At 33.0% G+C, this 115343-nt stretch carries 107 protein-coding genes and 2 tRNA genes (2 of these 109 only partly in view); 67 read left to right on the top strand and 42 right to left on the bottom strand.

The features are described 5' to 3' along the window. The 6 genes from AAFN75_RS03580 to AAFN75_RS03555 form a co-directional block, all read left to right on the top strand. Positions 1-1010, top strand: the 3' portion of a protein-coding gene (locus AAFN75_RS03580; protein ID WP_411808257.1) for a hypothetical protein. The gene continues 295 nt to the left of window position 1, outside the view; 1010 of the gene's 1305 nt are visible here — the last part of the coding sequence; the start codon falls outside the window, past its left edge; its stop codon occupies positions 1008-1010. 18 nt (positions 1011-1028) lie between these two features. Further along, positions 1029-2411 carry a hypothetical protein gene (locus AAFN75_RS03575; protein WP_411808256.1) on the top strand — a complete coding sequence of 461 codons (1383 nt, stop codon included), beginning with the start codon at positions 1029-1031 and terminating at the stop codon, positions 2409-2411. Beyond that, positions 2411-2965: an LPS export ABC transporter periplasmic protein LptC gene (gene lptC, locus AAFN75_RS03570; protein WP_411808255.1), complete on the top strand. Its 555-nt coding sequence runs from the start codon at positions 2411-2413 to the stop codon at positions 2963-2965. The genes AAFN75_RS03575 and lptC overlap by 1 nt, the downstream gene beginning before the upstream one ends. A 69-nt stretch (positions 2966-3034) precedes the next feature. Then, complete coding sequence (locus AAFN75_RS03565; RefSeq protein WP_411808254.1) at positions 3035-3229, top strand: hypothetical protein; 195 nt, start codon at positions 3035-3037, stop codon at positions 3227-3229. Continuing rightward, complete coding sequence (locus tag AAFN75_RS03560; protein ID WP_411808253.1) at positions 3230-4519, top strand: hemolysin family protein; 1290 nt, start codon at positions 3230-3232, stop codon at positions 4517-4519. Positions 4520-4795: 276 nt separating this feature from the next. Next, on the top strand, positions 4796-6925 hold the full coding sequence (locus AAFN75_RS03555; protein ID WP_411808252.1) for a SurA N-terminal domain-containing protein: 2130 nt from the start codon (positions 4796-4798) through the stop codon (positions 6923-6925). A gap of 88 nt (positions 6926-7013) precedes the next feature. On the opposite strand, the gene AAFN75_RS03550 is transcribed toward AAFN75_RS03555, so the two are convergent. Both AAFN75_RS03550 and AAFN75_RS03545 read right to left on the bottom strand, forming a co-directional pair. Continuing rightward, a complete protein-coding gene (locus AAFN75_RS03550) occupies positions 7014-8042 on the bottom strand; it encodes a helix-turn-helix domain-containing protein (RefSeq protein ID WP_144118242.1) in 1029 nt (342 codons plus the stop codon). A 19-nt stretch (positions 8043-8061) separates the two neighbouring features. After that, the gene (locus AAFN75_RS03545; protein WP_411808251.1) at positions 8062-8646 is read right to left on the bottom strand and encodes a DUF2652 domain-containing protein; all 585 of its coding nucleotides are present in this window, start codon (positions 8644-8646) and stop codon (positions 8062-8064) included. A gap of 187 nt (positions 8647-8833) precedes the next feature. On the opposite strand from AAFN75_RS03545, the gene AAFN75_RS03540 reads away from it, so the two are divergent. The 4 genes from AAFN75_RS03540 to AAFN75_RS03525 all read left to right on the top strand — a co-directional run bounded on the left by AAFN75_RS03540 (position 8834) and on the right by AAFN75_RS03525 (position 10580). Next, complete coding sequence (locus tag AAFN75_RS03540) at positions 8834-9268, top strand: hemerythrin domain-containing protein (protein ID WP_411808250.1); 435 nt, start codon at positions 8834-8836, stop codon at positions 9266-9268. A gap of 165 nt (positions 9269-9433) precedes the next feature. Then, positions 9434-9883: a ferritin-like domain-containing protein gene (locus AAFN75_RS03535; RefSeq protein ID WP_411808249.1), complete on the top strand. Its 450-nt coding sequence runs from the start codon at positions 9434-9436 to the stop codon at positions 9881-9883. Positions 9884-10199: 316 nt separating this feature from the next. Next, positions 10200-10361, top strand: a complete 162-nt coding sequence (locus AAFN75_RS03530; RefSeq protein WP_092851330.1) for a DUF1328 domain-containing protein — start codon at positions 10200-10202, stop codon at positions 10359-10361. 48 nt (positions 10362-10409) lie between these two features. Further along, positions 10410-10580, top strand: coding sequence for a hypothetical protein (locus tag AAFN75_RS03525; RefSeq protein WP_172625935.1), 171 nt, complete (start codon positions 10410-10412; stop codon positions 10578-10580). Positions 10581-10655: 75 nt separating this feature from the next. Here AAFN75_RS03525 and AAFN75_RS03520 read toward each other — a convergent pair whose 3' ends face one another. Continuing rightward, positions 10656-11570 carry a GYDIA family GHMP kinase gene (locus AAFN75_RS03520; RefSeq protein ID WP_411808248.1) on the bottom strand — a complete coding sequence of 305 codons (915 nt, stop codon included), beginning with the start codon at positions 11568-11570 and terminating at the stop codon, positions 10656-10658. Next, the gene (locus AAFN75_RS03515; RefSeq protein WP_411808247.1) at positions 11560-12888 is read right to left on the bottom strand and encodes a hydroxymethylglutaryl-CoA reductase, degradative; all 1329 of its coding nucleotides are present in this window, start codon (positions 12886-12888) and stop codon (positions 11560-11562) included. The genes AAFN75_RS03520 and AAFN75_RS03515 overlap by 11 nt, the downstream gene beginning before the upstream one ends. Before the next feature lie 240 nt (positions 12889-13128). Between AAFN75_RS03515 and AAFN75_RS03510 the strand changes: the two genes are divergently transcribed. The 5 genes from AAFN75_RS03510 to AAFN75_RS03490 all read left to right on the top strand — a co-directional run bounded on the left by AAFN75_RS03510 (position 13129) and on the right by AAFN75_RS03490 (position 19833). Next, positions 13129-15366 (top strand): S9 family peptidase, encoded by a 2238-nt coding sequence (locus AAFN75_RS03510; RefSeq protein ID WP_411808246.1) that lies wholly within the window; start codon positions 13129-13131, stop codon positions 15364-15366. A 4-nt stretch (positions 15367-15370) separates the two neighbouring features. Next, positions 15371-16906, top strand: coding sequence for a peptide MFS transporter (locus AAFN75_RS03505; protein ID WP_411808245.1), 1536 nt, complete (start codon positions 15371-15373; stop codon positions 16904-16906). A 23-nt stretch (positions 16907-16929) separates the two neighbouring features. Continuing rightward, positions 16930-18711 (top strand): peptide MFS transporter, encoded by a 1782-nt coding sequence (locus tag AAFN75_RS03500; protein WP_411808244.1) that lies wholly within the window; start codon positions 16930-16932, stop codon positions 18709-18711. Positions 18712-18798: 87 nt separating this feature from the next. Next, positions 18799-19347: a thioredoxin family protein gene (locus AAFN75_RS03495; RefSeq protein WP_411808242.1), complete on the top strand. Its 549-nt coding sequence runs from the start codon at positions 18799-18801 to the stop codon at positions 19345-19347. Positions 19348-19362: 15 nt separating this feature from the next. Continuing rightward, positions 19363-19833, top strand: coding sequence for a thioredoxin family protein (locus tag AAFN75_RS03490; protein ID WP_411808241.1), 471 nt, complete (start codon positions 19363-19365; stop codon positions 19831-19833). Between the two features lie 4 nt (positions 19834-19837). Here AAFN75_RS03490 and AAFN75_RS03485 read toward each other — a convergent pair whose 3' ends face one another. The 5 genes from AAFN75_RS03485 to surE are packed head-to-tail and all read right to left on the bottom strand — an operon-like array spanning position 19838 to position 24655. After that, entirely contained in the window at positions 19838-21883 is a 2046-nt protein-coding gene (locus AAFN75_RS03485) for a ComEC/Rec2 family competence protein (protein ID WP_411808240.1), read from the bottom strand. Between the two features lie 18 nt (positions 21884-21901). Continuing rightward, the gene (locus AAFN75_RS03480; protein WP_411808239.1) at positions 21902-22459 is read right to left on the bottom strand and encodes a C40 family peptidase; all 558 of its coding nucleotides are present in this window, start codon (positions 22457-22459) and stop codon (positions 21902-21904) included. Further along, complete coding sequence (gene lpxB, locus AAFN75_RS03475) at positions 22460-23578, bottom strand: lipid-A-disaccharide synthase (RefSeq protein WP_411808238.1); 1119 nt, start codon at positions 23576-23578, stop codon at positions 22460-22462. It abuts the gene before it with no gap. A 1-nt stretch (position 23579) separates the two neighbouring features. Beyond that, the gene (locus tag AAFN75_RS03470) at positions 23580-23861 is read right to left on the bottom strand and encodes a hypothetical protein (protein WP_411808237.1); all 282 of its coding nucleotides are present in this window, start codon (positions 23859-23861) and stop codon (positions 23580-23582) included. A 23-nt stretch (positions 23862-23884) separates the two neighbouring features. Next, positions 23885-24655 (bottom strand): 5'/3'-nucleotidase SurE, encoded by a 771-nt coding sequence (gene surE, locus AAFN75_RS03465; protein WP_411808236.1) that lies wholly within the window; start codon positions 24653-24655, stop codon positions 23885-23887. 178 nt (positions 24656-24833) lie between these two features. On the opposite strand from surE, the gene AAFN75_RS03460 reads away from it, so the two are divergent. Both AAFN75_RS03460 and AAFN75_RS03455 read left to right on the top strand, forming a co-directional pair. After that, complete coding sequence (locus AAFN75_RS03460; RefSeq protein ID WP_411809268.1) at positions 24834-26972, top strand: carboxy terminal-processing peptidase; 2139 nt, start codon at positions 24834-24836, stop codon at positions 26970-26972. 49 nt (positions 26973-27021) lie between these two features. Then, entirely contained in the window at positions 27022-28116 is a 1095-nt protein-coding gene (locus tag AAFN75_RS03455; protein ID WP_411808235.1) for an ABC transporter permease, read from the top strand. Between the two features lie 31 nt (positions 28117-28147). On the opposite strand, the gene yihA is transcribed toward AAFN75_RS03455, so the two are convergent. Then, positions 28148-28759: a ribosome biogenesis GTP-binding protein YihA/YsxC gene (gene yihA / locus AAFN75_RS03450; RefSeq protein ID WP_411808234.1), complete on the bottom strand. Its 612-nt coding sequence runs from the start codon at positions 28757-28759 to the stop codon at positions 28148-28150. Positions 28760-28839: 80 nt separating this feature from the next. Beyond that, positions 28840-29604 (bottom strand): alpha/beta fold hydrolase, encoded by a 765-nt coding sequence (locus AAFN75_RS03445; RefSeq protein WP_411808233.1) that lies wholly within the window; start codon positions 29602-29604, stop codon positions 28840-28842. 326 nt (positions 29605-29930) lie between these two features. Here AAFN75_RS03445 and mraZ point away from each other — a divergent pair, with 326 nt between their 5' ends. From mraZ to AAFN75_RS03365, 16 genes are all read left to right on the top strand, one after another. Continuing rightward, positions 29931-30401, top strand: a complete 471-nt coding sequence (gene mraZ, locus AAFN75_RS03440) for a division/cell wall cluster transcriptional repressor MraZ (RefSeq protein WP_411808232.1) — start codon at positions 29931-29933, stop codon at positions 30399-30401. Next, entirely contained in the window at positions 30388-31284 is an 897-nt protein-coding gene (rsmH, locus tag AAFN75_RS03435; protein WP_411808231.1) for a 16S rRNA (cytosine(1402)-N(4))-methyltransferase RsmH, read from the top strand. The genes mraZ and rsmH overlap by 14 nt, the downstream gene beginning before the upstream one ends. A 38-nt stretch (positions 31285-31322) precedes the next feature. Beyond that, positions 31323-31640: an FtsL-like putative cell division protein gene (locus AAFN75_RS03430; RefSeq protein WP_411808230.1), complete on the top strand. Its 318-nt coding sequence runs from the start codon at positions 31323-31325 to the stop codon at positions 31638-31640. A 64-nt stretch (positions 31641-31704) separates the two neighbouring features. After that, positions 31705-33666: a penicillin-binding protein gene (locus AAFN75_RS03425; protein ID WP_411809267.1), complete on the top strand. Its 1962-nt coding sequence runs from the start codon at positions 31705-31707 to the stop codon at positions 33664-33666. Continuing rightward, complete coding sequence (locus AAFN75_RS03420; protein ID WP_411808229.1) at positions 33663-35126, top strand: UDP-N-acetylmuramoyl-L-alanyl-D-glutamate--2,6-diaminopimelate ligase; 1464 nt, start codon at positions 33663-33665, stop codon at positions 35124-35126. The genes AAFN75_RS03425 and AAFN75_RS03420 overlap by 4 nt, the downstream gene beginning before the upstream one ends. Positions 35127-35216: 90 nt before the next feature. Next, positions 35217-36458, top strand: coding sequence for a phospho-N-acetylmuramoyl-pentapeptide-transferase (gene mraY / locus AAFN75_RS03415; protein ID WP_092851363.1), 1242 nt, complete (start codon positions 35217-35219; stop codon positions 36456-36458). A 29-nt stretch (positions 36459-36487) separates the two neighbouring features. Continuing rightward, positions 36488-37879 carry a UDP-N-acetylmuramoyl-L-alanine--D-glutamate ligase gene (gene murD, locus AAFN75_RS03410; RefSeq protein WP_411808228.1) on the top strand — a complete coding sequence of 464 codons (1392 nt, stop codon included), beginning with the start codon at positions 36488-36490 and terminating at the stop codon, positions 37877-37879. A gap of 12 nt (positions 37880-37891) precedes the next feature. Then, complete coding sequence (locus AAFN75_RS03405; protein WP_411808227.1) at positions 37892-39085, top strand: FtsW/RodA/SpoVE family cell cycle protein; 1194 nt, start codon at positions 37892-37894, stop codon at positions 39083-39085. After that, on the top strand, positions 39086-40177 hold the full coding sequence (gene murG / locus AAFN75_RS03400) for an undecaprenyldiphospho-muramoylpentapeptide beta-N-acetylglucosaminyltransferase (protein ID WP_411808226.1): 1092 nt from the start codon (positions 39086-39088) through the stop codon (positions 40175-40177). A 5-nt stretch (positions 40178-40182) separates the two neighbouring features. Beyond that, the gene (murC, locus tag AAFN75_RS03395; protein WP_411808225.1) at positions 40183-41535 is read left to right on the top strand and encodes a UDP-N-acetylmuramate--L-alanine ligase; all 1353 of its coding nucleotides are present in this window, start codon (positions 40183-40185) and stop codon (positions 41533-41535) included. Between the two features lie 187 nt (positions 41536-41722). After that, positions 41723-42244, top strand: coding sequence for a cell division protein FtsQ/DivIB (locus AAFN75_RS03390; protein ID WP_411808224.1), 522 nt, complete (start codon positions 41723-41725; stop codon positions 42242-42244). A gap of 3 nt (positions 42245-42247) precedes the next feature. After that, entirely contained in the window at positions 42248-43570 is a 1323-nt protein-coding gene (gene ftsA, locus AAFN75_RS03385) for a cell division protein FtsA (RefSeq protein WP_411808223.1), read from the top strand. A gap of 118 nt (positions 43571-43688) precedes the next feature. Further along, a complete protein-coding gene (ftsZ, locus tag AAFN75_RS03380) occupies positions 43689-45710 on the top strand; it encodes a cell division protein FtsZ (RefSeq protein WP_411808222.1) in 2022 nt (673 codons plus the stop codon). Between the two features lie 182 nt (positions 45711-45892). Next, the gene (locus AAFN75_RS03375; RefSeq protein WP_144118213.1) at positions 45893-46342 is read left to right on the top strand and encodes a GatB/YqeY domain-containing protein; all 450 of its coding nucleotides are present in this window, start codon (positions 45893-45895) and stop codon (positions 46340-46342) included. Positions 46343-46364: 22 nt separating this feature from the next. Continuing rightward, positions 46365-46607 (top strand): GIY-YIG nuclease family protein, encoded by a 243-nt coding sequence (locus AAFN75_RS03370; protein ID WP_411808221.1) that lies wholly within the window; start codon positions 46365-46367, stop codon positions 46605-46607. A gap of 9 nt (positions 46608-46616) precedes the next feature. Further along, positions 46617-46690, top strand: a tRNA-Arg gene (locus tag AAFN75_RS03365). Positions 46691-46745: 55 nt separating this feature from the next. On the opposite strand, the gene AAFN75_RS03360 is transcribed toward AAFN75_RS03365, so the two are convergent. Further along, positions 46746-47174, bottom strand: a complete 429-nt coding sequence (locus tag AAFN75_RS03360; RefSeq protein WP_144118212.1) for an organic hydroperoxide resistance protein — start codon at positions 47172-47174, stop codon at positions 46746-46748. A gap of 329 nt (positions 47175-47503) precedes the next feature. On the opposite strand from AAFN75_RS03360, the gene AAFN75_RS03355 reads away from it, so the two are divergent. The 3 genes from AAFN75_RS03355 to AAFN75_RS03345 all read left to right on the top strand — a co-directional run bounded on the left by AAFN75_RS03355 (position 47504) and on the right by AAFN75_RS03345 (position 49272). After that, on the top strand, positions 47504-48241 hold the full coding sequence (locus tag AAFN75_RS03355) for a zinc-dependent peptidase (protein ID WP_411808220.1): 738 nt from the start codon (positions 47504-47506) through the stop codon (positions 48239-48241). A 79-nt stretch (positions 48242-48320) separates the two neighbouring features. Continuing rightward, the gene (locus AAFN75_RS03350) at positions 48321-48740 is read left to right on the top strand and encodes a CBS domain-containing protein (RefSeq protein WP_144118210.1); all 420 of its coding nucleotides are present in this window, start codon (positions 48321-48323) and stop codon (positions 48738-48740) included. Between the two features lie 112 nt (positions 48741-48852). Then, positions 48853-49272 carry an HPP family protein gene (locus AAFN75_RS03345; protein ID WP_411808219.1) on the top strand — a complete coding sequence of 140 codons (420 nt, stop codon included), beginning with the start codon at positions 48853-48855 and terminating at the stop codon, positions 49270-49272. Here AAFN75_RS03345 and rpe read toward each other — a convergent pair. From rpe to AAFN75_RS03330, 3 genes are all read right to left on the bottom strand, one after another. Next, positions 49269-49931 (bottom strand): ribulose-phosphate 3-epimerase, encoded by a 663-nt coding sequence (rpe, locus tag AAFN75_RS03340; RefSeq protein ID WP_411808218.1) that lies wholly within the window; start codon positions 49929-49931, stop codon positions 49269-49271. The genes AAFN75_RS03345 and rpe overlap by 4 nt on opposite strands. A gap of 43 nt (positions 49932-49974) precedes the next feature. After that, positions 49975-50382 carry a BLUF domain-containing protein gene (locus tag AAFN75_RS03335; protein ID WP_144118207.1) on the bottom strand — a complete coding sequence of 136 codons (408 nt, stop codon included), beginning with the start codon at positions 50380-50382 and terminating at the stop codon, positions 49975-49977. Between the two features lie 158 nt (positions 50383-50540). Beyond that, positions 50541-51404, bottom strand: coding sequence for an RNA polymerase sigma factor RpoD/SigA (locus AAFN75_RS03330; RefSeq protein ID WP_042497104.1), 864 nt, complete (start codon positions 51402-51404; stop codon positions 50541-50543). 144 nt (positions 51405-51548) lie between these two features. On the opposite strand from AAFN75_RS03330, the gene AAFN75_RS03325 reads away from it, so the two are divergent. The 5 genes from AAFN75_RS03325 (at position 51549) to AAFN75_RS03305 (ending at position 58330) form a co-directional block, all read left to right on the top strand. Beyond that, on the top strand, positions 51549-52871 hold the full coding sequence (locus tag AAFN75_RS03325) for a TolC family protein (RefSeq protein WP_144118206.1): 1323 nt from the start codon (positions 51549-51551) through the stop codon (positions 52869-52871). Positions 52872-53012: 141 nt separating this feature from the next. Continuing rightward, positions 53013-53228, top strand: a complete 216-nt coding sequence (locus AAFN75_RS03320; protein ID WP_144118205.1) for a hypothetical protein — start codon at positions 53013-53015, stop codon at positions 53226-53228. A 211-nt stretch (positions 53229-53439) separates the two neighbouring features. Next, complete coding sequence (locus AAFN75_RS03315) at positions 53440-54624, top strand: protein kinase domain-containing protein (RefSeq protein ID WP_411808217.1); 1185 nt, start codon at positions 53440-53442, stop codon at positions 54622-54624. A 57-nt stretch (positions 54625-54681) separates the two neighbouring features. Beyond that, the gene (locus AAFN75_RS03310; RefSeq protein WP_411808216.1) at positions 54682-57066 is read left to right on the top strand and encodes an ABC transporter transmembrane domain-containing protein; all 2385 of its coding nucleotides are present in this window, start codon (positions 54682-54684) and stop codon (positions 57064-57066) included. A gap of 4 nt (positions 57067-57070) precedes the next feature. Continuing rightward, the gene (locus AAFN75_RS03305) at positions 57071-58330 is read left to right on the top strand and encodes an HlyD family secretion protein (RefSeq protein ID WP_411808215.1); all 1260 of its coding nucleotides are present in this window, start codon (positions 57071-57073) and stop codon (positions 58328-58330) included. 889 nt (positions 58331-59219) lie between these two features. Here the strand turns inward: AAFN75_RS03305 and AAFN75_RS03300 are convergent. Together AAFN75_RS03300 and rpsO are read right to left on the bottom strand one after the other, a co-directional pair. Then, the gene (locus AAFN75_RS03300) at positions 59220-61478 is read right to left on the bottom strand and encodes a polyribonucleotide nucleotidyltransferase (protein WP_411808214.1); all 2259 of its coding nucleotides are present in this window, start codon (positions 61476-61478) and stop codon (positions 59220-59222) included. Positions 61479-61814: 336 nt separating this feature from the next. Next, entirely contained in the window at positions 61815-62084 is a 270-nt protein-coding gene (rpsO, locus tag AAFN75_RS03295; RefSeq protein ID WP_144116789.1) for a 30S ribosomal protein S15, read from the bottom strand. 187 nt (positions 62085-62271) lie between these two features. On the opposite strand from rpsO, the gene AAFN75_RS03290 reads away from it, so the two are divergent. After that, positions 62272-63408 (top strand): PAS domain S-box protein, encoded by a 1137-nt coding sequence (locus AAFN75_RS03290; protein WP_411808213.1) that lies wholly within the window; start codon positions 62272-62274, stop codon positions 63406-63408. 72 nt (positions 63409-63480) lie between these two features. Here the strand turns inward: AAFN75_RS03290 and accD are convergent, their stop codons facing one another. From accD to AAFN75_RS03275, 3 genes are all read right to left on the bottom strand, one after another. Next, on the bottom strand, positions 63481-64338 hold the full coding sequence (gene accD / locus AAFN75_RS03285) for an acetyl-CoA carboxylase, carboxyltransferase subunit beta (RefSeq protein ID WP_144116787.1): 858 nt from the start codon (positions 64336-64338) through the stop codon (positions 63481-63483). 319 nt (positions 64339-64657) lie between these two features. Then, the gene (gene fbaA / locus AAFN75_RS03280) at positions 64658-65725 is read right to left on the bottom strand and encodes a class II fructose-bisphosphate aldolase (protein WP_411808212.1); all 1068 of its coding nucleotides are present in this window, start codon (positions 65723-65725) and stop codon (positions 64658-64660) included. A gap of 135 nt (positions 65726-65860) precedes the next feature. Beyond that, the gene (locus AAFN75_RS03275) at positions 65861-68410 is read right to left on the bottom strand and encodes a BamA/TamA family outer membrane protein (RefSeq protein WP_411808211.1); all 2550 of its coding nucleotides are present in this window, start codon (positions 68408-68410) and stop codon (positions 65861-65863) included. 173 nt (positions 68411-68583) lie between these two features. Here AAFN75_RS03275 and AAFN75_RS03270 point away from each other — a divergent pair, with 173 nt between their 5' ends. After that, positions 68584-69303 carry a TrmH family RNA methyltransferase gene (locus tag AAFN75_RS03270; RefSeq protein ID WP_411808210.1) on the top strand — a complete coding sequence of 240 codons (720 nt, stop codon included), beginning with the start codon at positions 68584-68586 and terminating at the stop codon, positions 69301-69303. Between the two features lie 71 nt (positions 69304-69374). On the opposite strand, the gene AAFN75_RS03265 is transcribed toward AAFN75_RS03270, so the two are convergent. Together AAFN75_RS03265 and ubiE are read right to left on the bottom strand one after the other, a co-directional pair. Next, a complete protein-coding gene (locus tag AAFN75_RS03265) occupies positions 69375-70106 on the bottom strand; it encodes a porin family protein (protein ID WP_144116783.1) in 732 nt (243 codons plus the stop codon). Positions 70107-70110: 4 nt separating this feature from the next. Then, a complete protein-coding gene (ubiE, locus tag AAFN75_RS03260; RefSeq protein ID WP_411808209.1) occupies positions 70111-70836 on the bottom strand; it encodes a bifunctional demethylmenaquinone methyltransferase/2-methoxy-6-polyprenyl-1,4-benzoquinol methylase UbiE in 726 nt (241 codons plus the stop codon). Between the two features lie 318 nt (positions 70837-71154). On the opposite strand from ubiE, the gene trkA reads away from it, so the two are divergent. The 3 genes from trkA to AAFN75_RS03245 all read left to right on the top strand — a co-directional run bounded on the left by trkA (position 71155) and on the right by AAFN75_RS03245 (position 74539). Further along, positions 71155-72504, top strand: coding sequence for a Trk system potassium transporter TrkA (gene trkA / locus AAFN75_RS03255; protein ID WP_144116781.1), 1350 nt, complete (start codon positions 71155-71157; stop codon positions 72502-72504). A 16-nt stretch (positions 72505-72520) separates the two neighbouring features. Next, entirely contained in the window at positions 72521-74014 is a 1494-nt protein-coding gene (locus tag AAFN75_RS03250) for a TrkH family potassium uptake protein (RefSeq protein WP_144116780.1), read from the top strand. Between the two features lie 258 nt (positions 74015-74272). Beyond that, positions 74273-74539 (top strand): hypothetical protein, encoded by a 267-nt coding sequence (locus AAFN75_RS03245; protein WP_411808208.1) that lies wholly within the window; start codon positions 74273-74275, stop codon positions 74537-74539. Positions 74540-74811: 272 nt separating this feature from the next. Here the strand turns inward: AAFN75_RS03245 and AAFN75_RS03240 are convergent, their stop codons facing one another. Continuing rightward, the gene (locus AAFN75_RS03240; protein WP_411808207.1) at positions 74812-75996 is read right to left on the bottom strand and encodes a pyridoxal phosphate-dependent aminotransferase; all 1185 of its coding nucleotides are present in this window, start codon (positions 75994-75996) and stop codon (positions 74812-74814) included. Between the two features lie 34 nt (positions 75997-76030). Then, on the bottom strand, positions 76031-77128 hold the full coding sequence (locus AAFN75_RS03235) for a fatty acid desaturase family protein (RefSeq protein ID WP_411808206.1): 1098 nt from the start codon (positions 77126-77128) through the stop codon (positions 76031-76033). A gap of 232 nt (positions 77129-77360) precedes the next feature. Here AAFN75_RS03235 and rsmG point away from each other — a divergent pair, with 232 nt between their 5' ends. Then, on the top strand, positions 77361-77990 hold the full coding sequence (gene rsmG, locus AAFN75_RS03230) for a 16S rRNA (guanine(527)-N(7))-methyltransferase RsmG (protein ID WP_411808205.1): 630 nt from the start codon (positions 77361-77363) through the stop codon (positions 77988-77990). 18 nt (positions 77991-78008) lie between these two features. Here rsmG and AAFN75_RS03225 read toward each other — a convergent pair whose 3' ends face one another. Further along, positions 78009-78968: a tetratricopeptide repeat protein gene (locus tag AAFN75_RS03225; protein ID WP_411808204.1), complete on the bottom strand. Its 960-nt coding sequence runs from the start codon at positions 78966-78968 to the stop codon at positions 78009-78011. Positions 78969-79489: 521 nt separating this feature from the next. On the opposite strand from AAFN75_RS03225, the gene AAFN75_RS03220 reads away from it, so the two are divergent. Further along, positions 79490-84388 carry a LamG-like jellyroll fold domain-containing protein gene (locus tag AAFN75_RS03220; RefSeq protein ID WP_411808203.1) on the top strand — a complete coding sequence of 1633 codons (4899 nt, stop codon included), beginning with the start codon at positions 79490-79492 and terminating at the stop codon, positions 84386-84388. 168 nt (positions 84389-84556) lie between these two features. Here AAFN75_RS03220 and AAFN75_RS03215 read toward each other — a convergent pair whose 3' ends face one another. From AAFN75_RS03215 to pruA, 4 genes are all read right to left on the bottom strand, one after another. After that, positions 84557-84961 carry an OsmC family protein gene (locus AAFN75_RS03215; RefSeq protein ID WP_411808202.1) on the bottom strand — a complete coding sequence of 135 codons (405 nt, stop codon included), beginning with the start codon at positions 84959-84961 and terminating at the stop codon, positions 84557-84559. A 55-nt stretch (positions 84962-85016) separates the two neighbouring features. Further along, the gene (locus AAFN75_RS03210; RefSeq protein WP_411808201.1) at positions 85017-85448 is read right to left on the bottom strand and encodes a PH domain-containing protein; all 432 of its coding nucleotides are present in this window, start codon (positions 85446-85448) and stop codon (positions 85017-85019) included. 152 nt (positions 85449-85600) lie between these two features. Then, entirely contained in the window at positions 85601-86368 is a 768-nt protein-coding gene (locus AAFN75_RS03205) for a DUF6090 family protein (protein WP_411808200.1), read from the bottom strand. 199 nt (positions 86369-86567) lie between these two features. Then, complete coding sequence (gene pruA, locus AAFN75_RS03200) at positions 86568-88196, bottom strand: L-glutamate gamma-semialdehyde dehydrogenase (protein ID WP_411808199.1); 1629 nt, start codon at positions 88194-88196, stop codon at positions 86568-86570. Positions 88197-88348: 152 nt separating this feature from the next. On the opposite strand from pruA, the gene AAFN75_RS03195 reads away from it, so the two are divergent. Then, positions 88349-89062, top strand: a complete 714-nt coding sequence (locus AAFN75_RS03195; protein WP_411808198.1) for an NRDE family protein — start codon at positions 88349-88351, stop codon at positions 89060-89062. Further along, entirely contained in the window at positions 89055-90062 is a 1008-nt protein-coding gene (locus AAFN75_RS03190) for a DUF6695 family protein (protein ID WP_411808197.1), read from the top strand. Before AAFN75_RS03195 ends, AAFN75_RS03190 begins: the two co-directional genes overlap by 8 nt. A 264-nt stretch (positions 90063-90326) precedes the next feature. Here AAFN75_RS03190 and apaG read toward each other — a convergent pair whose 3' ends face one another. Further along, positions 90327-90713: a Co2+/Mg2+ efflux protein ApaG gene (gene apaG / locus AAFN75_RS03185; RefSeq protein WP_411808196.1), complete on the bottom strand. Its 387-nt coding sequence runs from the start codon at positions 90711-90713 to the stop codon at positions 90327-90329. A 170-nt stretch (positions 90714-90883) separates the two neighbouring features. Beyond that, complete coding sequence (locus AAFN75_RS03180; protein WP_411808195.1) at positions 90884-92134, bottom strand: DUF5103 domain-containing protein; 1251 nt, start codon at positions 92132-92134, stop codon at positions 90884-90886. 161 nt (positions 92135-92295) lie between these two features. On the opposite strand from AAFN75_RS03180, the gene AAFN75_RS03175 reads away from it, so the two are divergent. The 6 genes from AAFN75_RS03175 to nqrF all read left to right on the top strand — a co-directional run bounded on the left by AAFN75_RS03175 (position 92296) and on the right by nqrF (position 98375). Further along, a complete protein-coding gene (locus tag AAFN75_RS03175; RefSeq protein WP_411808194.1) occupies positions 92296-93651 on the top strand; it encodes a Na(+)-translocating NADH-quinone reductase subunit A in 1356 nt (451 codons plus the stop codon). Beyond that, positions 93651-94877 (top strand): NADH:ubiquinone reductase (Na(+)-transporting) subunit B, encoded by a 1227-nt coding sequence (locus AAFN75_RS03170; protein ID WP_411808193.1) that lies wholly within the window; start codon positions 93651-93653, stop codon positions 94875-94877. The genes AAFN75_RS03175 and AAFN75_RS03170 overlap by 1 nt, the downstream gene beginning before the upstream one ends. 2 nt (positions 94878-94879) lie before the next feature. Beyond that, complete coding sequence (locus AAFN75_RS03165; protein WP_411808192.1) at positions 94880-95626, top strand: Na(+)-translocating NADH-quinone reductase subunit C; 747 nt, start codon at positions 94880-94882, stop codon at positions 95624-95626. A 1-nt stretch (position 95627) separates the two neighbouring features. Further along, a complete protein-coding gene (locus AAFN75_RS03160) occupies positions 95628-96272 on the top strand; it encodes an NADH:ubiquinone reductase (Na(+)-transporting) subunit D (protein WP_144116761.1) in 645 nt (214 codons plus the stop codon). Positions 96273-96346: 74 nt separating this feature from the next. Beyond that, positions 96347-97066 carry an NADH:ubiquinone reductase (Na(+)-transporting) subunit E gene (nqrE, locus tag AAFN75_RS03155; RefSeq protein ID WP_144116760.1) on the top strand — a complete coding sequence of 240 codons (720 nt, stop codon included), beginning with the start codon at positions 96347-96349 and terminating at the stop codon, positions 97064-97066. A gap of 1 nt (position 97067) precedes the next feature. Then, positions 97068-98375: an NADH:ubiquinone reductase (Na(+)-transporting) subunit F gene (nqrF, locus tag AAFN75_RS03150; protein ID WP_411808191.1), complete on the top strand. Its 1308-nt coding sequence runs from the start codon at positions 97068-97070 to the stop codon at positions 98373-98375. Positions 98376-98456: 81 nt separating this feature from the next. Here nqrF and AAFN75_RS03145 read toward each other — a convergent pair whose 3' ends face one another. Next, positions 98457-98906 carry a Na(+)-translocating NADH-quinone reductase subunit F gene (locus AAFN75_RS03145; protein ID WP_411808190.1) on the bottom strand — a complete coding sequence of 150 codons (450 nt, stop codon included), beginning with the start codon at positions 98904-98906 and terminating at the stop codon, positions 98457-98459. Positions 98907-99014: 108 nt separating this feature from the next. Here AAFN75_RS03145 and AAFN75_RS03140 point away from each other — a divergent pair, with 108 nt between their 5' ends. Further along, positions 99015-99887 carry a DUF4846 domain-containing protein gene (locus AAFN75_RS03140; RefSeq protein ID WP_411808189.1) on the top strand — a complete coding sequence of 291 codons (873 nt, stop codon included), beginning with the start codon at positions 99015-99017 and terminating at the stop codon, positions 99885-99887. A 64-nt stretch (positions 99888-99951) separates the two neighbouring features. Here AAFN75_RS03140 and AAFN75_RS03135 read toward each other — a convergent pair whose 3' ends face one another. Beyond that, the gene (locus AAFN75_RS03135; protein ID WP_411808188.1) at positions 99952-100692 is read right to left on the bottom strand and encodes a tetratricopeptide repeat protein; all 741 of its coding nucleotides are present in this window, start codon (positions 100690-100692) and stop codon (positions 99952-99954) included. Between the two features lie 589 nt (positions 100693-101281). Here AAFN75_RS03135 and AAFN75_RS03130 point away from each other — a divergent pair. Both AAFN75_RS03130 and AAFN75_RS03125 read left to right on the top strand, forming a co-directional pair. Further along, complete coding sequence (locus AAFN75_RS03130; RefSeq protein WP_144116756.1) at positions 101282-101659, top strand: Na(+)-translocating NADH-quinone reductase subunit F; 378 nt, start codon at positions 101282-101284, stop codon at positions 101657-101659. 19 nt (positions 101660-101678) lie between these two features. After that, positions 101679-102653 (top strand): FAD:protein FMN transferase, encoded by a 975-nt coding sequence (locus AAFN75_RS03125; RefSeq protein ID WP_411808187.1) that lies wholly within the window; start codon positions 101679-101681, stop codon positions 102651-102653. 7 nt (positions 102654-102660) lie between these two features. Here AAFN75_RS03125 and AAFN75_RS03120 read toward each other — a convergent pair whose 3' ends face one another. Genes AAFN75_RS03120 through gpmI form a run of 6 tightly spaced genes read right to left on the bottom strand, consistent with a single transcriptional unit; the run spans position 102661 to position 107415 of the window. After that, positions 102661-103029 carry a DUF423 domain-containing protein gene (locus tag AAFN75_RS03120; protein WP_411808186.1) on the bottom strand — a complete coding sequence of 123 codons (369 nt, stop codon included), beginning with the start codon at positions 103027-103029 and terminating at the stop codon, positions 102661-102663. Positions 103030-103052: 23 nt separating this feature from the next. Next, a complete protein-coding gene (locus tag AAFN75_RS03115) occupies positions 103053-103817 on the bottom strand; it encodes a class I SAM-dependent methyltransferase (RefSeq protein WP_411808185.1) in 765 nt (254 codons plus the stop codon). 5 nt (positions 103818-103822) lie between these two features. Next, positions 103823-104602, bottom strand: coding sequence for a DUF3050 domain-containing protein (locus tag AAFN75_RS03110; RefSeq protein WP_411808184.1), 780 nt, complete (start codon positions 104600-104602; stop codon positions 103823-103825). Positions 104603-104607: 5 nt separating this feature from the next. Beyond that, positions 104608-105426, bottom strand: a complete 819-nt coding sequence (gene map / locus AAFN75_RS03105; RefSeq protein WP_411808183.1) for a type I methionyl aminopeptidase — start codon at positions 105424-105426, stop codon at positions 104608-104610. 41 nt (positions 105427-105467) lie between these two features. Continuing rightward, positions 105468-105872 carry a BT0820 family HAD-type phosphatase gene (locus AAFN75_RS03100; protein ID WP_144116750.1) on the bottom strand — a complete coding sequence of 135 codons (405 nt, stop codon included), beginning with the start codon at positions 105870-105872 and terminating at the stop codon, positions 105468-105470. A 28-nt stretch (positions 105873-105900) separates the two neighbouring features. Then, positions 105901-107415, bottom strand: coding sequence for a 2,3-bisphosphoglycerate-independent phosphoglycerate mutase (gpmI, locus tag AAFN75_RS03095; RefSeq protein ID WP_411808182.1), 1515 nt, complete (start codon positions 107413-107415; stop codon positions 105901-105903). Between the two features lie 252 nt (positions 107416-107667). Between gpmI and AAFN75_RS03090 the strand changes: the two genes are divergently transcribed. Further along, on the top strand, positions 107668-108075 hold the full coding sequence (locus AAFN75_RS03090) for an ankyrin repeat domain-containing protein (protein ID WP_411808181.1): 408 nt from the start codon (positions 107668-107670) through the stop codon (positions 108073-108075). 130 nt (positions 108076-108205) lie between these two features. On the opposite strand, the gene AAFN75_RS03085 is transcribed toward AAFN75_RS03090, so the two are convergent. Both AAFN75_RS03085 and AAFN75_RS03080 read right to left on the bottom strand, forming a co-directional pair. After that, positions 108206-108970: a M48 family metalloprotease gene (locus AAFN75_RS03085; RefSeq protein WP_411808180.1), complete on the bottom strand. Its 765-nt coding sequence runs from the start codon at positions 108968-108970 to the stop codon at positions 108206-108208. 81 nt (positions 108971-109051) lie between these two features. Then, the gene (locus AAFN75_RS03080) at positions 109052-109402 is read right to left on the bottom strand and encodes a GNAT family N-acetyltransferase (protein ID WP_411809266.1); all 351 of its coding nucleotides are present in this window, start codon (positions 109400-109402) and stop codon (positions 109052-109054) included. 174 nt (positions 109403-109576) lie between these two features. Between AAFN75_RS03080 and AAFN75_RS03075 the strand changes: the two genes are divergently transcribed. Further along, positions 109577-110002 (top strand): GNAT family N-acetyltransferase, encoded by a 426-nt coding sequence (locus tag AAFN75_RS03075; protein ID WP_411808179.1) that lies wholly within the window; start codon positions 109577-109579, stop codon positions 110000-110002. 54 nt (positions 110003-110056) lie between these two features. Then, positions 110057-110129 (top strand) — tRNA-Gly (locus AAFN75_RS03070). A 174-nt stretch (positions 110130-110303) separates the two neighbouring features. Here the strand turns inward: AAFN75_RS03070 and pepE are convergent. Then, a complete protein-coding gene (gene pepE, locus AAFN75_RS03065) occupies positions 110304-111011 on the bottom strand; it encodes a dipeptidase PepE (protein ID WP_411808178.1) in 708 nt (235 codons plus the stop codon). Positions 111012-111121: 110 nt separating this feature from the next. Here pepE and AAFN75_RS03060 point away from each other — a divergent pair, with 110 nt between their 5' ends. The 5 genes from AAFN75_RS03060 to AAFN75_RS03040 all read left to right on the top strand — a co-directional run. Further along, the gene (locus AAFN75_RS03060) at positions 111122-111922 is read left to right on the top strand and encodes a carboxypeptidase-like regulatory domain-containing protein (protein ID WP_411808177.1); all 801 of its coding nucleotides are present in this window, start codon (positions 111122-111124) and stop codon (positions 111920-111922) included. Between the two features lie 91 nt (positions 111923-112013). After that, complete coding sequence (locus tag AAFN75_RS03055; protein WP_411808176.1) at positions 112014-112826, top strand: carboxypeptidase-like regulatory domain-containing protein; 813 nt, start codon at positions 112014-112016, stop codon at positions 112824-112826. Next, entirely contained in the window at positions 112813-113619 is an 807-nt protein-coding gene (locus AAFN75_RS03050) for a carboxypeptidase-like regulatory domain-containing protein (RefSeq protein WP_411808175.1), read from the top strand. Before AAFN75_RS03055 ends, AAFN75_RS03050 begins: the two co-directional genes overlap by 14 nt. A 61-nt stretch (positions 113620-113680) precedes the next feature. Beyond that, complete coding sequence (locus tag AAFN75_RS03045) at positions 113681-114184, top strand: DUF6702 family protein (protein ID WP_411808174.1); 504 nt, start codon at positions 113681-113683, stop codon at positions 114182-114184. Between the two features lie 109 nt (positions 114185-114293). Beyond that, a protein-coding gene (locus AAFN75_RS03040; RefSeq protein WP_411808173.1) for a M1 family metallopeptidase crosses the window boundary here: on the top strand, positions 114294-115343 show its beginning. Its footprint extends 1215 nt past the window's final position; only the first 1050 of its 2265 coding nucleotides appear in the window; it begins with the start codon at positions 114294-114296; its stop codon lies beyond the right edge, outside the window.

Here is a 115343-nt window from a genome sequence, read left to right as displayed (position 1 = left end):
GTAGTGATGATGCATCATCTACGACTTTTGATTACCTAGCTGTTAATATTCCTTTAGGTAAATTTGGGGTAGGTTTTGGTTTATTGCCTTATACATCGGTTGGTTATAAATTAGAAGGAACAAACGCAGATGGTGATATTGATAATAGATTTGAGGGCGAAGGTGGTTTAAATAAAGCCTTTTTAGGTTTTGGTTACCAAGTTGCTAAGGGTGTAAGTGTTGGTGTGGATTTTCAATATAACTTCGGGCATACAAAAAACAGTATTGTTAATTACCAATACTCTGATGGTTTACCTACCCAATACCAGTCTAAAGAGAATAATAGATCCGATTTAAGCGGATTAAATATTAATTTAGGCTTATCTTATAAAACCATGATAAGCAAGAACCTAGAATTTGTATCTAGTGTTACGTATACACCAAAAAGTACTTTGGTTTCTTTAAACGAGCGTACCATATCGACAATTACGGTTGGTAGTCAAGGGCAAGAAAGCGAAAGAAACGTTGTTAATTTAGATTTAAGTGCTGATGGTTTAGATGAGACAGAATTAGTTATGCCATCTAAATTTACTTTTGGAGGTGGTATAGGGAAACCTAGAAAATGGTTTGTTGGTGCAGAAACTACCTTTTTAAAGACAGGTTCTTTTTCTAACGAATTATTTAGTAACGGAACTACCTATGAAGATGCATATTCGTTTTCATTGGGAGGTTTTTATATTCCGCAGTACAATTCATTTAGAAGTTATTGGAAACGTGTTGTTTACAGGGCTGGATTTAGAACAGAAGAAACAGGTTTAAATATAAATGATGAATCTATTAAAGAGTTTGGCATATCTTTTGGAGTAGGTATACCAGTTGGCGATGCAAGATTATTCTCAAACGCGAATTTAGGATTTGAATTTGGCCAACGCGGAACAAAAAACAGTAATTTAATTCAAGAGAATTTTATTAATTTACAATTAAGTTTATCTTTGAACGATAGATGGTTCCAGAAACGAAAGTATGATTAACATTACAAAATTATTATCATGAAAACAAAAATTACATTACTACTAGCATTTTTCTTTATTGGGTTAAACTTTGGTTTTGCTCAGCAAGATGAAGAATGTATGACGAAGCTTTCTATATTCCATGAATATGTAAAAGCAAAAAATTATGATGCTGCTTACGAGCCTTGGATGGCAGTAAGAAATAAGTGCCCTAAATTTAATAACGCTATTTACGTTGATGGTGAAAAAATATTAGAAGATAAAATTGATAAGGCATCTGGAGCTGATAAAGTGGCCTTAATAAATGATCTTTTAAAACTTTGGGAGCAAAAGGCAGAACATTTTGCTAGTAAAACTCCAAAAGGCGAGTATGCTGCTCAAGCTGCGCAATTAATGTATGATAATAAAGAGGAATTAGGTAAAAGTACAGAAGAGTTATATAACGCTTTTGATGCTGCTTACCAGTTGGATAAAGCTACATTTACAAATCCTAAAAGTTTATATACATATTTCTCTTTAATGGTAGATTTGTATGATGCTGGTAAAAAACCTGCCGCAGATTTATTTAATAAGTACGACGACGTTGTAGAGAAAGTTGAAGATGAAGTAAAAAGTTTTTCTGAAAAATTAAATAAATTAATTCAAAAGGAAGATGCTGAAGTTGCTTTAACTAAAAAAGAAGGTCAGTATAAAAAATATTACGAAAGCTATTTAAAAGCTTACGATCAAATTTCTGGTAGTATTGATGGGAAATTAGGTGATAGAGCAAATTGCCAAAACCTTATTCCTTTATACAGAAAAGATTTTGAAGAAAACAGAAACAATGCCGTTTGGTTACAAAGAGCAGCAGGAAAGATGTCTCAAAAAGAATGTACAGACGATCCATTATTTTTTGAGTTAGTAAATGCATATCATAATATTAGTCCATCGGCTAATTCTGCTTACTACTTAGGATTATTAAAAGATAAAGAAGGTAAAACTAACGAGGCAATCGAATTTTTTGAGCAAGCCATTGGTTTAGAAACAGATAGTTTTAAAAAGTCTAAATTATATTACAGAATTGCTACTAAGTTAAAAGCTAGAGGTAGTTATGGTAAAGCAAGAGGATATTACAGACAAGCATTATCGCTTAACCCATCAAACGGTCGTCCTCATATTGCAATAGCAGCAATGTATGCAGCAAGTGCTAATAACTGTGGAGATTCTAACTTCGATAAGAGAGCAGTATACTGGTTAGCAGCAAAAGAGGCTCAAAGAGCAGCTAGTGTAGATCCAACTTTAAGTAAAGCGGCATCTCAATCGGTTGCTAATTACAAAGCAAAAGCACCTCAAAAATCTGAAATATTTACTTCAGGTAGAGCAGGTCAAACCATTAAAATTGGTTGTTGGATTGGGTCTTCTGTAACAGTACCAAGTATCTAATGAGAAAACACATTTCATATAATATTTTTAACATAGTCACAATTTTTATTGTGACTATGTTTTTTTCATGTAATGATAGTTTTAAGCAAGTTCAAAAAATAGGAATTTCAGAAAATGAACCAATAGGAGTAGATCATAATGTTAACTTAAAGTATACAGATTCTGGTAGGGTATCGGCTAATTTAATTAGCACTAAAGTATTGGACTATACGAATAGAGATTTTCCGTTTCGTCAGTTCACAGATGGTGTTACACTTTACATCTATGATAAGGATAATCAAAAAAGTACCGTGCAAGCGGATAATGCATTTGTATACGATAACACTAACTTAATTGATATGCAGGATAATGTTGTTATTACAACACATGATAATCAAGTTTTAAAAACAGAACAATTATTTTATAATACTGGAAAGGAATGGCTTTCTACTAACAAGCCCGTTAGTTTTAAAACCAAAACAGATTTAATAAACGGGAATGGTTTCGATTCTAATTCAGAATTCTCAAATGCCGAAGTACTAGAGGTTACCGGAATTATTACCTTAGAAGATTAATTTCTACTAATTAAAAATTTCACTTCTCAATTTTAAGTATCTTTATACCCTAATTACAGATTGTAACACATGAAGTTTTCAAAAATTTTTCAATACGCTTATTTAGTTTTTGCCGTATTATTTATATATGATGGTATATCAAAATGGAATATTAATAGAAATGGTTCTTACATTTCATTAGGTTTAGCAGCATTAGCTATTTTGATGTACTTCTTTAGAAGAAAATTTGCAAAAAAAATTGAAGATAATAATAACTCGAAGTAAATGAGCATTTATGTAATTATCATAATTGTTTCACTAATACTATCGGCTTTTTTTTCGGGAATGGAGATTGCCTATGTATCTTCAAACAAAATCCACATTGAAATTGAGAAGAAGCAAGATGGTGTATTAGCAAAGGCTTTAAGTAAACTAACAGTAAAGCCATCAAAGTTTATTACCACCATGTTAATTGGTAATAATATAGCCCTTGTTATTTATGGGTTTTTTATGGGCGATTTATTGGTAAACTGGTTCCAAACGTTATTACCAACTCCATACACTTTTTTAGATTATCTGTTTACAGACCTAAGTTTACTTACCCAAACTATAATTTCGACATTTGTTATACTAATAACAGCAGAGTTTCTTCCAAAAGTATTTTTTCAAATTTATGCTAATACTTTAATTAAGGCTTTAGCGGTACCTGCATATATTTTTTATGTGTTGTTTTCTTTAATTTCAGATTTTGTTATCTGGATTTCAGATTTTGTGTTGAAAGCGTTTTTTAAAACTGAAGGCGATCAAATTCAACTCGCTTTTACTAAGGTGGAACTTGGTAATTATATTAGCGAACAAATGGAATCTGTGGAAGAGCAAGATGAAGTGGACTCTGAAATACAAATTTTTCAAAATGCTTTAGAATTTTCAGAAGTTAAAGCACGAGAAGTTATGGTTCCAAGAACTGAAATTATAGCCGTAGAAATATCCAACTCTGTAAAATCATTAAATGCTTTGTTTACCGAAACAGGAAGAACAAAGATTTTGGTTTATAAAGATACCGTAGATGATATTTTAGGTTATGTGCACTCTTTCGAGTTATTTAAAAAAGGAAAGACCATCAAGTCTATGTTAACGCCAGTTGAGTTTGTACCAGAAACAGTGTTAATTAAAGATGTGCTAAACGTGTTAACTAAAAAACGACGCAGTATTGCTGTTGTTTTAGATGAATACGGGGGGACTTCTGGTATTATGACAGTCGAGGATATTGTTGAAGAATTATTTGGTGAAATTGAAGACGAACATGATTCTGTTGTACTTATTGAAGAAGTGCTGGAAAATGATACCTATAAGTTCTCTGCCCGATTGGAGGTAGATTATATTAATGAAACTTACAAAATTAATCTTCCCGAAAGCGAAAACTACGAAACACTTGGAGGTTTAATTGTTAATCATACCGAAGAAATTCCAACTCAAAACGATATTGTAAACATTGATACATTTCAATTTTCTATTCTAGAAGTTTCCAATACTAAGATTGATATGGTAGAGGTTAAAATTTTACAAGAAGATTAATTCAATTCATGCTTTTCAAGGTCTATAATAGCCTCGTTTTAATTAATATTTGTCCCATAAATAGGGCTAAGATTATTTAATTATTGGCATTAATCAAACGGGTAATATTCATAACAATATTCTGTAGACTTCAAACAACTTAACAAATAATAAATATCCCTTTTATTATTGAAAGGAAAATGGTATTTTCGCGCACGATATTTTTGCCAGTTTACGGCAAATCATATCAACTAAACAAGCAATTCCAACAACGGATTTTAAAAATTAGATTTACAAATGGCAGTTTTAAATAAGATAAGACAACGTTCACTATTCTTAATATTAATCATCGCATTAGCGCTATTTTCTTTTGTATTAGCAGATTTGTTTAAAAACAGTGATGCTTTAACTTCAAAGTCGCAAAATATTGTTGCAACTATTAACGGTAAGGATATTACTCGTGAAGGTTTTATGCAGAAAGTAGAGCAGTTACAAAGACAAATGGGCCCTAATGCAACAAGCACTCAGGTTATGAACCAAGTTTGGAACCAAGAGGTTAGAGAAGCTGTGATGCAAACACAATTTGACGAGCTTGAAATTTCTGTTGAAAAAGATCAAATGAGAGACTTACTTAAAACGTCTTTAGCTACAAACCAAAACTTTTTAAATGAAGCTGGTCTTTTTGATGAAAACAAAATGAACGAGTATATCGCGAATTTAAAAGAAACGTCGCCAGAAGGTTTTGCTAGTTGGGTTAATTACGAACAACAAGTAGCCTCGAATGCTTTAAGCCAAAACTATTTTAATATGGTTAAAGCTGGTTTATCGGGTACACTTGCTGAAGGTAAATTAAATCACGAATTAGAAGGGAACAAAGTAGATATTAGATATGTTCAAGTTAATTTTTCCACTATTCCAGATAGTACTATTGCTGTATCAAAATCTGATATAACAAATTACATTAATGAAAATAAGAATCAATATAAAGTTGAGGCTTCTAGAGATATTCGTTTTGTAGAGTTTAAGGAAATAGCATCTGTTGAAGATGAAAATGCTATTAAAGCAGAATTAAACACGTTTGTAAATGGTAGATTTGTTGATAGCCGAGGAAGAAAAGATACTATTGTAGCTTTTTCTAAAGTTAAAGATAATGCTGCTTATATAAACTCAATTGCTGCATCAGATGTTAAATTTGATGATCGTTTTGTATTTAAATCTAGTTTGCCAACTGAAACTGCCGATGCTATTTATAATTTAAATGAAGGTGAAGTTTATGGGCCATATAAGCATGATGGATCATTTAAAATAACTAAGGTTATAGCTGTTAAACAAATTCCAGATTCTGCTAAAGTAAGACACATTTTAATTCCTTTTAGAGGAGCACAAAGCGCAGGGCCAGATGTTACAACTACAGAGGTCGATGCAAAAAAGACAGCAGATAGCTTATTAAGTATACTTAAAAGAAACCGTTCAAAATTCCCTGATTTTGTAAAAGAATTTTCATCAGATCAAGGAAGTGTTGCTAAAGAAGGACGTTACGATTGGCACCCATATAACACTATGGTTCCTGAATTTAATGATTTTGAATTTGAAGGAAAAACAGGTGATTTAGGAGTTGTTAAAACGGTATTTGGATTTCACATTATTGAAGTTGAAGGGCAGAAAAATAAAACGAAAGCTGTAAAAGTTGGAACTATTGCAAGAAAAATAGAGCCATCTGAAACAACTACCGATAAAGTATTTAGAGATGCTTCTAACTTTGAGATTAAAGCAGGAGAAGGCGATTTTGAAGCTTTAGCAAAAGAAAACAAATACACGTTAAGACCAGTAAATGGGATTAAAGCATTAGATGAAAATATTCCGGGTGTTGGAAACCAAAGACCAATTGTACGTTGGACGTTTGAAGAAGACGCTAAAGTTGGAGATATTAAGCGTTTTAATGTAACTAATGGTTATGTAATTGCACAATTGGTAGCAAAACATGAAGCAGGTTTAATGAGCGCTGATGATGCTACTGCTAAAGTGTTACCAATTATTAGAAAACAAAAGAAAGCGAAACTTATAAGAGAAAGAGTTTCTGTAAATACTTTAGAAGATTTAGCTGCTGCTGAAAGCACGAATGTAAGAACAGCAACTGGAGTAAATATGAAAAACCCAACCGTATCTGGAGCAGGAAGAGAACCAATGCTAGTTGGAGCTGCTTTTGGACTAAAAGAAGGAGAAACTTCTGGTTTAATTGATGGAACTAATGGTGTGTACATGGTACAGGTTACTAAAATAACTCCAGCTGTTGCTTTAGAGAACTACCAAGCGGCTGCAAATAGAGTAGAACAACAAAAAGCAAGTACAGTTACTACTAAATTGTACAATGCTTTAAAAGATGCTGCAGATATTGAAGACAATAGAGTTTCTAGTCAAATTCAATAGAACACAAAATACTTATAAATAAAAAAGCCTCGTTAAACGAGGCTTTTTTATTTATATTAAATAGATTATAAATTGTTTCTACTTGATGTTAAATTGCTATGGGCACTATTAACTGCTTTTTAAATTCGTTGGGTGTTACACCATATTTTTCTTTAAATATTTTTGAAAAATAACTTCTACTTGTAAAACCAATAGAGTAAACAATTTGAGTAATATTTAAGTCTGTAGTAGTCATTAATTCTCTCGCGGCCTCTAATCTTACATGTCTAATATACTCGGTTACTGTTCGTGTATATAAAAATTTAAATCCATCTTGCAATTTAGCTTGTGATAAACCCGAATTTGCAGATAATTGATCTAAAGAGTAATCTTTTGCTGGACGTTTTAATATGGCTTGCCCTAGTTTTCTAACTGTAATTAACTCACTTTTTATTAGTGATGTTGGCAACGGTACACCTTGTTGCAATTTATTATGTTGCTGTATGTGTATCGATAAGATTTCATAAATTTTAGCTTCAATCTTAAGGATTCGTAACATGCCCTTACCCTTAACATTTCTGGTTTTTTTAACCAAATCTGCCATTTTTAAATTCAGTGTGCCATAATGCGCAAATCTGTTATCATGATCGGTATCAACAAAAACTTCGTATAGTTTTTTATTTAATGTAGAAACATTAGTAGTGCGTTTCTTTAAAAAGTGCTTTCTTATAATTTGTATTGAGTTAATGTCTAGCTTTGTATGCTTAGGGAAATGGATGTAATTAATACCAACCGTTTTATTTGTGAAAATTAAGGTTTGATATTGCTCAATTTCCTCTTCCTTTTTATCAACACCAAATCTATGTTTAAAACTTCCGTTTAGGGCGTAAATAAATCTAATAGGGTTATAGTCGCTAGCATGCATTTTTAATACAACATCCTCTTTAAAAGTTATATTATAATCTAAAAGGTTAACGCCCCAATCAAAAGGGATGTAGCGTATGGTCCCTTCAGCAATATCGTTATTTACATGTAGTGTGTTTTCACTCCACTTTTCTTCAATCTTACCTCCAATCTGCCTTTGGATCTCTTCAAGAATCTCTTTAGAGTTTTCTGCATTTATTTCTATTTCTATCATAAAAAATTGCGTGTTATATTTATAAAAGAGTTTCTAAATCTATATACGTGTAGTTAATTTCTCCTAGATGTTCATATACGTTTTTTCCTTTTTTTAATTCTCCCCAATATAGTTTATTGTCTAATTCATTCATGTCGTATTGAGAGAATAAGTTTTCAGAAATTAATAAATATTCATCTTTAGGGACTTTGTTTTTAAGCAGTCTATGGGCAACAATAACATCTTCTCCCATAAGTTTTATGTGTTTTCCTATTTGCACGGTGTCAATCTCATTGCCATAATGTAATATAATTTTAAGTCCAAGGGTTTTTGGTATTTTATGACTATCCTTATTATGAATATGAGTCTCCTTTAAAATATTTAGCTGTTTGTAAAACGCTGTGTAAAAGTAAATACATTGATCGATAAGCGCTTTTAAAGTGGGTAATTCACCTGTTTTATAAAATAAAACAGCATCGCCTTCAATTTCTGAAACCTTTAAACCAATTTCGTTCGAATAAATAATTTTATTTAATAAAGACGGAATGACTTTAGAACTTAAGTCGGAATCTGTCTCACTCATAAATTGAGTAAAACCACTAATATCAGGGATACAAATTAGCATAGTATTGGTTACTTGTTTTGTTTTAGGAATAAAAAGAACTAAAGATAATGTTATTATACCATATATAATCAAGAAATTTTTAACAGATTAAATAGCATTTCAGTTACTTTTTAATTGGATTGAACAAACCTTAAGCGATTAACTGTTATAATTTTGGAGTATTAAGATAAACTAAATACTTATAGTTATGAACATATTTGAAGCCATAAGAAAAGATCACGACACACAAAGAGCACTACTTAAAAGGCTAATCGGAACATCAGGAGAATCTAAGGAAAGGAAGCAAACGTTTAAAGCTCTTAAAAATGAGTTGGAAATACATGCTAACGCAGAAGAACGTCATTTTTATAAACCTTTAATTGGTAATGATATGATGCAAGAGAAAGCTAGACATGGAATAGCAGAGCATCATGAAATTGACGAATTAATTGAGAAGTTAGAGGAAACAGACTATGATTCTTCAGCTTGGTTAAAGTATGCTAAAGATTTAAAAGAGAAAGTGGAGCATCATTTAGAGGATGAAGAGCACACGTTTTTTCAGTTAGCTGGAAAAGTGTTTTCTGAAACTAAAAAGAAAAGCTTAGCGAAAGATTATACGAATTATATGAACGAAAATTTATAGTGTTCTAAATGAGTTAAGAACTTAAGGTATTGAATTAACCTCACTTTTACCTAAGCTATAAATTTGTAAAAAAGCAAAAGTAAGCATGTTGTGTTAAACATGTTTTAGATGTAAACCAGTAGGCATCTTAAAATAAATTACTGTTAATATAAAACCCAATAAAAAATGAGTACTTACACAGAAACAGTAGGCGAAAAACTAAACGATTTATTAGAAAAAACGTACGATGCGGAAAAAGGATTTAAAAAAGCTGCAGAGAATGTTGATAATACAGCGCTAAAATCTTATTTCAAGCAAAAAGCACAAGAGCGCTATGATTTTGGACATGAGTTGAAATCTGAAATAAAAACATTTAATCAAGATATAGATAAAGGAGGAAGCATCACGGGATCTGCACATAGAGCGTGGATGGATGTTAAATCATTATTTTCTTTGGATGATGAAGAATCTATGTTGGAAGAAGCTATAAGAGGTGAAAAGTCTGCGGTAAACGAATATAATAACGTAATTAAAGAAACAAGTTTGCCACTTAGTACTAAATCGATTTTAGAATCTCAAAAAAATAAAATAGAACGTGGCTTATTCAGAATAAAAACTTTGGAAGATATAAGCTAATACGTTGTTAATAAATTACAGAAAACACATTAATCGCAATTAAGTTAATATTTATTGTAAACGAGTTACATAGTATTAAGGTATAAACTTAATTTTGAATTGATTGGTTAGTAGATTAGACCTTTGCATAAATTTAATTTATGTGGAGGTCTTTTTTTATAATTATAACGTAAATGGAATAATACAGGTATAACCTTTATTTGAGTTAAAATTCAAATTGTATGAGTTAACAACGCCTATGTAACTGTTATATCTTTGTATTGTAGGGTTGAGAGTCAATCATTTACTAGAGTTTAATTTTTAAAACCTAATTATTATGTTACGTTGGACAATCACATTTATTATAATAGCATTAATTGCTGGATTCCTAGGATTTGGCGGAATAGCTGGAGCATCAGCTGGAATTGCAAAAATTTTATTTTTTATTTTTATAGTACTATTTGTACTATCATTATTAAAGGGTTTAATAAAGAAATAAAATAAAATCAATATAGATTTAAACACTAATTTTTAAAACACTTTTATTATGAAGAACATAGCAAAAATATTTTTAGTATTATTTACCATATCTACAGTATTTACAGGATGTAGAGAAACAAAAGGCGAGAAAGTTGAAGACGCTATAGAAGATGTAGCTGACGATGTTGGAGACGGACTAGAAGATGCAGCCGATGAAGTTGAAGACGCTGTAGAATAATATTAGTTTACAATTTACAAGAAAAGAGCTTTATTTAAAGCTCTTTTTTTATGTCTATATATTTAAAATTTAATTTTATAAGGCCATTTTACCGTATGGAATAACAGTATTGAAACCTTTAGCCTTAAAATAGGTTGTAGGGTTTTGTTTAGATGCGACTAATACAAAATCGCCGCCCCAAGCGCCTAAGCTTTTTACTGCGCCATCAAAATCCTTAAAGTAAATATCTTTAACAGGAGTTTGCTTGGTAAGTTTAGCTATAAGGTTTTCATGGTTAACCATTAAATCTTGAAAATAATCTAGTGTTTGGCAGCTAATCATGTTTAAGGTTAGTTTGTTTATTGCATTAATAGCAGAAGCTGCGTTTTTTTTGTTTTCATGATAGTGCTTAATACCATCTCGACTATTTTGTTTTTTATTTAAGTGTATAAAATAAAGCTGTTCTTTAAATATTGGGTTGAAATTAGTGTGTTCAACTATTTTTTTATCTGGAGCTATTCTATACGTTATTGGATTGTGGTGTTGTGCGCAGGCAATATCATAGCCGCTGCCTCCAAATGTTTTTTCTAAAAGTTGAAAGGGATCAATGTTAGCCCATTTTGCAATATTTGTAATAAGGGTTGAGGAAGTGCCTAAGCCCCAGTTTTTAGGAAACTCTAAATGCGTTTCAATCTTATAGCCTTGATCACTATTTAGAAATTCAGGATTTAATGCTTTTGATGCCTGTAAGATTTCAATTAAACGGTTGGAAATATCATTATTTAAATCGTGGCCTTCAATAGTGTTTCCTTTTAAATCAAATGTGGTTTCAAACCAAATGTTTTTAGTTTCATCGAAACTTTTCCAGTTTAATACAGGTTTATCAATAGGATCTACTATTAGAGATTGCCCGTATTTTGTGGGAATTGCCAAAGCTAGTGCACCATCAAGAACAACATATTCTGCAGATAGTAGTAGTTTACCGTGGCTATAAAATGTATTATTTTTCACTTGAAACCCTTAGTTTGTTTAATGCTTCGGTAACCGCAGTATGCGATATCGTGTTATTTTTAAAATAATTAGTTAAGATGTGTTTTTCTTCTGTGCTTGCTTCAAACTGGTTTAATATATTCATTAAGTGCATTTTCATGTGTCCTTCTTGAATACCCGTTGTGGTTAGCGAACGTAAAGCAGCAAAGTTTTGGGCTAATCCTGCAACGGCAACAATTTGCATTAAATCTTTAGCCGATGGTTTATGTAATAATTCTAAAGCTAATTTTACCAAAGGATGTAAGCCTGTAAGGCCGCCAACAGTTCCTAATGCTAGAGGAATTTCCATCCAAAAGGAAAAAATACCATTTTCAACCTTAGCATGGGTTAAGCTACTATATTGTCCGTTTTTGGAGGCATAAGCATGTACACCTGCTTCAACCGCTCTAAAATCATTTCCGGTAGCTAGAACAACGGCATCAATACCATTCATAATGCCTTTATTGTGTGTAACTGCTCGGTAAGGTTCAACTTCCGCTATAGTTACAGCTTGTATAAATTTCTTAGCAAAAGCTTCACCCGAAACCGTTTTGCTTTCACTTAAATCTTCAACAGGACAACTCACTTCCGCACGTACCAAACAATCTGGAACGTAATTAGAGAGAATACTCATTATAATGTCTATATGTTTTTCTTCTTCTGTAAACAGATTAAAAGATAAGGCTTCAGCTTTAAATGTTTTTGCAAATTGCTCTAAACATGAGTTTATAAAATTGGCGCCCATGGCATCTAAAGTTTCAAAAGATGCATGTAATTGATAATAATTATCAATGTCTGTGGTCTTATCGCGCAACTCAATATCCAAAATACCACCACCACGTTTTTTCATGTTTTTGGTAATGGCTTCGCTGCCTGTAATAAGCTTTGGTTTTACCTCCTGGAAAAACTGCTTTAGCTTTTCGAAATCGCCTTTGTAATTAAAATGAACCTGTCCTATTTTTGTGGTAGAAATTACTCTTGTTTTAAAACCTCCACGCTCTAACCAAAATTTTGCAGCTTTACTTGCCGCAGCAACCACCGAGCTTTCCTCGATAGCCATCGGGATGGTATATAATTTGTCGTTAATTAAAAAATTAGGGGCTACACCAAGCGGTAAATAGTAGTTGGATATAGTGTTTTCTATAAACTCATCATGTAATTGTTGAAGCTTATCATTGCTATTCCAATATTGTTTTAAAACGGCTTTGGCTTCTACAGGATTAGAAAAATAAGTATCTACCATCCAATCAATTTTTTTTGATTTAGATAATTTAGAAAATCCGGTAATAGGTTTACTCATAATTTACAAATTTGCAGAGCAAATATACTACTCTTCGTATGAATATCGAATATCTATCGTAATCGGCGTTATTTAAGTGTTAATAATTGCTATTTATTATATAATTTTTAGTAAACTTGACATCATTTTATGAAATAAATAGTGTTTTTAGCTAAACACACATAATTGATTAATTTTCTTATCTTGAAACAGAACTGTTTAGGTAAGAATAAGGTTTTTTAAATCACACAAATTAACTACATGAAACTTGTTAAATTTTCCCTTGGCGTTTGCCTTTTTATAACAACAATTTTAACGGCACAATCTAAAAAAATCACCCTCGAGGATATTTGGAAGGATGGTGCCTTTAGAACCCAATATATGGATGTCCTGCATTCCATGAATAATGGCCAACAATACTCTGTTTTAAATTTTGATAGAGCAACACGAGCAACCTCTGTTGATATTTACGATTATAAAACTTTAAAAAAAGAAAAGACCTTAATAAGTTCTGCAAATCTAGAGGCTATTCCTTATTTTACTAGTTATACCTTTAGTAGTGATGAGCAGCAAGTTATTTTGGCTACTAACGAGGAATCTATTTATAGACATTCGGTGTTAGGACACTATTACGTTTATAACATTAAAACAGCGTCGTTAGATTTAATTTCTGAAGACAAAATTCAAGAACCTACATTTTCACCCGATGGAAAAAAAGTAGCATTTGCAAAGGAGAACAATCTTTATATAAAAGATTTGAATACGTCTCAAATTACCCAAATAACGTTCGACGGCGAAAAAAATAAAATAATTAACGGTATTACCGATTGGGTTTATGAAGAGGAATTTGCTTTTGTACGAGCTTTCGATTGGAATGCCGATAGTAATAAAATTGCATATATCCGTTTTGATGAAACTGATGTTCCAGAATTCTCTATGGACGTTTATGGTACCGGACTTTACCAAACGCAACAGGTTTTTAAATACCCTAAAGCTGGTGAGGCAAACTCTAAAGTTTCACTTCATATTTACAATATAAACGCTAATGCAACTCAAGAGGTAAAGGTTGATAAAGCGTATCAAGATTTCTATATTCCTAGAATTAAATGGACCAATAATCCAGATGTGCTAAGTGCGCAATACATGAACAGACATCAAAACGAACTGGATTTATGGATGATAGATGCCAGTAGAAATACATCAAATTTAATTTTAGCAGAAAAGGATAAAGCCTATGTTGATGTAACCGACAATTTAACTTTTTTAAAGGATAATAGTTTTATTTGGACGAGCGAGAAAGACGGCTACAACCATATATACCATTACAATAAAACAGGAGATTTAATTAACCAGGTTACAAAAGGAAATTGGGAAGTAACAGATTATTATGGTTATGATGAAAAGAAGAATACTATTTTCTATCAATCTGTTGAAAATGGGTCAATAAACAGAGATGTATATTCTATAAAGCTTAATGGACGAAACAAAAACAGACTAACTAAAAGTGAAGGTACAAATAGTGCTGCCTTTAGTGCCGATTTTTCATTTTTTATAAATACTTTTTCTAGTGCTACAACGCCTCCTGAATATACTTTGAATAGTGCGGCTTCAGGAAATTTAATTAAAAGTATTAAGGATAATGATCAGGCCGCTCAAAAATTATCGGAGTATGTAACATCTCAAAAAGAGTTTAGTACTATTGCTGTTAATGGAAATGATTTAAACATGTGGATGATTAAACCAGCCAATTTTGATGCTTCCAAAACATATCCAGTATTAATGTATCAATATTCTGGTCCAGGGTCTCAGCAAGTTGCTAACCGATGGAATAGTGCCAACGATTATTGGTTTCAGCATTTAGCGCAAGAAGGTTATATTATTGCTTGTGTTGATGGTAGAGGAACCGGATTTAAAGGTGCCGATTTTAAAAAGGTTACTCAAAATGAATTAGGTAAATATGAGGTTGAAGATCAAATTGAAGCTGCAAAACAATTAGGAGCGTTACCCTATGTTGATGCTAGCAGAATAGGAATTTGGGGTTGGAGCTTTGGTGGTTTTATGAGTAGTAATTGTTTGTTTAAAGGAAACGATGTCTTTAAAATGGCTATTGCCGTAGCACCGGTAAGCAGCTGGCGTTTTTACGATTCTATTTATACAGAGCGCTATATGACCACGCCGCAAGAAAATGAAAGTGGTTATGATGATAACTCACCAATAAATCATGTAGATAAATTAAAAGGCGATTTCCTTTTAGTACATGGTTCTGCCGATGATAACGTACATTTACAAAATACAATGCGATTAGCCGAAGCATTAATTCAAGCAGATAAGCAGTTTGATTGGGCGGTTTACCCTGATAAAAATCACGGTATTTATGGTGGAAATACAAGGCTTCATTTGTACAAAAAAATGACAAACTTCCTTCATGAAACACTAGGTGATAAATTGAAAGATAAAGGTGTAATTGAGGTGAGAAAGAAATTGAAAATTAAAGAATAAATATATGTCTAAAACCATTCTAACAAACCAAGAGCCTCAATTGTTTGGGCACCCAAAAGGCCTGTTCTATTTGTTTTTTGCCGAATTATGGGAACGCTTTAGTTTCTATGGCATGCGAGCATTGTTAATGCTTTACATGGTTAATGAGATATTTGTGGCTTTGGCAGAAAAGGATGTGGCAGCGGCAGCGGTTTATGCATCTTATGGGTCTTTAGTATACGCATCGACAGTTGTTGGTGGAAGAATTTCTGATAAGATACTAGGTATGCGAAGCTCTATATTTTTAGGTGGGATTTTAATGTCTTTAGGGCATTTTGTTTTAGCCATAGAAAATGATATTGCATTCTTTTTAGCGCTGGCATTTATTGTTGTTGGAAATGGTTTTTTTAAACCTAACATTTCAACATTTGTAGGTTCTTTATATAAAGATGGCGACAGAAGAAAAGATTCTGGTTTTACCATTTTTTATATGGGAATTAATATAGGCGGTTTTGTAGCGCCATTACTTTGTGGTTGGCTAGCTGCAAAATATGGCTGGCATTATGGTTTTGGTTTAGCCGGAATTGGAATGTTAACAGGTTTAATTTTCTTTTGGAGTGGTATTAAGAAAAATGTTTTTGGAGATCGAGGTTTACCTCCTAATCAAGCCGTCTATGAAAAGAAAATTTTAGGAATTCCACAGAAAATTTTTGTGCCTATTGTGGCTTTTTTATGTGCACCATTAATTGCTTATGTTCTTGCTTCTTATAAAGCTATTGCGGGTGGAGATACTTTTTTAGGTGATCAAAACTATGTGAACTTAATTTTTAAATTTATAGGTGTTGCCATTTTAATTTATATGAGCATTATACTTTATAATTCAACTGCCGACGAACGTAAAAAGCTAATTATGGCATTATTAATTACGTTTTTTATGACTTTGTTTTGGGGGTTTCATGAGCTTTCTGGAAGTGTTATTACCTTGTTTGCAGACAGAAATGTAGACTTGGATGGTATTATGAATGCAAGTCAAACAAACTCTTTAAATTCCTTGGTAATAATTGTATTATCGATTCCTGTTTCACTTTTATGGGCATATTTATCTAAAAAAAATTTAAACCCTAGAACACCATATAAATTTGGTTTTGGTTTACTTCTAGCAGGATTAAGTTTCTACATATTATCTTTAAGCGGAAATAATGCAGACGAAAACGGTATGGTGCCATTTGCTTATTTATTTATCATGTATTTTATTATTTCTATTGGAGAGTTATTTATGTCTCCGGTTGGTTTATCTAAAATCACAGATTTATCACCAAAGCGAATTGTAGCTTTTATGATGGGGATTTGGTTTCTGTCATCGGCTTACGCATTCCAAATTGTAGGTTTTATTTCAAAACAATTGGCTGTAGAAAGCACCGATATAAATGTGGGCGGTTTAGATACTTTAGCAATTTACACCGATGGCTTTTTATTAATAGCTAAATATGCATTAGGAGCAGGATTAGTGGTAATTGTTTTTTCTCCTTTAATGAAAAAACTTATGGGTAAAGTACATTAACTTATTTAGAATTATATAATTTTATGAATACAGATATTGAAAACTTATTTAAAGATAAAGTCTTGGGACATCCAGCGGGACTTTTTGTGTTATTCTTTACAGAAATGTGGGAGCGTTTCTCTTATTATGGAATGCGTGCATTATTAGTACTATTTTTTACAGCGTCTCTTTTAGATGATGGTTGGGGCTGGCCTAAAGAATGGGCATTTGCCATTTTTGGTACTTATACTTCGTTGGTGTATCTCTCTACAATGGTTGGTGGATATTTTGCAGATAACGTTATAGGTATTAGAAAAGCGGTTGTTGTAGGAGCTTTATTGATGACTTTAGGTCATGCTTGTATGGCAGTAGAAACGTCGTTTTTTATTTATATGGGACTTGGTTTGTTGGTTATTGGTAGTGGTTTTTTTAAGCCAAATATGACGTCTATTATATCTGAAATGTATGAAGGCAAGTCCGAGAAAAAAGATGGAGCCTACACCATTTTCTATATGGGGGTTAACGCTGGTGCTTTTTTAGGGATTTTATTATGTGGGTATTTAGGAGAGAAAATTGGATGGTCATGGGGGTTTGGAGTCGCTGGAATTTTTATGTTATTTGGTTTATTGCAATTTAGGTTTGCACAAGGTATTTTTGGAGAAATTGGAAAGGAGCCGAAAAATAAGAATGAGGATGTTTTGGATGTAGTCCTAAGTAGCGAAGATTCCGTTAATGATATAAATGAAATAGATTCAAAGAGAAATCCATTTACAGGTTTTCAAAAAGTATTGATAATTATATCTTCAATTCTAGGTTTATTATGGATTTTTAATGATCCTATTTCTAAAATTTCCGAGGGTGAATATAATGTTTTTCCTTTTGAATTAGCTGGGTATTCAGGTTCAACAATAGCAATCGTTATAGCCTTTTTAATTTTTATTTTGCTATTAATAATACGTATTCCTAAATATACTCCAGTATTACGAGATAGAATGTTAGCTGTTATTTTCTTTGCATTTGTAACTATATTTTTCTGGGCTATTTTTGAGCAATCACCAAGTTCTTTAACCGTTTTTGCAAGAGATTATACTGATAGAGTATTAGTAGGAAGTGCTGGAATAATTTTTAAAATTGTAAATTCTTTAATGACCTTAATTCCTTTAGGAATAATTACTTGGGTATTATATCTTCTTTTTCAAAAAACGTTTGCTAAATATAAGTGGTCCAATATATTTCTAGCATTAAGTTTTATTATTATTTGGATTATAGCAATTGGAATGCTAGCAAAAGAATTTGAAAAAAATACAGCTGAGATTCCTGCATCATGGTTCTCGGTATTAAACTCATTATACATTATTACGTTGGCACCATTATTTTCTAAATGGTGGGAAAGTAAGTATAACCCAAATGCAAATATGAAATGGGCAATAGGAATGGCATTATTGGGACTAGGTATGGCTGTTATTGCAATTGGGGCTGGAGGAATTGAGCCTGGAGCTAAAACAGCATCAGTAAGTATTATTTGGCTAATATTAGTGTATTTATTTCATACCATGGGAGAGTTGTGTGTTTCTCCAGTAGCATTATCATATGTTAGTAAATTAGTTCCAGCTCGAATGATTGCTTTTATGTTTGGTATTTGGTATTTGGCGGTAGCAATTGGAATGAAATTAGCTGGTGTCTTCGCAGAATCTTCAGAAGCTATTGCAAATGAAAAAGGAATTAGTAGTTTTTTCTGGATATTAACAGCTGTTTCTTTAGCATTGGCTGTTTTATCGGCTGCATTATATCCTGTTATTAAAAAACTAATGCACGGTGTACGATAATCTAATAATTAGTTAAAAAATATTCAAAATGCTCCTGTTTGGAGCATTTTTTGTAAGTTCGGAACAACTTTTACAACTTAATCAATTATGAAGAAAATTATATTTTTAGTTTGTGTTATTGCTTTTTCAAGCTTTAATACCATAGCTCAGGAAATTAATTGGGTAACATTGGAAGAGGCTATACAGCTTCAGAAAAAAGAACCTAAAAAAATAATGATGGATGCTTATACCAATTGGTGTGGACCTTGTAAAATGTTAGACAAAAACACATTTCAAAATAAAGATGTAGCAAATTATGTGAATGCTCATTTTTATGCTGTTAAGTTTAATGCTGAAGGAAATGAGGAGGTTAATTACAACGGGAAAACGTTTTCCAACCCTAGTTATGATCCTGCTAAAGCGAATAGAAGAAATTCATCGCATGAGTTATCACGTTATTTTCAGATTAATGCCTACCCTACCATTGTGTTTTTAGATGAAGATGCAAATTTAATTTTCCCTTTAAAAGGCTATAAAACACCTGCTCAAATAGAGTTGTATTTAAAAATGTTTAAAAAGGACGATCATAAAGTTATAGACACTCAAGAAAAATTCAACGAATATTATAAAGCTTTTAAAGGCGAATTTAAGGGCTAATTTTAAAACATAAAAATGAAAAGAATTCTACTAACACTAATTTTAGGTGTTTTAATATCTGCAAATAGTTTTTCGCAAGAAAAATTAACTTGGCATACAGATGTTAATTCTGCTTTTGAAATTGCAATTAAGGAAAATAAAAAAGTGATGTTGTTTTTTACAGGATCCGATTGGTGCGGATGGTGTATCAAATTGCAAAACGAAGTGTTTAAAACTCCAGATTTCGAAAAATGGTCTAATGATGTTGTTTTGGTGGAATTAGATTTTCCTAGAAGAACAGCGCAAGAGGAAGCTATTAAAATGCAAAACCGTCAGTTGCAAAGTATCTTTAAAGTAAGAGGTTATCCTTCCGTTCATTTTGTTGTACCCGAAAAAATGCCAGATGGTAAAATGAATTTAAATAGCCTTGGTAAAACAGGTTATGTACGTGGTGGTGCAAGTAAATGGCTTGAAGTTGCCAATACTATTGTGAATAAAACGATTTAAAAAATCAGTATTTTAAAATAAAGGCTCCCTTTTTACTTGTTTGGTGAAAAGGGAGTTTTCTTTTTCGGCATATTTGTTCCCAACGTTCTACGTAAGATTTATAATTGCTACCATCTGCAATTATAAGCTTTGGGTTTAAAGAATCTATCAATCTGTTTAAATTAATTTTAGGTGACTGTCTTAATAAAACATATTTGGGCTTTAAGGTTCTTATATTATAAATTCCCAAGCTATCTACCACCAAAATATTCTTTTTGTTAAGTTGGTAAACATCTGGAATGCTTTGTTCTTCAAATGCTGCAATATGGTTTCCTACGGTATAATCTCTAATAATATTATTTGTCGATTTAGTGATGCTATCAAAATCGCTAGCAATAATAATGGTATTATTAAGAGTTTGTCCTATAAGGCTAAATCTGCTTTTATGAAACACAACAAATTCGTTTGAGGGTTTGTTAAGAGCATTAAAAATAAAAGCGCTTTGAACGACAAGAACAGCAGTTAAAAATAGTTTTAAATTCTTGTAATTTCTTTTAAAAAGAAATCGAATTCCTGTTATAATTAGCAAATAGAAAACAATAACGTATAGCAAACTAAACGAAATGTCTTTTACTAAAAAAGCCTCTTGCTTAGACACCCATCCTATAAAAGTATTCATTAGGTTAATAATATATCCGTAAACATCTGCTACAATTTGAGGAAGGCAATTTATTACGGCCAATAAAATTACAAGAAGCCCTAAACCAAGTATGAAGCCTAAAAAAGGAATGATAACCAAATTAGAAATGAAAAATAATCCAGGAAATTGATGGAAGTAATAAAGGCTTACTGGGATAATTCCAAATTGCGCAGATACCGTTATGGTGAACGTATGCCACAACTTATCGGGAAGCCAATATTTAGGTTTCCAAAGGTTATAAATCATGGGGTCTATGGCTACAATAGCAAAAACGGCTAAGTAGCTTAATTGAAAGCCAACATCAAATAAAAACATAGGCTTTACAAGTAGTATTACAAACATGCTTATAGCAAGTGTGTTATAAATATTTGTTGGCCTTTTAAGATTTAAAGCAATGGTAACAATACTAAACATGGTTACCGCTCTTGTTACCGAAGCCGATAATCCTGCAATAAGCGCAAAACTCCATAACATACTAACTAGTAAAATGGTTTTTATGAGTTTGCCGTGTTTAAAACGTTCTAGCGGTTTAAAAATAAAACTAAGTATTAATAATAAAATACCAACATGAAGTCCAGATACTGCTAGAATATGAATAGCTCCAGCATTGGTGTAACTCGTGTAAACGGCTTTACTAATATCTTGTCGTTGTCCTAGTATGAGGGCATTTATAATGGCTAATTCATCAGGTTTAAAATGATATGGTTCTAGTTTTTTATTTATATGTTGCCTGAGTCTTGCAGCAATACCAAACAGGGTAGTGGTCTTATGATCAACAGGAAATAGCGATTCGTTATTTATAAATAGTTGATGAAAAATGTATTGTTTCTTTAAGTAACTTTTATAATTGAATTGATGCGGATTAAGAGGAGGTATTAAGTTCTTAAAAGGTGTTCTGCTAATATAAATGTCATCAACTTTTAATGATGGTTTTAAAGAATCCTTATGAATATTTAAAAGTGTTTTTCCAGATGCTTTTGTGCTATTGACTTCAAAAATATCGACAATATATTTGTTATAATAATTACCTGGTTTTAAAACTTCTCGAATCCTAAAAGTTATAGTATTTAGGCTATCAATATTATTCGAAATGACTTTGGTATAATGATTTGCTGCGTTTTTTTGATCATGAATGGTGGTTGTTAAAATACCAACGGAAACCATAGTTAAAAAAGCTATACTACCAAACCAAATAGTTTTGGTAAACGATTTTCTGGCAATCAGGTAAAAAATAAGTAATACTAACAAAAGAAAAACTGTTGTTAGTAATGCAAAGGGAAGCGAAAAAGGGTTTAAATAACCAATGGTAATGCCTAAAATAAGGCAAATAGTAAGTTTAATTATAGTGAAGTTGAGTAATCGCATACTCATGTAAGATAATAAAAAATCTTACAAGACACGACGCGCTTCATGAAACGCTTTTAGCCAATAGCTTTCATTAAGACCAGATATTATAACGCCTTTACTTGTTGTGGCATGTATAAATTTAATGTCGTTATCTCTAATATCTACAATTAAACCAACATGGTTAATGGAGTTTCTGCGGTTTCCTGTTTTAAAAAATAGCAAATCGCCTTTTGTTACTTTTTTAAGAGCTATTTTAAATCCTTTTTTAGCCATGTCTCTAGATATTCTAGGAAGCGTAATATCATAAGAATTAAAAGATTCATAAATTAAGCCAGAGCAATCCATACCAGATTTTGTTGTGCCACCCCATTTATAACGAACACCCTTAAACTGTTTAGCATAATCCACAATGTAATCGGCTTTAGAGATATTACGCGATGCTGTGTTACTTGGTTTTTTATAAGTGGTGGTGTTGCTTTCTTTTTTGTTTTTCTTGGTAATAATTTTAGTCGTTGAAGTTCTCTTGTTTTTTACGCGATTAGAAGATTTGCAACTGCTAAAACTAATAATTAAAAGTAGGATTAATAAGGTGTTTTTCATTTAAAGACTAGGTTTTATGGACTTGTAAATAAGTGAGGCTGTTTTTTTGCTAGCACCAACACCTCCTAATTTTTTTTCTAACTCGTAATAGTCTAAAAATAATTTGGTTCGTGTTTCGGGGTCTAAAATTTTATCGAGTTCTTTTTTTAAGTTCTTTTTATTAAAATCGTTTTGAATAAGTTCGGTAACAACCTCGCGGTCCATTACTAAATTAACTAGCGATATAAACTTTAAAGTAACAATGCGCTTTGCTATTTGATAAGAAATAGTACTGCCCTTGTAGCAAACCACTTGTGGTATTTTAAAAAGAGCGGTTTCTAATGTGGCTGTACCCGAAGTTACTAAGGCTGCAGTAGATACACTAAGCAAATCGTATGTTTTATTCGAAATAAATTTTACATCACCTTCTTTGATAAAAGTTTCGTAAAAACTATAATCTTGACTTGGAGCTCCTGCAATTACAAACTGATGGGTGGGATACTCATCAACTAAACTTAGCATAACAGAAAGCATTTTTGTTATTTCTTGTTTTCTGCTTCCTGGTAATAAAGCTATAATTGGTTTTTCGCCTAATTGGTGGTCTTCTCTAAATTTAAGTACGCCTACTTGTTTTCTATTAGCTATCGCATCAATTAGTGGATGGCCCACAAAAGTAACATCATAGCCATGTTTTTTGTAAAATGGTTTTACAAAAGGAAGGATAACATACATATTATCTATATCCTGTTTAATAGCTTTAACTCTGCTAGCTCTAGAAGCCCAAACTTGAGGAGAAATATAATAACTTGTTTTAAACCCTGCTTCTTTGGCCCATTTAGCTATGCGTAAATTAAAGCCAGAATTATCTATAAATACAATAACATCGGGTTTAAAACTCGAAATGTCATTTTTACAAAAAGAAATGTCTTTGAAAATTTTGTTTAGGTTCATGATGACTTCAATAAACCCCATAAAAGCACGTTCTTTATAATGTTTCACTAAAGTGCCACCAACAGCTTGCATGAGGTCGCCACCCCAAAACCTAATTTCGGCATTAGCATCTTCTGCTTTTAGAGCTTTCATTAAGTTTGAGCCATGTAAGTCGCCCGATGCTTCTCCAGCTATAATGTAGTACTTCATTTTAGAAGAGTTTAAAAACAAATGTAAAAACAGCTATAAATACTGTAATAAGTAAAACACCTCGTGCACGATAGTCTTGCCTTTTTCTTATAAAAATAAAAAAGGCTATTAAGTTTAATATAGCACCTAGACTTATTAGTTTTCCTAGAAAACCTTCTTCAGCGGCAGCTTTAATAACTAAAGTGAAATCATCTCCCTTTCCTAATAAATTGGCTGTAAAAAATAAACCTATGGCATTGGCAATTAAACCAACTAACATACCTATAAAAACGTCTTTTTTCATCTACTATAATTATATTTTAGTGGTTATAATTTCCAACCATTTAAATCTTTTAAAAAATGATGTGCTGTTAAATCAAATTGAACGGGAACTAATGATACGTAGCCGTTTTCAAGTGCCCATTCATCCGTGTCTTCACCGCCATCTAAATTAACAAATTTTCCCGCAAGCCAATAATAATCTCTGCCTTGTGGTGTTTTTCTCTTATCGAATTTTTCTACCCAATTCGCCTTTGCTTGGCGGCAAACTTTTATACCTTTTATTTCTTTTTTAGGAATATTAGGGATGTTAACATTTAAAATTACGCCATTAGGCAAACCGTTTTCTATTACATTTTTGGTAATGGTTTTAACATGTGTTTTACAAGCTTCAAAATTAGCTTCCCAATTGTAATCCAATAACGAAAATCCTATAGCTGGAATACCTTCAATGCCAGCTTCAATAGCAGCACTCATGGTACCAGAGTAAATAACATTTATAGAGGCGTTGGACCCATGATTAATTCCTGATACACAGAGGTCTGGAGTTCTGCCAACCAACTCGCGGATGCCTAATTTAACACAATCTGCAGGTGTGCCAGAGCAACTAAATTCCTTCTGCGGACCATTATCTATTTTAATTTCTTCGGCGTATAACGTGGAGTTTAATGTTATGGCGTGTCCCATGCCACTTTGTGGGCTATCTGGAGCTACCACAACAACATCGCCTATGGTGTTCATAACGCTAATTAAAGCACGTATTCCAGGGGCGTTAATACCATCGTCGTTTGTTACAAGTATAATGGGTTTTTTGCTCATTTTCAATTTCTAAAATGCAACGCTAAAATACATAATTTCGGTTGTATACCCTTATTTTCTTTGCTTTAACAAAAAATTAGTAGCGTTTCAATCTCTTGGCACGGTTTTTTCTTTTATTTTAGTGAAAAATATGCTGTGCTTTTTAGAAGCAAATAAAGATTAACACATGAAAAATATTATGAAAAGGAATTATAAAGTACTCTCCTTAATGCTTTTGTTAGCGTTTGCATCCTGTAGTTTTACATCAAAGAAATTTAGTAACCCAGATAAAGACAAACTATTAATACAAATAATAACATTTGTGTTAGATCAAGGTCACTTTGATCCTATAGCATTGGACGATGAGTTTTCTGCGGAATTGTTTGCGGATTACATAGAAATTGTAGATCCTGTGAAACGTTATTTTTATCAATCGGATTACGAAGATTTTGAAGCTTTTAAATTGAATATCGACGACCAGCTTAAAGCTACAGATATTACGTTTTTTAATGTGGTTAATGAGCGCATGTTAAAACGTATTGAAGAGGCTAAAGAAATTTATAAGGAAGTGCTATCGGAACCTTTTGATTATACTATAGATGAAGATTTTGATACAAACTACGAAAATAGCACGTTTGCAAAAAACAAAAGAGAACTTAAGGATAGGTGGAGAAAGCAATTAAAGTTTTCTACACTTTCTAACTACGATGATATCCTTGAAGAAGAAAAAAGAGCTAAGGAAGCAGATCCTGATTATGTTTTAAAATCTGATGAGCAGATTGAGAAAGAAGCTAGAGAGGCGACTTTAAAATCTATAAATATTTATTTTGAAGATTATATTGATGATCAACAACGCGAAGATTGGTTTGCTATTTATGTAAATACTATTGTTGAGGAGTACGATCCGCATACATATTATCTAGCACCTAAAGGAAAAGAAGATTTCGATCAACGTATGTCGGGTAAATTAGAAGGAATTGGTGCAAGGCTTCAAAAAAGAATGGATTATATTAAAATCGTAGAATTAATTTCTGGAGGTCCGGCATGGAGAAGTAATAAGTTAGAGGTTGAAGATGTTATTTTAAAAGTGAAACAAGAAGATGAAGATGTAGCTGTAGATATAGTTGGTATGCGTATTAACGATGCTATAAAATACATTAAAGGGCCTAAAGGAACTAAAGTAACACTTACCATTAAAAAGGTAGATGGTTCTGTAAAAGATGTCGAAATTGTGAGAGATGTAGTAGAGTTGGTTGAAACTTACGCTAAGGCATCAATAGTAGAGAAGGATAATATGAAGTTTGGTATAATTAACTTACCTGCTTTTTATGTCGATTTTCAAGATTATAAAAACATTAATGCAGCAAAGGATGTTAAGGAAGAAATTGAGCGTTTAAAAGCCGATGGTATGCAAGGTTTAGTGCTAGATTTACGTAATAATGGCGGTGGGTCTTTACCTGCAGTTGTGGACATGGCAGGATTATTTATTAAAGATGGTCCCATTGTTCAGGTACGCTCTACAGATCAGCCAAAGGAGGTTTTAAGAGATAGAGATAAATCTATTTCTTGGGATGGTCCATTAGTTATCTTAGTTAACGAGATTTCGGCTTCGGCTTCAGAAATTATGGCTGCAGCAATGCAAGATTACAAACGTGCCATTATTATTGGAGGTAAGCAGACGTATGGTAAAGGAACCGTACAAAATGTAATAGACTTAAATAATATGCTGCGAAATAATACAAGTGGCGATTTAGGTGCTTTGGCACTTACAAGGCAGAAATACTACAGAATTAATGGTGGTTCTGTACAATTAGAAGGTGTTAAAAGTGATGTAAATGTACCAGGGCGTTTTAGTTTTATTGATGTAGGTGAAAAGGATAAAGATAATCCGTTACCTTATGATGAAATTGATGCAGCCGATTATACACCTTGGGATCATTATTTCGATTACGATGCAACTATTGCTAATAGTAAAAAGCGCATGAGCACTAACGGTCAATTAAAACTTATTGAAGAAAATGCTAAATGGGTGAAAAGTAAAATTGACGAAACAGTTTTCTCTTTAAACTATAAAACTTACAAAGCGCAATTAGAAGCTAATGAGGCTGAATCGAAAAAATTCGATGCTATGTCAGATTACGATTCAAATTTAACTTTCCAGTCTCATGGTTTTGAAAAAGCCTTAATAGCTCAAGATACTACCGATTTAAAAGAAAAACGCGATCGCTGGCATGCTAGTTTAAAAAAAGATGTTTATGTTGAAGAGGCGCTTAATGTGCTGGAAGATTTAAAATCGGCATATCCTATGAAAAAGGTAGCATCTACGGTTCAAAATTAAATTATAGTAGAATTCATTTTAACAGAGTTCTTTTACAAAATATATTAAAATGAGTCATAAATCAAACTCACTAAAACAAGTAGCGCTCCAAAAGTTTAAAAAGAACTTTTGGGGCGTTTTTAGTTTTTACTTTATCGTTTTGGTAGGTTTAGTATCCGTGTTTGCTTATGTGTTTGCACCAGATAATTCGCAATACGCAAATCAAATGCATTTGGCTATCCATTCAGAAAAACCTGGATTTAAAGTAATCATGCTTACAATACCTTCAAAAATAAAAGTGGATCAAAGTGCTTTTGATAAACTATTCTTCGGAAAGAAAAATACAGATTCAGAGATTCCTATTGCGTCATATACTATTAAGGATGATGAATTGGAATATAAAGAATATGCTGCTGATGGACTAGAAGGTGCAGAAAAAACGATTAAGCTAAGTGTGTTTCCTGATGGAAAAGTAAAAGATTTTATTAAAGAAAAAACATTCCTTTTTGGTACAGATAAATACGGCCGCGATTTATTAAGTCGGGTTTTAGTTGGAGCAAGAATTTCCTTTTTTATAGGGTTTGTTGCAGTTCTTATTTCATTGGTAATTGGCATATTTATGGGGAGCGTAGCAGGTTATTTTGGAGGTAAAGTAGATGCTGTTATTATGTGGATTATAAATGTAACATGGTCAATCCCTACGCTATTATTAGTTATTGCTATTACTTTAGCTTTAGGAAAAGGTTTTTGGCAAGTGTTTATTGCAGTGGGTTTAACTATGTGGGTTGAGGTTGCTAGGGTAGTGCGCGGGCAAATAATTAGTACAAAGGAAATGCAATATGTTACTGCAGCAAGGGCACTTGGTTATACCGATTTAAGAATTATAGTAAAGCATATTTTGCCAAATATTATGGCGCCAGTTATTGTAATATCGGCAGCAAATTTTGCGGGTGCCATTTTAATAGAAAGCGGATTAAGTTTTTTAGGTATTGGTGCGCAACCTCCAATGGCAAGTTGGGGTGCTATGATTAAAGATCATTACAATTATATTATTTTAGGTAAACCTTATTTAGCTATTATTCCCGGACTATGTATAATGAGTTTGGTAATGGCGTTTATGTTAATAGGGAATGCGCTTAGGGATGCGTTGGATGTGAAAAATTAAAAGCGATATTTAAATAATAAAGTGAATTACCTTAATTAGCTTCCAAATTCATATTCTCATTCAATCCATCAATATAGCCTAAAACATCGTCTTTCCCAATGTCTTTAGATGATGAAGTAATAAAGCAGTTAGGTACTTCTACCCAAGTTTCTAAAAGGATGTTTTTATAGTCGTCAACGTGTTTCTCAATAGCTTGAGGACGCAATTTATCAGCTTTAGTAAATATAATTGAAAACGGAATACCGTTTTCCCCTAACCATTGCATGAATTCTAAATCGATTGGCTGTGGCGTGTGTCTAATATCAACCAAAACAAAAGCCGTTACAAGTTGTTCGCGTAAGCCAAAATACTGGGTTATAAATTTTTGAAAGACTTTCTTAGAGCTTTTAGAAACACGTGCGTAACCATAACCTGGTAAATCTACCAAGTGCCAGTTGTTATTTATTAAAAAGTGATTAATAAGTTGTGTTTTTCCTGGTCTTCCCGAGGTTTTAGCTAAACTTTTTCTGCTTGTTAGCATATTTATTAATGAAGATTTTCCAACATTACTACGGCCAATAAAAGCATACTCCGGTAATCTGCTTTTTGGGCATTTGGCAACATCAGAGTTACTCATTACAAATTCGGCAGATTTAATTTTCATTAGAAATGTGTTTTTGTTATTCCCTCGAAAGAGGAAATCTCATTAATGGGATTTAGAGTTTTTTCTTTTGGAATTTATTACTAGAATCCTCGTTTTTGTAACCAAGCATAAAGAATGTCGTTAAATTCTTGAGGGTGTTCCATCATAGCAGCATGCCCGCATTTGTCTATCCAAAACAATTCAGAATCTGGTAATAATTCATTAAATTCTTCGGCAACTTCTGGAGGTGTAACGCCATCGTTTTTACCCCAAATTATGCAAGTTGGTGTCGATAGTGTTGGTAGATCTTTAGCCATATTATGTCTTATAGCACTTTTGGCAATAGCTAAAGTTTTTATAAGCTTGTTTCGGTCGTTTACGGTTTCGTAAACCTCATCTACAATTTCTTTAGTGGCAACCTCAGGGTCGTAAAACACATCTTGAGCTTTCTTCTTAATTACCTCGTAGTCACTACGTTTGGTGTATCCGCCTCCCATAGCGTTTTCGTACAGTCCAGAGCTTCCCGTAATTATTAAAGCTTTAACACTTTCTGGGTAAAGTTTGGTGTGGTATAAGCCTATGTGGCCACCCAAAGAGTTTCCTAATAAAATAACTTCTTTGTAGCCTTTAAATTCAATAAAGTCATGCAAGTATTTTGCAAAATGCTTTACGTTAGTTTTAAGCAAAGATTTACTGTAAAGTGGTAACTCGGGGATTACTATTTTATACCCTTTGGTGCAAAAATATTCAGTTACAGCGTCAAAGTTACTTAATCCTCCCATTAAGCCATGTAACACTATTATTGGAGTGCCTTCACCTGCTTCTATATAGCTGTATTTTTCTTCTTTTTTTAAACGATGCGTCATTAATCAGTTAGTCATTCATTCGTTAAAAACAAATATAGTTATTTCATTCATATTTCTACTATAATTATTGCTTTCAAGTAAAATGAATTGTGTTACGGAGTGAAATTTAGAAAAACCAAAAACTAACATATTAACAATCTTGTAATTCGAGTATTAAAGTTTGAAATCGAAGTTCTTGTTATGCGATGTGGTGTTTTCTATTTTCAGAAATCGGATTAAAATCGTAATTAATCGAAAATTTATTAACAAAGTGGTATATAGTGGTATAAAGTGGGATTATTTTCAATATATTTGACATTTAAACGTTTAAAGTTTAGCAAAACGCATTGGATTTAATAACAGGCACATACGATTGTAAGGTTGATGCAAAAGGCAGATTAATGATGCCTGCTGCAATCAAAAAGCAACTTTCTGCAATTTTGCAGGATGGTTTTGTGTTGCGTCGTTCTGTTTTTCAAAAATGCCTAGAACTTTACCCAATGGGCGAATGGCAGGCGTTAATGGGAAAAATGAATAAGCTAAATAAGTTTAAAAAGAAGAATAACGATTTTATTAGAAGGTTTACTGCTGGAGCCAAAATGGTTGAGGTAGATGTTAATGGTAGGTTGTTAATTCCTAAGGAATTAACGGTTTTTTCAGGTATTTCTAAAAATATAGTGGTGGCTTCGGCAATCAATATTATTGAGATTTGGGATAAGGATTTGTATGAACAAGCTATTGATGATGCTGCAATTGATTTTGCGGATTTGGCAGAGGAAGTAATGGGACAAGACGATGACGAGCATGGAATATCATAATCCGGTACTTTTAAAGGAAACAGTTGATGGGTTGAATATAAATCCAGATGGTGTTTATGTGGATGTCACTTTTGGTGGCGGTGGCCATAGTAAAGAAATTTTAAGTAGGCTAAGTGATAAAGGAAAGTTGTATGCTTTCGATCAAGATCCAGATGCGCTTGAAAATGTAATTGATGATGATAGGTTTACGCTTATACATGAGAATTTTAGGTTTGTAAAGCGATTTTTGAGGTTTCACGGCGCAAAAGAAGTGGATGGGGTTTTAGCAGATTTTGGGGTGTCATCGCATCAGTTTGATGTTGCGGAACGTGGTTTTTCAACAAGGTTTGAAGCAGATTTGGATATGCGGATGAATCAACAAAATAAATTATCTGCTTTTCATGTCATTAATGAGTATGATGAGGCGCAGTTAAAGCAAGTGTTTTTGCAATATGGCGAGTTGCGTGCAGCACCAGCCATGGCAAGATTAATTGTTGAGTATAGAGAGACTGAACCAATAGTAACAAGTGAACAGTTAAAAAAAGTTTTAGCTAAGTTTTTGCCACCGCGTTTTGAGAATAAAGTTTTGGCTCAAATTTATCAAGCTATAAGAATAGAGGTTAATCAAGAAATTGAGGTTTTAAAAGAGTTTTTATTGCAAACTCCGGAAGTGTTAAAAGTTGGCGGTCGATTAAGTTTTATATCCTATCACTCTCTCGAAGATAGGTTGGTAAAACGATTTATTAGAAATGGCATGTTCGAAGGGGAACCAGAACGTGATATGTTTGGGAACTTTGAAGTGCCTCTAAAAAAGGTAAATGGCTTAATTGTGCCAACTGCAGAAGAGATTAAAATTAATAATAGGGCAAGAAGTGCAAAGCTTCGTATTGCAGAAAAGCTATAAATAAGCTTTTAATCCTTCCTTATAGTAAGAAGTAAAGAATGAAGAAGAATATCTATAACATATTAAAGGGTACTTTTTTAATTAGTGACGATTCGTTTAAAAGCTGGCGGTTAATACTTTTTATTTCTGGGTTAGCAATAGTAATGATTGCGAGTTCGCATAGTGCAGATAAAAAGGTCTATGAAATTGCTCGATTAAAAAATGAAGTAAAAGAAATGCGATCGGCATTTGTAGATGGTCGATCGAAACTCATGAGGCTTAAAATGGAGTCGAATGTGGTAATAGTAATGAAAGAAAAAGGGTTGGCCCCTTCAGTAAATCCGCCAAAAAAAATAAAGATTAAAAAGAATAATTGATTATAAAACCTTGGCAGTAAACGAAAAAAACATATTAAACCGTTTGTATTTTATAGCTGGATGTATGTTCATCTTCGGGCTTGCTGTGGTGTTTAAATTGTTAAGCATTCAGTTTCTTCAAGGTGATGCATATAGAGCAAAAGCCACAGAGCGTGTTGTTAAAAATGTTGTGATTCCTGCTAATAGAGGTAATGTGTATTCTGTAAACGGAAATCTGTTGGCAACCTCAATTCCTAAGTACGATATTCGTTTTGATGCCTTAACTCCAAACGCTAAAACTTTCGAAAAATACGTAAAACCACTTTGCGATTCACTTTCAAAATATTCTGGCAAATCAGCGACTAAGCTTTTAAAAGATCTTAGACGTGCTCGTGCTAATAAAAATCGTTACTACTTGTTGGCTAGAAATATTGGCTATTCTGATTATATCCGATTAAGAAATTTTCCATTATTAAAATTAGGAGCTTTTAAAGGCGGGTTAATTGTAGAGCAAACCACAAAACGTGAGCATCCAATGGGTGGTATTGCGCAAAGAACTATAGGTTATGAACGTGTTGATGATAAAGGCAATGTAACAAGACCTGGTATTGATGGTGCTTTTGGTGTTAAGTATTTGCGAGGTGTAGATGGGCAGCGTAAAAAACAGCAAATTGGTAAAGGGCAATGGAAGCCTTTAAGTGATGCAAATGAAATTGAGCCACAAGATGGTTACGATGTTTACACTACTATCGATGTAAACATTCAAGATATTGCACATCATGCTTTATTAGCACAGTTAGAAAAATATAAGGCAGATCATGGTTGTGTGGCGGTTATGGAAACCAAAACTGGAGAGATTCGTGCCATTTCAAATTTAGGAAGAAATAAAAACGGACATTATTATGAGCGTTTAAATTATGCGGTTGGTGAGAGTCACGAGTCTGGTTCAACGTTTAAACTTATGGCGCTCGCAGCGGCTTTTGAAGATAAAGTAGCTGATACCAGCGATGTGGTAGATACGGAAAAAGGTGTTTTAAGTTTTTACGGTAAAAAAGTACGTGATTCCAAGTATGGTGGTTACGGGAAAATATCCGTTTCTAAGGCTTTTGAGGTGTCTTCCAATACAGGTATTGTAAAAATTATAGATCAGGGCTACAGAAAAAATCCTGAAAAGTTTGTAGACAGATTATATGACATGAACCTAAATAATGGTTTGGACTTACCAATTATAGGAGAGCCTATGCCAATTATACCAGATCCAAGAGTTAAAAACGGACGTTGGAGTGGTATTGCTTTACAATGGATGGCCTATGGTTATGGCGTGTCGTTTACTCCTTTGCAAACACTTACCTTTTACAATGCTGTTGCTAACGATGGTGTTATGGTTAAGCCTAGGTTTTTAAGAGAGGTTAAGGAATTTGATAAGGTTATAGAGCCTTTTGAAAGAGAGGTTATTAACGAACAAATCTGCTCTAAAGAAACGATTTCTAAGCTGCAAGCACTGCTTAAAAATGTTGTAGAGAAAAAACACGGTACGGGACATCGTTTGTATTCTAAAAACTTTTCTATGGCAGGAAAAACAGGAACGTGTCAAAAGGATTATAGCGATAAGTCTAAATTAAACTATATCTCATCTTTTGCAGGTTATTTCCCTGCCGAAAACCCAAAGTATTCATGCATTGTTGTTATTCACGAGCCCGATAAAGGTGTTGGGTATTATGGAGCAGATGTGTCAGGACCAGTTTTTAAAAGGGTGGCTCAAAAAATTTATACAGATACGCCTTTAATAGATGAGGTTGAAACCTTACAAATGAATGTTGCAGATGTTGATAAAGAATATGAAGGGTTTTATAAAACAGCACAAACCTATAAAACAATAATGCCAAATTTAATTGGTATGCCAGCAATGGATGCGATTGTTTTACTTGAAAATATGCAGATTGATGTTACCGTGAAATTAAGTGGAAATGGCATTGTAAAATCACAATCTGTAGATAAAAACACAAAACTTAAAGATAACCAAACCGTAGTTTTAAAAGCATCATGATAGCACTAAAAGACATACTTTATAAGGCTACTATAAACGCGGTAGTTGGCAGCACAAATATAGATGTTGTGGCTATTAATTTCGATTCTAGAAAAATCGAAAATAATCATGCTTTCGTGGCTATTCGTGGTTTGGTTGCCGATGGGCACGATTATATAGACAAGGCTATAAGTGGTGGTGCTACAAGTGTAATTTGCGAAAATTTACCTGATAACTTGGTTGAAGGCGTTACTTATGTAGAGGTTGATAATACAAGTAGAGCATTGGCAATTATGGCTTCAAATTTTTATGGTAATCCATCAGAGAATTTAAGACTTGTTGGTGTAACGGGAACAAACGGGAAAACTACGGTAAGTAGCTTATTGTATCAGTTGTTTAAAAAAGCGGGTTACAAAGTAGGTTTGTTATCTACTGTAAAAATTATGGTGGATGAGGTAGAGTATAAAGCAACTCATACCACGCCAGATTCCTTAACTATAAACAGATATTTAAGCGAAATGAATGCTGAAGGTGTCGAGTTTTGCTTTATGGAGGTAAGCTCTCATGGTATTCATCAGTTTAGAACAGAAGGTTTGCATTTTGAAGGCGGCATTTTTACTAATCTGTCTCACGATCATTTAGATTATCACAGCACATTTGCCGAGTATAGAGATGTAAAGAAGAAATTTTTTGATGAGCTGTCCAGTCGCGCCTTTGCACTAGTAAATGCCGACGATAAAAATGGATTAGTTATGCTGCAAAACACTAAGGCTAAGACATACACTTATGCTTTAAAACAGTATGCCGATTACAAAACTCAAATTCTAGAAAATCAATTTGGAGGCTTGTTATTAAAGGTGAATGATAGTGAGGTGTGGACACGACTTATTGGGAATTTTAACGCCTATAATGTTTTGGCTATTTACGCTACTGCGGAATTGTTAGGTCTCGAGAAAGTTGAAGTATTACGTTTAATAAGTGATTTAGAAAGTGTTAGCGGAAGGTTTCAATATATTATTTCAGATGAAAAAATAACAGCCATTGTTGATTATGCGCATACACCTGATGCATTAAAAAACGTGTTAGAAACCATAAACAGCATACGTACTAAAAATGAAGAACTTATTACGGTTGTAGGCTGTGGTGGAGATAGAGATAGAACAAAGCGTCCTAAAATGGGGCATATCGCATCGGCATTAAGTACAAAAGTGATTTTTACTAGTGATAATCCACGTAGTGAAAAACCAGAAGATATTTTAAGTGAGATTGAAGCGGGTGTTGAGCCTCAAAATTTCAAGAAAACATTAACTATTTCAGATAGAAAACAGGCTATAAAAACGGCCTGCCAAATGGCGCAGCCAAACGATATCATTTTAATAGCCGGAAAGGGTCATGAAACCTATCAGGAAGTAAATGGTGTGCGTAGCGATTTCGATGATCTTAAAATAGTAAAAGAACTTTTAAAACAATTACAGAAATGAGCATGTTTATAAAGCTCATACTAACAAAAATGTTTAATGGCGAATTACATCTGGTCATTGATAACATTATAAAACAACAGATGAAATAATATGCTGTACTACCTATTTGAATATTTAGAAAAACAGTTTCAACTTCCTGGAGCTTCACTTTTTGGGTTTTTAACCTTTAGAGCGGCTTTGGCTATGATTTTATCACTGTTAATTTCTACTATTTATGGTAAAAGAATTATTCGCTTTTTGCAAAAAAAGCAAATGGGAGAAACTATTAGAGATTTAGGTTTAGAAGGACAAAAAGAAAAGGCCGGAACCCCTACTATGGGCGGTTTAATTATTATTCTAGCTACTTTAATACCGGTGTTTTTGTTAGCGAAACTCGAGAATATTTATATCATTCTTTTAATAGTAACCACCCTATGGATGGGTGTTATTGGTTTTATTGATGATTATTTAAAAAAGTTTAAAAACGATAAAGAAGGCTTAAAAGGTAGGTTTAAAGTGTTGGGCCAAATAGGCTTAGGGATTATTGTTGGGGCAACGTTGTTTTTTCATCAAGATGTCACCATGAAAGAGAAGTTGCCAATAGAGGAGCAACGTGTTTTATTAGCTCAAAACCCAGATATAGAAGCTTCAAAATTATTTAAGCAAGAGGTAAAATCAACACAAACAACAATTCCTTTTGTAAAAGGAAATGAGTTTGATTATGCAAAAGTAATCACATGGATTAGTCCGAGTTTAGAAAAGTATGCATGGGTTATATTCATTTTAGTAACCATTTTTATAATAACTGCGGTATCAAACGGGGCAAACCTAACCGATGGTATAGATGGTTTAGCAGCCGGTACATCGGCAATTATCGTGCTTACATTAGGCATTTTTGCATGGGTTTCTGGTAATATTATTTTCTCGGAATACTTGAATATTATGTATATCCCAAGGGTTGAGGAAATTACCATTTATATAGCAGCATTTGTAGGGGCGCTTATTGGGTTTTTATGGTACAATACCTATCCGGCTCAAGTGTTTATGGGAGATACAGGAAGTTTAACTATTGGCGGAATTATTGCGGTTATTGCTATAGCCGTGCGTAAAGAATGGTTAATACCTGTGTTGTGCGGGATATTTTTAGCCGAAAACTTATCGGTTGTTATGCAGGTAAGTTGGTTTAAGTATACCAAAAAGAAATATGGTGAAGGACGACGCATTTTTAAAATGTCGCCTTTGCATCATCATTATCAAAAATCAGGATATCATGAAAGTAAAATTGTTACAAGATTCTGGATTATAGGCATATTACTAGCTATCCTGTCTATTGTAACATTGAAAATACGATAAATTTCAGCGAAAGCGGGAATCTAGTAATAATGAAAACGAAAAAGGAAAATCAACCGAGTAAACAGCTCTCCTCATTTGGAGGAGTTGGAGGAGGCTTTTTAGTGATATTAGGAGGAGGGGAAAGTGGTGTTGGAACAGCACTTTTAGGAAAAGCGAAGGGCTATGAAGTTTTTGTTTCAGATAAAGGAAAAATAAAAGAAAAGTACAAACAAGTTCTTATACATAATGAGATTGAATGGGAAGATGAATCGCATACGGAATCTAAGATTCTAAATGCCGATATCGTCATGAAAAGCCCTGGAATTCCTGATAAAGTTGAATTGATAAAACAAATTCGAAAAAAAGGTATTCCAGTAGTTTCAGAAATTGAATTTGCTTCAAAATTTACCGAAGCTACAATAGTTGGAATTACGGGTAGTAATGGAAAAACAACAACGGCTACATTAACGCATCACATTTTAAAGGAAGCGTTAAATGTGGGGTTGGCAGGTAATATTGGCGACAGTTTTGCGAAACAGGTTTTGGAAGAAGACTTTAAAAACTATGTCTTGGAAATAAGTAGTTTTCAGTTAGACGATATTATCGATTTTAAACCAAACATAGCTGTATTGTTAAACATTACTCCAGATCATTTAGATAGATATGATTACAAATTCGAAAATTATATCAAATCTAAATTCAGAATTGCCATGAATCAAACTAAAGATGATTATTTGATTTATGATGCCGATGATGAAGTGATTGTAGAGCATTTAAAAAATAACCCAGTTCAATCCACATTATTGCCGTTTTCATTAGTAAAACCTATAAAAAATGGCGCGTATTTGGACAACGAAAATATTAGACTAACAATAAATAACAACGAGATAATTATGCCAACAGCTAAAATAAAACTAGAAGGAAACCACAATACTAAAAATGCAATGGCGGCCTCTACTGTAGCGCATTTGCTTAAAATTAGAAAGCAAACAATAAGAGAAAGTTTAGAGAACTTTCAGGCTGTTGAGCATCGTTTAGAAGAGGTGCTTAAAATAAATAAAGTACAGTACATAAACGATTCTAAGGCAACTAACGTAAATGCTACATATTACGCTTTGGAAAGTATGAGCGCTCCAACAGTTTGGATTGTTGGTGGTGTGGATAAGGGTAATAATTACGAAGAGCTATTTCCGTTTATAAACGAAAAAGTAAAAGCCATAATTTGTTTAGGTGTCGATAATGAAAAATTGATGAATACCTTCGGGAATATGGTCGATGTAATTATTGAAACGCAATACATGCAAGAGGCTGTTAAAATAGCTTACAAATTATCTGAATCTGGTGATAGTGTGTTGTTATCGCCAGCGTGTGCAAGTTTCGATTTATTTGAAAACTATGAAGACCGCGGACGTCAATTTAAAGATGCAGTAAGAAACTTATAATATTAAATTTAAGTGCAAACATTATTTAACAACATAAAAGGAGATCGTTTAATTTGGGCAATAGTTGCGCTATTGGCTATTTTATCGTTTTTACCCGTGTACAGTGCGGCCAGTAATTTGGCGTATAAAGGCACGGGAGGAAATACCTTTACTTTTTTTATTAAACATTTTGTGCACTTAATTTTAGGTTTTGCTATAATTTACGGCGTACATAAAATTCCATATAGGTATTTTAAAGGCCTGTCTTTAATAATGATACCAATTGTTTTGGTTTTACTAGCTATAACCATGATGCAAGGCACAACAATAGCTGGGGCAAATGCTAGTAGATGGATACGTATTCCATTTGTGGGTATGTCTTTTCAAACATCAACTCTAGCGGCTGTTGTTTTAATGGTTTATGTAGCGCGATATATGTCCAAAATTAAAGAGGAAACAGTAACCTTCAAGGCGTCTATTTTACCGCTTTGGATTCCTGTTTTTTTAGTGCTTATATTAATTTTACCTGCCAACTTTTCAACGGCAGCTATCATGTTTTTAATGGTTGTTATGTTGGTGTTTCTTGGTGGATATCCACTGCGTTATTTGGCAGTAATTATAGGTTCGGGGATATTGGTTTTAACCTTGTTTATATTAATAGCTAAGGCGTTTCCAGATGCAATGCCTAATAGGATTGATACATGGATGGGACGAATTGAAAGTTTTTCTAACCCAGAAGATACCGAAGCCGATTATCAAATAGAAAAAGCAAAAATTGCCATTGCAACAGGTCAAATTTGGGGTGTTGGTCCGGGTAAAAGCATGCAGAAGAATTTTTTACCACAATCATCATCCGATTTCATTTTTGCTATAATTATTGAAGAGTATGGCTTAATAGGTGGCTTTGTAATTATGACGCTTTACTTGTGGTTTCTGTTTAGGGTTGTTATTGTAGCTCAAAAATCAGATACCATATTTGGTAAGTTGTTAGTGCTAGGTGTTGGTTTGCCTATTGTTTTTCAGGCCTTAATAAATATGGCTGTAGCGGTTGAGTTGTTTCCGGTTACGGGACAAACATTGCCATTAATTAGTAGTGGTGGTACATCTATTTGGATGACTTGTTTGGCTATTGGAATTATATTAAGTGTTAGCGCAAAACGAGAAGAGATAAAGGAACAAGAAATTAATGAAGATAATCCGTTAGAAATTTTAAGCGAGGCCATTTAAATGAATAAATATAAAATCATATTATCCGGAGGAGGAACAGGAGGTCATATCTATCCTGCCATCGCTATTGCTAACGAGTTAAAATCTCGTTTTCCAGATGCCGAATTTTTATTTGTAGGTGCCAAAGATAGAATGGAGATGGAAAAAGTGCCTCAATCTGGATATCAGATTAAAGGTTTATGGATTTCTGGTATTCAGCGTAAGCTAACTTTAAAAAATTTAAGTTTCCCGTTTAAGGTTATAAGTAGTCTTTGGGAGGCTCGTAAAATAATAAAATCATTTAAGCCAGATGTAGCTATTGGTACTGGTGGTTTTGCAAGTGGTCCATTATTACAAGCTGCGGCTTCAAGTAATATTCCAACTTTAATTCAAGAGCAAAACTCTTATCCGGGAATTACCAATAAACTACTAGCTAAAAAAGCACAGAAAATTTGTGTTGCTTATGATGGTTTAGAACGCTTTTTTCCAAAGGAGAAAATAATTAAAACAGGTAATCCGGTTCGCCAAGGCTTATTGAATGTAGAAACAAAAATTGAAGAGGCAAAGCGCTTTTTTAATTTGGAGCCCAACAAGGTTACGCTACTTATTATTGGTGGTAGTTTGGGGTCTAGAAGGATTAATCAATTAATCGAGAAGAAATTAGATTTTTTCGATACGCATAACATTCAAATTATATGGCAATGCGGAAAATTATATTACCAGCAATATAAAATTTGTGATAATACAAAAGGAATTCAAGTGTATCAGTTTTTAAACAACATGGATTTTGCTTATGCTGCTGCAGATATTGTAATCTCTAGAGCAGGAGCAGGCTCGGTGTCCGAATTATGCATAGTAGGTAAGCCGGTAATTTTTATTCCTTCGCCAAATGTGGCAGAAGACCATCAAACCAAAAATGCGATGGCTATTGTCAATGAAGATGCTGCTATTTTAATAAAAGAAGAAGATTTAGATGCCGATTTTGAAAACAAATTTTCTCAGCTTTTAAACGCGCCAGTAAGACAGAAAACATTATCAGATAATATTAAAAAATTAGCATTAATAAATGCAACTAAAGATATAGCTGACGAGGTAGAAAAACTTCTGAAATAAATTAAATGAATTTAAATAATATACATAACATCTATTTTGTAGGCATTGGCGGTATTGGCATGAGTGCTTTGGCGCGCTATTTTAAGGCGAATAACAAAAATGTTGCTGGTTATGATAAAACGCAAACCGATATTACCAATAGTTTGGTCGATTTGGGTGTGGCGGTTCATTTTGAAGATTCTAAAGATAACATTGCATCGCAGTTTAAAAACCCGGATAATACCATTGTTGTTTATACGCCTGCAATTCCTAAAGATAATGCAGAGTTAAATTTCTTTAAGTCGAATGGTTTTAAGGTTTTAAAACGTTCTCAGATTTTAGGACTAATTACCGAGAATACCTTTTGCTTGGCTGTTGCAGGAACGCACGGTAAAACAACCACAACAAGCATATTAGGGCATTTAATGCGTGAGTGTAATGTGGCGCTAACAGCTTTTTTAGGTGGAATTAGCGAAAATTATAATTCTAATTTAATTTTAAATGGATCTGAAGTTAGTGTGGTTGAAGCCGATGAGTTCGATCGTTCGTTTTTAACATTATCGCCAGACTTGGCATGTATTACATCCATGGATGCCGATCATTTAGATATTTATGGTAATGCCGCGGAGTTGAAAAAAACATTCGAAGATTTTACAAAAAAAATAAAACCAAACGGTAAGCTGTTTGTAAAAAATGGATTGCCTTTAAAAGGCATTACTTATGGTATTGAAGACGATTCGGATTATTCCGTTCAAAATATAAAAATAAAAAATGGCACTTATGTTTTTGATGTTAAAACGCCAAAAACGGTACTTGAAAATTTACAATTTAACCTACCTGGTAGACATAATTTGTCGAATGCATTAATAGCCTTGGCGATGGCTGTAGAATATGGTTGCCCGCACCACCAGCTCGCCAATGCTTTAGCATCATATAAAGGGGTTAAGCGTAGATTTACCTATCATATTAAAACCGATAATTTGGTTTTTGTTGATGATTATGCACATCATCCCGAAGAAATAAATGCCGTTCATCAGGCGGTAAGGGAAATGTATCCAGATAAAAAGGTGTTGGCTATTTTTCAGCCGCACTTGTTTAGCCGAACACAAGATTTTGCAGACGATTTTGCTAAGAGTTTAGCCCAGTTCGATGACCTTATGTTGTTAGATATTTACCCAGCAAGAGAGCTGCCAATTGAAGGTGTTACATCGTCGTGGTTGCTAGATAAAATAAGTAATAAAAACAAGCAGTTAGTTAGTAAAACTGATTTGTTAGCTAAAATACACGAAAGTAAGGCTCAAGTTATTTTAACTATAGGAGCCGGAGATATAGGAGAACAAGTAAAATACATTAAAAAAGAGTTTAGTGTTGAAAGTTAATTGGAACTACATAAAAATGTTTGTTTTGCTAGGCGTAGTGGTCTTTTTGTTTGCTTTTGCTTCAGCGCGAAATGCAAATAGAAGTGTGTCAGAACCTCAAGTGAAATTTGTTGGCGAAAACAACCTGTTTGTCACAAGCGAGGCTGTTAGTAAATTGTTAATACAAAATTATGGAGGGCTTAAAAACGTGCCTAAAGAAGCTTTAGTTTTGAATGAATTAGAAAATACCCTCAAATCTAATCCGTTAATAAAATCTGCAGAAGTGTATGTTGCTGTAAATGGCACGCTTAACGCTGAGATAGAACAGAAAACGCCTATAGCAAGGGTGAGTACAAATGCGTCTTATTACATTGATGATGAGGGCATATTTATGCCGTTGTCTAAAAACTATTCAGCAAGAGTACCCTTAGTTACCGGTAGCATTGAAAAAAATAATTTAACAAACGTCTATAAAATAGCGCGTAAAGTTAAAAATGATGACTTCTTAAAAAAGCATGTTTTTGAGATTAATCAGGATAATAATAAACAGTTGTATTTAAGACTAAGAAAATGTGATTTTATTGTAAAATTAGGTGATGTTAATTTTTTAGATAAAAAAGTTAATAACCTAAAAGCATTTTATAAAAAAAATCAAAAAGATAACACACTTGGCAATTATAGCAAAGTGAATTTAGAGTTTGAAAACCAAGTAATTTGTACCAAAATTTAAGCTATGGAACATAATTTAGCAGTAGGATTAGACATAGGAACCACAAAAATTGTGGCGATGATTGGGCGTAAAAATGAATACGGCAAAGTCGAGATTTTAGGTATAGGTAAATCTAAAAGCTTGGGTGTGCACCGTGGTGTGGTAAATAATATTACACAAACCATTCAGTCTATTCAACAAGCAGTTCAAGAGGCAGAAGCGGCCGCAGATATGAAAATTGACGAGGTTACTGTAGGTATTGCAGGACAGCACATTCGTAGTTTACAACACAGCGATTACATTACAAGATCTAATTCTGAAACCGTAATAGATGTTGATGATATCGATAGATTAATTAATCAAGTACATAAATTGGTGATGCTACCTGGAGAAGAAATTATCCATGTACTACCACAAGAGTATAAAATTGATGGACAAGCCGAAATAAAAGAACCAATAGGTATGTATGGCGGTCGTTTAGAAGCGAATTTCCATGTAGTTGTTGGGCAAGTTTCTTCTATAAGAAATATTGGCCGTTGTGTACAAAGTTCTGGATTAGGTCTAGAAGGTATTACACTAGAGCCTTTGGCATCTGCTAATGCCGTTTTAAGTCAAGAAGAAAAAGAAGCTGGTGTTGCTTTAATCGATATAGGTGGTGGAACTACCGATTTGGCTATTTTTAGAGATGGCATTATTCGTCATACCGCAGTAATTCCTTTTGGAGGTAATGTGATTACTGAAGATATTAAAGAAGGTTGTTCAATCATTGAGAAGCAAGCCGAATTATTAAAAATAAAATTTGGTTCTGCATGGCCGGGAGAGAATAAGGATAACGAAATTGTGTCTATACCTGGTTTAAGAGGAAGAGAGCCTAAAGAGATAACTTTAAAAAACCTGTCTAAAATTATACATGCTAGGGTTGTTGAAATCGTAGAGCAAGTATATGTTGAAATTAAAAACTACGGACACGAAGAACAAAAGAAAAAACTAATTGCGGGTATTGTTTTAACGGGTGGAGGCGCACAGCTAAAGCACTTAAAGCAACTAGTGGAATATATTACCGGTATGGATACTAGAATTGGCTATCCTAACGAGCATTTGGCTGGCGATAGTGATGATGATATTACAAGTCCGCTTTTTGCTACAGCCGTAGGATTAGTGTTGGATGGATTAAAGCGTCAAGAGCGTAAAAAGATAGAGCAACAAGAGGAAGAAGTTGTTGATGAAGTTGAAACACCACAAGAAACAATAGAAGAAGAAGTTATAGAAAAACCTGTTAAGGAAAGACGTTCTTTCCTTGATAAGTTAACTGAACGCGTTAAAGATTTTTTAGATAATGCAGAGTAAGTTATTATATAGAGCAACATGTCCAGTTTGCACTTTAAAACAAAGTGATTACTGGCGTATAGAGAAACCATTGAATTAAAATATTAAGTAGAAAAATCCCCCAGAAAAATAGAATTTTATGAGCAGCAAAAAAGAATTCGAAACAAGTATCTCATTTGATTTACCCAAAAATCAGTCAAATGTCATTAAAGTCATAGGTGTAGGTGGTGGTGGTAGTAATGCCATTAATCACATGTTCCAGCAAGGTATAAAAGGTGTAGATTTTTATATCTGTAATACCGATGCACAAGCTTTACAAAACAGTGGTGTTCCAAATAAAATCCAATTAGGATTAGATTTAACCGAAGGGTTGGGTGCAGGAGCAAACCCAGATATTGGAGAGCAATCTGCAGTTGAGAGTTTTGATGATATCTCTCAAATGCTAGATACCAATACCAAAATGGTATTTATTACTGCCGGAATGGGCGGTGGTACAGGTACAGGAGCAGCACCTATAATTGCTAAAATGGCTAAAGATTTAGATATTTTAACAGTAGGTATTGTAACCATGCCGTTCCAGTTTGAAGGTAGAATGCGTATCGAACAATCTCAAAAGGGTATTGAGAAGTTAAGAAACGTGGTTGATTCTTTAATTGTGATTAATAATAATAAACTTCGCGAGGTTTACGGTAATCTTGGTTTTAAAGCAGGATTCTCTAAAGCTGACGAGGTGTTATCTACCGCTGCTCGTGGTATAGCCGAAGTTATTACACATCACTACACACAAAATATAGATTTACGTGATGCTAAAACCGTACTTAGTAATAGTGGTACTGCTATTATGGGTTCTGCCTTAGCATCAGGACAAAATCGTGCTCAAGATGCTATTCGAAAAGCTCTTGATTCACCATTATTAAACGATAATAAAATTACAGGTGCTAAAAACGTATTGTTGCTAATTGTTTCTGGTGCTCAAGAAATAACTATCGATGAAATAGGAGAAATTAATGATCACATACAAACCGAAGCCGGTCATGGTGCAAACATTATTATGGGTGTTGGTGAGGATGAATCGTTAGAGGAGTCTATTGCTGTAACCATAATTGCAACAGGTTTTGATATCGAGCAACAAGACGAGATTTCTAATACAGAAACTAAAAAGGTAGTACATTCTTTAAGTGAAGAGCAGGATTTAGATGCTCAAGATAAAGAGCCTGTTATTATCGAGCCTACTATAGTTTTAGAAGAAAAGAAAGAAGCTCCAGTTGTTCGTCATACTTTAGATTTAGAACCAGAAGAAGATGTGGTTTTTGTTAAAAAATCTGAGGTAAAAAAAGTTGAAAGAGAAATAGATTTAATACCAACTTCAGATCTTATTAAAAATATCAATGTGGTTTACGATGAGGTAAGCGCGAATATTTCTAGTTTAAATGAAGACGATAGTTTTATAATTAAGCCAGTTACTAGAATGGCATCTGATTCTGAAAGTATTGCTGATGTTGAATTAATCTCAGATTATATTGAAGAAGAGAAACAAATCACTCTAACCTTCGATATGCCATTAACGCCAACCAGCAATGAGGTTAAAAATGAAGAAAAAGAAGAGGTAATTGAAAAAGTTGAAGAAAAAGCTGAAGCTACGATTACTCACGATTTAACTGAAGAGGTTAAAAGCATTCCTGTAAATGATTACGTGGAGCTAGTTACGGTTAATGAAACGAATGAAGATGGCGATATTCGTTATACTTTAGATGATTATGCCGAGGCAGAAGGTACTCAAACTAAGTCTAAACAAACTAGTAAAGAAGTTTTAGAAGATGTTGAAGAGGAAATCATTTTTGAAAAGAAAGTGGTTGTAGAACCTACAGTAAATGAAGAGGAAAATGATGAGGTAGATCCTATGAACAGTCCAATTTCAGATATGCTTAAAGAACGTGCCGAAGAGCGCAGACGCAAAATGAAAGACTTCAATTATAAGTTTAACAATGCTAAAATTGATGATATAGAAAAAGTACCAGCATATAAAAGGCAAGGTGTAGATTTAAAAGAAGCAAAACATTCATCAGAAACTAATATGTCGAGAACAAGTATTGGTTTAGATGATAATGATGATATTCAATTAAGAAGTAATAATTCATTCTTACATGATAATGTAGATTAATTATAGACCATTTATTAAAGTGTGTTATTTATAAGCCCGAAAAGTTCCCTCAACTTTTCGGGCTTTTTATTAGGTGTTATTTTGTCATTTCCTCGAAGGAGGGAATCTTTTTAATTACTAATTTTAGTCTTCAAGCATCTAACTTTTTTCTATCTTCGCAGTACAGTAAATAATAAAAAAATATGGGTTTACAACAAGAAGTAATGACGGCTTTAAAAGCAGCGATGAAATCAAAAGACCAAACGGCTTTAACGGCTTTACGTGCGGTTAAATCGGCTATTTTGTTAGCACAAACAGAAAGTGGTGCAAAAGAAGAATTAACAGAAGAGCAAGAGCTAAAAATACTTCAAAAACTAGTTAAGCAACGTAAGGATAGTGCGGCTATTTATTTAGAACAAGATAGAAAGGATTTGGCATTACCGGAAATTGATGAAGCTGAGGTTATTAGTCAGTTTCTGCCAGAGGCCTTAACCGACGAAGAAATTGAAAAAGTTGTTGTGGCCACTATCCAGCAAGTAGGAGCAGATGGTATGAAAGATATGGGTAAGGTTATGGGTATGGTAAGCAAAGAATTGGCTGGACAAGCTGATGGAAAAACCATTTCTAATATTGTTAAGGCAAAATTATCTTAATTGCTACATTAAATAGTTTCGAATGATTTTTTATGTTTATGTTATAAGTAGTGAAAAAGATAATCTTTTGTTTAAAGGGTTAACTAATGATTTACAAAAAAAAATTGCCCAACATAATATGGGAGAACATAAAGAAACAAAAGAACACAGGCCTTGGGTTTTAGTGTATTCTAAAGTGTTTACTTCTCGAGTTAAAGCAAAAGAGTATGAAAACTATTTAAAGGCAGAGGAAGGCATAGAGTTTTTAAAAAATAAATTGAAATAATAATTAAATGGCTGCGTAGTTCAACTGGATAGAATATCAGATTTCGGCTCTGAGGGTTGGGGGTTCGAATCCCTTCGCGGTCACAAAAAAAAGCACTTCGTAAGAAGTGCTTCTTTTTTAAACTATAAGTGAATTATATTATTCATCCAATAATAAATTCAATCTAACGGTTATATTATCTCGTGTAGCTTTACTAAACGGGCAAATTTCATGAGCTTTTTCAACTAAATCCTCACCTGTTTTAACATCTACACCCGGTATATAACAATCTAGGGTGGCTTCTAGAAAGAATCCATCATCATCTTTACAGAATCCTATTATAGCAGTTACGCTTAATTTATCGTTATCAATTTTAATTTTTTCATTTTCGGCAACTGCTTGTATGGCGCCGCCAAAGCACGCGGCATAAGCTGCTCCAAAAAACTGTTCTGGATTAGCACCATCACCTCCAGAGCCACCCATAGATTTTGGTACCGATAAATTAAAATCCAATGGACCATCTTCCGATTTTACCTTTCCTTTTCGACCTCCTGTGGCTAGTGTGGTCGCTTCATATAATGTTTTCATATCTTTTTTTTTAAAGTTATTCCTTAAATATACTATCTAGACTATAGTAAATGAAATGATCATTCTTAAATTTCTCATAAAATTATAAAGAAATCTATGGTTTTTCTTAAAAGCACATTGTTTGGACCAAGTTTTCTTTAATAAGACTAAATAATAGGCTAAATAGGTTAATTTTACAGTGCCTTAAATCATATTTATATCATTTGGAAACTAATCCGGATTCATATTATATAGGAACAATTATTCTATCTATCCTGATAGGACTTGTAATTGTTTTAGTACTTATTTTTATTAGAAAAATAATTACCAGCATACTGGATGGGGTAGAAATGACTTATACTTTTTTTACTAATCGTCCCGCATTTGTACATTTCTATCTTTTTCGTAAAACGCTAACTAGAAGTCAAACCAAAATATTAACTGAGCAGTTTACATTTTATAGGCGGTTAGATGCTAAAAACCAAAGCTATTTTAGGCATCGTGTTACAGCTTTTATGCAAAGTAAGGTGTTTATAGGTAAAGCGGGTTTTGAGATAACAGACGAGGTAAAAGTGCTAGTGTCTGCCACGGAAATGATGCTTACTTTCGGATTTAGAGATTTTAGTATTAAAGCCGTTAAAAATATTGTTATTTACCCAACCAAATATTTCTCTGAAGTAAATAAAGTTTATCATAAAGGTGAGTTTAACGCAAACCTGAATACTTTAGTGTTATCGTGGGATAGTTTTTTGGAAGGTTACCGTATTGAAGATGATAAACTAAATTTAGGGATTCACGAATTTGCACATGCTATTCATTTTAATTGTATTTATCAAGAGGATATAAATTCTGTGATTTTTATAGATACTTTTAATGAGCTTAGAGCGTTGCTTGCTAAAGATGAAATTTTAAAAAATAAATTAGTATCATCAGAGTATTTAAGGCACTACGCCTTTACCAATGATTTTGAATTGCTAGCCGTTATTCTAGAAACCTTTATTGAAACACCGCAAGCCTTTAGAAATCAATTTCCTTTAATTTATTTTAAGGTTAGGCAAATGCTCAATTTTAATTTTCCGTGCTACTAGTACTTTAGTCATGACTTTTATCATAAAAAAGGAGGCTTAGGTTACGTAATTTTATAGTATAAACTTAAGCTATAATGTTATGATACGAAAAGCACCAATTTCAATGATAATGACCCAGGATGTTATAACATTGAACAAAACAGATAAACTTGAAACTGCCGAGCATTTATTTAAAAAATATAAAATAAGACATATTCCTGTAGTTAATGGTCATGTAATTGTAGGTATGCTTAGTTATAGTGATTTGTTACGACTTAGTTTTGCCGATATTACCAACGAAGATGAGAGTGCTGTAGATGTTATGGTATATAATATGTTTACTATCGATCAAGTAATGAAACGCAATATTGTAACGGTTTCTTCTACAAGTTCCATAAAAGAAGTTGCTGAGTTATTGGCGTCTAAAGAATTTCATGCGCTGCCAGTAGTGGATAATAACACATTAAAAGGTATTGTTACTACAACCGATTTAATAAAATATTTGCTAAAACAATTTTAGGGACACTATAGTTCATTGTGGGTTGAATATTATTTTAAGATAAGTGATAATTATCATAAAATCAATCTAATTTCTGAAGTAAATTTACCTTGTAACTTTAAATATATACGCCATGGTACCACACATTCCGATTTCTACGATAATGACTAAAAATATTATTGCAATTAGCCCTAGAGAGGATTTAGATAGGGTAGAGATGTTGTTTAATAGACATAAAATTAAACATATGCCAGTAGTTTCTCATGGTGTAATAGTAGGTATGCTTAGTTTTACCGATTTAATGCGTATTAGTTTTGCCGAAAGTGCAGCAGAAGGTAGTCGAACAGTTAATTCTGTAGTCTATAATGCCTTTACCATAGAACAAGTTATGGCTAAAGATGTTGTAACGGTAACTAGTGATACTTCTATTAAGGACGTAGCAAAATTATTAGCAGATCGCGAGTTTCATGCGGTTCCTGTGGTAGATGATGGTGTACCCGTTGGTATTGTATCGTCAACCGATTTACTATATTATTTGGTTAAGCAAATTTAAGAATTAGCAAGCGTTTTTAATTCTTTTATGGTTTCAGTCTGGTTAGTGCTTTTAAAAACATGACTTCCGGCAACAAATACATCGGCACCAGCTTCAACTAGTTTCTTAATGTTTTTGTTGGTAACACCACCATCAATTTCAATTCGGGTGTTTAAACCTTGATTCGTAATCATTTTGCGTAATTTTTTTACGCGATTGTATGTGATGTCTTCAAACTTTTGGCCACCAAAACCTGGGTTTATAGACATAAGTAAAACCATGTAACATTTAGGTAAAATATCTTCTAGAACAGAAACAGGTGTAGTTAAGTTTAATACAACACCAGCTTTGCAACCTGCATCTTCTATTTGAGTAAGGGTGCGGTGTAAATGTACTGTAGATTCATGGTGCACGGTTATAATATCTGCTCCCACTTTTGCAAACTCTTCAATATAACGTTCTGGCTTTTCAATCATTAAGTGCACATCTAACGGCTTTGTAGCATGTTTTTTTATGGCTGCAATTACAGGCATACCATATGAGATGTTTGGTACAAAATGCCCATCCATAACATCAATATGGAACCAATCGGCATCACTATTGTTAACCATTTCTGTATCACGTTGTAAATTGCCAAAATCGGCAGCTAGCATTGAAGGCGCAATTAATTTAGAAGCCATTTTAATATTTTTTGTTTTGTTGTCGCAAATCTAAAGTTTTTTATTAGTCAGAACTTAATAGATCTTCAATAATTTGTAAAAAAATAGCTTTGGACTCACATTCTTTATTTTCTAAGTGTGTTAGATAATCTTGTAAGCTATAAAGTGCGTCAAGATCGTCAATAATGGTGTAGTTTGTATTAAAATCTTTAAAACTAAGTTTGGTAATAGAGGTGTTTACTAATTCAATAATATTAGAATGTCTATTATCTATTTTTATTTTTTCAAAAAGAACATCTATGAGTATGGGTTGGCCTTCTATAATTTGAAAAAAAGCACTATCTTTTTTAACCAGCACACCTGTAATGTTGTTGGTGTTATTTTTGGTTTGCGTTTCGTTAAACAAGGCTTCAAAGCCCATTATGTCTATGTTTGGTTTTACCTTGCTTGTGTAACAAATAGTTTTTAGCATATTACTAATATTAATGTTTGGTGATTTAAAATTATGCGTTTTCCAAAATGAATAAACCCGCGGTAATCAGCCGCGGGTTCTTTCATCAATCAAAAAACGAACAGTTATGTTGTAACTGTTGTTACTATAATTTAGTCGTAATTCTTAACAGAAAATTACTAGCCTAAATATGTTTTTAATATTTTACTTCTAGACGTGTGTTTTAATCTACGAATAGCTTTTTCTTTAATTTGTCTTACACGCTCACGTGTTAAATCGAACGTTTCACCAATTTCTTCTAACGTCATTGGGTGTTGGTTTCCTAAACCAAAGTATAAACGAATAACATCTGCTTCACGAGGTGTTAACGTTTCTAAAGCACGCTCAATTTCGGTGCGTAAAGATTCATGTAACAATTCGCGATCTGGGTTTGGAGACTCGCCCGAGTTTAATACATCGTATAAGTTAGAATCTTCACCTTCTACTAAAGGGGCATCCATACTAACGTGACGACCAGAGTTTTTCATAGACTCTTTAACATCATTAATAGTCATATCCAATTCTTTTGCAATTTCTTCGGCAGAAGGTGGACGTTCATGACTTTGCTCTAAAAAAGCAAATGTTTTATTAATTTTATTAATAGAACCAATTTTGTTTAATGGTAAACGTACAATACGAGATTGCTCTGCTAATGCTTGAAGAATCGATTGACGAATCCACCAAACGGCGTACGATATAAATTTAAAACCACGAGTTTCATCAAAACGTTGTGCAGCTTTAATTAAACCTAAGTTTCCTTCATTAATTAAATCGGGTAATGTTAAGCCTTGGTTTTGGTATTGTTTAGCAACAGATACAACGAAACGTAAATTAGCCTTCGTTAACTTTTCTAAAGCTACTTGATCGCCAGCTTTAATACGTTGCGCTAATTCAACTTCCTCGTCGGCTGTAATTAAATCAACCTTACCAATTTCCTGTAGATATTTATCTAACGAAGCGGTTTCTCTATTGGTAACCTGCTTCGTAATTTTAAGTTGTCTCATTTAATGTGTCCTGAATTTAATTTGTGAATAAATAGGTCGTTCAATAGTTATACGTTACAACGATTCAAAATGTTACAAAAAAGTTTATTTATTTTTTAATTTCTATATCTTGCAGAAAATTTTCAAGTCCTAAATGACCTATTTATGAAGTATTTCCTATTATTAATCATTAGTTTTTTAAGTATAGGGGTAACGCACTCTCAAACTAATGGCGAGCTAGAATTAACGCTAGAAGGCTGTTTTATTTTGGCTATTCGAAATAATTTAGATTTAAAACAAAACGACATGGAGGTGGAAAAGCAGAAGCTTTTAAGTAATAGAGCTAAATGGCATTTTCTGCCCGATGTTGGAATTGGTATTACCCAAGATTATGAATTTGGATTTAATATTGAGCCCTCTACAAATACCAGAGTTAACGAAGATTTCCTTTCTAACGATATGTATTTAAGTGCCTCAATGGATGTAATAAACTTTTCGAACTTTAGTAGTTTTAAAAGAGCAAAAGCTAGTGTTAAAAAATCTGCTGCCGATGCCAAAATTGCAAAACGAGATTTATTATTAACCATAGCACAGTTTTATTTAGATGTTATGTTTAATGATGAGTATTTAAAATTATTAAATAACCAATTAGCAGAAAGTGATAAACAAATTAATAGGTTAAACGATGCTTTAAGCTATGGTTACATTGCTAAAAGTGAATTGTATGATGCTATTGCAGAACATGCCATAGATAAAAAAAATGTAGAGCTAGGTGAAAATAGTAAAAAAAGAGCATTACTAAATTTACTATATCTGCTTAATTATAATGTGGATACCGATAAAGTTGTTTTTTATGATAACCTTTTTGAGGTTGATGAAAAGGCTTTAAAAGATAAGTCCTATTATATAGATAAAGTTCTTGCTAATAACCCAATTGCTAAAAGCGCCGATTATGCTGTAGACATAACCAAAGCATTAATAGGAGAAGTAAGAGGGAGAGTTTTACCAAAACTAAGTCTTAAATATCAAGTAGAGTCCTTTTATGTGCGAAGCTTGTCAGAAGATAATGAAGATCTTTTTCCTTTTAAAACTCAGTATAGAGATAATAAAACAAACTCTATAGGAGCAACTTTAAGCATTCCAGTTTTTAATGGTTTAAAAAATAGTTATGATGTTCAAGTGGCTAAACTCGATCATGAAAAAGCAGTTATGGCAAAACAGGTGGTAAATAATAATTTAATTTTCGAGGTAGAAAAGGCATATCAGGATATTGGAGATGCTATCGTAGAGTATAAATCTTCAAACGAGGTGTTATTGTCTTCAGCTGAATCATTTAGGACCTCAAAGCTTAAATATGAAGAAGGTAAAATTAACGCGTTCAATTTTGCAATTGCTAAGAGAAATTTGTTAAAGTCTGAATTAGATGTTATTACGGCCAAGTATAAGTGGTATTTTAACTCAGTAAAACTTGACTTAATTACTGATTAAAGTAATTTTTAGTAGGAATTAGATTAACGGCTGTGGTAATTTAGACCAATTACTTTTAAACTCGTTAAACCGAAGTGCCTAGTTATTCTATTTTATATAGATTTGCAGAGTAATTGTTATTAACTCTTAAAATAGAATATTATGATAAAATTAAACGATTTAATCAAGGATTTAAATTATAATGAAATTGATGAAGTTGTAGCCGGAGGTTGCAGAGGTAGAAGAAGAAAAAGAAGTAGAAGAAGAAGATGTGGAGGAAGAGGTTCTAACTCTAGTTCAAGCTCGTCATCGTCATCATCGTCATCATCATCTGTTGCATGTGAAACACCAGAACCACCTATTTACGTAGAAGGATAGGATTTATATAATTTCAAAAAAAAACAGGTTACATATGTAAACCTGTTTTTTTTGCTTAAAACTTAAAAAAATTAGGACAGTAAGTATTAATGCCAAGAACTAATTTTTTTATCTTTTTTTATCTTCCCTCAAAATTATTAATGTACTAACCTTCAATACTAATTGTAGCGTCTAGTCATGTTAATTATATTAAATAGCTTTACATCCTACTATGTATAAACTCTCTAGTTATATAGAACTCAGCTCAGAAAAGGACAAAAACCAAGAACTTGAGTATTTCGCTTTAATTTCTACAAAGCGAACAAAAGTGTTTTTAATTAATGAAACTATTTTTAATTTTTTAAAGCATTTTGAAATGCCTAATACATTAACTGATGTTTTTAAGAATTACAAAGCAGAATTCAAACTAGAAAAAAGTGAAGATGTTAATTTATTAAAAGGTCAGTTAGAAAGCTTTTTTAATGATTTAGCTAAACGCCATTGGATTGTTCCTGAAGATAAGATTGAAGAATTACCAGAACTCGATACCTTGTTTAAGGAAAAGGACACGTTTTTAAATTATAAAGTCTTATCTGTTTTAGGTAACAATAAAATAACAGATGTTTACTTAGTTCGCGATCTAAAAACCAATAAAAAACTAGTTGTAAAACTCTTAAATAAATCTAAGTTTAAGGACGAAAAAAGTTTTGATAAATACAGTACATATTTTGAGGAAGAATTTAATTTCGCTAATAAATTTAATTCTATTTATATAAATAAAACGCTTGGTTTTAAATCTTATAAAGAACAACCCTATTTTTTATTAAAACCTATTGAGGGCGTAAGTATTTCTAAATATGTGAACAACAATAAGCTAAAAACACCCGAAAAGGTAAAGCTTATTTTAAAAATGCTTAGAGGATTTTCTATTGTTCACCAAAACAATGTTTATCATGGTGATATTCACTTTAGTAACGTAATGGTGCAAAAAAGCGGTGTTCCTGTAATTATTGATTTTGGTTATGCCAATAACGTTGAAGTAAATATCGAAAACGCACAAGAAAAGGTGAGAAACGGAGGTGTTTATGCCTTTATTCCGCCAGAGCGTGCATTAAGATCCTTAGATAGACGTTTCTCAAAAGTTACGCATTTTCAGGCAGAGGTGTATCAAATAGGTATTATTATATATTATATTTTTATAAAAGAATTACCATTTAAAGCAGACACCTGGAAAACTATGGTGGACGAGAAACAACAGCTAAATTTAGGAGAAAACGAAGTGTTTTTAAAGCGTAAAATACCAAAACAGGTAAAAAAGTTTATAATAAAATGTTTAGAACCAAATCCAGAAAACAGATTTAGCAGTGCTACAGCTATGTGCAATAATTGGAAAGCGATTACTAAAAAACTCAATTAAAAATAAATACAATATATTTGAGGCTCTTAAAACCCCAAACTATAACAGTAATATTACATGATAGACCAACAAATTAGAAATAACGATTGTGGTATAAGTGCTGTAAAAACGGTTTATAATATTTTACATAAAAATGTAAGCCGGCAATATATTAAAGACGAGGTGTTTTTAAATCAAGAAGGCTCTAGAATGAGCGATTTAAAAACATTTTTTGATGATAATGGTTGCGAATCAAATTTTAGCCTTTTAGATGTTAATACAACTAAAAACAATACAGCCTACTTTAAAGACCTATTCCCGTTTATAATTCCTGTAAAACATAAAAAGGAATTACATTATATTGTTATTAATGGCATAAAACGAGGAAGACTTAAGGTTTATGATTCCAATCGGGTTAAAACCTACTATATAACTTTACAAAAGTTAAAAAAGATAGCCCATTATTCAGATAGTTATCTGGATCAGGTATCCATGACAGAGCGATTAAATATTATTATTAATAGCGAACTCGAAACCTATAAAGTTGACAAAAGTAAAGCCTTACGAGATAATGATGTAACGACATTATTTAATAAGCTAATGTACTTTGGGTATTATCAAGAAAATTACCCATTTACCGACAAAAAACTAGAAAAAAAGTTTTTAGAAGATTTAATTTTCGATCAGGATTTACTTGCCATTCCGGAGCATTTTAAAACGTTAGGCTTAAATAAAAGTAAAATCAAGGTTAAAGCGCCTTTAATTTTAACTGTAAAGGCAAAAGACAAAAGACCAATTGTACATCCAGACTATCCGGACAACGAGGAGAGCATGTACCTCAAATTACTTAGAGGGTTAAAATCCGATAGGAAATTGTGGTATATATACATTTTTACAGCAATTTTTGCGGCAAGTGTTACCCAGTTAGCTGTTTTTGTTAATCAAATATTAATAGATAAAGTTTTACCTAGTTTTCAGTTAAACATCTTAATTCTATTTGTAATAGGTGTTGCTATATTCCGAATTTTTAATATAGTAATATCACTCTATAAAAAGTTTATTAGTATCCATTTAGGAAACATTTTAGATAAATACTTTTTAGGGACCTTCGATCAGAAATTAAATGATTTCTCTATTCGTTTTATTCAGAATTTTAGGCGAGGCGATTTAACAGAACGTTTAAGTGATTCAAGAAAACTAAAAGATTTCTTTTTAAGATTTTTTACTAGAATACTAGTAGATATTGTAGTATCTATTTACTCGCTTATACTTTTGCTGTTTATAGATTGGCAACTTACAAGTATCGTTTTAGTAGTCATGGTGCTATTCTATATTTGGTTTAGGATTATGACCCCAATTTTAAAAACCAATGAGATGAAGAGGTTTGCAATTAAAGCAAATTACTTTTCTACCATGATTGAAAAAATTGAAGGTATTCAGGTAATTAAAAGTTTTAAAATTGAAAACGTATTCTCTGAAAAAGTAAACGATAATATTGACGAGCTTATAAATATTCAAACAAAAGTTAAGTATTATAGTATTTTTAATTCTACTGTAGTGTCCTTAATAACCCTGTTTGCAGGACTGACCATATTAACCTTATTATCCAAAGATGCTATTTTGCATCAAACTATTACTTTAGGGCAAATCATTACGTTTTTAGCGTTATCATCTAAAATATTTGGTTCCTTAAGTAGTATTTTAAGTGAAAACTTAACCTTGCAAGAAAACCTAGTTATCTTAAAAAGGTACTTCGATTTTAATGAAAAAGCGGAGGCACAATCCACCGAAAAAGCGATTACAAATGTTGATGTTACTACGGTTGATTTTAATCACGTTGGGTTTGAGTATATGCCAGGGATGCCAATACTACATGATATAAATATTAATATTAGTAAAGGCGAAAAAATTAAAATAGAAGGAAAAAATGGATCAGGTAAATCTACGTTCTGTAAAATTTTAGCCTTGTTATATAGCCCAAGTAAAGGCGCTATTAAAGTTAACGATGTTGATGTTAAGTTATACGATAAAAACACCATTAGGGATAATGTGCTATTAGTAAGTAACGAAGATATTTTATTCAACGAAAGCCTACTTTATAACATAACCTTTGGTAAAACTATTAATACCTATGAGGTTATCCAAATGGCTAAAAAGATTGATTTTTACGAATTTATAATATCTAACGATGAAGGTTTAGATTATAAAATAAGTGAAAACGGTAAAAATCTATCAACAGGACAACGAAAAAAGATATTATTACTTCGTGCTTTGCTTAGTAACGCTAGTATAATAATGTTAGATGAGGTTTTATCTGGAATTGACACCGAATCAAGAGTAGTTATAGAAAAGACCTTAATGGACTCTAAAAAAGCGTTTTTAATAATATCTCATGAGGCTGTAAGTCATATGAAATTCGACAAAACGTACGTATTGGATAATGGAAAATTAATGCTACAATAATAATATGAGTAAATATAGCTTAGATAATAAAAGATTATATGAAACCCGGGAAATTAATTTTATAAAAATTTTCTTTAGGATTTTATTGGTTTTTATAGGTATTGTTGTGGTAGGATTGTTTGTAATTCCTGTTAACGATGTGGTAACCTATAATTATGGCGAAATCATATCAAAAAACCCAGAAATTAATTTTAAGGCCCCCTTTGAAATTATACCAAGAAAAACCTTTGTAAGTAAAGGCGATCGCGTTACTAAAGGCGATACCTTAATGGAAATTGATAATGCCAGTGGTGAGTTTGTAACTATTTTTCAGCAAAATAAATCCATTGATATTGATAAATTAAATATAGAAGAAAAGGTTGCGTTTTTTAAAAAGCAAATAGAATTAGACTCCATACAATATATTAATAATCGTAAAAAAATTACTAACGAGTTAAGAAGTTTAGGGCAGCAGGCGTATTTATTAAATGAGCAAATTAAAATTAAGCGAAATAAATTAAGCTCGGATTCTATTATGTACCAAAAAGAAGTTATTAGTTTAATTGAGCTTAGACAAGCCAATGACGACTATTTAACCTCTAGAAGCCAGTACTTGCAACTCGGAAATTTAAGAAGTCAATTAAAAGGTCAGTTCAGCTCGTTAGAAAACGAATATTTACAAAGTAAAAACACTTTGGAAATTCAAATTTCCGATTTAATAGCCTCTCAAAACCGATTGGACCAACAAAAAGAGAATGTAAATTCTAAATTAGAAACCAGAGAGAAATCTATTGATATTGTTCAAGCAGCAGACAATAAGCAATTTTTAATATCAAATTTAGATGGCGTTATTGTAAATGTGTTTACCCAAAACCAGAATTTAAGTTTTATAAATAAAGGCGAATCTTTAATCTCCATAACACCAGATTCTAAGAGTTTTTATGCCCGAGCACGTGTTAAGGAGCAAGATTTAAAATACTTAAAAGAAGGGCAAACCACGCATTTAAAATTAGATGCTTATTACTACTATCAATATGGACCAATTAAGGGTGCATTGAGCTTTATACCTAACAGAAAAGAGGTTGATAATAATTTTTACGTGTTAATTGATTTACCAGAAACCCAAAAGTTAAATTTAAGATCTGGGTATTCTTTTAAAGGCGATGTCATTTTAGAAAAAATGAAATTAGGAAAATATATTTTAAAGAAAGTATTTGAACAATACGATACTAAAATGAGTGTGCAAGAAGTTCCTGAAAAGCAAACTGGCGATATTAGTATTTAATACATTATATATACTCAGGTTTTTTGTAATACAATTTTAATAAAAACCAATAAACTATATCTTTAAAAACCCACTTCAAATTATTTGAAATGGTTATTTTTAGTTTTGTATGGAAAGGATAATTATTTATGAGAGTATTTTTTTGTAGGTAAATGCTTTTTTTACGGTAGGATTTGTTAAAGGGTTTATTTGTTGTATACTGGTTTTTTATTTTTCCAGATTCTTAATTCTAGCAACTTGACTTTTATATGATATACTATTCAACTTGGTAAAATTATTTTTATTTAAAAGGTATATTTATTTACTTATAAAATCTAATACGACTCTTTTATATTCCCATAAAATTGGATTTCCAATAACATTACTTTCATAATTATTAAGTGCAGGTATGTCTTTAATTATAAGATTTGAGATACTTAAGTTGACAAAAATTTTCCTTTCTATATTTTTTTAATTTGTATTTGAGTACAAGGTGTTTGAATTCGGATACTTTTTTATTTGATAAATATAATTTTTTGGAAGTTTTATATTATCCATAAAAGTAAGTATAGCGCTACTTCCCGGGTCAAACATTGCTTTCTTTTTATCTCCATTTACTTTAATTTCAATTTTTCAACGATTATTATATTCTATTAAAGGGAATGCGGCGTTACAGCTTTATTTATACCAGCCAATTCTACGCTTCTTTTTAAAAAAGAACGTATAGATTGAGCACTATATCTTCCTCCTTTGGGGTTTTCTATAAAATAAACTTTGGGCTTATAAGTGTTATGGTAATTCTTTAATAACGGAAAAAGACTTTCTGCACTTGTTGTATACGTTCAAAACCAAAAAAAGCCTGTTTCTTAATTGAAACAGGCTTTAATATATTATAGATTATTAAAAGAAATTAATCTTCCTTTTTATCTTCTCTAGGTTTACGGTCATCACGACGGTTATCGCGTCCACGATTATCTCTACCTCTGTTATCGCGTCCACCACGACTATCTCTAGAAGAGTCTCTTGGTGGTCTTTCAACATAACCTTCTGGTTTTGGTAAAAGCGCTTTTCTAGATACTTTCTCTTTACGTGTACGTTTGTCTATACCAAAGTATTTAACATCAAATACATCGCCCATATTTACTACATCGGTAACGTTTTCAGTACGTTCCCAAGCTAATTCGCTTACGTGTAATAAAACTTCGTTTCCTGGAGCAACCATATATTCTACAACAGCACCAAAATCAAGCATTTTAATAACTTTTACTTCGTAAACGCTACCAACTTCAGGCTTAAATAAAATAGAATCTATTTTTGCCATAACAGCATCAATACCTTTTCTACCAACACCTAAAATTTCAACAATACCTTCTTCGGTAACAGGATCCTCGTTAATAACGATAGTTGTATCTGTTTCCTTTTGCATTTCTTGAATCACTTTTCCTCCAGGTCCAATTAACGCTCCAATAAATTCGTTAGGAACACGTCTAGAAACCATAGTAGGTGCGTGATCTTTAACATCTGCATTTGGCGTAGCAATAGTTTCGGTAATTTTACCTAAAATATGTAAACGACCATCGCGCGCTTGTTTTAAAGCATTTACAAGAATCTCGTAAGATAATCCCTTAACCTTAATATCCATTTGGCAAGCCGTAATACCATCTGCAGTACCAGTAACTTTAAAATCCATATCTCCTAAGTGATCCTCATCACCTAAAATATCAGATAAAACAGCGTACTTTCCAGAATCTGCATCCGAGATTAATCCCATCGCTATACCAGAAACAGGTTTTTTCATTTGCACACCAGCATCCATCATAGCCATAGTACCAGCACAAACAGTTGCCATAGAAGACGATCCGTTCGATTCTAATACCTCAGATACTACACGTACAGTATATGGGCAATCTGCAGGAACCATACCTTTTAATGCACGTTGCGCTAAATTACCATGTCCTACCTCACGACGAGATGTTCCACGAATAGGTCTAGCTTCACCAGTACAAAAAGGAGGGAAGTTATAGTGTAAATAGAAACGTTCTTCACCTTCAAACGACGGCATATCTATTTGGTTTGCTTCTCTACTTGTACCTAAAGTAACTGTAGCTAAAGCTTGAGTTTCCCCACGTGTAAATATAGACGATCCGTGTGTAGAAGGTAAATAATCAACCTCACACCAAATTGGTCTAATATCTGTAGTTTTACGTCCATCTAAACGTAAACCTTCATTTAATGTTAAATCTCTAACAGCAGCTTTTTCAGCTTTACTGTAATACTTAGAAATTAATCCACCAAAATCAGCTTGTTCTTCTTCAGTAAAACTAGCTTTAATTTCTTCTTTAATCTCAGCAAATGCAGCACTGCGCTCATGCTTAGCAGAACCTGCTTTAGCAATAGCATATACTTTATCATAAGCCATATCGTGAATTTTAGCAGCTAAATCAGCTTCTTCTCTTTCACCTTCATACTCACGTACTTCTTTTTTACCAAAAGCCTCAGCTAATGCAACTTGGGCAGCACATTGTACTTTAATAGCCTCATGAGCAAACTTAATGGCTTCAGTCATTTCTTCTTCAGAAATCTCATCCATTTCACCCTCAACCATCATTACAGAATCAGCCGAAGCACCAATCATCATATCGATGTCAGACTCTGCTAATTGAGCACGCGTTGGGTTAATAACAAATTCACCGTTTACACGACCAACTCTAGCTTCAGAAATTGGGCATTCAAAAGGAAAATCTGATAATTGAATAGCTGCCGAAGCTGCTAAACCTGCCATAGCATCTGGCATAACATCATCATCATGAGACATTAACTGGATCATCACCTGAGTTTCAGAGTGGTAATCTTTCGGGAATAACGGACGTAAAACACGATCCACTAAACGCATAGTTAAAACTTCTCCATCACTAGGTCGTGCTTCTCTTTTAAAGAAACCTCCTGGGTAACGTCCTGCAGCAGCAAATTTTTCTCTGTAATCTACCGTTAAAGGTAAAAAGTCAACATCTGCTTGTCTGTAGTTGGAAACAACTGTACACAAAAGCATACATTTTCCAGATTGAACAACAACAGAACCATGTGCCTGTTTTGCTAATTTTCCGGTTTCGATAGAGATTTCTCTACCGTCTCCTAGGTCAATAACCTCTTTAAAAACTTTTGGAATCATAAATTTTTTCTTGTAACTCAAGCATATGCATGCTTAAATCATGTTAAACAATGGTCGTTGTGTTGTTGTGTGTAGTTGTTGTGTGTGTGACAATTAAATGTCTCTTGACCAATGAAAAACCTTTAGTCCCGAACTCGTTTCAGGATCTAGCTTCTTCTAAATGCGTTATTTAAACTCTTACGCTCGAGTTATATAATTTGGGCGTTACCCACAAGGGGTCGGGCTTTACGTTTCAAGTCCTCGCTCCTCCTACGTCGGGCTGTGGGCTTTCCTCTACAATCCCTAACGCAAAAACAAAAAACCACGTTATAAAAACGTGGTCTTTTGTTTTTAAGTTTATTTTCTTAAACCTAATTCTTTAACTATAGCACGATATCTTAATACATCTTTCTTAGTTAAGTAATCAAGTAAGCTTCTTCTTTTTCCTACTAACATTACTAACGAACGCTCAGTGTTGTAATCTTTACGATTTGTTTTTAAATGAGCAGTTAAGTGCTCAATTCTTTGCGTAAATAACGCAATTTGTCCTTCTGCACTACCAGTATCGTGTTTTCCTTTACCGTGTTTTGCGAACAATTCTTCTTTTTCTTGTTTTGATAAATACATGCTAATATTATTGTAAATGATTTTTATGTACACGAAAGTTTTTCTTTCGAGCGGCAAATATAGTGAATAATTTAATGTTTAGAATATTATGTAAAAAATCTTTTTTATAACTATTGTAATTAATAACGTAAGGATTTCAATAATTGTAAAAAAAAGGCTATTTTTAGTAAACACAAATTTATCCTATATGCCTGATAGAATTAGCGTTGTAAAAAAACAATTATTCAAAAATATTTTCGATTTTGCTAATGGCGGGCTAGCAATTGTAAGTTTAAAAGGTAAATGGGTAAAGGTTAATGATAGTTTAGCAACCTATTTAGGCTACTCAAAAGAAGAACTGTATAAGTTATCGTTTCAGCAAATTACGCATAAAAAGGATTTAAATATCGACCTTGAAAATATGCGACTTTTAATAAAAGGCGAAATAGATAAATATCAAATAGAAAAAAGATATTTTCATAAAAACGGAAATATTGTATGGGCTTTAATATCGGTGTCTTTATTAAGAGATGATCATGGAGAACCTATATACTTTATAGCTCAAATTCTAGATATAACAAGTAGTAAGGAAAGTAAGTCTCAATTAAAAATTTTACTAGAGTTGGCACAAGAGCAAAATAACAGATTAACTAATTTTGCCGATATAGTTACCCATAATTTAAAAACACATACCTCTAATTTAAGTACGTTAGTTTCTTTTTTAGAAGAAGAAGCGCACGATTTAGTGCAAGATGAAAATTTCGAGCTTTTAAAAGGGTCTGTTATAAACTTAACCCAAACGGTTTCTCATCTTACCGAAATAGCAAAAATTAAATCGGTAGACGAAAATAAAATAGAAGCACTAAACCTATACACCTATGTAAGTCAAGCTATTTATAATATAAGCGCTATTGCAAAAAATAAAAATTGTGTAATAGAAAACCAAGTAGATAAGGACCATTTAATTAATGCCATACCTGCTTATTTAGATAGTATAATACTTAATTTTTTATCGAATGCTATAAAATACCGCGATCAAACTCGAGATACCGTTATAAAATTGTCTAGCCAAATAGAAAACGATCATGTTGCTTTTCATATAGAAGATAATGGTTTAGGAATTGATCTAGATAAGTTTGGAGACTCCTTGTTCCAAATGTATAAAACATTCCATTACAACGATGATGCTTTGGGTATTGGTCTTTTTATAACAAAAGCGCATATAGAAGCTTTAGGTGGCCATGTAAAGGTAAAAAGTGAAGTTGGGGTAGGTACCGTGTTTTCGGTGTGTTTTAAAAGACCAACAACCTTTGTGCTAGAAAGTAATACTAGTGGTTTAAAATAATTATACAATTATTATAAAAAAAAGAAGCCCTATTAACACTGTTAATAAGGCTTCTTTTATGTAATTTTTAAACTAATCTCTTAAAGGTTGGTTTAATATTAAATCTATATATTGGTTAACCTTGTCTTTTAAATCTTTTCGAAGTGTTATAAAATCCAAGAAACCATGTTCTAACAAAAATTCCGAGGTTTGAAAACCTTCTGGTAATTCTTTACCTGTTGTATCTCTTACAATACGTGGTCCTGCAAAACCTATTAATGCTCCTGGTTCGCTAATATTAATATCTCCTAGCATAGCAAACGATGCTGTTGTTCCTCCAGTAGTAGGATCTGTACATAACGAAATATAAGGTAATCCTGCATCTGCTAATTGCGCTAATTTTACCGATGTTTTTGCTAATTGCATTAATGATAATGCTGCTTCCATCATTCTAGCTCCTCCAGATTTTGAAATTACCATTAAAGGTAATTTCTTTTTTAAAGCATAATCTGCTGCTCTCGCTATTTTTTCGCCAACAACACTACCCATAGAACCTCCAATAAATGAAAAATCCATACATGCCACTACAATATCTTTTCCTTTAGATTTTCCAACGGCACAACGCACGGCGTCTTTTAAGTTGGTTTTCTTTTGAGCTGCTTTTAAACGGTCTGGATATTTTTTAGTATCCTCGAATTTTAACGGGTCTTTAGATTCTAAGTCGGCGTCTAATTCTTTAAATTTATTATCGTCAAAAAGGATTTGAAAATACTCTCTACTACCAATTCTAACATGGTAACCGTCTTCTGGACTTACATAAAAGTTTTTTTCTAACTCTTCTGTATCTACAATTTTACCTGTAGGAGATTTATACCACAGCCCTTTTGGGGTGTCTTTTTTCTCTTCGGTAGTTGTTGTTATTCCTTTTGTTTTTCGTTTAAACCAAGACATAGTGACTTATGATTTTGTATTCCCTTGTGTAAGGAAAGTTTTTTAAAATTTAGTTTGTTTCATGACATTCCTGCTTTTACGGAAATGCCAATTACGTTAGGGATTGAGGCATTTGTTGAAGCTCGCCCGATTTTTTATCGGGAAGCGACTGCCGAAAGCCTGACCACAAAATTAAACTTTTTTTTAATTTTGGGGTAACGCCCTTATACTTTTATTAATTTTAATGTTTTAAATGCTTCAATTTTAGGCTTGTAAACCTAAAAAAGGTTCTGTAATATACAGAACCTTTTTTATATGCTTATTGTAAATTGACTTTAATCTATAAAGTGTTTACATTATTTAAATCTTCGAAAGCTTTTTTCAATCTAGCTACAAAAGTTTTTTCACCTTCGCGTAACCATACTCTTGGATCGTAATGTTTCTTGTTAGGAACATCTGCGCCATCAGGATTTCCTATTTGTGCTTTTAAATATTCTGATTTACTTCCCATGTAATCACGAATACCTTCCATGAATGCATATTGTAAATCTGTATCGATATTCATTTTAATTACACCGTAGCTAATTCCTTCGCGAATTTCTTCAACTGTAGATCCAGATCCACCGTGGAATACGAAATCGATATGATTATGCTCAACACCATACTTTTTAGAAATATGCTCTTGAGAATTCTTTAATATTTTTGGAGTTAATTTTACGTTTCCTGGTTTGTAAACACCATGTACATTACCAAATGCAGCTGCAATTGTAAATTGAGGACTAACTTTGCTTAATTCTTCGTAAGCGTAAGCTACTTCTTCTGGTTGTGTGTATAATTTAGAATCGTCTACATCTGTATTATCTACACCATCTTCTTCACCACCTGTAATTCCTAACTCAATTTCTAAAGTCATGTCCATTTTAGACATTCTTTCTAAATATTGCTTGCAAATTTCAATGTTTTCTTCAATTGGCTCTTCTGAAAGGTCAATCATGTGAGAACTGAATAATGATTTTCCAGTTTCTTTATAATGAATTTCACTAGCATCTAATAAACCATCAATCCAAGGTAATAGTTTTTTTGCACAGTGATCGGTATGTAAAATTACTGGAACACCATAAGCTTCGGCTAAAGTATGTACGTGTTTTGCACCTGCAACTGCACCTGCAATAGCAGCTTTTTGTCCGTCGTTACTTAAACCTTTTCCTGCGTTAAATTGTGCGCCACCATTTGAAAATTGTATGATTACTGGAGCGTTTAAATCTCTAGCTGTTTCTAAAACACCATTTATGGTATCAGACCCTATAACGTTTACAGCTGGTAAAGCGTAATTGTTTGCTTTAGCGTGATTGAAGATTTCTTGTACTTCTTTTCCTGTAGCTACTCCTGGTTTTATGTTGTGTCCCATTTTTATGTTTATTATAATTTTTGAATTTACTTAAGTATCAAAAGTAATCAAATTTTAAATGATTTATAGATGTTTTATGGTTTGAAACAGCAAAAATAACACTAAAACGTTATAGTGTAAAATGGTATAATTTGCTTAAAATGGATAGTTTATACCTATGTTATATACCGCATTGGCAAAGTTATAATCGTTAAACCATCGGTTTTGATCTGTATAAGATGGATCGTAGGTTTTAAAACCTATATCAAAACGGAATACGAAAAAACTAAAATCGTAGCGTAAGCCAAAACCAGAACCTACAGCAATATCTTTTAATGAGCTAAGGCTGGTAAAGGTTGCGTTGTCGTCTTCTACATTGTCTAGTACATTCCAAATGTTACCAGCATCTACAAATAAAGCGCCGTTTAAATTGCCAAATAAATTAAAGCGCTGTTCGGCACTTAAAGCTAGTTTTAAGTTGGCTTCATTAAACTCGTTAGTGCTTTCTGAACTTCCTGGGCCTAAGCTATAAGCAGCCCATGCACGGTTATCGTTAGGTCCACCACCAAAAAAACTCTTTGAGAACGGAATACTGTTAGAGTTACCATAGGGTATAGCGATACCAAAAAAGGCACGTGTTGCTAACGTGTTTTTCTTGCCTAAATCCCAGTGTTTTATATAATCCAGTTCTGTTTTTACGTATTGTGAATAGGCGACGTTAAACAACTCATACCTGTTGTCGCTATCTTTATTAAGTCCTAAAAGTTTTGAGGTGCTTGCTAATAAATTACCCGCTAACTCCAATTTAAAACGGAAAATAGAGAAATCGTTATCTACCAGGTTTGTACGATTATCTTGTGTGAAACTAAAGGCCGAAGATAAAATAAGGTTGTTTTCTGTTAGTCGTTTTTTACGTTCGTCAATGTTACTAACGGTTAAGTAGTCGCTAGCATTGGTTGATTCATAGCTTGTATCGCTTAATACCAAGTCGATAAACTCATCGGCTTTTTCCTCTATTAGCTGTTCGTTTTCATTCCCGTCCAATTCTATAAACTCCGATGGTGTGTTGTAACTTTCTAGTGCTATATTCTCCAAACTGTTAAAGGAACTCGTGTAAATACTAAAGTAGTTCTCGGTTCTTAGGTTTCTTACATATTGAATGTTAAAAAGGTCTAAGCGGTTACTAACTTGTTTATTTGGGTACCAATTGTAGCTAAAATTGCCGCTAAAGGTTTGCTTATCTAATCCTATATTGGTTTGGCTTGTTGTTGCTAGACCAATGCTTGTACTAGGCGACATGTATTTAGGTATAATATTTTCGGTGTAAAAAGGTGAAAATATTCTTGGTATGGTTAATTTTAAATCGGCTCCAAACTCATTAATATCAAAAAATGGGTCACCATCTTCCCTCAAATCTTTTGAGGCTCCAATCGATGCTATTCCAGATATTGCTAGGGTTTCTGCTCCTCCAAAAATATTTCTAATTTGTAAGCTTGGGTTTAATGAGAAGCCAACGGTTTGAATATCACTTTGAGACACATCGGCACTAAAATCTAAATTAAACTTTTTTAAAGGGGTTAATCTAATAGTGCTTTTTAATGTGTTATCTGGATTTTCAAAATATTCAATATTAGGATATTTAAAGGTGCGAAGCTGATTGATATAACTGTAAGTACGCGTTCTATCTAGATCTCTAAATACTTTGCCAGGTGAAATAAATACAGCATCGGTTAGTGCCTTAGGGCGAAAACGCATTTTACCATAACTAAACAGCTTAAAACCACCATAATAAATAGAATCTTGAAACGGTTTGTTTCTGTTCTCGAAGGTATAATCGGTTATAATATTAACATCGTCAATATAATATACTTTAAAAGGTTCGCGTCTAATAGAATCGGCAGTTCTTATAGCTCTATCTTGAATTTTTATCCCAACATTAACCTTTTTATTGGTGCCAATAGTATCCATTTCGAAGGTAACGTAATCTTGATTAAAATGGTAAACACCTAAGTTTCTTAATTCTGTAGAAATTCTTTCGCGCTCTTGCTCAAAACTACTAGTTCGGTATTGTTCGCCTTGAACTATAAGTGCTTTATCCTGAATTTTTTTATAAAGTGAATCAACAATAGGTGACTTTACCGTTTTTGCTATAGAATCAATTAAAAATGCGGGTCCCGTTTTTACGGTATAGTCAACTTTAGCACGTTTGTTATCGTTCCTTTCAATATCATAGTCAGCCTTTACATTAAACCAGCCGTTATTAAAGTAGTAATCTTCTAATCGCTTAGCAGAGCGTTTTGTTTTGTCTTCACTTAAAATGGTAGGAGCTTCTCCTGTTCTTTTTAACCAATTATTAAACCCAATAGCAGATTCTTTTAGTTTATCAATTTGCTTTTTAGAATACTTTTTCTCTAGTCTTGCTCTACGATTCGGTTTTTTATCTAACCAAGCTTCAAAAAGGGAGTCTCTATTAGGTCGTGCTGTGTTGTAAATATGTAATCTTAAAGGTATGCCTAAAATTTTTCTGTTGGTATTTTGGTATAATAGGTTGTTTATCTCTTCGGTATTATTTTTTTTATCATTTACAACTATAGATGTTTCTGTAAGTAAATGTTCATCTTCAGCAACTCTTTTTGTGGCATCGCAGGAGTAAAGCAAACTCATAACAAGCGTAAGGTGTAAAATATTTAAGAGTTGTTTTTTCAAATGCGTAATAATTAAATTAAAAGTGATAGGTTAAACGTTTATATTCAATAAAGGAATCTTAGTTTAAGCATCAAAAATACATTATTTTAATCTTAAAAAATATTTAAATAAGTAGACTATTAACGTATCTTATTAATAATTTCTTTTCTTTATAAAAAATTTATGATACTGGCATGCTTTCTAAAAGTCAAATAAAATTAATAACGAGTTTAAAGCAAAAAAAATATAGACAACAACATGGTTTTTTTGTTGTTGAAGGTGTTAAAACAATAACCGAACTGTTACAATCTCATTTAGAGCTTTACAAATTATTTACAACAAAGCCTTTCAATATTAATACCAAAGATGAAGAGCTTGTGTCCGATCAAGAATTAAAACGCATTAGTTTTTTAACCACGCCAAATACAGCATTGGCCGTATTTAAAATGCCAGAGCCAAAACCTATTGATACGACTGGTTTAATTGTGGTACTCGATGCCATTAGAGATCCAGGAAATTTAGGCACTATTATTAGATTGTGTGATTGGTTTGGAGTTACAGAATTAGTTTGTAGTAAAGAGACTGTAGATCGTTTTAACCCCAAGGTTGTGCAGGCTACTATGGGGTCTATAACACGTGTTAATGTAAATTATATAGACTTGGTTCCGTTTTTAAAAGAGAGTAATTTACCTGTTTACGGTGCTTTTATGGAAGGTGAAAATGTTTATAAAAGTGAGTTACCTAAAAACGGAATATTAGTAATGGGTAATGAAGCCAATGGCGTATCCAAAGAAGTAGAAGCTGTTATTACCGAAAAAATTTCCATTCCTAGATTTGGTGAATTGCAGGCGACAGAAAGTTTAAATGTAGCCACAGCAACAGCTATATTATTAAGCGAGTTTAGAAGAGGCTAAAAAAAAAGTACACAGTCTTAAGTAGCAGTTTACAATTAACTTAGCCTTATATAAAGTTTATAACAAGCTTTTTATTGAAAAGTGAAATTAACAAAAACACCTCGCGTTTGCATATTTGCAACATTAGAGGTCCACGGGCTGTTAGGATCTTCGTCTCTTACTAATTCGTCATTAATTCCAAAAAGACCACGTATAGACGGTGTAAATTTAAAATTATACAAATAGAAGTCTATACCGAAACCTAGTTCGTAAAACAATGAGCTTTTAGTAGTTCTAAATTGTCCGTTTTTATTATCCTCTGGGTTATCCTCGTTACTAGATAAGTTTAGCGCAGTAGAAAAACCACCAACAATAAAAGGTTTAAAGTTGTTAATACGTTTTGTAGATAGTTTTAGTAAAAGCGGAAGGTGTATATAGGTTGATTTTACTTCTCTAATAAAATCAGAATCTTTAACATCTGGTTCACCTTGAAACCACTCCGGACTGTAATAAAGCTCTCGTGTTGTAATTAATAAACCTGGTTCTAAACGGATATCTATAAACTCGTTAATTCTCAGGTTTCCTATTAAGCCCACACTAAAACCGGGACTCTTTTTCACATAAATATCTCTTAAATCGTTCTTGTAATCAAAATTGAAATCGTAGCTATTAATACCTAAAAAATAGCCCCAACGCAATAAATTGTTATCTGTAGACCCTCGACCTTGATTGGCATCATAGCTAACTTTTTCTTTTTTAAAAAGCTGAGCGTTAGAGGTTTCAACGATAAATAGAAATGATATTAATGCAAAAAGGTATTTCATATAATTACTTCGATGATTTATAAATTGTTGCCACACCTAAAGTTTGTGGAAAATCTTCAACATTTATAAACCCAATATTACGTAAAATATTGTTTAATGCTTCTCCAAAAGGAAAAACAGATGCCGATTCGCATAAATATTTATAAGCACTTCTGTCTTTAGAAAATGCTTTTCCTATTAAAGGTAGTATGTTTTTTGTGTAAAAATTATAACCTTGTTTATACGGTGTTTTTGTTGGCATAGAGGTTTCTAAAATAACAAAAGTACCATTGGGTTTAAGCACTCTGTAAATTTCTTTCAAACCATTTTCTAAGGTTTCAAAGTTTCTAACACCAAAAGCAACCGTTATAGCATCAAAAGAATTATCATCAAAAGGCATATTTTCAGAATCTCCTAAAATCATTTCTATTTTAGAGTCTAAACCTTTTTTAGTTACTTTTTGCTTTCCTATTTCAAGCATGCCACTACTAATATCGAAACCTACAATTCTAGTTGCATTGGTTTCGGCAAGGTTTATAGCTAAATCTCCTGTTCCTGTAGCGATATCTAAAATAGAATCTGGGTTAGCTTCTTTAACTATTTTCACTACCTTTTTTCGCCACTTAATATCAATGCCGAAAGAAATTACACGATTTAACCCATCGTAATCTCCCGATATGGTATCAAACATTTTCGTTACCTGTTCTTTTTTACCTAAGTCGCTGTCCTTGTATGGCTTTACTTTTGTCAAATCTTAAAAATTTTGATGCAAACCTACATAATTTATTTTTACTTTAATATATCAAATTAAGTCAAAATAAATTGTTTAGGTTATCCGAAGCAAAAATATAAAATAGAAACACTAGAGGGAAAGATAAACTATTGGAAAAGTTAAACATAACAGGATTATAAATAATTAAATTAATGCCTGTTTATGATCGAAGTTCTATTTTATAGTATATTTGTGGTACTTTTTTATGAATAAGAAAAAATAAATTAAGCACTATAGTATATCACATAGGGCTTCAGTTTTTTATTTGTAATCATACCATTATAAAAATTTAAACGAGTGAAAATAATTATTGCTGGTGCTGGTGAAGTTGGGTTTCATTTAGCAAAATTATTGTCTTACGAGTCTCAAGAGATTACTTTAATTGATACCGACAAAGAAAGTTTAGCCTACGCAGATACGCATTTAGATATTAAAGTTATTCGAGGCGATTCCACCTCCATAGCTATCTTAAAAGAAGCGCGTGTAGAAAACTGCGAGCTTTTTATAGCTGTTACTGCAAGCGAAACTACTAATATTACTATTTGTGTTTTAGCAAAACAATTAGGGGCAGCAAAAACTATTGCGCGAATTACAAATACCGAGTTTATACATCATAAAGATGAGGTTGGTTTTACCAAATTTGGTATTGATGAGTTAATTTCTCCTGAATCGTTGGCTGCTGCCGAAATTGAGTTGTCTTTAAAACAATCGTCTTTTAATGATAGTTACGAATTTGAAGGTGGCGCATTAACTATGATAGGTTTAAACTTATCAAGATCTGCAGCTTTTGTGGGTAAAACGGTTAAAGAAGCGGCAAAGATATTTCCAGAAATCCATTTTGTTCCTATAGCCTTACAACGTTTTGGTACGCAATACACCATTATCCCTAGAGGAGATACCAAGTTTAAAAGAGGCGATAATGTTGTATTTATTACTTCGGAAGGAGGAGGAGAAGAGCTTTGTAAACTAACCGGTAAAGCTAATAACGAGATAAAAGACGTTATGATTTTGGGCGGTAGTAAAATTGGCTATAAAACAGCTAGAGATTTAAGCAATAAAGGGTTTAACGTAAAGCTTTTAGAAGCTAATAAAGAACGTGCTTTTGATATTGCAGACGATTTGCCTAACGTTTTAGTTATACAAAGTGATGGTAGAAATGTAGATTTATTAGACGAAGAAAATATTAGCGGTATGGATGCTTTTATTGCGGTAGGTGCTAATTCTGAAACCAATATTATGTCTTGTTTAGTGGCTAAATCTAAAGGTGTAAAGAAAACGGTGGCGCTTGTCGAGAATATGGATTATTTCGAGTTGTCTCATTCGGTAGGTATAGAAACATTAATAAATAAAAAGCTTTTAGCTGCTAATAATATATTTAGGTATATACGAAAAGGGCAGGTGGTTGCCATGACGAAGCTTAGTAATATGAATGCCGAATTATTAGAATTTGAGGTTAAAGCTTCATCGGCGATTTGTAATAAGTATATTAAAAAAATCGATTTCCCACGTTCTGCAATTATTGGCGGTGTGGTTAGAAACGGAAAAGGTGAAATTGCTTTAGGTGATTTTAAAATTCAAGAAGGAGATAGAGTGGTAGTTTGTAGTTTATTACAATCTATTAAAGGAGTCGAAAAATTATTCCGTTAAAATAGTGAGAAAGTCCATGAAACTTAATTATAAGATTATTTTCCATTTTTTGGGATTACTTTTGCTATTTAATGGTGGCTTCATGTTACTGTCGGCATTAGTAAGTTTAATTTATAAGGATGGTGTTACGTTTCAATTATTTCTTTCAGGTTTAGCTACTTTAATTAGTGGTGTTATTACCATGTTTTTTACTAGAGATCATAGTAAAGAAATGAATAAACGCGAAGGGTATATAGTAGTTAGTTTCGGTTGGATTATTATGTCTTTATCTGGTGCATTACCCTACATCTTTACAGAAAGTATTCCAAGTTTTACAGATGCCTTTTTCGAGACTATGTCTGGTTTTACAACAACAGGCGCTTCTATTTTAAATGATATTGAAGCGGTGCCTAAAGGGGTGTTGTTTTGGCGTAGTATGACGCATTGGATTGGTGGTATGGGAATTATCGTTTTAGCCATTGCCATATTGCCACTTTTAGGTATTGGAGGTATGCAGCTTTTTGCAGCCGAAGCACCAGGACCAAGTGCAGATAAATTGCATCCCAGAATTACGGATACTGCCAAACGATTATGGCTTATTTATTTTGGTTATACAGCAGCAGAAACCTTATTGTTAAAGCTTGCCGGCATGTCCTTTTTCGATGCTATAAACCATGCCTTGTGTACACTATCTACAGGAGGTTTTTCTACTAAAAATGCTAGTGTTGCCTACTGGAATGGCGATCCTGTTATTCAATACATTATTATTCTTTTTATGTTTTTAGCAGGTACAAACTTTGTACTTAGTTATTTTGCTTTTAAAGGCAAAGTGCAAAAAGCCATCCAAGACGAGGAGTTTAAGCTCTACTTTAAGTTTGTCGCCATTTTTACAATAATAGCAGCAGTTATAATTTATTTCAGGGCAGATATTTCGCAATCTAGTATAGCGCATCCAATGGTTTGGGGGCGTGCAGAAAGTGCTTTTAGGCATGCACTGTTTCAAGTTATATCTGTAATAACAACAACCGGTTTTGTAACGGCCGATTATACCTTATGGACACCCTTTTTAGTGGTATTCTTTTTCGGACTCATGTTCCTAGGAGGCTCCGCAGGAAGTACCTCTGGAGGTGTAAAAGTAGTGCGCCATTTAATACTTATTAAAAACGGTTTCTTAGAGTTTAAGCGTACACTGCACCCAAGTGCTATTATTCCGGTGCGTTATAATAAACGTGCTATTTCTGGCGATATCGTTTTCAATATTCTAGGGTTTTTTATACTGTATATGTTGTCGTTTATTATAGGGGCGTTGGTGTTCTCTATGATGGGAATCGATTTTAAATCTTCAGTAGGTTTAGCGGCTTCAACTTTAGGAAATGTAGGTCCTGCTTTAGGCGATTTCGGACCCGTAAATAATTATGCCGCATTACCAGCACTAGGTAAGTGGTGGGCATCCTTTTTAATGCTTATTGGGCGTTTAGAGCTGTTTACGGTACTTATTTTACTTACACCTTTTTTCTGGCGTAATAGATAATAACTTGTCTTTAGTTATATGGGCGTTACCACAAGGGTCGCGCTTTCACTACTCGCTTCCTCCTAAGGTCGGCGAGCTCAAACATGCCGTTCAATCCCTAACGCAATTCTCGTAAATTTTTATAGTTGTAACATGTAATGGAAAATGTATACTAATATTATAAGAAGCTTCTTTACATATTATTTTGATTCGACTTCAAAATAGTAAACACTGTATTTGAATTTTTCAAAACAGATTCAATATTAAAACTTAGAAATTATGGGAGGAGAAGGATCAATGATGGCTGCTAACAATTCATTAAAGAATAACAGGAGTCTTACATCAAAACGAAGAGAGAAAGGTGCTTTAGGAGGCAGTTATGCCAATATTGGACTAAAAGAGTTTCCGCATGCTACACCAGTGCAATTAATTGAAATTAAGCAAAGACTTAAAAAAGAACATAGAGAAGCAAGAATTAAATACTTAGTTGTGTTTTTACTATTGCTTTTTGTTATCATCCCCTTATTTTGGTTTTTGTTACAATGAGAAAAGTAATTTGTTATCAAATATTAGAAACAGGTAATTGTTAAATTAAAATACCTCACCGATTTTAAAAATCGGTGAGGTATTTCGCGTTAGGGATTGCAGTGGAAAGCCCACAGCGACAGATTTTTTATCTGGAAGCGAGGACTTGTAGCGGAAAGCCCGACCCTTGTGGTAACGCCCAAAAACTTTATGTTAACGTATTATCCCAAAAAAAGACCTGCAAGTTTTTTAAAACTTAACAGGTCTGAATTAAATATTTAAAAGAGGTATGACTAGCTTACAACCTCTTTAATACGTTTAATGGCTTCAATAATTTGTTCTTGCGAAGCGGCATACGAAATTCTAATACAATCTGGATTTCCAAAAGCGGCACCAGTTACAGTTGCAACAAGGGCTTCTTCTAATAGGTATAAAGAAAAATCGGTAGCATTGTTTATTTTCTTACCACGTAATGTTTTTCCGAAAAAGTGAGTAACATCTGGGAAAATGTAAAACGCACCATCTGGTGTGTTAGCTTTAAAGCCTTCAATATTGTTTACTAATCCTAATATTAAATCGCGACGCTCTTTAAACTCGTCTATCATGTATTGTACACGAGAAGGCGGCTCGTTTAAAGCTGTAATTACTGCACGTTGAGCAATACAGTTAGCACCACTTGTCATTTGTCCTTGCAATTTGTTACAAGCTCTTGCAATTTTTTCTGGACCACCAATGTAACCTATACGCCATCCAGTCATTGCAAATGCTTTAGAAACACCGTTTACTGTAATAGTATTGTTGTACATATCTTCAAATCCAGCCATACTTGCATGACCTTCACCATAGTTAATATGTTCGTAAATCTCATCTGAAACCACATAAATATTTGGGTGCTTTACAAGTACGTCTGCTAATGCTCTTAACTCAGCTTTTGTATAAACAGATCCACTTGGGTTACAAGGAGAGCTTAACCAAATCATCTTTGTTTTTGGTGTAATAGCTGCTTTAAGTTGGCTAGCAGTCATTTTAAAATCTGTATCTATAGATGTTTTTACCTCTACTGGTACACCATCGTAAAGCTTTACAATATCTGCATAACTAACCCAGTATGGGCAAGGTAAAAGTACTTCGTCGCCTTCATTAAGCATAACGCCAGCAATATTTGCTAAACATTGTTTTGCTCCAGTTGAAACTACAATTTGAGCGGGTGTGTACGTTAAATTGTTATCGCGCTTAAACTTAGTAATAATAGCATCTTTTAATTCGCCATAACCATCAACTGGAGTGTACGAGTTGTAGTTGTCATTAATAGCTTGTATAGCAGCGTCTTTAATAAAATCGGGAGTGTTAAAGTCAGGTTCTCCTAAACTTAAACCAATAATATCTTTTCCTTCGCCTCTAAGTTCTCTTGCTTTGGCTGCCATTGCTAAAGTAGCAGACGTTGCCATGTTTAAAATTCTATCAGATAGTAATTGCATTGTTAGTTTTTTTGTTTAATCGGTAAGTGTATAATTAAGCTAAACTTGGTTTTTGTCCTAGCGCTTTTAATTGATTGTAATGCTCTGCAACAGCTTGCATAAATGTATTATATTCATTGTAAGGTAAACTAAATTCTTGTGCAGTTTCCTTAACTATTTTAGCAATTTTACTGTAGTGGATATGACTAATATTAGCAAATAAATGATGCTCTACTTGTCTGTTTAATCCGCCTGTGTAAAACTCAACAATCCAACTTTTAGGAGAAAAATTCGATGTTGTAAATAATTGGTGAATAGCCCATGTGTTTTTCATATTACCTTCTGTATCTGGTAATGGCATTTCTGTATTAGGCATAACATGCGCTAATTGAAAAATAACACTTAAAATTATTCCAGCAGTGTAATGCATTATAAGAAAGCCTATTAAAACTTCCCACCAAGCAAAACCAAGGGAAATTGGTAAAACCACCCAAATACTATAGTAAACTATTTTACCAATAATTAGCTTTGTCCATTGTGTTGCAGGATGTGGTAATTTACCGTAAGCCAATTTTCTTTTAAGGTACTTGTAAGTTTGTATGAAATCTGTTGTAACAGCCCAATTTGCAGTTAATAAACCGTACAAAAAGAAAGCATAATACTTTTGGTATTTGTGGATTTTAAACCATTTAGCATGTTTAGAAAAACGTATGATTCTACCCGCATCAATATCCTCATCGTGTCCTTGAATGTTGGTATATGTATGGTGTAAAACATTGTGTTGTACTTTCCAGTTATAATCGTTACCGGCAAGTATGTAAATACTACTTCCCATTAATTTGTTAACCCATTTTTTACTAGAAAAAGAGCCGTGGTTAGCATCGTGCATAACATTCATGCCAACACCTGCCATACCTATTCCAACAATTACCATTCCTAATAATTGTGCCCAACCTGGTAGGCTATCTATAGTTAAAATTAAAACCGCAGGCACAATAAGTAATGAGAACATTACTATGGCTTTAATGTATAATTTCCAGTTTCCGGTACGTTTTATTTCGTTTTCCTTAAAGTAATCGTTTACACGCTTGTTAAGCGTTTTAAAAAACTTTGCGGGATCTTTTCTTGAAAAAGAAAGAGCTTGTTTATTCATTGTATTGTATTTAAATATGATAAAAATATAAATTGCTTCTCATACCTATGGCAAAGATAGGTATAAACCATTTGAAGTAATAACGTTTTTTTGTAAAAAAATGTGTGTAAAAAGTATACTTTTGTTGAAAATTTAACAGTGATGAAATGAGCAGAACTAAAATCTTAATGCAAATTGAGTTGTTTATTATGCGAATTACATCCTACTTATTTAATGAAATATTAGTTTGCAGATGAAACTCATTTTGAAGTATTTTCCCAACCTTACAGAACACCAAATAGAACAATTTACCAAGCTTGAAGACTTATATCAAGACTGGAATTTGAAAATTAACGTGGTATCTCGTAAAGATATTGATGAGTTATATATGCGCCATGTGTTACATAGTTTAGGTATAGCTAAAGTTATGGAATTTAAACCAGATACTAAATTGTTAGATGTTGGTACTGGTGGTGGTTTTCCTGGTATTCCTTTGGCTATTTTATTTCCGGAGTGTTCGTTTCATTTGGTGGATAGTATAGCAAAAAAGTTAAAAGTTGTCGATGAGGTTGTTGCTGGATTAGGTTTAACTAATGTGAAAACAACACATAGTAGAGTAGAGGATATTAAAGGGAATTACGATTTTATTATAAGTAGAGCCGTAGCTGCAATGCCAACCTTTGTACATTGGATAAAAGGTAAAATAGCTAAAGACCAAAACCACGACCTTAAAAACGGTATTTTATATTTAAAAGGTGGGGATTTAACTGAAGAGTTAAAAGATTATAGAACCACAACCATTTATAACCTAAGCGATTATTTTGAGGAAAATTTCTACGAAACCAAAAAAGTAGTACACTTACCACTTAAATATAGAGGCTAGTTTATCTTACCCAGGGCGCTATTTAAGTTTCGCTAATTCAATAACTACATTATTAAAATAATAGTACTGGTTTTGAAACCAATACGTATTGGCGTATTGCTCAATATTATTAACATTGTTTAACGATAGAATTGCGTTTGCTCTGTCATAAGCTTTTTTAGCATTTGCCAAATCATTATTTTTAAGATAAGCCATTGCTAAACCTAGGTAAGCATCAAAATCCATGGTGTCAAAAGAAATGGCTTTTGTAAAATCTGAAATGGAGTTATCAAACGCCCCTAAAAATAAGTTCGATGCGCCTCTATAAAAATAGCCAAAAGCATTGTTTCTATTAAGTCGTAACGATCGTGTTAAATCACTTTGCGCTTCTTCAAAATATTTAATATCCATTAAAAAAGCACCTCTATTATAATAGTTGTCGGCACTAGGGTCTAAAGCAATAGCCATGGAATAATCTTCAACGGCAGCAGTGTTTTTTTCGATGGCTTTGTATGCTATGGCGCGTAATGCATAAATATTAGGATTGTCTGGAACTTGTTTTATAATAGTAGTAAAATCGTCAATAGCTCTATCAAATTCACCTAAATCCAATTTTACACAGGCCAAACTATACAAGGCATCAATAAAATTTTCATCTAGCATATAGGCTTTAGCATAATCCACTTTAGCACCTGTAAAATCTTTTAAGCTGTATTTGGAGTTACCACGATTATAATACGTATCGGCATCTGGTTCTACAATTATAATTTTAGAGTAATCTACTATGGCACCACTATAATCGCCCAAATCATTTTTGGCCGTAGCTCTATAGAAGTAGGCGTCTAAGTTTTTGGGCTCTTCGTTTATAACTTGGTTAAGTAGTTTTATTCTTTCATTAAGATCTGAAGTTCTTAAAGCTTTTCTCAATACCTTTTTCGCTTGCCCAAAATTAAGCAACGGTATTACGACAATTAAAAGGAGTACTAGTTTTTTCATCATTAAAATTTAATCCACAAATAACATGCCGTTTTATCTGCTTCAAGAAATCTTAGTGAAGATAATTTAAATTTTATTGCTAAATAAAAATATTTCATAAAATAAGCATAATAATGATGGTGTTTCTCTAAAAAGATAACGTTTTGATGTTTGGTGTTATTTTAGGAGTTTTTATTTTAGGTACTAGTCTTTCTTTTTTACTCCTATGGTATTTCAAATAATTCAACCGAAAATCAATACTACGATATGGAGTTACAGTTATAATTCTGGAATATTGTTTAACGTAAAATTTAGACCTTTAAACAGAAGTGTTTTCAAATTGAAAATGCCAACTTTTAACATATTTTTATTTTATCGATAAACCGACGAAATACAATAAAACAGAAGGATTAAGACTACAAAAATATTTTATTTTTGCTTTTCATCGAAAATATCAACACAATATCGTAAATAAAATGTAGGTTTGTATAGCTCCTTCTTGTAAGGCAGTTAGTCTCTCAGTATTACAATAACCTAAAAAGATTATGATGATGAGACGAGAACTGCCAACCCATTTTTTACAATTTACTTTATTAATAATTTTTTCTTTTTTCAGTTTATCTGGTAAAGCCCAGGTCGCCCAAGTTGAAGTTCTTGGAGGCGCAATAATAACAGAAGGATCAACCATAAGTATAACAGAAGGTAATAGTTTAGATTTTAGAATTACCAACCTTGAGCTTGCTAATTGTGATTATCTAAAAATTCAAGATGTTAATGTCTCTAATACTTCAGATTTTGACGTTTCTCCTAATAGTCCTGCTACAAATATTAAACCTTTAACCTGTTTAGGAGGCGATAAATTTCTTGATTTTGAGGTTGAAACTACAAGTCTTTCATGTGGTGCTAAAAGTACATTGGTAACTATAGAAATCAGTAACCAAGCAAACTTTACTTTTACACTTCAATTAAATGCATCGCCCGAAATATTTGTTTTAGGAGGAAGTCCTTATGCAGATATATACCATGGCGATACCGTAACATCGGCTTTAAATGGCACCTTTTTTGGTATTGTAGATAAAGGAACTTCAATAACTAGAACTTATGTTATATCTAATATAGGTAGCTGTAATTTAGATGTACTTTCTCTAACTAGTTCTAATGGCGATTTTGTAGCCTCTTCAATGTCTCCAATTCCATCAAACAATATTAATCCTTATAATTCAATTGCGTTTAATGTAACTTTTACGGCTCCTGCTACAGGATCGGGAACACAAACAAGTGTTATTAGTGTAGGTAATTCTGGTAATACAACTTTTACTTTTACAGTAAATGCAGAATTGTACGATTTTAGTATTCCTGGTCCTGGTGGTATTCTTGCTGAATTTAGACTTTGGTTAAAATCGACAAGGGGTGTAACCGAAACAGCATCTAAAGTATCTGTTTGGGCAGATTTAGGAACAAGTGGTAAAGATGCCACACAACCTATAGTTGATAAACAACCAACTTATTTGGATACGGAAGTAGATAATATTAATTATAACCCAGTTATAAAATTTGAAAATGATGGGGCTTCGTTAGAGCAATATTTAAAAAATTCTAGCGATGGGTTTTATAGTCAAGACATTTTTATTGTTATGATACCCGATACACCTATAACATCTGCATCGTCAAGAAGCACTATCTTTTCTGGTACTGTTTCTGGCTTGCCAGGAGATATAACAGGTGTTGGCTTTGGAGATTACTCGGGAGAATTTAGTAGCGAAGTATTGTCGTATAATCAAGGTATTCCTTTGCCTTGGCCTTTAGGGCTTTATAATGGAGTTGCAGATGAGGCTACTGTGACATATGATAAACCAGGAATTATTAACGTTCGAAATAATTTAACAGCTACTGCTCAAGAGTTATTGTATAATTCAGATATTGTTTCTACAAGTGCCGTTAATAATATTCCATACCTAAATATTGGAATTACAGAGGTTGTAGCTCCTTTTACCGTATATGGTTCGGAATATTGGATTGGTAGAAACCTAGATACTCAAGGAAGTTTAAATGGGCGTATTGCAGAAATATTTACATATGCAGAACGTGTTACAGATACCGATAGACATAAAATAGAATCCTACTTAGGTATAAAGTATGGGATTACTCTAGGCTCTAGTATAGAAGCAGAAAAAGATTACATTAATTCGTTTGGTACTAAAACCTGGGATATTGCTGCCAACTCAGGCTTTAATTACAATGTAGCAGGAATAGGGAAAGATTCAATATCAGATTTAAATCAAAAACAATCTAAAACGTTAAACTTTGATAATGAGGTAACTATTAGTTTAGGGAATGTTTTTGCTACTAACAATTTAAATACCAATGAGTTTAAAAAGGATGGCGATTTTATAGTATGGGGAAACAATAACGGGCCATTTACAGGTTCAGGGACCAATACAGTAACGGTTGCTACAGGCATAACAACCGCAATAACAAGAATAGACAGAACTTGGAAAATAATTGAATCGAACGAGCATGTTAATGGCGATGTCGAAACTGTTTATGTTTCAATCCCATCGGCAGCATTTAGTGGGTTTTCAAAAACTGCTACCGAGGAATATGCTTTAATTGTAGCCGATAATGCTAGTTTTGGAGATGGTGATATTATTGATGTTATTCCGCTAAGATCTTCAGATTCAGGTTTAGATCTTCGTACGTGGTATGATTTTGACGGTACTAAATATTTTACTTTTGGTAAGGTTTCAAAATTATCAGAAAAACATACGGTTGATATTGAAGCGGGCGATTATTTAGTGGGCGAGTCTGAAATTAACTTAAATGTAGACAACTTTACAATTTCCGCTTGGATTAAATGTGCAGCAAATGCTAGTAATAGAACTTTAATGGCTAAAGGAGAAAAACTTCAAATGCGTTTAAATAGTAGCGGTAATATTGAGGTGTATATGGACGATAATGTGACTCCTAAATATACTTCAAATATGGTTCTAGATGATGGGAAATGGCATCAAGTCACTTACATTTTTGATAGTGGGACTATATTAATGTACATAGATGGTATCCTTGATAAATCTGTACAAAATATTGTGCATCCTACTCCAAATTATAATAACTATTGTATTGGTGCCTTGTATATTGATAAGGATACTGTTACAAATCCCCTTTTAGGAAGTATTGAAGAAGTTTATATTTGGGATGTTGCGCTCTCTCACGATCAGGTTCGTTTTTTAATGAATCAAGAAATTGAACGATTTAATGATAGCGGAACCGATTATGTTAGCGGAAAAATTATTCCTCAAGCTTCTGCATGTAACGAAACAGCTTCGATTCCTTGGAGTAGGCTAAGAGTGTATTATGATTTTAACTCAATATATGGTTCTACTATTGAAGGTTTAACAGACGAGCGTTATTTTTTAAGATTAAAATACCTACACAAGGATAAAACTTTAATCGATGAGCAAACTGCTCCATTGCCATATGTTACTGCTGCCGATGGAACATGGGATACCGCTGGATGTTGGTTAAATAGTGCTAATATGGCTATTCCAAATTCGTTAGGGTTAGATGGTGTTACCACTATAGATTGGAATATTGTTGAGACGGCACATAATATATCTTCAGGAGATAGAGATATTACACTATTAGGTTTAATACAAACCGCTGGAGTTATTACAATTGCAGATCCTATAGAATTTCAAGACGAAACAAATTCAGGACAAGGTTTAACCATTTCGCATTATCTAGAATTGGATGGTGTAATTGATTTAATTGGTGAGTCTCAATTAATACAAAAAGAAGGTAGTATTGTTGATGTCGATAGTGGTGGTTTTATTGAAAGAGATCAACAAGGTACAGCTAATGGTTATAATTATAATTATTGGTCATCATCAGTAGGACCAATTAGCGGTAATACATTAACACGAGGTACAGGAATGGCTTCTGCTAATGGCAATCATACTATATCTAATGTTTTAAATGATGGTTCATTTTCAGCATTTTATCAGAGCTTACTTTTTAGTAGTTCGCCAGATGGAAGCGGAACGCCACCTCCACCAGGATTGGCAAAAACCATAAGCACCTATTGGTTATACAAATTTTATGGTACTGCCGATTCTTATAACTCATGGGCGAAAATTAGTGAAACAACACCTTTAATGGCAGGCGAAGGCTTTACCATGAAAGGAACTTCTGGAAGTGTATCCATTACAACCATGCAAAACTATGTGTTTACAGGATTGCCAAACAATGGAGACATTACCTTACCGTTAGATAGTTCTGCCGAAGAGGTAGATCGATTAATAGGAAACCCTTATCCATCAGCTATAGATGCCGAGGCATTTATTTTAGATAATTTAAGTGTTGCCGACGGTGGAACAAATCCTAATGGAACTGTTATAAACGGAGCGTTATATTTTTGGGATCATTTTGGAGAAGAAAACTCACATAATTTAGCACAATATGTTGGTGGTTACGCTACCAGAAATTTAATTGGCGGAGCGCCAGCAATAGCTAATGATAGTCGACTTAATGCAACTGGAGGCATAGGTACAAAAGTGCCAGGAGAATATATTGGTGTAAATCAAGGATTCTTTGTGAGCACCTTGTTAGATGGTTTTGAGAATGATAACGGATCCACACTAACAAAAGTAGATGGTGGAGACATTGTGTTTAAAAATAGTCAGCGTGTTTTTGCAAAAGAAGATGGAACATCATCATTGTTTTTTAAATCGGCTAATGCTAAAAATAATAAGGTTCATATTCATAAAGACAATACACCAAGAATAAAACTTAGGTATAACTCACCAATGGGTTATAACAGACAAATTATTTTAGGTGCTAATACTAACGCCTCTAAAAACTTCGATGTTGGTTACGATGCCTTTATGGTCGATGTTTGTGTAGAAGATATGTATTGGGTGTTAGAAAACAAGAAGTTGGTTATACAAGGTGTCGATAAATTTAATGATACACAAGAGTATGATTTAGGGTTAAATGTGAAACAAGCAGGTCTAGTAAAAATTGAATTAGAAGCTTTAGAGAATCTAGCTGAAAATACACCAGTTTATATTAAAGATTTAACAACTAATGAAACCTTTCCTATTAACGATAACGCTTTCGAGCTTTATTTAGAAGCAGGAGAATATACAGAACGCTTTAAGTTAGTGTTTAATAATACCCTTTTAAGTGTAGAAAATAGTGTTGAAGAATCAGATAAAATTTTAGTGTATTATGCTAACGAAACTAAGCAGCTAAATATAATTAATAAGAGCAATTACCTTATTGAAGACCTTACGGCTTATAATCTATTAGGACAAGAAATTAAAGCATTAAAGTTAAACACAACAGAAGATAAATCTATTTACCTACCACTAAATACGGGTATGTATATTATAGATATTAATTCGGAAGTTGGGAACATTAGCAAAAAAATAATAGCAGATTAATAGCCCTAAGAATTTTTATTTTTTGAAGTGAAGCGTTACTTATATCCTGAATGTAATTTGGGGTATAGGTTGGGCTTGAATTTTTAATTAGCCCAGTTTAAGGAAGTCTTTTTAATTCATAAAGCCACTTACTTGTTGGTCTTATATTTATTTAAAGAAATTGCTATTTTATTCTGGTATTTTTTTAATATCACCATTAACAGAGCAGGAAGCCTTAACTGTATTAAATATGGTCCCGAACTTTTCAATATTCTTTTTAAGTAAGTTGATATTTAAATTTTGGTCTTGACTATAAATTTTTAATTCATAATCAATATCGTCCATTCTTGGAGGTTTTTCAAGGCGAGTGGCGCTAACTGTTATTTCTGCTTGCGAGTATTCAAAATTCATTAAAATAGAGAAACGTTCAACATTTTTAAGAATACATGATGAAAATGAACCTAAAAACAATTCTGCAGGATTTGGTAAAGTATTAGATGATTCCGGTGTTGTTCCAAAACCAATTTCCGATGCTTTAATTTGTATGGAACCATTGTTTTTTGAAGATGAGCTGGCTTTACTAAAATACTTCATAATTCATGTTTTTTAGCTAGGGGTTAATGGTTTAACATAGTTGTTGGTGAGTTTCTTATTCCGTAATTTTTATGTGTCCGTTCAGTTCTAAGATTTTTTCAATAAATGATTCATTTGTTTTCGGGCTTATGTAGATTTCGTTGTACTTGTCATATTTCACAATCAGCCCTTTTCTTGAAGTGGCAGGTCTAAATCCAACCCAAAGCGTTTTTCCTTTTACAATTTCTGTTATTCGGTCAACGCTTATTTTTCCGTTAAACGGTCCGCTTTTGTAAATCAAACCGTTTTTCTTGTTCAATTCATAATGAGTTCCGAAATACAGCCAAAAGAGGAGTCCAACAACAGCCAAAATCAGAATTAAAGTCCAATACTCATCTTTTTCCATTTCACCTTTTGCAATTCCAATTATTGTGATTCCAACCAGAAAAGTATTAGTTCCAAGAATTATTAAACTGAATAATATGTCTTTTTTACTATCGAATTTCATCTTTTTTAGCTTGCCTAACGTGTTGTTGTATGGTTTGTTACATGATTTATTATGTACTAAATTTAGCAAATAAAAACCGAATAGAAAATCTGTTAGGATTTTTGTAAGCAAGCTCGAATTAGCCTTTAATTATAAACCATTTTGTGGTTTCTTTATTTCTTCAGTTCTAGCTCAATTAACTTTAGTATGGTTTCTATTTCCGCTTTTATGCGACCAAATAACTTTGGTCCATTCGTGGCTTTAGCCAACAGTCGATAACCGAACAGGTAATTTTCAAATTCGACTAATTTGAACATCTGCTTGTTATTTACTTTTCCGGAAATCGACTCGTTTTCAAAATCCATAAATCCTATATCACTTATAATGTTTCGCACACTTCCCTTATTATATAAAAGAGTGCGTAAATTATCGTCATAAAAATTTGCTTCATTTAGCTGAATGTTTAAAAAATCTAATGAACTTTCAAAGGATGCCATATTTTGCCTTAAGCTTTTATTCAAAATGATATTAAGCTTACCTGAGCTAATTATGTCATTTAAAACTCCTGTTGAAGGTAAATAGCTTAATTGACTACCAAGAACAGGGGCAAACATTTGCGATATTGCCTGATTACTTATCGTGTCAAGGACGTTTTTGTTAAATAGGGTAGATAGATTATCGAGTGATTCTATTCGTTGTTCATTTTCTTGAATAGAGGCATTTATTTTATTCAGGTTTGTTTCAAATTCTGTTTTTAGAGACAATAGATATTCCTGTTCTAAACTTCTTTGTTCGTTATATTTATTGTTATTATTAATCTGTAAGGCTATTAATATCCCAATAACAACAAGCACAATTTCTCCAACGGCATAAAGTAGATATTTACTGAATTTGTTTTCAGTTAGCAATCTTTGTCTAATTTTTCTAAAAAATTTTATCATTTGGTTAATGGTTGGTCTTAATGAAGGCTAACACGTTACAAAATCACTTCTCCATTTCATATCCCAAAAGCAACTCAGAATAAAGCAACTTTTTAATCGTTGTTATCCTGTAAATATAATTTATTTTTTTGTAAGAAAAACAAAACCCCAAGCCAAAGCTTAGGGTTTTAAAATTTATAAATATCTTGTTTTAAGGTTTTTATTCACCTAAAAAAGGATATCTGTAATCCGTTGGTGTAACAAAAGTTTCTTTTATCATTCTTGGCGATACCCAACGCAATAAGTTTTGTGCACTACCTGCTTTATCGTTGGTTCCAGACGCTCTGGCTCCGCCAAACGGTTGTTGTCCTACAACGGCACCTGTTGGTTTATCGTTAATGTAAAAGTTTCCTGCGGCATTTTGTAAAGCTTCAGTAGCCTGTGTAACTGCATATCTGTCTTTCGAAATAATGGCACCTGTTAAGGCGTATTCACTAGTTTCATCTACTAGTTTTAAGGTTTCCGCGTAAGCGTCATCTTCATAAACATAAATGGTAATTACAGGTCCAAAAAGTTCGGTACACATGGTTGTGTATTTTGGGTCTTTGGCAAGAATGACGGTAGGTTCAATAAAGTATCCTTTGCTTTTATCATAATTACCACCAGCAATAATTTCGGCATCTGCATCGGCTTTAGCGCCATCAATATATTTTGCTAGTTTATCAAAAGAACCTTCATGGATAACAGCAGTAATAAAATTGCTCATATCTTCTGGCGATCCCATTTTTAAAGACTTTAAATCTTCAATAACGAAGTCTTTAACAACGTTCCATAAACTTTTTGGAATATAAGCTCTTGAAGCCGCACTACATTTTTGACCTTGAAACTCGAAAGCTCCACGTACAATTGCAGTAGCTACTTGTTTTGCATTGGCCGATTTATGGGCAACAATAAAATCTTTTCCTCCAGTTTCACCAACAATACGTGGGTAGGTTTTATAGTTATGTATGTTGTTTCCTATTTGTTTCCAAAGCTCTTTAAATATAAATGTAGAACCCGTAAAGTGTAATCCTGAAAAATCTGGACTAGCCATAACAGTATTGGTAATCATTACCGGATCTCCAAAAACAACGTTTATTACTCCTGGAGGCACACCTGCTTCTTCAAAAATATCCATAATAACTTTAGCAGAATATACTTGGCTGTCACTAGGTTTCCAAACTACAACATTACCCATTAATGCCATACATGCTGGTAAGTTTCCGGCAATAGCAGTAAAGTTAAATGGTGTAACAGCATAGGTGAAACCTTCTAACGGACGGTATTCAACTCTGTTCCAAGCATCGCTTGTGCTTTCTGGTTGTTCCATATAAATGTCAGTCATAAACTGAACATTAAAACGCAAGAAATCTATTAACTCACAGGCAGCATCTATTTCTGCTTGATGTATGGTTTTAGATTGCGCAATCATAGTTGCTGCGTTTATTTTAGCACGGTAAGGTCCTGCAATTAATTCGGCAGCTTTTAAAAAGATTCCTGCGCGTTGTTCCCAAGGCATTAGCGACCATGATTTTCTAGCTTCTAAAGCGGTAGAAATGGCATCGTCAATATGCTTTTGTTCTGCTATGTGGTACGTGCCTACAATATGCTTGTGGTCGTGCGGTGGCGACATGGTCCTAGTGTTTCCAGACTCCACGTTTTTACCGTTAATATATAAAGGCACATCAACTTTACTATTAAACATTGCCTTGTAAGCCTTTAGAACTGCATCACGCTCTGGCGATCCAGGAGCATAAGATTTTACAGGTTCATTAACCGCAACTGGCACATTAAAAAAGCCTTTTCCCATGATATTTGATTTTTTGTTATTGAATTTTCAGTAAATCTATTACAAACTTAAGAATATTTAAAGGATTAATTAAAAGGAAGCCTTCTTAAATGCAAGTTAAATTTTATTTATTTTTTGTAAGTTGCCAATGTGTTTTAAGACTATGTTTTTATATGTGTACAGTTACAATACTACCAATAGGAAAAAATGATTTTGTGTTAACGTCTAATCGAGACGAAGCACCAGATAGATTATCCTTAACTCCAGATTTTTATACTATTGAAGGCAAGACATTGTTGTTCCCAAAAGATATTAAAGGAGGCACATGGATTGGTGTTAGTGAAAATTATCGTGTGGTGTGCGTACTTAATGGTGGTTTTAAAATACACGAAAAGAAAGCTAACTACAGAAAAAGTAGAGGTATTGTAGCTAAAGATTTTATGATTTGTGAAACTATTGTGCCAACCGTTGAAGCTTATAATCTTGAAGATATTGAGCCATTTACCGTCGTTATTGTAGATTGGAATTCGGGTTTAAAATTCTACGAATTGGTTTGGGATGGCAAATACAAGCACTTTGTAGAATTACCAATAGAGTCTAGAATTTGGTCGTCTTCAACCTTATATTCCGAAGGGATGCAAAAGGAACGCCAAATTTGGTTTGAACACCTTGAAGCCTTCAATGCCGAGGCAATGTTAGCATTCCACAGTAAAAAAGATGAAAACAATTTAGATTACGGTGTAGTTATGGATCGTGGTTTTGTAAAAACCACAAGTATTACACAAGTAAACAAACAAGGAAATAGTGTTGGTATGCGTTATGAAAGTATTGAGAACAATAAAGTAGTTACAAAAACCTTCAATCTACCCGAAGTTGTTAATGGATAATACAGGTATTATTATAACATTGGCTTATCCGGATACTATTGTTATGGTATCTGAAGAATGGTTTTCTCCATTTTTAAAATATGTTGGGGTTGGTAAAACCAATTATCTACGTGCAGGTCATGCCGCATTGGTTTTAATTAATAAGGATACAGGTGTTTTAGAATATCATGATTTTGGGCGTTACATTACGCCAGAACCTAATGGTAGAGTTCGTGGTAGTGATACCGATAATGAATTGCACTTTCCTATACAGGCCGATATTGATCCCGATAGCCATCGGGATGGTCAAATAAATAATTTAGATGCTATTTTAGAGTTTTTAGCAACGCATCCTAAACTTACCCATGGTGATGGTAAGTTGGTTGCATCGGTTTGTCGTGCTGTTAATTATAAAAAGGCGAGAGCACATATTACCAAAATGCAAAACAAGCATTTTATACGGTATGCAGCATTTATAAAAGATGCTTGTAATTGTGCACGTTTTGTAACAGATACTTTAATAGCTTCGGTAACCGATGCTAAAATTAAGAATCGTCTTGAAAAATCGAAATGGTTTACACCAAGTACAGTGGGTAATGTACTGCTTGCTGATACGGAAGCGTCTCCTTACAAGGTTTCTGAAACTGGTGAGATTTCAGCGTTTAAAGGCTCTCAAAAAAGTGAAAACATTCGGTGTTTTTTAGATAAACTTAAAGATCATAAAGTTAATTTGATAGGAACGCAAGAGGTAAGATATATTGATGGTTTACATGATAAGGCGCAATGGTTATCTGGTATTGCTGCTGGTGCTTGGTTTGAGTTGCATGATTTAGGAACTAATAGCGAATATCGATTTAGGCGAATTTCGCCTTATGGTAATATAGATTGTGATGCTGTTTTTACTGTTGAAGATGATGCGTTTGATGTTAATTTAGACTATGAATTTATTCATTATTCAAATTGTAAATTTTTTCAGGTGAAACAGCGTGATGTTGTTTATAGGTTTAAACGGAAGGTTTAACTAATTCCTGTTCAATATTGTTATTCTTGTTACTATCGCGTTAGGGATTGAAGCGGCATCCTTTTTTTTAAACTAAGAAAATTAGTTAGCTTTAAGCTAAATATTAAATAGTTAGCAAAGTGACTCACTCCTCGCTTTAACCTTAAAAAAAAGATATAGCGGAAAGCCCGACCCTTGTGGTAACGCCCAAATGATATAGTGCTGTAAATATGGATCTTTTTGGAGATTGCTACACTACACAAAAGTGTGATTTGCAATACTTTTTTAGTTTATAGCAAAAGGTGCGCTTAACTTAAATGTTGGGATGGTAACTTTAAATTTTTGGGTAGTTGTAAAGTTTACCATACTATAATGACCTTGCATAGCGCCAAAAGGTGATGTTAGCAAACAACCCGAGGAGTAGGTGTGCGATTCGCCTGGTTTTAACACTGGCTTTTTACCAATAACACCTTCGCCAGAAACAATCTCTACGTTGTTTAATGCGTCTAGAATTTCCCAATGGCGTGCATAAAGTTGCACAGAGTCTTTACTCTGGTTTTCGATTGTAATCGTGTATCCAAAGGCGTATTGTATTTTATAGTTTTTATAAAATGAACCTTCGAAAGTGGTCTCGACCGAAATTTTTATTCCTTTTGTAACTTGTTGAACCATTGGTGTGCAAAGTGTTAACGGTTGCTAAAATAATAAATATTAAGCGGTTAATGTAAATTTTAGTGAGTTTGATGTAAAAATTAGATGAAATGCAATTTTAGACATCAAAATTTGTTAAATAACCAATTGCTATTAAAAATAGTAACGGCATTTTGCGTGTTTTATGCGATTTAGTTGGTTATGTTGGTCGATGATACCTCGTTATAACCTATAATACGATCGTAACGGGTACCTAAATTTCTGTAATAAACCAATACTTTATAGCTGTTTTCGGTTTGCCAAAAGTTGCCACTTATGGCGCCTTCATCTAATGTACCATCTTTATTTACTACTACATATTTATAGTTATAAAAACCTTGTTTTAGTCTCATGGATTTTTTATAGATTTCTCTATCAGGGTCAAAAGTCATTTTATTAGTTTCATCTAGCGCGTAATTATTGTAATTACCATAAATGTAGATGTGCTCGCCATTATACATTTCTGGGTACTTTAAAGTAAAATGTAGGTCAAGGTAATCGGCTTCAATGGAAACATCGTCCTTATCTATAGCTACAATTTTAAATTTACCATTAATATCTGGGTTGTAGGTGTACGGTACATCGGCCCGTGCAACATCGGTAAATAAATAGGATTGGTAAAGGTCTTCTAGGGCTATGGATTGTATGCGGTTTGTGGCGGCTCTAACATCTTTAGTTTCTACAAATAAATATTCGTTTCCTCCAGGAAAAGCAGTTTCTTTGGTGTAACGATATATTAAGGTGTTGCCCAAAGTATATTGCGGTTTTAGGTTTGAAATAGCTGTGTTTAAATTGCTGTTTTGAATAATTAAAGCTTTTACTGTTTGCTGTGGGTTATTAACCTGTGGTCCTGTAGCAATCTCAATATCTACGGTTTGTGTGGTTTCTATATTGCTAATATCTCTAGATCTTTTAATGGCTATTCCTGGTGTAACCATGTTTTCGTAAATCATGAATTTTCTTGAAAATACCAACTCATTATAAGAGTCGTAAATTGAAATCATGTAGTTACCCGAAACTTTTAGTTGCTTAGTTTGCTCGTTAGGAATGGACAACTTGTAATGCGAATACATTTGAAAGGTATTAAACGAGTTGGTATAATCTTGAATTCTAAAATTATCAAACCCGAGCATGAATTCAGATTTTATAAGGACAGAGGGTTTCCAGTTGTAATCAAAATGTTCAATTTTATAGTAAAAATCGGGTTCGTCGTCTGCCAAGGCATCAAACTCTAAGTTAAATGTGTTTCCTAGTTCGATTACAGGAAGTTCGCCCAAATCGCTACTGCTACTTTTAAAAGTAATAGACTTTATGTGTTCTGGCGGATTCACTTCTTCTACTTGACTGTAAAGTGATCCAGCAGTAATAAAATAAAGGAATAATAAGGTAAACTTGAAAGACATTCTGCGTGTTTTGTGTAAATATAAGCAAATTTTGTGCCTAAGATATATCTTTTATTTAGAATAAATATAAATAACATTCAAGACTCAATTTGCTTATCAAATTCGCTATTTATTCGTATTTTTGCACCGATTTTTAGACAACTAATTTCAATAAAATAAATATGTCAAACGACATTCGTATCAAAAAAGGTCTGGACATTAAACTTGTTGGTGAAGCTGAAAAAACTGTTGAACAAGCAGTTATTAGTAACTACTGCACCATAAGGCCAGAAGATTTTCACGGCGTAATACCAAAACTTGTTGCAAAAGAAGGGACTACAGTTAAGGCTGGAGGTGTCTTGTTTTTCGATAAATCTGAAGAAGCAATAAAATTTTTATCGCCAGTTTCAGGTAAAGTAGTTGAGGTGGTTCGTGGACCAAAAAGGCGTATCGATGCCATTAAGATTCAAGCCGATAAAGCACAAGCTTTTGAAGACTATGGAGTGTTTAACGTGGATGCCGCAAAACCGGAAGCTGTTAAAGCTCATTTGCTTGCTGCTGGTTGTTGGCCATTTGTAAAGCAACGACCGTATGATGTTATTGCTAATCCTGAAAGATCGCCAAAAGCGATATTTATTTCTGGTTATGCAAGTGCACCTTTAGCTGCCGATTTGGACTTTACTTTAAAAGGTAAAGAAGCCGAATTGCAAGCTGCTGTTTCTGCTTTAGGAAAATTAACCGAAGGTAAAGTACACGTATCTGTTGGTAAGAATGCAAATTCGCCATTAGCAGGATTAAACGGTGTTACGTTACATAAGGTTTCTGGACCACACCCATCTGGTAATGTTGGTACTCAAATTAATAAAATAGATCCTGTTAATAAAGGAGAAGTAGTTTGGACGGTTAACGCACAAGACCTAGTTATTATAGGTGAGTTACTTTTAACTGGAAAATTTAATGCTGAGCGTATTGTAGCTTTAGTAGGATCTTCAGTGGAGAAACCAAGATACTTTAAAACACTTGCTGGTAGCGAAATTGCAACTTTAATTTACGATAAAGGCGTATCTAAAGGTGGTAATGATCGTATTATTTCTGGTAATGTTTTATCTGGAAAGCAAATTCGTCCTGATGGTAATTTAGATTTTTACAGTAATGTGGTTTCTGTAATTCCTGAAGGTGATGATTATGAGTTATTTGGATGGAATAAGCCAGTGTTTAATAAAGTGTCTACCTCTAGAGCATTAACGTTTTCTTGGTTAAGCCCAAAGAAAAAGTATGACCTAAACACCAATACAAATGGTGAGCATAGAGCTTTTGTAACTACAGGAACTTACGAAGAGGTTTTTCCTTTGGATATCTTTCCTATGCAAATATTAAAGGCTTGTATGTATCAAGATTTAGATGAAATGGAAGCTTTAGGAATGTACGAAGTTGCACCTGAAGATTTTGCTTTAACTGAGTTTGTATGTGTGTCTAAACAACCACATCAAAAAATTATACGCGAAGGTTTAGACTTAATGAATAAAGAGATAGGGTAATGAGTTTAAAAAATAAATTACACATATTAAAAAGAAAGTATAGAAGTAAAAAAATGGCTCCTGCCTTTAATGCGCTTCATACGTTTCTATACTTGCCAAACGAGACCACACATAATGGTACTCATATTAAGGCAGCCGATGATTTAAAGCGTACCATGAACACGGTAATTATGGCTATGGTGCCATGTTTATTGTTTGGTATGTTCAATGCGGGATATCAGCATCACTTAGCTTTGGGCGAAATTCAATCTGTAACAGGAGGTCTTTTTAGTGCAGAGTTTTGGACATTAGATAATTTTATGGTTGGTTTCTGGAAAATCATTCCATTAGTAATTGTATCATACGGTGTTGGTTTACTTATCGAATTTATTTTCGCAATTATTAATAAACACGAAGTAGAAGAAGGGTATTTAGTAACAGGAATGTTAGTACCTCTTATTGTACCAATTGATATTCCATTATGGATGTTAGCTGTTGCAGTTGTATTTGGTGTTGTTATTGGTAAAGAAGTTTTTGGAGGTACAGGAATGAATATTCTTAATCCTGCTTTAACTATTAGAGCCTTTTTATTCTTTGCTTATCCAACTTGGATGAGTGGTGATAAAGTGTGGGTTCATGGTGCTGTTGAAAGAGATCAAGCCATTGCTGCTGGTCAAAACCTAGATGCTATTTCTGGCGAAACTATTTTAGGTGCTTTAGCTCAAAGTAAAGAGGTTGCTTACTCTACTGCCGATATGTTCTTAGGCTTTATTCCGGGCTCAGTAGGAGAAACATCAACATTACTTATTATACTTGGTGGTTTATTTTTAGTGTTTTCTAAAATAGGAAGCTGGAGAATTATGTTATCATCTGTAATTGGTGCTATTGTAATGGGATTAATCTTTAATCAAGTTGTAGCTTCAGGATGGATAACAGAAAGTAGTAATTTTTACGGATTAATGAGTGCACCATTCTGGGAACACTTAATAATTGGTGGTTTTGCTTTTGGTACCGTGTTTATGGCTACCGATCCGGTAACGGCTTCACAAACTAATAAAGGAAAATGGATTTACGGTTTCTTGGTAGGATTTATTTCAATTATGATTCGTGTATTCAACCCAGCGTATCCAGAAGGTGTTATGTTAGCTATTCTATTAATGAATGTGTTTGCACCAACTATCGATCACTACGTGGTACAAGGTAACGTGAAGAAAAGAATGAAACGTGTAAAAGTTAAAACAGCATAATTATGGCAGTTAATACAGATAAAAACTCATATACTATAATCTTTGCTGTTGCAATGGTATTAGTTGTAGGTTCATTATTAGCGTTTACGGCATCATCGTTAAGACCTAATATTGACGAGAATAAACGTATGGAAAAGCAACAGAATATTCTGTATGCTATGGGCGTTAATGAAAATGAAGGCACTGGCGATATCGCTTTTGTTGGAACAGATAAAGTAGCAGAGCAATTTTCTAAATACATCACAAAACAATTAGTTATTGAAAACGGTGTTGCGACGGAAGATGATAAAGCTTACTTAATTGATATAAAAAAGGAACAAGCAAAAGCTAAAAACGGCGGAACAAGACGTTTACCTTTATTTGTTGGTGAAAAAGATGGTAAAACATTTTACATAACACCAATTCGAGGTAAAGGACTTTGGGATGCTATTTGGGGGTATGTTGCTCTAGATAAAGATATGGTTGTTCAAGGTACGTTTTTTGATCACGCAGGTGAAACTCCAGGTTTAGGAGCAAACATAAAACAACGTTATTTTATGGACGATTTTTATGGAGAACGTTTATTAACTGAAGCTGGAGTATTTAAAGGTATCTCGGTTGCTAAAGGTAATAATGATCCTAAAAATGAAATAAAAGACGATTATGAAGTTGATGCCTTAGCTGGAGCAACTATTACTGGTGATGGTGTTTCTGCCATGATCAAGAAAGATTTAAAATTGTATTTACCTTACTTTAAAACTTTAAAATAATATGGGACTACTTTCAAAAAAAGATGCGAAGTTAATAACAGACCCGTTAGCAGATAACAACCCTATTACTATTCAAGTATTAGGTATTTGTTCTGCATTAGCAATTACTGCAGAGCTTAAAGCTTCTCTAGTAATGGGAATTGCTGTGTTATTTGTATTAAGTGTAGGTAATGTTGTAATCTCTTTAATGAGAAATATCATTCCATCAAAAATTAGAATTATTGTTCAACTAATTGTAGTTGCTGCTTTAGTAATTGTAGTAGATCAGGTACTAAAAGCATTTGCTTATGAATTGAGTAAAACACTTTCTGTATTTGTTGGTTTAATTATTACGAACTGTATTATTATGGGACGTTTTGAGGCTTTTGCTTTGGCTAATGGCCCATGGAAATCCTTCTTAGATGGTATTGGTAACGCTTTAGGATATGCAGTTATACTTATAATTGTTGGTTTCTTTAGAGAGTTATTAGGTTCAGGGACTTTATTTGGTATTCCTGTACTTGGAGATCCTATCGAGAAAACAGGTGTTTACGCCATTGGTTACGAAAACAATGGATTTATGTTAATGCCTCCTATGGCTCTTATAGTAGTAGGATTAATTATCTGGGTTCAACGTAGTAGAAATAAAGCATTAATAGAAGATTAATTAGTATGCAGTTTAGAGTCGGAGTAGGCAGTATTAACTGTAAACTGGGACTGAGACTGAAAACTTAAATATATATGGAACATATAGAATTATTTTTTAAATCGATTTTTATAGATAACATGGTATTTGCAGTATTCCTTGGAATGTGCTCATACTTAGCCGTATCTAAAAAGGTAGCAACTGCCGTTGGTTTAGGAGCTGCAGTTATATTTGTATTAGCAATTACAGTACCATTAAACTGGTTATTAGATCAGTATTTATTACAACCAGGAGCTTTAAAGTGGTTAGGTGAAGAATATGTAGATTACGATTTAAGTTTTCTTTCGTTCATCATGTTTATCGCTACTATTGCAACTATGGTACAATTAGTAGAGATTGTAGTAGAGAAGTTTTCTCCATCACTATATAACTCTTTAGGTATCTTTTTACCACTTATTGCTGTAAACTGTGCCATTTTAGGTGGTTCGTTATTTATGCAATCTCGTGAAATTGAAACTTTAGGTTTAGCCTTTAACTACGGTATATCTTCAGGAATAGGATGGTTTTTAGCCATTTTAGCAATTGCTGCTATTCGTGAAAAAATTAGATATAGTAATGTGCCAGCACCTTTAAGAGGATTAGGAATTACCTTTATCATTACAGGTTTAATGGGTATTGGGTTTTTGAGTTTTGGTGGTATGTTAACAGGAGGTGATGAAGAGGAGCAACCAGCAACGGAAACAGCTAAACAAGTTGACGAATTACAAACTGAAAAGGCTAAGGAATTAGCTGATAATACTAAAATAGTAAAGTAATATGATTTTAGCAGCAGGAACAACAGGAACAATTTTAGTAACAGTTGCAGCGTTTTTAGTAATTACGTTGATACTTGTTAGTTTGTTACTTTTTGTAAAACAAAAGTTATCGCCATCAGGACCGGTAAAGATTACTATCAATGGCGAACGCGAAATAGAAGTGGCTTCGGGTGGTAGTTTACTATCAACTTTAGGTGCGCAAAAAATATTCTTACCATCTGCTTGTGGTGGTGGTGGAACATGTATTCAATGTGAATGTCATGTATTATCTGGTGGAGGTGAAGCTTTACCAACGGAAACACCTCACTTTTCAAGAAAAGAATTACAACAGGGAGCGCGTTTATCTTGTCAGGTTAAAGTAAAACAAGACATGAATATTACCATTCCTGAAGAAGTATTTGGTATTAAAAAATGGGAAGCAACAGTGGTACGTAATTATAACGTAGCCTCTTTTATTAAAGAGTTTGTTGTTGAAATTCCTGAAGATATGGGTTACAAGGCAGGTGGATATATTCAAATTGAAATCCCACCATGTGAAGTTAAATATTCTGATATGGATATTACAGCGCACCCAGAGGAACATGAAACTCCAGATAAGTTTCAAACAGAATGGGACAAATTTGGTTTATGGCCTTTAGTAATGAAAAACACCGAAACAGTAGAAAGAGCTTATTCAATGGCGTCTTATCCTGCTGAAGGACGTGAAATCATGCTAAACGTGCGTGTGGCTTGTCCGCCATGGGATCGTGCTAAAAACGGCTGGATGGATGTAAATCCAGGTGTAGCATCGTCTTATATTTTTAATCAAAAACCAGGAGATAAAGTAACAATTTCAGGACCTTACGGTGAGTTCTTCATTAATGAGTCTGATAGTGAAATGCTTTACGTTGGTGGTGGAGCAGGTATGGCGCCAATGCGTTCGCACTTATATCACCTATTCAAAACCTTAAAAACAGGTAGAAAAGTTACATATTGGTACGGTGGACGTTCTAAACGAGAGTTATTCTACTTAGATCATTTTGAACAATTAGAAAAAGAGTTTCCTAATTTCAAATTTTACTTAGCTTTATCTGAGCCTATGGAAGAGGATAACTGGAAGGTAAAAGAAGATATAGACGCTCCAGGTGATGGATTCGTAGGGTTTATTCACAATTGTGTAATAGATAACTATTTAAGTAAACACGAATCGCCAGAAGATATAGAATTATATTTCTGTGGACCTCCTTTAATGAACAAAGCTGTTCAGAAAATGGGTGAAGATTTTGGAATCCCAGATGAGCATATTAGATTTGATGACTTTGGAGGATAGTCTAAAGTGTTTTAATACAAATAGAAAACCAACACATTATGTGTTGGTTTTTTTTATGGTATAAGTTTTGTTTTATAGGGCTTAACTTAAAGCATATTTAGGAGTATCATTTTCAATCTCGAATAGCTTTGTGTAGGCCATAACATTATCGACTTCATCTAATTCACATAGATAAGTTATTACCGCTGTAAGGCCGTTAAACAAAATATCCTTATCTGTTAGGCTTTTAGGTTTTTCATTTTTATAATGTAGCGGTAATTTATAGCCACAAGCATCTAGGAATATATGTTCAATTTTTAGTAATTCTGAGGGCGAATAGCCATTAAATTTACGTCCTAAAGTTTCATGCACTTTCCCAACATAGTTCAGTTCTAAGCCTCCATGAGAATCTGATAAATGCTTCCAGAAATCCATATTATTCAAAATATTTCCAACGGCACATTGCCTGCAACATTCTGGGTTTAACGTGTTATTATGAAAGGCTGTATATAACTTTTTTAATGCTGATTCTAGTCGGGCTGTAGTTTTCATAACGCAGAGTTTTACCTAAAGTTAATAAAATATTATGGTTCAATTATTAAATTACTCTTAAAGTTTTATCTCTTAAATACGAAGTAATACGTTATCAACGTTATTTTAATGATGAAAAATATTATTAGAATTTCTTTTGTTTTAGTGTTATTGGGTGCTGTATTTATGAATTTTAAACCGGTTAAGAAAACAATAAAAACCTTTGCTTCAGCTTTAAAAAAACCGAGTTTAATTAATAAGGATAGTTTAACAATAAAATCTAGAGTTAATATTCCTTATGGGTATAAACGGGTGCATTATCCTAAAGGTTCCTTTCAAGAATACCTTCGTGATTACCAACTAAAACCCTTCGGTTCTAAAATTATTAATTACGATAATAGCCCGTATTTCTGGCAAGGTGGACATATTGGAGTTTTAGAAATTCCTGTACCAAAAAATGGTTTGCAACAATGTGCAGATGCATTAATTAGGATTCGTAGCGAATACCTTTGGGAGCAAAATAGGCAATATGAAATTGGTTTTAATTTTACAAGCGGCCATTATTGCTCGTGGTCTAAATATGCTGATGGTTTTAGGCCAAAAGTACAAGGTAATAAGGTGTCGTTTCATAAAACAGCTTCAAAAAATAACACCAAGGCAAATTTTTATAAGTATTTGAATTTAATCTATATGTATTCTGGAACGTTATCACTTTATAATGAACTTCCAAAAATTACTGATGCTACAGATTTACAGATAGGCGATATGCTTATAAAAGGAGGCTCTCCTGGGCATATTGTTATGATTTGCGATGAAGTTATAAATAATAAAGGGGAGAAGTTGTTTTTACTGTTTCAGGGCAATACACCTGCCCAAAGTGTCCATTTAGTTAAAAATTTGGAAAACTCTAATATTTCACCTTGGTATTACTTAGAAAATGATGTAATAATTCCTGTTTCTAATTACACGTTTGGTAGCTCTAAATTTGTAAGGTTTAAGTAATTATAAAAGTTTCTGTTCACGCTTAAACATGAACTATGATTAGCTATTAATTATTAATGCAATTTTAAGGTTTCAATTCTAATAATATGTTTTTAGCAGTTTGTGTTTCACTTATATTTAAATATTTTTTAGCTAATTCAATGTTGCCTTCTTTTAAATAAGCTAAGCCTAAATACAAGTAAGCTTTATCCAGAAAAGTGAAACTATCTTCCGCTTCAATTGAATGTTCTAAATAGGGTATAGCTTCAATTATATTTTTATTGGCTAAGTGTGCAACTCCTATATAGTAGTTTAAAGTGTCGTTTTCGTGGTTTCCTTGTTGCATAGTGCTCCAATTTGTTATGGCTAAATTGTAGTCGCCTTGGTTGTAATATACCATGCCATCATAAAATTTTACATTTTTAAAATTATTGGTGGTTGTTGGAAGTCCGGGATCTGGTTTAAAATGGTTTGTATAAATTTTTTCATTTATGGGCGTGCTAAAATACCAAATTCCTGTAACAGCTATTACAATAGCTAAGGCTGCGGCTAACTTTCTAACTTTTGAAAATTTTTCGTTTTTCTTGGGCTGTTTTTTAGCTTTACTCTCAGGTACCTCTTTATTAAAACTATCAAGCTGTTTTTTTAAGGATTGCTTTTTATTGCCTTCCAACATGGTTTTAAAATCTTCAACCTGAATTTTAAATTCAGGATCAAGATCAAGAAGTTGATTAAAATCTTTCAATTCTTGGGTAGTTAAACCACCACTTATGTAACGCTCTATAACTTCTAGTAACTCTTGCGATATGTTGCTCTTATCTTTCAATATTTAATTATTTGGGGCTACTATTATAATAAGTGATTTTTTTCATTGGACGATAGTTTTTATTTCGGGTACGGTTTTCTTCAATTTTGAATAATAATGCAATAGACATTTTTATAATTACTAAATTAAACTTGCCTAATAATTGTTTTTAAAATGGTTAAATATTTTGAGTTGCACTTCAGTATGTTTTTAGTTTATATTTGTTATTGCATCTTTTTTAAGCAGTTGTAAGAAATATACAACTATTTCGTTTTACATCAAATACTAAACTATCAAATGACTAATATTTCGTTTATATACTTCAATATCGTTTTTTCTCATGGTAAGGAAGAGCGTTTAAAACCGGTATAACGAAATTGCTGTACTGTTTTATTGTCTTCATCAAATTAATATTTTTGTTTTTATCAATCTTTGTAGGGATTAGTAATTGCTATAGTAATCATCATAAAAAAACAATATTTGTTAATTTTTTTAACGCAATGAAGCGAAGTTATTCTGGCAATTTGTGTTTTAAAGGACATATTTAACTCTATATCGAAACAACGATAAATCTCATTAACACTCTAAACAATTATATTATTTTTGTAACATGAGTAAACCTTTAACAGAACAAGAATTGCATAACCTCGCCATGAACCATGTTGGTAAAGATTTAGAGCAGCGTGGTTTCGAGTTTATAGCTATAAATAGCAAACTTAAAAAGCACCCGCAATTTGTTTGTATAGATAAAAATAAACAATACTTTTTTGTAATTGTACGTGCTGTAGTTTTACCTGAAAACCCTAATAATTACGATGTGGTTTGGATGGAATCTTTTAAGAAGCACGCTAGAGATAAAGATGCTAAGGTGTTATATGCCGGCGTTGGCATTGGTAATCCTGAGGGTGAAAAACATCCCATTTATTTAAATCAAGATTATTTATTAGAGTACAATGGTATTCAGGTTTTGGAAACCAATTTAAATTAGAAAAGGACCTTAGTTAATTATGAAAAAAATAGTAATTATAGTATTACTAATTCTTGTTTTATCTTGTAAAGATGAGACTAAAGATAATACCTTAACAGGTTCAGTGTTTGGAACGAGTTATTCCATAATTCATAATTCTAACAGAATTTATAAAACACAATTAGATAGCTTGTTTGCAGTTATTAATAAATCGTTATCTACCTATCAAACCAATTCAGATATATCAAAATTAAATAGAAATGAAGCTTTTGTAGTCGATCGTCATTTTATGAAGGTTTACGATGCATCAAAAGAGATCTTTGGTAAAACTGAAGGTGCTTTCGATCCTACAATTGGAAATGTGGTTAATGCTTGGAAATTTGGAGCAGAAAATATTATTGAAAAAGTAGATAGCCTAAAAATTGACAGTTTAATGCAATATGTGGGTTACGATAAAACTTATAGGTACGAAAACACAATACGAAAATCTAACCCTAATGTGTATCTAGAGTTTAATGCTATTGCTAAGGGGTACGCAGTTGATGTGGTTAGTGAATTTCTTGAGTCTAAAAATATTGAAAACTATTTAGTTGAAATTGGTGGAGAAATAAGAGCTAAAGGCATCAATACAAAAAAACAAAGTGCTTGGAAAGTTGGGGTCGAGGAGCCAAATTTTGAAGGCGAACAAGTTATTTTAAGAGCCGTTACTTTAAAAGATGAAGCCATGGCAACATCTGGCACTTATAGAAAATTTAAAATAGACGTAGCTGGTAATAGATATGCTCATATTATCGATACCGAAACGGGTTATCCTAGTAAAACGAACTTGCTTAGTATATCGGTAATAGCAAAATCTTGCATGATCGCCGATGCTTATGCTACGGCTTTTAAAGCTATGGGTATCGATAGAATTAAAACATTTTTGGAAAAGCACCCAGAACTAAAAGTGTTTTTAATTTTTGAAAACAATGAGAATAAACTAGAAACTTTATCGCTTAACGGGTTTCCAGAGTAACTTGTTGTTAAAGTACATTAAGTAATAGTAGCAACCATCCGGTTACTAATAACAAGCCTCCAATAGGTGTTATTGGTCCTAAAAAGCGCATTTTTTTACCTTTTGCCTCCGATAGTATTAAACCATAAATACTAAAAGAAAAAAGGATGATTCCTAGTGTGAAGCACACATGTATTGCGCTGGTGGTATATTCAGGATTTAATCCTAAAGCAAGTAAAACTATAGCATGATACATTTGGTATTTTACGCCAACCTCAAAACTTTGTAGTTGCTCGCTAGACAAAATTTTCTTTAAAGCATGAGCACCAAATGCTCCAAAAATAACAGAGAGCATTCCAAAAATAGCTCCTGTAGCAAGTATGATGTGTTGTGTCATTTTATTTAGTTTTAAAAGCTATGTTATTTGTAAACTACAGGAATAATTTCGCCTTTAGCTAGGCAATATGTTGTTATCGCTTCCGCGGAAAGCGAAGCGGTATAATCCACCTCTTCAACTTTAAAACCAATACTTCGAAGTTTATCAAAATAGTCCCGTCCGTAAACACGAACATGGTCGTATTGCCCAAATATTTTTGCCCGTTCTTTTTTGTCGCTTATAGAATCATCCTCAAACGTAGATGCCCGATTTAAATCTTGTGGAATCTGAAAAATGCCATAACCACCGGGTTTCATAACTCTATAAAGTTCCTGCATAGCTTTGGTATCATCCGGTATATGTTCTAAAACATGATTACATAAAATAATATCATAACTATTATCTTTAAAAGGAAGATTACATATATCTGCTTTTACATCTGCAATAGGAGATAGTAAATCTGTCGTAGTATAATCTAAGTTTTCTAATTTTCGAAAACGCTTTAAAAAGCATTGTTCTGGTGCAAAATGAAGCACGCTTTTTTGAGCCGTAAAAAATTCAGTTTTATTTTTTAAATATAGCCACAGCAATCTATGTCGCTCTAAAGATAGGGTGGAAGGAGAAAGTACATTGTCTCGTTGCGTACCATAACCATAAGATAAAAAGGTTTTAAAGCTTTTACCGTCAATAGGGTCTGTAAATGTATTACCTTTTAAAAAGAAGGCTAAAATAGGACGCGCTATATAACTCAACCTAATTAATATTGGTCTTGGAATAATATTTAATATTAATTTGAAAATTTTTTTCAAGGACGTTATACTTCTACCGCAATGGTGTTAGGAATTAAATTATATATGCCATCCCATAGTGCAATACGTTGTTTTAAAGCATCTTTAGCAACTTCTAAAACCTCTTCCCATTTTGTTGAATCGTTGCCACATAACTCTTCAATCATTTTTAATGATAAAGGGCCATGTTCATCCCCATCTAACTCAATATGACGCTTTAAATAATAAGTTAATTTACTATACGAGTTTTTGTTTGTTTGAGATTGATTTATAATTTGAAAAAACATATTTGGAATTAAATCCTCTCGTCCAAATGTAAAAGCAGAAGCTATTTTATGTGCCTCGTTACTGGCAATTATAGAAAAGGTAAACGAAATAAATTCTAAAGTTGCTACTTTTAAACCTGCCTTATGTCCAGCGTTTTCAATGGAGTGTTTGTCTCGAATGTAAGAAACAAAATCTTTAATTTGAGATGTGTTTGCATCAATTTGACGCATCGCATCTAAATACATTTCGTAATGACTTTTAGGTTGTCCTAATTCATTAAAATCACTCTCTTCTCCTAACACTATTTCATTAATAAAACGTGCGGTGGAAGGATTTGCTGGAGGAACCCACGGTAACGTAGTAGTGGTTAAATTGTTTTGAAGCGCCTTTAGTAAAGACATAAAATCCCAAACAGCAAATACGTGTTGCTGCATGAAAATTTTTATATCTTCAATTGAAGATAAAGCGCTATATAATTTATGATTGCTTAATTCTGCTCTTAATGGTACTAACTCTTTTTCTAAAAGTTCTACGGTCATCTATGTTATAAGATTAAGGCGTTTTGTCTAAATTCCTCTTCTTCATTACTTTCAATACCTAAAGCTTCATAGATATAAGCAAACGTTGAAAGTAGTTCTGGTTTGCCATCAACTAAGGCAACGTCATGCTCAAAATGAGCGGATGGTTTATTGTCTAAAGTCGTAATTGTCCAACCATCTCTATGTTGTTTAATGCGATGTGTTCCCATGTTAATCATAGGTTCAATGGCAACCACCATACCTTCTACAAACTTTTTACCTCTACCACGTTTACCATAGTTTGGCATTTCTGGATCTTCATGCATTTTAGCTCCTAAGCCATGACCAACGAGTTCTCTAACAACGCCATAACCATGATCTTCACAGTATTTTTGAATGGCATATCCAACATCACCAACACGATTATTAGCTTTAAATTCTCTAATACCTACATACAAAGATTCTTTGGTAACCTGTAAAAGTTTTTCGGTTTCAGCATCAATCTCACCTACAGCAAAGGTGTAAGCATGATCGCCATAAAAGCCGTTTTTTAGAGCGCCACAATCAATAGATATGATATCGCCTTCAACCAATGGTGTTCCGTTTGGAATACCATGTACCACTTGTTGATTAGGACTCATGCATAGCGTATTAGGGAAATCATATAATCCTAAAAAACCAGGAATCGCACCGTGGTCTCTAACGCATGTTTCTGCTAGTTTATCCAATTCTAGTGTGGTAACACCTGGCTTAATAGCTTTTGCTATTTCGCCTAAGGTTTTAGATACGATTAATGCACTTTCACGCATTAATTCAATTTCTTCTTTGGTTTTAACAATAATCATAAATAGTAATAAAATAGGGTTCAAAAATACTTAAAATGAGGCTACTTAAATAAGCCGAAAAATCCTTTCTTCTTTTCAGCAGCTGGAGGTGCAGAGTTTGTTAACGTTTGATATACTTGACCCCAACCAGGGAACCCCCCAATATTTCTATCGTCAATAAATAAATCGGCATTAATTTTTCTGCTCACATCATTAGTGTATTCCTCTTCGGCAAAACTTTTATTTACAGCATAAAAACGAATTCCGTTATCTTCACAAAACTTAACAGCTTCATCAAGTTTACTACCACATCTATAGGTCCATAAAATGAGACGATGCCCATCCTCTTGCAGTTTTTTTAAAGTCGCAAAAGCAAATAGCATAGGCTTGCCTATTCTTGGGTAAGCATCTTCAACTATTGTTCCGTCAAAGTCGACTGCGATAATAAGTTTTTCGTTAAAATTCATTTTTTAATAAATAAAATTCTGTGCTTCATTATACCAACGCATGCTGAGTCATAGCAGCAGGTTGTTCAACATTCATAAGTTTTAAAATGGTTGGAGCCATATCTCCTAAAACACCATCTTTAATCTCAGTAAGGTCGTTATCAATTAAAATAACAGGAACAGGGTTTGTTGTATGTGCTGTGTTAGGTGATCCATCAGGGTTAATCATAGTTTCACAATTTCCGTGATCTGCAATAAGTAGTGTAGTATACCCATTTTCTAAACCGGTAGTTACCACATCCTTAACGCAAGCATCTACAGCCTCACAAGCTTTTATTGCTGCTTCCATAACACCAGTATGTCCTACCATATCGCCGTTTGCAAAGTTTAAGCAAACAAAATCAACATCTCCTTTTTTTAGTTCTGGTACAAGCGCGTCCTTTAATTCGTAAGCACTCATCTCCGGTTTTAAATCGTAAGTCGCTACTTTTGGTGAGTTTTTAAGAATACGAGATTCGCCCTCAAAAGGTGTTTCTTGTCCACCCGAAAAGAAAAACGTAACATGTGGGTATTTTTCAGTTTCAGCAATTCTAATTTGTTTTTTACCAGCTTTAGAAAGTACCTCACCAAGTGTTTCTGTAATATTATCTTTATTAAAAATGACTTTAATGCCTTTAAATGCATCACTATAATTCGTGATTGTTACGTAGTATAAGTCAATTTTTTTCGTGTTGTATTCTGGAAAGTCTTTTTGATTTAACATTTCGGTTAATTCGCGACCTCTATCTGTTCTAAAGTTAAAAAAGATAACAACATCATCCTTTTCAACTGTTGCTACTGGCTCGTTGCTACTATCTGTAACGATAAGTGGTTTAATAAACTCGTCGGTAACATCGTTATCATAATTAGCTTGGATATTTTCTGTTGGGTTTGCTGTTTTAGTACCAACTCCATTTACAATAGCATCGTAAGCTAAATGCACACGTTCCCAACGGTTATCTCTATCCATGGCGTAATAACGACCAGTAATAGTTGCTATTTTAGTTTTAGTGCCTTCAATATAGTTTTCTAAATCTTGAACATAACCTTTACCCGATTTAGGATCTACATCTCTACCATCTGTAAAAGCATGTACAAAAGAATTAACGCCTGCTTTATTAGCTGCGTCAATAAAACCTTTTAAGTGTTTGGTATGTGCATGAACACCACCATCACTTAATAAACCTAAAAAGTGAACGTTCTTATTGTTATCTGATGCATATTTTAAAGCGTCAACTAACACTTTTTCATCCTTTAAGGTATCCTTTTCAATAGCTAAATTAATTTTTGCTAAATCTTGATATACAATTCTACCAGCACCTAAATTCATATGTCCCACTTCGCTATTACCCATTTGGCCTTCGGGTAATCCAACATGTAAACCATCTGTACGAAGGGTTGCATAAGGGTATTTAGTATATAAAGAATCTATAAATGGAGTGTTGGCATGATCGATAGCAGAAACTTTTGGGTCTGGAGAGTTTCCCCAACCGTCAAGAATCATTAAAATAACTTTTTTGTTCATCTTTTTTCTTAAAATTTTAAAACTAGACAAAGATAAGAAACTTACTATTAATTGAACCTAAAGTATTTCTGAAAAGCCTTATTTATTAAGGATTTTTCAAATAATTTATTAAGAAAACGATTTTGTTAAAAATGTGTAAAACAAACTTTAAAATTATTTTTAGATACTTTTTTCTGTAACATTTAATGTTTTACGTCGTCTCTTAAGTATATCAAAAAACATAAATCAATAATCAAATTAAAATCTTTCATCATGAAAAAATCAATCATTATTTCCGCAATCGCATTATGCTTTTCATTAGTAACAGTAAATGCAACACCAGTAGATACTAACGTAAGTTATGAGACTGTGCCTTATTTTAAAGTGAATTCATTTTGTGTTTCTATTGCTAAAGGCGATTTAGAAACGGTACAAAAATTAATTAGCAGAGGTGCAGATGTTAATGAAAAATCAAATGGTATGACACCTATTATGTATGCCGCTAAGTTTAACAGAATTGATATTTTAGAGCTTCTTATTAAACATGGTGCTAATTTAAAAGCCAAGTGCGATAAGAATAAAACAGCATTAAAATATGCAAAATTACATGGAGCTACAGATGCCGAAGTTATTTTAGTTAAAGCATTGGATGATGCTAAAAAAGCTAAAAAGAGAAAATAATTATAAAACATATAATTATTTGAGTTAGTCACTCACAAAAAAAAGCCTCGATTTTCGAGGCTTTTTTATTTATATTTTTAAGACAAGATTAGATGTGTTTCTAATTTCAATCATTTTTTTTTTTTAGTTATTAATTTTTATATTTCTCGATAGCTTCTTCTATTTTTTCAATTCTGTTATCGGGATCTGGATGCGTACTTTGCATTTCTGGGACACGATTTGGCCCTGCTGCAGCTTTTAAAATTTCCATTACACCTATCATTTCTCTAGGGTTGTATCCCGCTTTAAGCATAAATTTCACACCAAGTTCATCGCTTTCCAACTCATCGTCTCTTCCATTTGTTAATAAGGTGTTTTGACCAATACCACTTACTAATCCGCCCATGTCTGCGCCAACAGAACCTGCAGTGGCTAAACCTTGCCAATATTCACTTTCGGCAATACGTTCTGCACTATGTCGGCCTAAAACGTGACCAATTTCATGACCTAACACACCAGCAAGCTGATCTTCGTTTTCGAGTTTAGAAAAAAGAGCATGTGTTATAAATATTTGACCACCAGGTAAAGCAAAAGCATTAATGGTATTAGGGTCTGCTAATAAATGGAATTCGTATTTATATGGTGTTTGTCTAGCTATACTGTTGTTTACTAACTTGTTGCCAACGTTATCAACTAGCGCTTGGTACTGTGTGTTAGGGTGTAAACCTCCGTGTTGTTGTGCCATTTGTGGAGCGCTTTGTAAGCCGATAGCAATTTCCTCATCGGCAGCCATAGATATGGTTTGCATACGCCCAGTATATGGGTTTTCTTCTCTTTGGCTGCATCTTTTAAATACAAAAAATAAGGCTATTGCTACACCAATAAGTAATCGGAATTTAAGATTTTTACTTCTCATTTTGAATTATTTAGTAACTAAAATTACAAAATTTTATCGTATAAAGTTATGACTCCTAATTTTTAGTTTCGTCACTTTGCTTTAAAGGATTTTATACATAACGTAGTGTAAACCAATATCTTTAATATTAAATGCATTACCTATTGGCATATAATTGTTGTTTTGGTAAAAAGGTACGGCCACTTCTCTAGCATTGCACCAAATCATTTTTATGTTCTTTTTACCTAGAAATTTTTCGCCATGTCTTAAAATAACTTTTCCAAAACCTTGACCTTGGTAGGTTTTTAAAATAGCCATACCTCGTAATTGATATTGGTTTGTGGAAGGTACATTAGGGTTTGAATTTTTAAAGAACGAGCAAACGCCAATTAAATTATTGTTTGTAAAAAGCCCGAAGTGGAACGAGGTTTTTAAATCATCGCTTGGAAGAATACAGGATTCTATAGGTTTTCCTACTCTTAAAACGGGATGACGAACAGCATGTGTTTCTTGGGCGCTTATTTGCTTTATGGTTAGGTTAGGGTTGATAGTGTATTAAGATTTTGTGTTAGCTTATCAAATTTAAAACTATTTTTGAAAAGTATTACCTTAATTGAAATGTAGTTTATGGCTTTTGAATTTAAAATTTTAGAAAATGAGAACATTAATTTAATAATCCCTTTGGTTTATAAGTTGAATGATTATAAGGTGTCTGAAACTATTTTAGAACAACGTTTTAATGAAATGATTGTGCAAAACTATGAATGCGCAGTAATTTATGACGGCGATAAACTTGTTGGTGTTTGCGGATTATGGTATTGCACAAGGCATTACTCTGGCAGAAGTGTAGAGCCAGATCATGTTTTTATTGATGATGCGTATAGAGGGCAAGGTTTAGGGAAGCTATTTTTTGAATGGATTTATAATTACGTGTTGGGTAAAGGTTTTGAGACTATGGAATTAAATACTTATGTTTCTAATTATCAGTCTCATAAGTTTTATTTTAATGAAGGCTTTAAAATTTTAGGGTATCATTTTATAAAAAAGCTTTAAATTTTCTTGCAAAAGCGGAAACTGTTTATATATTTGCACTCGGAATTAAAAAAGGCGAGAGTAGCTCAGTTGGTAGAGCGTCAGCCTTCCAAGCTGAATGTCGCCAGTTCGAACCTGGTCTCTCGCTCAAAAAGCTTCATCATAACGATGAAGCTTTTTTTATGCATTGGTTTTGGCTGTTTTGCCCGCGTGAGGGATAGTAGTGGAAAGCCCACAGCCTGACGAAGGAAGTGCGAGGACTTGCAGCCTTTCGACTTTGCTCAAGACAGGCTACAAGCTCGACCCTTGGGGCACGCCCAAATTATTTTAATTGATTAAGCTCGGTTTCTGGAGTTACTTCGTAAGGTGTTTTATTGTATTCGAAAATTCGTGCTGTTAGGTCTCCTTTTAATATAATGGAATCGTTTTTTACTTCTAACCAGCTGCCTTCTCTTAGCCCAATTACGGGTTGAGTGTTGTAATGGTGGAATTCTTTTATGCGGGTTGCGCGCGTTTCGCCTTTGTGTTTACTGTTTGGGTCGGGGTCTAAATAATGTGGATTTATATTAAATGGCACCAAGCCTAGGGCGTTAAAATTTGGCGGATATACAATGGGCATATCGTTGGTGGTTTTTATGCTTAGGCCGCAAATATTACTGCCAGCACTAGTGCCTAAATAGGGCGTGCCGTTTTGTACTACCTGTTTAAGTTGGGTTATTAAATTGTTTTTGTGGAGCTGGTTTGCAAGTACAAAGGTGTTGCCGCCGCCAACAAAAATAGCTTGGGCATTGGTTACGGCCTCGATAGGATTTTTAAATTCATGTATGCCTATTACTTGTTTATTCTGTTTGGCAAATGCTTGTTTTGCAATATTTGTATAGGCGTCGTGCGATATGCCACCAGGTCGTGCATAGGGTACAAATAGTATGGTCTTTGCGTTTTTAAAAAGGATGTTTAGGGGTTGGGTAATATATTCTAAATATCCGCTGCCGTAAATGGTAGATGTGCTTGCTATAATTGTATTTCGCATGGAATAATTGGTGTTTTGTGTAAAACTAATCAATAATTGGTTTTGGTAAAGATTTCGTTTAATTTGTTTTAAAAATTGAATTAAAAGTGGTATTTTCAAAGTAAAAAAATATGAAAAAATTTATTCTCTTTTTAACTTTTTTAAGTGCCCTAAATGTAGTGGCACAAAATACGAATAGAATAGAAGTATCTGGAAAACTTATTGTTGAGGGTAGTGATGTATCTGGTATTACTATTTTTAATGCGTCGGCAAATGTGGGAACCATTACTGATAACAAAGGAGAGTTTGTTTTAAAAGTAACTTTAAATGATAATATTGAAGTTAGTGCATTGCAGTACCAAAATATTAGTTTTAGGGTTAATGAAGCTATAATGAAATCTAGAAAAATGAAACTCTTTTTAATTGAAGAGATTAATAAACTAGATGAGGTTATTGTTATTAAAGACGGGCTTTCGGGTAATTTAAATCAGGATTTGGAAGATACAACGCCTTTTAAGCCGCAACTAGATGCTTTATATTTTGGGGTTAAAAACAGTAAAGAATATAATTTTGAAAAAGATTATAAAACTGCAACCAAAAATATTGCAATTGATAGGCAACACTTACCCATGATTAATGGTTTAAATATTGTTAATGTTGTAGACCAATTGTTATTACCTTTATTTAGAAGCGGAGTTAAAGATAAGGAGAAGGCTGGTGTACCCGATGTACCAATTGAGGCTGTTAAATATTATTTTGGTTCGGAATTTTTAATTGATAATTTTAATATTCCAGAACATCGTGTTGAGGAGTTTATACAATACGTGCAAAGTGATAACTTTGATTTTTCGTTACTTAACTATGGTAAGGAAATGGATTTTCTTGAGCTACTAAACAAGAAGAGTATAGCATTTTTAGATTCTAAAAACTAAATTCATCTTTTAGTTTTTAACAAAACATTAAAAGCTATTTGTATTTTATTTAAGAATTGATATCCGTTCTTTATGCTCTAATTAATTCAATTTGAGTAGACCATTACTTTTTATATTTCTTAATTTACTAGCACTTCGTGGTTATAGTCAGACTATTAACAGGGTAGAGGTTAGTGGCGTCTTGCTATCAAAAAATAACGATATTGAGGCTGTAACGGTTTTTAATAAATCGTCTAATAAAGGCACGATTACAGATGTTGAAGGGCGTTTTAAGTTACTTGTAGCTTTGAATGATATAATAGAAATTTCGGCATTACAATTCCAAACGGTACAGGTTAGTATTGATGAAGATATAATAGCATCAAAAGCATTAAAAATACAGTTGGTAGAGGAAGTTAACCAGTTGGATGCCGTAACACTCTCTTCTGGTTTAACAGGAGATATGGGTACAGATATAGCTCAAGTTAAATCCGTAAAACCTATGATTCTCGATATGGGAAATATGGATGTCGATTTTGAGTATAATGGGGACAAGGCATTCGATAATACCGTAATTCAAGATCATTTAACATCTGTAATCGATCCTGGGGCAAGAAAATACCAACCAGATTTATTTAGAATTTTAAAATTTTTAACAAAATCTAAAAAGGATTTAAAGATTACCAAAGAGGTGTTTGTTGGCGATAACTACCAAAAGCCAAAGGATATATTTAGTGTGTATTCTTTAAATGACCTTAAAGAACTTTTTGAAATCCCTGAAGATAGGCTTAATGCCTATATTGCTTTTGTTGAAAATAATGGTATTGAACCAAATCTTTTTAAGGACGAAAATAGAATTCTACTTATAGAGTTTTTAGTAAAGCAAAAAGAACAATTTTTAAAAACTCAGCATGTTAAAAATTAAAACGCTCTTGTTAGCTATTGGAGTATTTGGGGTTCAAGATGCGTTTTCTCAAACAAAAGAGTTATTAGGCAGGATAGCAAGTAATGGTGATATAGAAAACATTCATGTTATTAATAATACGGCACAAGCTTTTACCATAACAGATATAGATGGTCACTTTAAAATTCCTGCAAAACTAAACGATACTTTAATATTCTCTTCCATTCAATACAAACTAAAAGAGGTTGTTGTAACGCAAACCATTATAGATAACGAGGCTATTTTTGTAACTTTAAATGAACATATTAACGAACTAGACGAGGTTATTGTTGGTAAAATATTAACTGGCGATTTGTTTTCTGATATTAGAAATATGGATGCCAATGCGCCTATTGATTTTTACGATGTTGGTATTCCTGGTTTTACAGGTACGCCAGCTACGCAAAGCGAACGTCGTTTAAGTGAAGCCTCTAGTTTTAGTCCAAAAGCAGGAGGTTCTTTAGGAGGAGCTGGAGGTTCGGTTTCTATTGCGCCTTTAATTAATGCTATTACAGGCAGAACCAAAATGCTGAAAAATAGAGTTAAAATTGAAGAAAAAGAATCTTTAATGCAAACTATAAAAGGTAGGTTGGCTAGCGATTTTTTTGCTTCAAACCCTTTGGACGAAAGCTTACAAGCCGATTTTTTCTACTTTTGTGCAGACGATCCTAATTTTGTTAAGCATTGTAAAAACCAAACAGACTTTAAGGCTTTAATTTTTTTAAGAATGAAGTACAAGCAATACCTAGCTAATTTAGAAGACAATAAAAATTAATTAACTTCGGAATGCTTTTTGAATTCCAATAAAGTAATTTAGTCGTCTATAAATTTTAATCATGAAGGTTTTTAAATATTTAATCATTCTTTTAGTGCTTCCACTTTTTGCATTTACTACAATGCATAAATATTATATAAGCGTTACGCAAGTTAGCTACGTAAAGGAAAAGGAATCTCTTCAAATAATTTCAAGAATTTTTATTGATGATTTTGAAAGCGTGTTGCGTTCAAATTATGATGAAAATATCATATTAGCAGGAAAAGATGAGCCTAAAGAAACTGATTCTTTAATGAATATCTATCTGCAATCTAAATTGAAACTAAAAATTAACAATAAACCTGTTTTATTCAATTTTATAGGTAAAGCCTATGATGGCGATATTGTAAGATGTTATCTTGAAGTGGAACACGTAAAGTATATTAAGGTGTTTTCAATTACCAATTCCATTTTATTAGATTATCAAGAGGATCAGCAAAATATCGTAAAAACTAAAATTAATTCTAAAAATAAAAGTTTTATTTTAACTTCAAATAATACTAATGCATTGTTAAATTTTAACTAAAACAATGTAAATTGATTGTATAATTTAGTATTTTCGACGACATTTTGTAACAATCTTCTAACGAAAATTGCAAAAGACACATTTTTTTCTAATAAAACTAAAAACTAATATGAAAAAGCACGCTTATCTATTCTTATCTTTTGTATTCCTTTTTTCTGGAGTTTTTGCTCAAGAGCAAAGTAATGAAAAACCACAGGGACACACAGATCAAAACAAGTTTAGACAAATGAAAGACCTTTTAGCAACCCCAAACGAAACACGAAATGCTTCGGGGGCTCCAGGTCATGCTTACACGCAACAGCAGGTAGATTATGTAATGAACATCCGTTTGGATGAAAATACAAACCAAATTTTTGGCGACGAGAAAATAACATATCATAATAACTCTAAAGACCATTTGGAGTATTTATGGATACAGTTAGACCAAAATATGCGAGCTAAAGATTCTAAAACACCAGATGCTAATCCTGAAAGTTTTAAAACGCCTTTTAACGGTCCAACTATGTTTACTAAAAACAACTTAAAAGAACGTTTTGATGGTGGTTTTAATATTGAATATGTGAAAAATGACGATGGGTCACCTTTATCACATTCTATAAATCGCACCATGATGCGCATTAATTTACCAAAACCTTTAGCGCCAGGTGCAGTATTTAAATTTAGTATTAAGTGGCATTATAATATTAACGATATTAATATTGATGGTGGTCGTTCTGGTTTAGAAACCTTCCCTGATGGAAATAATAACTACACTATTGCGCAGTTTTTTCCAAGACTTTGTGTTTATGATAATGTTGAAGGATGGCAGAATATGCAATTTTGGGGACGTAGTGAGTTTGCTTTAGAATTCGGAAATTATGATGTAAAAATTACAGCGCCTGCAGATCATATTTTAGAAGCAACAGGAGAATTACAAAACCCAAAAGAAGTTTTATCTAAAGAGCATCAAAAACGTTTAAAATTAGCAGAAAAATCATTTAAAGATCCTGTTTTTATTGTTACGGAAGAGGAGTCTGTTGCGGCAGGTAAATCAAGAAGCACAAAAGAAAAAACATGGCATTTTAAAGCAGAAAAAGTAAGAGACTATGCATTTGCATCTTCAAGAAAATATATTTGGGATGCTATGGCAGTTAATATTAATGGTAAAACTGTAATGGCT

It is taken from the genome of Algibacter sp. AS12, assembly GCF_046736315.1.
Classification (GTDB): domain Bacteria; phylum Bacteroidota; class Bacteroidia; order Flavobacteriales; family Flavobacteriaceae; genus Algibacter_B; species Algibacter_B amylolyticus.
Note: the sequence above shows the minus strand (reverse complement) of the source record. Positions and strands in the feature narration are given on the sequence as shown.

Coding starts and splice junctions, on each gene's coding strand:
- AAFN75_RS03575 (WP_411808256.1), top strand. CDS start 1,029: ATGAAAACAAAAATTACATTACTACTAGCATTTTTCTTTATTGGGTTA.
- lptC (WP_411808255.1), top strand. CDS start 2,411: ATGAGAAAACACATTTCATATAATATTTTTAACATAGTCACAATTTTT.
- AAFN75_RS03565 (WP_411808254.1), top strand. CDS start 3,035: ATGAAGTTTTCAAAAATTTTTCAATACGCTTATTTAGTTTTTGCCGTA.
- AAFN75_RS03560 (WP_411808253.1), top strand. CDS start 3,230: ATGAGCATTTATGTAATTATCATAATTGTTTCACTAATACTATCGGCT.
- AAFN75_RS03555 (WP_411808252.1), top strand. CDS start 4,796: ATGGCAGTTTTAAATAAGATAAGACAACGTTCACTATTCTTAATATTA.
- AAFN75_RS03550 (WP_144118242.1), bottom strand. CDS start 8,042: ATGATAGAAATAGAAATAAATGCAGAAAACTCTAAAGAGATTCTTGAA.
- AAFN75_RS03545 (WP_411808251.1), bottom strand. CDS start 8,646: ATGCTAATTTGTATCCCTGATATTAGTGGTTTTACTCAATTTATGAGT.
- AAFN75_RS03540 (WP_411808250.1), top strand. CDS start 8,834: ATGAACATATTTGAAGCCATAAGAAAAGATCACGACACACAAAGAGCA.
- AAFN75_RS03535 (WP_411808249.1), top strand. CDS start 9,434: ATGAGTACTTACACAGAAACAGTAGGCGAAAAACTAAACGATTTATTA.
- AAFN75_RS03530 (WP_092851330.1), top strand. CDS start 10,200: ATGTTACGTTGGACAATCACATTTATTATAATAGCATTAATTGCTGGA.
- AAFN75_RS03525 (WP_172625935.1), top strand. CDS start 10,410: ATGAAGAACATAGCAAAAATATTTTTAGTATTATTTACCATATCTACA.
- AAFN75_RS03515 (WP_411808247.1), bottom strand. CDS start 12,888: ATGAGTAAACCTATTACCGGATTTTCTAAATTATCTAAATCAAAAAAA.
- AAFN75_RS03510 (WP_411808246.1), top strand. CDS start 13,129: ATGAAACTTGTTAAATTTTCCCTTGGCGTTTGCCTTTTTATAACAACA.
- AAFN75_RS03505 (WP_411808245.1), top strand. CDS start 15,371: ATGTCTAAAACCATTCTAACAAACCAAGAGCCTCAATTGTTTGGGCAC.
- AAFN75_RS03500 (WP_411808244.1), top strand. CDS start 16,930: ATGAATACAGATATTGAAAACTTATTTAAAGATAAAGTCTTGGGACAT.
- AAFN75_RS03495 (WP_411808242.1), top strand. CDS start 18,799: ATGAAGAAAATTATATTTTTAGTTTGTGTTATTGCTTTTTCAAGCTTT.
- AAFN75_RS03490 (WP_411808241.1), top strand. CDS start 19,363: ATGAAAAGAATTCTACTAACACTAATTTTAGGTGTTTTAATATCTGCA.
- AAFN75_RS03485 (WP_411808240.1), bottom strand. CDS start 21,883: ATGAGTATGCGATTACTCAACTTCACTATAATTAAACTTACTATTTGC.
- AAFN75_RS03480 (WP_411808239.1), bottom strand. CDS start 22,459: ATGAAAAACACCTTATTAATCCTACTTTTAATTATTAGTTTTAGCAGT.
- lpxB (WP_411808238.1), bottom strand. CDS start 23,578: ATGAAGTACTACATTATAGCTGGAGAAGCATCGGGCGACTTACATGGC.
- AAFN75_RS03470 (WP_411808237.1), bottom strand. CDS start 23,861: ATGAAAAAAGACGTTTTTATAGGTATGTTAGTTGGTTTAATTGCCAAT.
- surE (WP_411808236.1), bottom strand. CDS start 24,655: ATGAGCAAAAAACCCATTATACTTGTAACAAACGACGATGGTATTAAC.
- AAFN75_RS03460 (WP_411809268.1), top strand. CDS start 24,834: ATGAAAAGGAATTATAAAGTACTCTCCTTAATGCTTTTGTTAGCGTTT.
- AAFN75_RS03455 (WP_411808235.1), top strand. CDS start 27,022: ATGAGTCATAAATCAAACTCACTAAAACAAGTAGCGCTCCAAAAGTTT.
- yihA (WP_411808234.1), bottom strand. CDS start 28,759: ATGAAAATTAAATCTGCCGAATTTGTAATGAGTAACTCTGATGTTGCC.
- AAFN75_RS03445 (WP_411808233.1), bottom strand. CDS start 29,604: ATGACGCATCGTTTAAAAAAAGAAGAAAAATACAGCTATATAGAAGCA.
- rsmH (WP_411808231.1), top strand. CDS start 30,388: ATGGAATATCATAATCCGGTACTTTTAAAGGAAACAGTTGATGGGTTG.
- AAFN75_RS03430 (WP_411808230.1), top strand. CDS start 31,323: ATGAAGAAGAATATCTATAACATATTAAAGGGTACTTTTTTAATTAGT.
- AAFN75_RS03425 (WP_411809267.1), top strand. CDS start 31,705: ATGTTCATCTTCGGGCTTGCTGTGGTGTTTAAATTGTTAAGCATTCAG.
- AAFN75_RS03420 (WP_411808229.1), top strand. CDS start 33,663: ATGATAGCACTAAAAGACATACTTTATAAGGCTACTATAAACGCGGTA.
- mraY (WP_092851363.1), top strand. CDS start 35,217: ATGCTGTACTACCTATTTGAATATTTAGAAAAACAGTTTCAACTTCCT.
- murD (WP_411808228.1), top strand. CDS start 36,488: ATGAAAACGAAAAAGGAAAATCAACCGAGTAAACAGCTCTCCTCATTT.
- murG (WP_411808226.1), top strand. CDS start 39,086: ATGAATAAATATAAAATCATATTATCCGGAGGAGGAACAGGAGGTCAT.
- murC (WP_411808225.1), top strand. CDS start 40,183: ATGAATTTAAATAATATACATAACATCTATTTTGTAGGCATTGGCGGT.
- ftsA (WP_411808223.1), top strand. CDS start 42,248: ATGGAACATAATTTAGCAGTAGGATTAGACATAGGAACCACAAAAATT.
- ftsZ (WP_411808222.1), top strand. CDS start 43,689: ATGAGCAGCAAAAAAGAATTCGAAACAAGTATCTCATTTGATTTACCC.
- AAFN75_RS03375 (WP_144118213.1), top strand. CDS start 45,893: ATGGGTTTACAACAAGAAGTAATGACGGCTTTAAAAGCAGCGATGAAA.
- AAFN75_RS03370 (WP_411808221.1), top strand. CDS start 46,365: ATGATTTTTTATGTTTATGTTATAAGTAGTGAAAAAGATAATCTTTTG.
- AAFN75_RS03360 (WP_144118212.1), bottom strand. CDS start 47,174: ATGAAAACATTATATGAAGCGACCACACTAGCCACAGGAGGTCGAAAA.
- AAFN75_RS03355 (WP_411808220.1), top strand. CDS start 47,504: ATGACTTATACTTTTTTTACTAATCGTCCCGCATTTGTACATTTCTAT.
- AAFN75_RS03350 (WP_144118210.1), top strand. CDS start 48,321: ATGATACGAAAAGCACCAATTTCAATGATAATGACCCAGGATGTTATA.
- AAFN75_RS03345 (WP_411808219.1), top strand. CDS start 48,853: ATGGTACCACACATTCCGATTTCTACGATAATGACTAAAAATATTATT.
- rpe (WP_411808218.1), bottom strand. CDS start 49,931: ATGGCTTCTAAATTAATTGCGCCTTCAATGCTAGCTGCCGATTTTGGC.
- AAFN75_RS03335 (WP_144118207.1), bottom strand. CDS start 50,382: ATGCTAAAAACTATTTGTTACACAAGCAAGGTAAAACCAAACATAGAC.
- AAFN75_RS03330 (WP_042497104.1), bottom strand. CDS start 51,404: ATGAGACAACTTAAAATTACGAAGCAGGTTACCAATAGAGAAACCGCT.
- AAFN75_RS03325 (WP_144118206.1), top strand. CDS start 51,549: ATGAAGTATTTCCTATTATTAATCATTAGTTTTTTAAGTATAGGGGTA.
- AAFN75_RS03320 (WP_144118205.1), top strand. CDS start 53,013: ATGATAAAATTAAACGATTTAATCAAGGATTTAAATTATAATGAAATT.
- AAFN75_RS03315 (WP_411808217.1), top strand. CDS start 53,440: ATGTATAAACTCTCTAGTTATATAGAACTCAGCTCAGAAAAGGACAAA.
- AAFN75_RS03310 (WP_411808216.1), top strand. CDS start 54,682: ATGATAGACCAACAAATTAGAAATAACGATTGTGGTATAAGTGCTGTA.
- AAFN75_RS03305 (WP_411808215.1), top strand. CDS start 57,071: ATGAGTAAATATAGCTTAGATAATAAAAGATTATATGAAACCCGGGAA.
- AAFN75_RS03300 (WP_411808214.1), bottom strand. CDS start 61,478: ATGATTCCAAAAGTTTTTAAAGAGGTTATTGACCTAGGAGACGGTAGA.
- rpsO (WP_144116789.1), bottom strand. CDS start 62,084: ATGTATTTATCAAAACAAGAAAAAGAAGAATTGTTCGCAAAACACGGT.
- AAFN75_RS03290 (WP_411808213.1), top strand. CDS start 62,272: ATGCCTGATAGAATTAGCGTTGTAAAAAAACAATTATTCAAAAATATT.
- accD (WP_144116787.1), bottom strand. CDS start 64,338: ATGTCTTGGTTTAAACGAAAAACAAAAGGAATAACAACAACTACCGAA.
- fbaA (WP_411808212.1), bottom strand. CDS start 65,725: ATGGGACACAACATAAAACCAGGAGTAGCTACAGGAAAAGAAGTACAA.
- AAFN75_RS03270 (WP_411808210.1), top strand. CDS start 68,584: ATGCTTTCTAAAAGTCAAATAAAATTAATAACGAGTTTAAAGCAAAAA.
- AAFN75_RS03265 (WP_144116783.1), bottom strand. CDS start 70,106: ATGAAATACCTTTTTGCATTAATATCATTTCTATTTATCGTTGAAACC.
- AAFN75_RS03250 (WP_144116780.1), top strand. CDS start 72,521: ATGAAACTTAATTATAAGATTATTTTCCATTTTTTGGGATTACTTTTG.
- AAFN75_RS03245 (WP_411808208.1), top strand. CDS start 74,273: ATGGGAGGAGAAGGATCAATGATGGCTGCTAACAATTCATTAAAGAAT.
- AAFN75_RS03240 (WP_411808207.1), bottom strand. CDS start 75,996: ATGCAATTACTATCTGATAGAATTTTAAACATGGCAACGTCTGCTACT.
- AAFN75_RS03235 (WP_411808206.1), bottom strand. CDS start 77,128: ATGAATAAACAAGCTCTTTCTTTTTCAAGAAAAGATCCCGCAAAGTTT.
- rsmG (WP_411808205.1), top strand. CDS start 77,361: ATGAAACTCATTTTGAAGTATTTTCCCAACCTTACAGAACACCAAATA.
- AAFN75_RS03225 (WP_411808204.1), bottom strand. CDS start 78,968: ATGATGAAAAAACTAGTACTCCTTTTAATTGTCGTAATACCGTTGCTT.
- AAFN75_RS03220 (WP_411808203.1), top strand. CDS start 79,490: ATGATGATGAGACGAGAACTGCCAACCCATTTTTTACAATTTACTTTA.
- AAFN75_RS03215 (WP_411808202.1), bottom strand. CDS start 84,961: ATGAAGTATTTTAGTAAAGCCAGCTCATCTTCAAAAAACAATGGTTCC.
- AAFN75_RS03210 (WP_411808201.1), bottom strand. CDS start 85,448: ATGAAATTCGATAGTAAAAAAGACATATTATTCAGTTTAATAATTCTT.
- AAFN75_RS03205 (WP_411808200.1), bottom strand. CDS start 86,368: ATGATAAAATTTTTTAGAAAAATTAGACAAAGATTGCTAACTGAAAAC.
- pruA (WP_411808199.1), bottom strand. CDS start 88,196: ATGGGAAAAGGCTTTTTTAATGTGCCAGTTGCGGTTAATGAACCTGTA.
- AAFN75_RS03195 (WP_411808198.1), top strand. CDS start 88,349: ATGTGTACAGTTACAATACTACCAATAGGAAAAAATGATTTTGTGTTA.
- AAFN75_RS03190 (WP_411808197.1), top strand. CDS start 89,055: ATGGATAATACAGGTATTATTATAACATTGGCTTATCCGGATACTATT.
- apaG (WP_411808196.1), bottom strand. CDS start 90,713: ATGGTTCAACAAGTTACAAAAGGAATAAAAATTTCGGTCGAGACCACT.
- AAFN75_RS03180 (WP_411808195.1), bottom strand. CDS start 92,134: ATGTCTTTCAAGTTTACCTTATTATTCCTTTATTTTATTACTGCTGGA.
- AAFN75_RS03175 (WP_411808194.1), top strand. CDS start 92,296: ATGTCAAACGACATTCGTATCAAAAAAGGTCTGGACATTAAACTTGTT.
- AAFN75_RS03170 (WP_411808193.1), top strand. CDS start 93,651: ATGAGTTTAAAAAATAAATTACACATATTAAAAAGAAAGTATAGAAGT.
- AAFN75_RS03165 (WP_411808192.1), top strand. CDS start 94,880: ATGGCAGTTAATACAGATAAAAACTCATATACTATAATCTTTGCTGTT.
- AAFN75_RS03160 (WP_144116761.1), top strand. CDS start 95,628: ATGGGACTACTTTCAAAAAAAGATGCGAAGTTAATAACAGACCCGTTA.
- nqrE (WP_144116760.1), top strand. CDS start 96,347: ATGGAACATATAGAATTATTTTTTAAATCGATTTTTATAGATAACATG.
- nqrF (WP_411808191.1), top strand. CDS start 97,068: ATGATTTTAGCAGCAGGAACAACAGGAACAATTTTAGTAACAGTTGCA.
- AAFN75_RS03145 (WP_411808190.1), bottom strand. CDS start 98,906: ATGAAAACTACAGCCCGACTAGAATCAGCATTAAAAAAGTTATATACA.
- AAFN75_RS03140 (WP_411808189.1), top strand. CDS start 99,015: ATGATGAAAAATATTATTAGAATTTCTTTTGTTTTAGTGTTATTGGGT.
- AAFN75_RS03130 (WP_144116756.1), top strand. CDS start 101,282: ATGAGTAAACCTTTAACAGAACAAGAATTGCATAACCTCGCCATGAAC.
- AAFN75_RS03125 (WP_411808187.1), top strand. CDS start 101,679: ATGAAAAAAATAGTAATTATAGTATTACTAATTCTTGTTTTATCTTGT.
- AAFN75_RS03120 (WP_411808186.1), bottom strand. CDS start 103,029: ATGACACAACACATCATACTTGCTACAGGAGCTATTTTTGGAATGCTC.
- AAFN75_RS03110 (WP_411808184.1), bottom strand. CDS start 104,602: ATGACCGTAGAACTTTTAGAAAAAGAGTTAGTACCATTAAGAGCAGAA.
- map (WP_411808183.1), bottom strand. CDS start 105,426: ATGATTATTGTTAAAACCAAAGAAGAAATTGAATTAATGCGTGAAAGT.
- AAFN75_RS03100 (WP_144116750.1), bottom strand. CDS start 105,872: ATGAATTTTAACGAAAAACTTATTATCGCAGTCGACTTTGACGGAACA.
- gpmI (WP_411808182.1), bottom strand. CDS start 107,415: ATGAACAAAAAAGTTATTTTAATGATTCTTGACGGTTGGGGAAACTCT.
- AAFN75_RS03090 (WP_411808181.1), top strand. CDS start 107,668: ATGAAAAAATCAATCATTATTTCCGCAATCGCATTATGCTTTTCATTA.
- AAFN75_RS03085 (WP_411808180.1), bottom strand. CDS start 108,970: ATGAGAAGTAAAAATCTTAAATTCCGATTACTTATTGGTGTAGCAATA.
- AAFN75_RS03075 (WP_411808179.1), top strand. CDS start 109,577: ATGGCTTTTGAATTTAAAATTTTAGAAAATGAGAACATTAATTTAATA.
- pepE (WP_411808178.1), bottom strand. CDS start 111,011: ATGCGAAATACAATTATAGCAAGCACATCTACCATTTACGGCAGCGGA.
- AAFN75_RS03060 (WP_411808177.1), top strand. CDS start 111,122: ATGAAAAAATTTATTCTCTTTTTAACTTTTTTAAGTGCCCTAAATGTA.
- AAFN75_RS03050 (WP_411808175.1), top strand. CDS start 112,813: ATGTTAAAAATTAAAACGCTCTTGTTAGCTATTGGAGTATTTGGGGTT.
- AAFN75_RS03045 (WP_411808174.1), top strand. CDS start 113,681: ATGAAGGTTTTTAAATATTTAATCATTCTTTTAGTGCTTCCACTTTTT.